The 114,417-nt window shown below is 66.9% G+C and carries 110 protein-coding genes, 1 other RNA gene and 1 pseudogene (2 of these 112 running past the window's edge); 41 read left to right on the forward strand and 71 right to left on the reverse strand.

Going from position 1 to position 114,417, the window contains the following annotated elements; all coding sequences use genetic code 11:
* A protein-coding gene (locus LGY53_RS00835) for a TetR/AcrR family transcriptional regulator (RefSeq protein ID WP_225724705.1) crosses the window boundary here: on the reverse strand, positions 1-393 show its 5' portion. It extends 174 nt beyond the left edge of the window; 393 of the gene's 567 nt are visible here — the first part of the coding sequence; it begins with the start codon at positions 391-393; its stop codon lies off the left edge, out of view.
* Between the two features lie 90 nt (positions 394-483).
* On the opposite strand from LGY53_RS00835, the gene LGY53_RS00840 reads away from it, so the two are divergent.
* Together LGY53_RS00840 and LGY53_RS00845 are read left to right on the forward strand one after the other, a co-directional pair.
* Positions 484-951 (forward strand): DUF4383 domain-containing protein, encoded by a 468-nt coding sequence (locus tag LGY53_RS00840; RefSeq protein ID WP_225724706.1) that lies wholly within the window; start codon positions 484-486, stop codon positions 949-951.
* 134 nt (positions 952-1,085) lie between these two features.
* On the forward strand, positions 1,086-2,147 hold the full coding sequence (locus tag LGY53_RS00845; protein ID WP_225724707.1) for a lipase family protein: 1,062 nt from the start codon (positions 1,086-1,088) through the stop codon (positions 2,145-2,147).
* Here LGY53_RS00845 and LGY53_RS00850 read toward each other — a convergent pair.
* Positions 2,144-4,369 (reverse strand): hypothetical protein, encoded by a 2,226-nt coding sequence (locus LGY53_RS00850; protein WP_225724708.1) that lies wholly within the window; start codon positions 4,367-4,369, stop codon positions 2,144-2,146. The two genes, LGY53_RS00845 and LGY53_RS00850, sit on opposite strands and share 4 nt — an antisense overlap.
* A 107-nt stretch (positions 4,370-4,476) precedes the next feature.
* Here LGY53_RS00850 and LGY53_RS00855 point away from each other — a divergent pair, with 107 nt between their 5' ends.
* Positions 4,477-5,085: a TetR/AcrR family transcriptional regulator gene (locus LGY53_RS00855; RefSeq protein WP_225724709.1), complete on the forward strand. Its 609-nt coding sequence runs from the start codon at positions 4,477-4,479 to the stop codon at positions 5,083-5,085.
* 58 nt (positions 5,086-5,143) lie between these two features.
* Positions 5,144-5,983: an SDR family NAD(P)-dependent oxidoreductase gene (locus LGY53_RS00860; protein ID WP_225724710.1), complete on the forward strand. Its 840-nt coding sequence runs from the start codon at positions 5,144-5,146 to the stop codon at positions 5,981-5,983.
* 110 nt (positions 5,984-6,093) lie between these two features.
* Here LGY53_RS00860 and LGY53_RS00865 read toward each other — a convergent pair whose 3' ends face one another.
* The 6 genes from LGY53_RS00865 to LGY53_RS00890 all read right to left on the reverse strand — a co-directional run bounded on the left by LGY53_RS00865 (position 6,094) and on the right by LGY53_RS00890 (position 9,505).
* Positions 6,094-6,669 (reverse strand): hypothetical protein, encoded by a 576-nt coding sequence (locus tag LGY53_RS00865; protein ID WP_225724711.1) that lies wholly within the window; start codon positions 6,667-6,669, stop codon positions 6,094-6,096.
* Positions 6,666-7,175, reverse strand: coding sequence for a F0F1 ATP synthase subunit B (locus tag LGY53_RS00870; RefSeq protein WP_225724712.1), 510 nt, complete (start codon positions 7,173-7,175; stop codon positions 6,666-6,668). Before LGY53_RS00870 ends, LGY53_RS00865 begins: the two co-directional genes overlap by 4 nt.
* Before the next feature lie 7 nt (positions 7,176-7,182).
* Positions 7,183-7,440, reverse strand: coding sequence for a F0F1 ATP synthase subunit C (locus tag LGY53_RS00875; protein WP_225724713.1), 258 nt, complete (start codon positions 7,438-7,440; stop codon positions 7,183-7,185).
* A gap of 47 nt (positions 7,441-7,487) precedes the next feature.
* On the reverse strand, positions 7,488-8,162 hold the full coding sequence (gene atpB / locus LGY53_RS00880; RefSeq protein ID WP_255664420.1) for a F0F1 ATP synthase subunit A: 675 nt from the start codon (positions 8,160-8,162) through the stop codon (positions 7,488-7,490).
* 101 nt (positions 8,163-8,263) lie between these two features.
* Positions 8,264-8,644 (reverse strand): hypothetical protein, encoded by a 381-nt coding sequence (locus LGY53_RS00885; RefSeq protein WP_167477287.1) that lies wholly within the window; start codon positions 8,642-8,644, stop codon positions 8,264-8,266.
* A gap of 360 nt (positions 8,645-9,004) precedes the next feature.
* On the reverse strand, positions 9,005-9,505 hold the full coding sequence (locus tag LGY53_RS00890; protein ID WP_225724715.1) for a L,D-transpeptidase: 501 nt from the start codon (positions 9,503-9,505) through the stop codon (positions 9,005-9,007).
* Between the two features lie 288 nt (positions 9,506-9,793).
* Here LGY53_RS00890 and LGY53_RS00895 point away from each other — a divergent pair, with 288 nt between their 5' ends.
* Positions 9,794-10,147, forward strand: a complete 354-nt coding sequence (locus LGY53_RS00895) for a hypothetical protein (RefSeq protein WP_225724716.1) — start codon at positions 9,794-9,796, stop codon at positions 10,145-10,147.
* Here the strand turns inward: LGY53_RS00895 and LGY53_RS00900 are convergent.
* The 5 genes from LGY53_RS00900 to LGY53_RS00920 all read right to left on the reverse strand — a co-directional run bounded on the left by LGY53_RS00900 (position 10,144) and on the right by LGY53_RS00920 (position 16,354).
* Positions 10,144-11,406, reverse strand: coding sequence for an ABC transporter permease (locus LGY53_RS00900; RefSeq protein WP_225724717.1), 1,263 nt, complete (start codon positions 11,404-11,406; stop codon positions 10,144-10,146). The genes LGY53_RS00895 and LGY53_RS00900 overlap by 4 nt on opposite strands.
* A complete protein-coding gene (locus LGY53_RS00905; protein WP_225724718.1) occupies positions 11,407-12,582 on the reverse strand; it encodes an ABC transporter permease in 1,176 nt (391 codons plus the stop codon).
* Entirely contained in the window at positions 12,579-14,081 is a 1,503-nt protein-coding gene (locus LGY53_RS00910) for an ABC transporter ATP-binding protein (protein ID WP_305082723.1), read from the reverse strand. The genes LGY53_RS00905 and LGY53_RS00910 overlap by 4 nt, the downstream gene beginning before the upstream one ends.
* A gap of 21 nt (positions 14,082-14,102) precedes the next feature.
* Positions 14,103-15,188, reverse strand: coding sequence for a BMP family protein (locus tag LGY53_RS00915; RefSeq protein WP_225724720.1), 1,086 nt, complete (start codon positions 15,186-15,188; stop codon positions 14,103-14,105).
* Between the two features lie 119 nt (positions 15,189-15,307).
* Positions 15,308-16,354 (reverse strand): amidohydrolase family protein, encoded by a 1,047-nt coding sequence (locus LGY53_RS00920; RefSeq protein ID WP_225724721.1) that lies wholly within the window; start codon positions 16,352-16,354, stop codon positions 15,308-15,310.
* A 115-nt stretch (positions 16,355-16,469) separates the two neighbouring features.
* On the opposite strand from LGY53_RS00920, the gene LGY53_RS00925 reads away from it, so the two are divergent.
* From LGY53_RS00925 to LGY53_RS00950, 6 genes are all read left to right on the forward strand, one after another.
* A complete protein-coding gene (locus LGY53_RS00925; protein ID WP_225724722.1) occupies positions 16,470-18,098 on the forward strand; it encodes a metallophosphoesterase family protein in 1,629 nt (542 codons plus the stop codon).
* A 97-nt stretch (positions 18,099-18,195) separates the two neighbouring features.
* On the forward strand, positions 18,196-20,280 hold the full coding sequence (locus tag LGY53_RS00930) for a serine/threonine-protein kinase (RefSeq protein WP_225724723.1): 2,085 nt from the start codon (positions 18,196-18,198) through the stop codon (positions 20,278-20,280).
* 114 nt (positions 20,281-20,394) lie between these two features.
* A complete protein-coding gene (locus tag LGY53_RS00935; protein ID WP_225724724.1) occupies positions 20,395-20,982 on the forward strand; it encodes a PadR family transcriptional regulator in 588 nt (195 codons plus the stop codon).
* Entirely contained in the window at positions 20,964-22,604 is a 1,641-nt protein-coding gene (locus LGY53_RS00940) for an MFS transporter (protein ID WP_225724725.1), read from the forward strand. The genes LGY53_RS00935 and LGY53_RS00940 overlap by 19 nt, the downstream gene beginning before the upstream one ends.
* Positions 22,605-23,046: 442 nt before the next feature.
* The gene (locus LGY53_RS00945; protein WP_225724726.1) at positions 23,047-24,000 is read left to right on the forward strand and encodes a DNA polymerase domain-containing protein; all 954 of its coding nucleotides are present in this window, start codon (positions 23,047-23,049) and stop codon (positions 23,998-24,000) included.
* A 299-nt stretch (positions 24,001-24,299) separates the two neighbouring features.
* Positions 24,300-25,829 carry a hypothetical protein gene (locus LGY53_RS00950; RefSeq protein ID WP_225724727.1) on the forward strand — a complete coding sequence of 510 codons (1,530 nt, stop codon included), beginning with the start codon at positions 24,300-24,302 and terminating at the stop codon, positions 25,827-25,829.
* 52 nt (positions 25,830-25,881) lie between these two features.
* Here LGY53_RS00950 and LGY53_RS00955 read toward each other — a convergent pair whose 3' ends face one another.
* The 5 genes from LGY53_RS00955 to LGY53_RS00975 all read right to left on the reverse strand — a co-directional run bounded on the left by LGY53_RS00955 (position 25,882) and on the right by LGY53_RS00975 (position 31,680).
* Complete coding sequence (locus LGY53_RS00955) at positions 25,882-26,058, reverse strand: hypothetical protein (protein ID WP_225724728.1); 177 nt, start codon at positions 26,056-26,058, stop codon at positions 25,882-25,884.
* Positions 26,059-26,158: 100 nt separating this feature from the next.
* Positions 26,159-26,320 carry a hypothetical protein gene (locus tag LGY53_RS00960; protein ID WP_225724729.1) on the reverse strand — a complete coding sequence of 54 codons (162 nt, stop codon included), beginning with the start codon at positions 26,318-26,320 and terminating at the stop codon, positions 26,159-26,161.
* A gap of 6 nt (positions 26,321-26,326) precedes the next feature.
* Positions 26,327-28,087, reverse strand: coding sequence for a S9 family peptidase (locus LGY53_RS00965; protein WP_225724730.1), 1,761 nt, complete (start codon positions 28,085-28,087; stop codon positions 26,327-26,329).
* Complete coding sequence (gene lanL / locus LGY53_RS00970; RefSeq protein ID WP_225724731.1) at positions 28,087-30,756, reverse strand: class IV lanthionine synthetase LanL; 2,670 nt, start codon at positions 30,754-30,756, stop codon at positions 28,087-28,089. The genes LGY53_RS00965 and lanL overlap by 1 nt, the downstream gene beginning before the upstream one ends.
* Before the next feature lie 114 nt (positions 30,757-30,870).
* Entirely contained in the window at positions 30,871-31,680 is an 810-nt protein-coding gene (locus tag LGY53_RS00975) for an SAM-dependent methyltransferase (protein ID WP_225724732.1), read from the reverse strand.
* A gap of 66 nt (positions 31,681-31,746) precedes the next feature.
* On the opposite strand from LGY53_RS00975, the gene LGY53_RS00980 reads away from it, so the two are divergent.
* Entirely contained in the window at positions 31,747-32,928 is a 1,182-nt protein-coding gene (locus tag LGY53_RS00980; protein WP_225724733.1) for a cytochrome P450, read from the forward strand.
* A gap of 180 nt (positions 32,929-33,108) precedes the next feature.
* Entirely contained in the window at positions 33,109-33,726 is a 618-nt protein-coding gene (locus LGY53_RS00985; protein WP_225724734.1) for a hypothetical protein, read from the forward strand.
* Between the two features lie 43 nt (positions 33,727-33,769).
* Here LGY53_RS00985 and murQ read toward each other — a convergent pair whose 3' ends face one another.
* From murQ to LGY53_RS01025, 9 genes are all read right to left on the reverse strand, one after another.
* Positions 33,770-34,675 (reverse strand): N-acetylmuramic acid 6-phosphate etherase, encoded by a 906-nt coding sequence (gene murQ / locus LGY53_RS00990; protein WP_225724735.1) that lies wholly within the window; start codon positions 34,673-34,675, stop codon positions 33,770-33,772.
* Positions 34,676-34,681: 6 nt separating this feature from the next.
* On the reverse strand, positions 34,682-35,560 hold the full coding sequence (locus tag LGY53_RS00995) for a MurR/RpiR family transcriptional regulator (protein ID WP_225724736.1): 879 nt from the start codon (positions 35,558-35,560) through the stop codon (positions 34,682-34,684).
* A gap of 2 nt (positions 35,561-35,562) precedes the next feature.
* Positions 35,563-36,723 (reverse strand): anhydro-N-acetylmuramic acid kinase, encoded by a 1,161-nt coding sequence (locus LGY53_RS01000; protein WP_225724737.1) that lies wholly within the window; start codon positions 36,721-36,723, stop codon positions 35,563-35,565.
* Positions 36,723-38,249, reverse strand: a complete 1,527-nt coding sequence (locus LGY53_RS01005) for a sodium:solute symporter (protein ID WP_225724738.1) — start codon at positions 38,247-38,249, stop codon at positions 36,723-36,725. The genes LGY53_RS01000 and LGY53_RS01005 overlap by 1 nt, the downstream gene beginning before the upstream one ends.
* Before the next feature lie 106 nt (positions 38,250-38,355).
* Positions 38,356-39,294 carry an N-acetylglucosamine kinase gene (locus LGY53_RS01010; protein ID WP_225724739.1) on the reverse strand — a complete coding sequence of 313 codons (939 nt, stop codon included), beginning with the start codon at positions 39,292-39,294 and terminating at the stop codon, positions 38,356-38,358.
* A gap of 240 nt (positions 39,295-39,534) precedes the next feature.
* The gene (locus LGY53_RS01015) at positions 39,535-40,869 is read right to left on the reverse strand and encodes an MFS transporter (protein ID WP_225724740.1); all 1,335 of its coding nucleotides are present in this window, start codon (positions 40,867-40,869) and stop codon (positions 39,535-39,537) included.
* The gene (pgm, locus tag LGY53_RS01020; RefSeq protein ID WP_225724741.1) at positions 40,856-42,502 is read right to left on the reverse strand and encodes a phosphoglucomutase (alpha-D-glucose-1,6-bisphosphate-dependent); all 1,647 of its coding nucleotides are present in this window, start codon (positions 42,500-42,502) and stop codon (positions 40,856-40,858) included. Before pgm ends, LGY53_RS01015 begins: the two co-directional genes overlap by 14 nt.
* 47 nt (positions 42,503-42,549) lie before the next feature.
* Complete coding sequence (locus LGY53_RS43385) at positions 42,550-42,684, reverse strand: hypothetical protein (protein WP_255664421.1); 135 nt, start codon at positions 42,682-42,684, stop codon at positions 42,550-42,552.
* Positions 42,681-43,028: a DUF190 domain-containing protein gene (locus tag LGY53_RS01025; protein ID WP_225724742.1), complete on the reverse strand. Its 348-nt coding sequence runs from the start codon at positions 43,026-43,028 to the stop codon at positions 42,681-42,683. The genes LGY53_RS43385 and LGY53_RS01025 overlap by 4 nt, the downstream gene beginning before the upstream one ends.
* A 328-nt stretch (positions 43,029-43,356) precedes the next feature.
* Here LGY53_RS01025 and LGY53_RS01030 point away from each other — a divergent pair, with 328 nt between their 5' ends.
* Positions 43,357-44,601, forward strand: a complete 1,245-nt coding sequence (locus LGY53_RS01030) for a lipase family protein (RefSeq protein WP_225724743.1) — start codon at positions 43,357-43,359, stop codon at positions 44,599-44,601.
* Positions 44,602-44,681: 80 nt separating this feature from the next.
* Here LGY53_RS01030 and LGY53_RS01035 read toward each other — a convergent pair whose 3' ends face one another.
* Positions 44,682-46,181, reverse strand: coding sequence for an MFS transporter (locus LGY53_RS01035; RefSeq protein ID WP_225724744.1), 1,500 nt, complete (start codon positions 46,179-46,181; stop codon positions 44,682-44,684).
* Positions 46,182-46,301: 120 nt separating this feature from the next.
* On the opposite strand from LGY53_RS01035, the gene LGY53_RS01040 reads away from it, so the two are divergent.
* Together LGY53_RS01040 and LGY53_RS01045 are read left to right on the forward strand one after the other, a co-directional pair.
* Complete coding sequence (locus tag LGY53_RS01040) at positions 46,302-46,979, forward strand: TetR/AcrR family transcriptional regulator (RefSeq protein ID WP_225724745.1); 678 nt, start codon at positions 46,302-46,304, stop codon at positions 46,977-46,979.
* Positions 46,980-47,060: 81 nt separating this feature from the next.
* Positions 47,061-48,356 (forward strand): D-arabinono-1,4-lactone oxidase, encoded by a 1,296-nt coding sequence (locus LGY53_RS01045; RefSeq protein WP_225724746.1) that lies wholly within the window; start codon positions 47,061-47,063, stop codon positions 48,354-48,356.
* A 10-nt stretch (positions 48,357-48,366) separates the two neighbouring features.
* Here LGY53_RS01045 and LGY53_RS01050 read toward each other — a convergent pair whose 3' ends face one another.
* The gene (locus LGY53_RS01050) at positions 48,367-49,113 is read right to left on the reverse strand and encodes a Sir2 family NAD-dependent protein deacetylase (protein ID WP_225724747.1); all 747 of its coding nucleotides are present in this window, start codon (positions 49,111-49,113) and stop codon (positions 48,367-48,369) included.
* A 257-nt stretch (positions 49,114-49,370) separates the two neighbouring features.
* Between LGY53_RS01050 and LGY53_RS01055 the strand changes: the two genes are divergently transcribed.
* Both LGY53_RS01055 and LGY53_RS01060 read left to right on the forward strand, forming a co-directional pair.
* Positions 49,371-49,784: an arsenate reductase ArsC gene (locus tag LGY53_RS01055; protein ID WP_225724748.1), complete on the forward strand. Its 414-nt coding sequence runs from the start codon at positions 49,371-49,373 to the stop codon at positions 49,782-49,784.
* 58 nt (positions 49,785-49,842) lie between these two features.
* On the forward strand, positions 49,843-50,238 hold the full coding sequence (locus tag LGY53_RS01060; RefSeq protein WP_225724749.1) for a VOC family protein: 396 nt from the start codon (positions 49,843-49,845) through the stop codon (positions 50,236-50,238).
* Between the two features lie 28 nt (positions 50,239-50,266).
* Here the strand turns inward: LGY53_RS01060 and LGY53_RS01065 are convergent, their stop codons facing one another.
* Both LGY53_RS01065 and LGY53_RS01070 read right to left on the reverse strand, forming a co-directional pair.
* Positions 50,267-50,974 (reverse strand): helix-turn-helix transcriptional regulator, encoded by a 708-nt coding sequence (locus LGY53_RS01065; RefSeq protein ID WP_225724750.1) that lies wholly within the window; start codon positions 50,972-50,974, stop codon positions 50,267-50,269.
* Positions 50,975-51,064: 90 nt separating this feature from the next.
* Positions 51,065-51,766, reverse strand: a complete 702-nt coding sequence (locus tag LGY53_RS01070) for a TetR family transcriptional regulator (RefSeq protein WP_225724751.1) — start codon at positions 51,764-51,766, stop codon at positions 51,065-51,067.
* 84 nt (positions 51,767-51,850) lie between these two features.
* Between LGY53_RS01070 and LGY53_RS01075 the strand changes: the two genes are divergently transcribed.
* Positions 51,851-53,017 carry an FAD-dependent monooxygenase gene (locus LGY53_RS01075; protein ID WP_225724752.1) on the forward strand — a complete coding sequence of 389 codons (1,167 nt, stop codon included), beginning with the start codon at positions 51,851-51,853 and terminating at the stop codon, positions 53,015-53,017.
* Between the two features lie 40 nt (positions 53,018-53,057).
* Complete coding sequence (locus LGY53_RS01080) at positions 53,058-53,654, forward strand: dihydrofolate reductase family protein (protein WP_225724753.1); 597 nt, start codon at positions 53,058-53,060, stop codon at positions 53,652-53,654.
* 9 nt (positions 53,655-53,663) lie between these two features.
* On the opposite strand, the gene LGY53_RS01085 is transcribed toward LGY53_RS01080, so the two are convergent.
* Positions 53,664-54,140 carry a hypothetical protein gene (locus LGY53_RS01085; RefSeq protein ID WP_225724754.1) on the reverse strand — a complete coding sequence of 159 codons (477 nt, stop codon included), beginning with the start codon at positions 54,138-54,140 and terminating at the stop codon, positions 53,664-53,666.
* A 297-nt stretch (positions 54,141-54,437) separates the two neighbouring features.
* On the opposite strand from LGY53_RS01085, the gene LGY53_RS01090 reads away from it, so the two are divergent.
* On the forward strand, positions 54,438-54,980 hold the full coding sequence (locus tag LGY53_RS01090) for a thioredoxin family protein (RefSeq protein WP_225724755.1): 543 nt from the start codon (positions 54,438-54,440) through the stop codon (positions 54,978-54,980).
* On the opposite strand, the gene LGY53_RS01095 is transcribed toward LGY53_RS01090, so the two are convergent.
* Positions 54,967-58,059: a tetratricopeptide repeat protein gene (locus LGY53_RS01095; RefSeq protein ID WP_225724756.1), complete on the reverse strand. Its 3,093-nt coding sequence runs from the start codon at positions 58,057-58,059 to the stop codon at positions 54,967-54,969. The two genes, LGY53_RS01090 and LGY53_RS01095, sit on opposite strands and share 14 nt — an antisense overlap.
* Positions 58,060-58,117: 58 nt before the next feature.
* Here LGY53_RS01095 and LGY53_RS01100 point away from each other — a divergent pair, with 58 nt between their 5' ends.
* The gene (locus tag LGY53_RS01100; RefSeq protein ID WP_225724757.1) at positions 58,118-59,029 is read left to right on the forward strand and encodes a hypothetical protein; all 912 of its coding nucleotides are present in this window, start codon (positions 58,118-58,120) and stop codon (positions 59,027-59,029) included.
* Between the two features lie 5 nt (positions 59,030-59,034).
* Here the strand turns inward: LGY53_RS01100 and LGY53_RS01105 are convergent, their stop codons facing one another.
* Positions 59,035-60,192 carry an MFS transporter gene (locus LGY53_RS01105; RefSeq protein ID WP_225724758.1) on the reverse strand — a complete coding sequence of 386 codons (1,158 nt, stop codon included), beginning with the start codon at positions 60,190-60,192 and terminating at the stop codon, positions 59,035-59,037.
* A 79-nt stretch (positions 60,193-60,271) separates the two neighbouring features.
* Between LGY53_RS01105 and LGY53_RS01110 the strand changes: the two genes are divergently transcribed.
* Complete coding sequence (locus LGY53_RS01110; protein WP_167477328.1) at positions 60,272-60,706, forward strand: MarR family winged helix-turn-helix transcriptional regulator; 435 nt, start codon at positions 60,272-60,274, stop codon at positions 60,704-60,706.
* Positions 60,707-60,739: 33 nt separating this feature from the next.
* Here the strand turns inward: LGY53_RS01110 and LGY53_RS01115 are convergent, their stop codons facing one another.
* The 6 genes from LGY53_RS01115 to LGY53_RS01140 all read right to left on the reverse strand — a co-directional run bounded on the left by LGY53_RS01115 (position 60,740) and on the right by LGY53_RS01140 (position 64,148).
* The gene (locus LGY53_RS01115) at positions 60,740-61,345 is read right to left on the reverse strand and encodes a dihydrofolate reductase family protein (RefSeq protein WP_225724759.1); all 606 of its coding nucleotides are present in this window, start codon (positions 61,343-61,345) and stop codon (positions 60,740-60,742) included.
* A gap of 97 nt (positions 61,346-61,442) precedes the next feature.
* Positions 61,443-62,165 carry a class I SAM-dependent methyltransferase gene (locus LGY53_RS01120; protein WP_225724760.1) on the reverse strand — a complete coding sequence of 241 codons (723 nt, stop codon included), beginning with the start codon at positions 62,163-62,165 and terminating at the stop codon, positions 61,443-61,445.
* A 112-nt stretch (positions 62,166-62,277) separates the two neighbouring features.
* Positions 62,278-62,859, reverse strand: a complete 582-nt coding sequence (locus LGY53_RS01125; RefSeq protein WP_225724761.1) for a DUF4232 domain-containing protein — start codon at positions 62,857-62,859, stop codon at positions 62,278-62,280.
* Positions 62,860-62,957: 98 nt separating this feature from the next.
* Positions 62,958-63,440, reverse strand: a complete 483-nt coding sequence (locus LGY53_RS01130) for a GNAT family N-acetyltransferase (protein ID WP_225724762.1) — start codon at positions 63,438-63,440, stop codon at positions 62,958-62,960.
* A gap of 67 nt (positions 63,441-63,507) precedes the next feature.
* Positions 63,508-63,711 carry a DUF2997 domain-containing protein gene (locus tag LGY53_RS01135; RefSeq protein ID WP_225724763.1) on the reverse strand — a complete coding sequence of 68 codons (204 nt, stop codon included), beginning with the start codon at positions 63,709-63,711 and terminating at the stop codon, positions 63,508-63,510.
* Entirely contained in the window at positions 63,708-64,148 is a 441-nt protein-coding gene (locus tag LGY53_RS01140) for a hypothetical protein (RefSeq protein ID WP_167477332.1), read from the reverse strand. The genes LGY53_RS01135 and LGY53_RS01140 overlap by 4 nt, the downstream gene beginning before the upstream one ends.
* A 399-nt stretch (positions 64,149-64,547) precedes the next feature.
* Between LGY53_RS01140 and LGY53_RS01145 the strand changes: the two genes are divergently transcribed.
* Positions 64,548-65,489 carry a hypothetical protein gene (locus LGY53_RS01145; RefSeq protein WP_225724764.1) on the forward strand — a complete coding sequence of 314 codons (942 nt, stop codon included), beginning with the start codon at positions 64,548-64,550 and terminating at the stop codon, positions 65,487-65,489.
* A gap of 79 nt (positions 65,490-65,568) precedes the next feature.
* Here LGY53_RS01145 and LGY53_RS01150 read toward each other — a convergent pair whose 3' ends face one another.
* Together LGY53_RS01150 and LGY53_RS01155 are read right to left on the reverse strand one after the other, a co-directional pair.
* Positions 65,569-67,176, reverse strand: coding sequence for an MDR family MFS transporter (locus LGY53_RS01150; protein WP_167477333.1), 1,608 nt, complete (start codon positions 67,174-67,176; stop codon positions 65,569-65,571).
* Positions 67,173-67,802 (reverse strand): TetR/AcrR family transcriptional regulator, encoded by a 630-nt coding sequence (locus LGY53_RS01155; protein ID WP_225724765.1) that lies wholly within the window; start codon positions 67,800-67,802, stop codon positions 67,173-67,175. The genes LGY53_RS01150 and LGY53_RS01155 overlap by 4 nt, the downstream gene beginning before the upstream one ends.
* 164 nt (positions 67,803-67,966) lie before the next feature.
* On the opposite strand from LGY53_RS01155, the gene LGY53_RS01160 reads away from it, so the two are divergent.
* From LGY53_RS01160 to LGY53_RS01170, 3 genes are read left to right on the forward strand one after another with little or no spacing between them, the layout of a single operon-like run.
* Positions 67,967-69,265 carry a sugar ABC transporter substrate-binding protein gene (locus tag LGY53_RS01160; RefSeq protein ID WP_225724766.1) on the forward strand — a complete coding sequence of 433 codons (1,299 nt, stop codon included), beginning with the start codon at positions 67,967-67,969 and terminating at the stop codon, positions 69,263-69,265.
* The gene (locus LGY53_RS01165; RefSeq protein WP_225724767.1) at positions 69,262-70,155 is read left to right on the forward strand and encodes a carbohydrate ABC transporter permease; all 894 of its coding nucleotides are present in this window, start codon (positions 69,262-69,264) and stop codon (positions 70,153-70,155) included. Before LGY53_RS01160 ends, LGY53_RS01165 begins: the two co-directional genes overlap by 4 nt.
* Positions 70,155-71,003 carry a carbohydrate ABC transporter permease gene (locus LGY53_RS01170; protein WP_374111107.1) on the forward strand — a complete coding sequence of 283 codons (849 nt, stop codon included), beginning with the start codon at positions 70,155-70,157 and terminating at the stop codon, positions 71,001-71,003. Before LGY53_RS01165 ends, LGY53_RS01170 begins: the two co-directional genes overlap by 1 nt.
* 6 nt (positions 71,004-71,009) lie before the next feature.
* Here LGY53_RS01170 and LGY53_RS01175 read toward each other — a convergent pair whose 3' ends face one another.
* Positions 71,010-71,411, reverse strand: a complete 402-nt coding sequence (locus tag LGY53_RS01175; protein ID WP_225724769.1) for a helix-turn-helix domain-containing protein — start codon at positions 71,409-71,411, stop codon at positions 71,010-71,012.
* Positions 71,412-71,484: 73 nt separating this feature from the next.
* Here LGY53_RS01175 and LGY53_RS01180 point away from each other — a divergent pair, with 73 nt between their 5' ends.
* Positions 71,485-72,312: an SDR family NAD(P)-dependent oxidoreductase gene (locus tag LGY53_RS01180; protein WP_225724770.1), complete on the forward strand. Its 828-nt coding sequence runs from the start codon at positions 71,485-71,487 to the stop codon at positions 72,310-72,312.
* Between the two features lie 60 nt (positions 72,313-72,372).
* Here the strand turns inward: LGY53_RS01180 and LGY53_RS01185 are convergent, their stop codons facing one another.
* On the reverse strand, positions 72,373-73,836 hold the full coding sequence (locus LGY53_RS01185) for an MFS transporter (protein WP_308102776.1): 1,464 nt from the start codon (positions 73,834-73,836) through the stop codon (positions 72,373-72,375).
* A gap of 23 nt (positions 73,837-73,859) precedes the next feature.
* On the opposite strand from LGY53_RS01185, the gene LGY53_RS01190 reads away from it, so the two are divergent.
* Complete coding sequence (locus LGY53_RS01190) at positions 73,860-74,621, forward strand: TetR/AcrR family transcriptional regulator C-terminal domain-containing protein (protein ID WP_225724772.1); 762 nt, start codon at positions 73,860-73,862, stop codon at positions 74,619-74,621.
* Here LGY53_RS01190 and LGY53_RS01195 read toward each other — a convergent pair.
* Positions 74,577-75,926, reverse strand: coding sequence for an MFS transporter (locus LGY53_RS01195; protein ID WP_225724773.1), 1,350 nt, complete (start codon positions 75,924-75,926; stop codon positions 74,577-74,579). The genes LGY53_RS01190 and LGY53_RS01195 overlap by 45 nt on opposite strands.
* 103 nt (positions 75,927-76,029) lie before the next feature.
* Between LGY53_RS01195 and LGY53_RS01200 the strand changes: the two genes are divergently transcribed.
* From LGY53_RS01200 to LGY53_RS01210, 3 genes are all read left to right on the forward strand, one after another.
* Positions 76,030-76,887, forward strand: a complete 858-nt coding sequence (locus LGY53_RS01200) for a helix-turn-helix transcriptional regulator (RefSeq protein WP_225724774.1) — start codon at positions 76,030-76,032, stop codon at positions 76,885-76,887.
* A 67-nt stretch (positions 76,888-76,954) separates the two neighbouring features.
* Positions 76,955-78,196, forward strand: a complete 1,242-nt coding sequence (locus LGY53_RS01205) for an acyl-CoA dehydrogenase family protein (RefSeq protein WP_225724775.1) — start codon at positions 76,955-76,957, stop codon at positions 78,194-78,196.
* The gene (locus tag LGY53_RS01210; protein ID WP_225724776.1) at positions 78,196-79,218 is read left to right on the forward strand and encodes a phosphotransferase family protein; all 1,023 of its coding nucleotides are present in this window, start codon (positions 78,196-78,198) and stop codon (positions 79,216-79,218) included. Before LGY53_RS01205 ends, LGY53_RS01210 begins: the two co-directional genes overlap by 1 nt.
* A 14-nt stretch (positions 79,219-79,232) precedes the next feature.
* Here LGY53_RS01210 and LGY53_RS01215 read toward each other — a convergent pair whose 3' ends face one another.
* Together LGY53_RS01215 and LGY53_RS01220 are read right to left on the reverse strand one after the other, a co-directional pair.
* Positions 79,233-81,044 carry a sugar-binding protein gene (locus LGY53_RS01215; protein ID WP_225724777.1) on the reverse strand — a complete coding sequence of 604 codons (1,812 nt, stop codon included), beginning with the start codon at positions 81,042-81,044 and terminating at the stop codon, positions 79,233-79,235.
* Between the two features lie 50 nt (positions 81,045-81,094).
* A complete protein-coding gene (locus tag LGY53_RS01220) occupies positions 81,095-81,697 on the reverse strand; it encodes a cupin domain-containing protein (RefSeq protein ID WP_225724778.1) in 603 nt (200 codons plus the stop codon).
* A gap of 360 nt (positions 81,698-82,057) precedes the next feature.
* Between LGY53_RS01220 and LGY53_RS01225 the strand changes: the two genes are divergently transcribed.
* Complete coding sequence (locus LGY53_RS01225; protein WP_225725647.1) at positions 82,058-83,326, forward strand: MFS transporter; 1,269 nt, start codon at positions 82,058-82,060, stop codon at positions 83,324-83,326.
* Here the strand turns inward: LGY53_RS01225 and LGY53_RS01230 are convergent.
* Together LGY53_RS01230 and LGY53_RS01235 are read right to left on the reverse strand one after the other, a co-directional pair.
* On the reverse strand, positions 83,323-84,288 hold the full coding sequence (locus LGY53_RS01230) for a hypothetical protein (RefSeq protein ID WP_225724779.1): 966 nt from the start codon (positions 84,286-84,288) through the stop codon (positions 83,323-83,325). The genes LGY53_RS01225 and LGY53_RS01230 overlap by 4 nt on opposite strands.
* An 87-nt stretch (positions 84,289-84,375) precedes the next feature.
* Entirely contained in the window at positions 84,376-86,208 is a 1,833-nt protein-coding gene (locus LGY53_RS01235; protein ID WP_225724780.1) for a Xaa-Pro dipeptidyl-peptidase, read from the reverse strand.
* A 428-nt stretch (positions 86,209-86,636) separates the two neighbouring features.
* Between LGY53_RS01235 and LGY53_RS01240 the strand changes: the two genes are divergently transcribed.
* Positions 86,637-87,605, forward strand: coding sequence for a phosphatidylserine/phosphatidylglycerophosphate/cardiolipin synthase family protein (locus LGY53_RS01240; protein WP_225724781.1), 969 nt, complete (start codon positions 86,637-86,639; stop codon positions 87,603-87,605).
* A 20-nt stretch (positions 87,606-87,625) separates the two neighbouring features.
* On the opposite strand, the pseudogene LGY53_RS01245 reads toward LGY53_RS01240, so the two are convergent.
* From LGY53_RS01245 to smpB, 9 genes and pseudogenes are all read right to left on the reverse strand, one after another.
* A pseudogene (locus LGY53_RS01245) lies at positions 87,626-88,261 on the reverse strand (class I SAM-dependent methyltransferase); the annotation flags it as partial.
* Positions 88,262-88,360: 99 nt separating this feature from the next.
* Positions 88,361-88,852 carry an NUDIX hydrolase gene (locus tag LGY53_RS01250; protein ID WP_225724782.1) on the reverse strand — a complete coding sequence of 164 codons (492 nt, stop codon included), beginning with the start codon at positions 88,850-88,852 and terminating at the stop codon, positions 88,361-88,363.
* Between the two features lie 11 nt (positions 88,853-88,863).
* On the reverse strand, positions 88,864-89,439 hold the full coding sequence (locus LGY53_RS01255; protein ID WP_225724783.1) for a murein hydrolase activator EnvC: 576 nt from the start codon (positions 89,437-89,439) through the stop codon (positions 88,864-88,866).
* Positions 89,440-89,719: 280 nt separating this feature from the next.
* A complete protein-coding gene (locus LGY53_RS01260) occupies positions 89,720-90,766 on the reverse strand; it encodes an aldo/keto reductase (protein ID WP_225724784.1) in 1,047 nt (348 codons plus the stop codon).
* Complete coding sequence (locus LGY53_RS01265; RefSeq protein WP_225724785.1) at positions 90,763-91,554, reverse strand: MFS transporter; 792 nt, start codon at positions 91,552-91,554, stop codon at positions 90,763-90,765. The genes LGY53_RS01260 and LGY53_RS01265 overlap by 4 nt, the downstream gene beginning before the upstream one ends.
* 38 nt (positions 91,555-91,592) lie before the next feature.
* Positions 91,593-92,201, reverse strand: a complete 609-nt coding sequence (locus LGY53_RS01270) for an MFS transporter (protein WP_225724786.1) — start codon at positions 92,199-92,201, stop codon at positions 91,593-91,595.
* Positions 92,202-92,315: 114 nt separating this feature from the next.
* Positions 92,316-92,714, reverse strand: coding sequence for a hypothetical protein (locus LGY53_RS01275; protein ID WP_225724787.1), 399 nt, complete (start codon positions 92,712-92,714; stop codon positions 92,316-92,318).
* Positions 92,715-93,176: 462 nt separating this feature from the next.
* Positions 93,177-93,545, reverse strand: a transfer-messenger RNA (tmRNA) gene (ssrA, locus tag LGY53_RS01280).
* A 124-nt stretch (positions 93,546-93,669) separates the two neighbouring features.
* Positions 93,670-94,143: an SsrA-binding protein SmpB gene (gene smpB / locus LGY53_RS01285; RefSeq protein WP_167477358.1), complete on the reverse strand. Its 474-nt coding sequence runs from the start codon at positions 94,141-94,143 to the stop codon at positions 93,670-93,672.
* A 582-nt stretch (positions 94,144-94,725) separates the two neighbouring features.
* On the opposite strand from smpB, the gene LGY53_RS43390 reads away from it, so the two are divergent.
* Positions 94,726-94,854, forward strand: a complete 129-nt coding sequence (locus tag LGY53_RS43390) for a hypothetical protein (RefSeq protein ID WP_255664423.1) — start codon at positions 94,726-94,728, stop codon at positions 94,852-94,854.
* Positions 94,855-94,870: 16 nt separating this feature from the next.
* Here the strand turns inward: LGY53_RS43390 and LGY53_RS01290 are convergent, their stop codons facing one another.
* The 8 genes from LGY53_RS01290 to LGY53_RS01325 all read right to left on the reverse strand — a co-directional run bounded on the left by LGY53_RS01290 (position 94,871) and on the right by LGY53_RS01325 (position 103,232).
* Positions 94,871-95,128 carry a hypothetical protein gene (locus LGY53_RS01290; RefSeq protein WP_225724788.1) on the reverse strand — a complete coding sequence of 86 codons (258 nt, stop codon included), beginning with the start codon at positions 95,126-95,128 and terminating at the stop codon, positions 94,871-94,873.
* A 67-nt stretch (positions 95,129-95,195) separates the two neighbouring features.
* Entirely contained in the window at positions 95,196-96,275 is a 1,080-nt protein-coding gene (locus tag LGY53_RS01295; RefSeq protein WP_225724789.1) for a metallophosphoesterase, read from the reverse strand.
* Positions 96,276-96,302: 27 nt separating this feature from the next.
* The gene (gene phoA, locus LGY53_RS01300; protein ID WP_225724790.1) at positions 96,303-97,781 is read right to left on the reverse strand and encodes an alkaline phosphatase; all 1,479 of its coding nucleotides are present in this window, start codon (positions 97,779-97,781) and stop codon (positions 96,303-96,305) included.
* 109 nt (positions 97,782-97,890) lie between these two features.
* Positions 97,891-99,753 (reverse strand): DNA helicase RecQ, encoded by a 1,863-nt coding sequence (gene recQ / locus LGY53_RS01305; protein WP_225724791.1) that lies wholly within the window; start codon positions 99,751-99,753, stop codon positions 97,891-97,893.
* 114 nt (positions 99,754-99,867) lie between these two features.
* On the reverse strand, positions 99,868-100,770 hold the full coding sequence (gene ftsX, locus LGY53_RS01310; protein ID WP_225724792.1) for a permease-like cell division protein FtsX: 903 nt from the start codon (positions 100,768-100,770) through the stop codon (positions 99,868-99,870).
* On the reverse strand, positions 100,770-101,459 hold the full coding sequence (gene ftsE, locus LGY53_RS01315; RefSeq protein WP_167477365.1) for a cell division ATP-binding protein FtsE: 690 nt from the start codon (positions 101,457-101,459) through the stop codon (positions 100,770-100,772). The genes ftsX and ftsE overlap by 1 nt, the downstream gene beginning before the upstream one ends.
* Positions 101,460-101,678: 219 nt before the next feature.
* Positions 101,679-102,530, reverse strand: coding sequence for a mechanosensitive ion channel family protein (locus LGY53_RS01320; RefSeq protein ID WP_225724793.1), 852 nt, complete (start codon positions 102,528-102,530; stop codon positions 101,679-101,681).
* Positions 102,531-102,635: 105 nt separating this feature from the next.
* The gene (locus LGY53_RS01325) at positions 102,636-103,232 is read right to left on the reverse strand and encodes a TetR/AcrR family transcriptional regulator (protein ID WP_225724794.1); all 597 of its coding nucleotides are present in this window, start codon (positions 103,230-103,232) and stop codon (positions 102,636-102,638) included.
* A gap of 110 nt (positions 103,233-103,342) precedes the next feature.
* On the opposite strand from LGY53_RS01325, the gene LGY53_RS01330 reads away from it, so the two are divergent.
* Entirely contained in the window at positions 103,343-104,536 is a 1,194-nt protein-coding gene (locus tag LGY53_RS01330; protein WP_225724795.1) for a S9 family peptidase, read from the forward strand.
* Between the two features lie 35 nt (positions 104,537-104,571).
* On the opposite strand, the gene prfB is transcribed toward LGY53_RS01330, so the two are convergent.
* Together prfB and LGY53_RS01340 are read right to left on the reverse strand one after the other, a co-directional pair.
* Positions 104,572-105,690, reverse strand: a complete 1,119-nt coding sequence (prfB, locus tag LGY53_RS01335; RefSeq protein ID WP_225724796.1) for a peptide chain release factor 2 — start codon at positions 105,688-105,690, stop codon at positions 104,572-104,574.
* Positions 105,691-105,704: 14 nt separating this feature from the next.
* Entirely contained in the window at positions 105,705-106,583 is an 879-nt protein-coding gene (locus tag LGY53_RS01340; RefSeq protein ID WP_225724797.1) for a helix-turn-helix domain-containing protein, read from the reverse strand.
* 141 nt (positions 106,584-106,724) lie between these two features.
* Between LGY53_RS01340 and LGY53_RS01345 the strand changes: the two genes are divergently transcribed.
* The 3 genes from LGY53_RS01345 to hisN all read left to right on the forward strand — a co-directional run bounded on the left by LGY53_RS01345 (position 106,725) and on the right by hisN (position 108,792).
* The gene (locus tag LGY53_RS01345; protein WP_225724798.1) at positions 106,725-107,315 is read left to right on the forward strand and encodes an NADPH-dependent FMN reductase; all 591 of its coding nucleotides are present in this window, start codon (positions 106,725-106,727) and stop codon (positions 107,313-107,315) included.
* A gap of 45 nt (positions 107,316-107,360) precedes the next feature.
* Positions 107,361-107,762: a VOC family protein gene (locus LGY53_RS01350; RefSeq protein ID WP_225724799.1), complete on the forward strand. Its 402-nt coding sequence runs from the start codon at positions 107,361-107,363 to the stop codon at positions 107,760-107,762.
* Positions 107,763-108,009: 247 nt separating this feature from the next.
* Positions 108,010-108,792: a histidinol-phosphatase gene (gene hisN, locus LGY53_RS01355; protein ID WP_374111108.1), complete on the forward strand. Its 783-nt coding sequence runs from the start codon at positions 108,010-108,012 to the stop codon at positions 108,790-108,792.
* Here hisN and LGY53_RS01360 read toward each other — a convergent pair.
* The 3 genes from LGY53_RS01360 to LGY53_RS01370 all read right to left on the reverse strand — a co-directional run bounded on the left by LGY53_RS01360 (position 108,789) and on the right by LGY53_RS01370 (position 111,862).
* Positions 108,789-109,301, reverse strand: coding sequence for a GNAT family N-acetyltransferase (locus LGY53_RS01360; RefSeq protein WP_225724801.1), 513 nt, complete (start codon positions 109,299-109,301; stop codon positions 108,789-108,791). The two genes, hisN and LGY53_RS01360, sit on opposite strands and share 4 nt — an antisense overlap.
* 75 nt (positions 109,302-109,376) lie before the next feature.
* Positions 109,377-110,339, reverse strand: a complete 963-nt coding sequence (locus LGY53_RS01365) for an SMP-30/gluconolactonase/LRE family protein (protein WP_225724802.1) — start codon at positions 110,337-110,339, stop codon at positions 109,377-109,379.
* A gap of 41 nt (positions 110,340-110,380) precedes the next feature.
* The gene (locus LGY53_RS01370; RefSeq protein ID WP_225724803.1) at positions 110,381-111,862 is read right to left on the reverse strand and encodes a glycosyltransferase family 39 protein; all 1,482 of its coding nucleotides are present in this window, start codon (positions 111,860-111,862) and stop codon (positions 110,381-110,383) included.
* An 80-nt stretch (positions 111,863-111,942) separates the two neighbouring features.
* On the opposite strand from LGY53_RS01370, the gene LGY53_RS01375 reads away from it, so the two are divergent.
* Together LGY53_RS01375 and LGY53_RS01380 are read left to right on the forward strand one after the other, a co-directional pair.
* Positions 111,943-113,337 carry an acyl-CoA dehydrogenase family protein gene (locus LGY53_RS01375; RefSeq protein WP_374111109.1) on the forward strand — a complete coding sequence of 465 codons (1,395 nt, stop codon included), beginning with the start codon at positions 111,943-111,945 and terminating at the stop codon, positions 113,335-113,337.
* A gap of 33 nt (positions 113,338-113,370) precedes the next feature.
* Positions 113,371-114,417: the 5' portion of an acyl-CoA dehydrogenase family protein gene (locus LGY53_RS01380; protein ID WP_167477376.1), read on the forward strand. 177 nt of this gene lie beyond the right edge of the window; only the first 1,047 of its 1,224 coding nucleotides appear in the window; its start codon is at positions 113,371-113,373; the stop codon falls past the right edge of the window.

Here is a 114,417-nt window from a genome sequence, read left to right on the forward strand (position 1 = left end):
CGAACCCTGCCAGCGCCGGAAGATCATGCGCGCCGCGTCGAGCAGCGCCGCGTCATCGGGCCCCGCGCCGAGCGCGACGGCCGCGACCGGGCAGCCGGGCGGCTGCCCGCCACCGGTCATCGTCATCTTCGCCCCGGCGAAAATCGCGTGCATGGCCGAGACCGGATCCTGATTCGCGCACACCGCCGCGATGACCGGGCCGACGATGCCATCGATCAACGCGAGCACCTCCTCGGCGAGTTCGGATTTGCCGCCGGGGAAATGGTGGTAGATCACCCCGCGGTGGACGCCCGCCTGGTTTGCGACCTCGCGGATGCCGGTCCCGGCATAGCCCTGTCCGCGAAACAGCAGTAGCGCCTGTTGAATCATCCGGCTCCGCGTATCCCGCGCCACCGCACCCTCCCTTGACTAAGCCACTCGACTTAGAACATACTCCAGGGATCCTAAGTCGATCGACTTAGCCGGAACAGGAGTTCGACGACGATGTACGAAACCTTCCGCACCGCCGTCCTGCGCTACGTCACCGCGATCCTCGACACGCCGGGACAACTGCTCGCCTTCCTGATGGGCGCCTGGTTCACCACCAACGGCGTCATCGCATACGGCATCTACCCGGATATGGCCTTCGGCGGCGATATGCATTCGTGCACCATCCAATTCCTCGGCTTCATCCCCGTCACCGTCAACGGCTGGCACGCCCTGTTCCACCTGATCACCGGCCTCGCCGGACTGGCGGCGGCGCCGCGAGCGCGCACCGCGCTCGGCTACACGTGGCTGTGCGGGCCGTTCTATCTGCTCGTCGCGATCCTCGGGCTCATCGGCGGGGACCATGTGCTGCACCTGATGGCCGTCGACACCTTCGGCAACTGGGTGCACGCCGTCGAAGGCACCATCCTGCTCGCGATCGGCGCCGTCATCGCATTCGAAACGCGTCAACGCGCGGTGGCCTGATGACGGGTCGTTGAACATTACGAACAGTCGAGCCCACGGGGCGCGAGTCGCGAGTACGGTTGTGCGCCATGTCTGGTTTGCGAGCCTCGGTGACAAAGGTCTCGTTAGGCCTTTGTGCCGCACTCATTCTCGCGATGCCATCGGCGGCGGCGCAGGCGCCGGATGCCGGACGCTTCGACGGCATCGGCATCATCGATCCGGCGTTCTCCTTCGCGAAGGCCGGGCTTTCGCTCCAAATCACTTATACGACAACCGATCAGCACGGCGCGTCGGCGCCGGCGTCGGGTGCGCTGTACGTACCGCAGGGCCTGCCGCCGCAGGGCGGATGGCCACTGATGGTGTGGGCGCACGGCACCATCGGAATCGGTGACGGCTGCGCACCGTCGCGGCACCCGCAGCTGGAACGGTACAACAACTATTTCAACACCATCCTGGATAGCGGGTACGCGGTGCTCGCGCCCGATTACCAAGGCCTCGGCACCGGCGGGAATTTCAGTTACTACAACGCCGCCGTCGAGGGCGATTCGATCCTGGATATGGTGGCCGCGGTGCGCACGTTGCCGATTCCGTTGTCGCACAAGTGGGTTCTGGTCGGCCAATCCGAGGGTGCGCATGCCGCGATGAGCGCCACGGGTCGCTACCGCGGCGACGGACCCGCGGCCGGTTTGAGCGGTGTATCCGTCACCGGTCTGCGCACCAATCCCGCCAAGAGCCTGCCGGAGATGTTCCGGCATGGTTCGACCGGCGCGGTCAACCAGGTCGGATACGCCGGTTACTACCTGGCCTCACTGCAGGAACTGCATCCGGACCGCGTCGCGCCCTACCTATCCGATTTCGGCAGAGATTACGTGGAAAAGGCCGCCACCGAATGTCTTTCGGATCTGGTGGCCCGCGCCGGAGGCCGCCGGCCCGAGGCACTGGTCATCGACCCGAGCAGGCCGACGCCGACCTTCGCCGACGATCTGCGCGAGCTCACCCGGTACCGCGACGACAATCTCCCGGTCGACGTGCAGATCGGTTACGGCACCGCCGATATCGATGTCCCACCGGCCGACACTCCCGGCTACGGAAAGGATCTGCAGGAGCGCAACCCCGGCGTCCGGGTGACAGTCAACCGGTACGAGGGCAAGGACCACCGCGAGGCGTTCGTGGCCTCACTGCCGGATACGTTGGCGTTCTTGCGATCTCATCTCTAGCCAGCGCGAGCGGTGTCGTCGTTCTCGACGGTTTCGGTTGACGCGGTGACCGATCCGGACGTATCGATCTGTACCCGGCGGTACCGGTCGGCGGTCGTCGCGACGATGGTGGCCACCGTCTTCCGGCCGCTCGGCAGCACCCGCACGGTGATCCGGCCCGCGCTCATCGCATCCAATTCCGTTACGGCCGTTGCGGTTACCACCTCACGGACATCTTCGGGCGCGGGTTCGAGACCGCCGTCGTCGAGCACGGTCACATCGACGCCGCGGCGGCGGGCCCCGCGCGCGGCCGCGACGAATTCAGGGGAGCCGAGCGCCGGTGCGCGCAGCCGGTCGCGCAGCTGTGCCTCCAGCAGCAGACATTCGCCGACATCGCTGCGGGACAGCGGTTTACCGGCGGCGATCAGCTCGAGCACCGGCCGTGCCGTGCGATCGAAATAGGCGAGCTGGCGGTCGCGTTCCCGGCTCTGCGCCGCGGCCCTGGCCTCCGCGCCCGCATGCTGTGCCACCACCGCGCGAGCGGCATGGAACGAGCGCAGCGTCGGGCGCAGCGCGGCCGCGAACACCGCGACGGCGAGCACCGTCGCCGCGGGCACCCCCAATCCGGCGAACACGCCGCCGACACCGCCGCCCGCCCACAGCAGGACGACCGACATCCCGGCAAGGGCGAGCGCGGCGGGACAGATCCGCCCCCGGATCGCGAGCACGGCGAGCACGGACGAGGTGGCGACCGCGATCCACAGCACCTGGAATTGCGGTGTCGGGCCGTGATAGCCGAGCACGATCACCGCGGCGCCGACCGGGCCGACCACGACGACGAACCACGTCACGGGCCAGAGCAGCGGATCCTGCCGGGGCAGCAGCGCCGCGACGCCGGCGAGCGCGGCCAGACCGAAGGCGATCAGCGCATTGGGCGCGGGCAGGCCGAAATCGAGCCCACCGAGCATCCAGAACACGACGGACGCCTCCAGAAGGAGCAGTCCGGCCGCACCCGACCGGCCGTGCGCGGTGATCAGCGTCGGCACCGCGGGCTCGATCGGGTCGGCCCTGGTCCAGCGCAGGGTCACCGTCGTACCCTCACCGGGCGCCGAGCGAATCACCGCGTCACCGCCGCGCACCCGGCGCATCCGGCCGAAGATGCTGTGCCGCACGCCGAGTCGGTCCGCCGCGACCCGCGCGACCTCGAATCCCGCTCCGTCATCGGTGAATTGGGCCATCACGCCGTTTCCGTCGAAGACCACCTCGACCCGGCGCGTCACCGGACGTCCGCCGAATCCGGCGTGCCGCGCGCTGTTTCGCGCCGCCTCGCCGAGCGCCGCGGCCAGCGCGGTCACCGCCTCGCGCGGGACGCCCGCCGCGGCGCGGTCGACCCTGGTGCGGAAGTCGACGGCGCAGTCGGCCTCCGCGACGGCATCGCGCAGCAGCGCGACGACCTCGTCCGCCGTCACCGGCTCGTCGCCCGTTCTGCCGCCGCCGCTTTCGTCGAGGCGGTGCAGCGTTCGCTCGGCCGCGCGGGACAGTACGGCGGTATCGGGCACTCTGGCCGTCTCCCGCAGCGTGGCCAGCACATTGTCATGAATCAATCCGGCGAATCTGGCGCGTTCCCGCTCGGTGGCCTCGGTGCTCGCGGCCACCGCGGCCTGCCGCACCGCGACCGCCGTCGCCGCGTCCAGCCGGATTGCCGTGACGAGCACCCGCGCCGCGATCCAGGCGAAGAAGCCCTCCATCGATACGGTGCGCAGCAGATCCTCCGCGACGCTGTGCACCCCGGGTCCGCCGGCGACGTACAGGTCGGCGGCGACCGTAACCACCCCGGCGAGTACGAGATTGACGGGCCAGGCCCGCGGCCACACCAGCACACCCCCCACCGCGGGGATGCCGACGAGCGGAACCAGCCAGCTGCCGTCGGGTGCTAGGCCACCGTATTCGCAGGCCAGCGGCAGGGTGGCCGCGGCCGCCAGATAGGCCAGTACCTGCATGCACGCGGCCATTCGGATCATCCGCGCACCGTGGAATGCCGACACCACCAGCACGGTGCCGGTGAACAGCAGTATGGATACCGCGAACGGTGTCCACCACCGACTCACCAACTCGGTCTGCCGCACGACCTGCGACAGTTCCGCCATCATCCAGAGCACGCCACTGACGCCGACCGCGACCGCGATCGACCGCCGAGCCCGGTTTTCCGCAAGCACGATATCCGCCCCCCGGATCCGCTCCACAACCATGGCTTACCAGCCGCCACCTACCCGTGCACAGTTCTTATCGCGATCGGCTAACAGCTTGATACTTATTGCCTAAATTTACCTAATCAAGTAACTTCTTACTCATGCAGGTAAAGGGTGGACGCCGGTCGCCGACCGCCGAGGAACGCCGCAGGCAGATCGTCGCGGCCGCGATGGAGGTGCTGGCCGAATCCGGCTACGCGCAGACCTCGTTCGCGCGGATCGCCGAGCGGGCGGGCATCAGCAGCACTCGACTGATCTCGTACCACTTCGCCGGTAAAGAAGAGTTGCTGCGAGCCATCGCCGAACAGGCGAAGGAGGCCGCGGTGGCATTCATTTCGCCGCCCATCGAGGCGGCGCCCGGACCGAGGGCCATGCTCGCCGCCTACATCACCGCGAATTTGGAATTCTGCCGTGAGCGCCCGGTCGCGCTGCGGGCATTGATCGAAATCGCCACCAATGCCAAGGCAGCCTTCGGTGAGCCGTACCTGCCGAACGAGCCGCAGGAAACGCTGGAGGCCTTGGAATCCGGATTCCTGGACGGTCAGACCGTCGGCGAATTCCGCGAATTCGACCCACACGTGATGGCGACCGCAGTGCGTGCCGCCATCGACACCGTCGCGCTGCGCTATGCCGCCGACCCGACGCTGGACCTGGACCACTTCGCGGCGCAACTGGTTTCACTGTTCGACCGCGCCGTCGCTGCCGAATGATTCACGGCCGGAACGTATTTCGCCGTGAGACGACCTCGATGAGAAAGGTAAGGATGAGATGAAACTGGAAGCCGGACAGGTGGCCGTCATCACCGGTGCCGCCAACGGAATCGGGCAGGCGCTCGCGGGCGCACTGCACGCCCGTGGTCTGCGGGTGGTGCTCGCGGATATCGAGGAGGACTCGGTACGCCGGGCGGCCGCCGAACTCGGTGGCGAAACCCTCGCCGTGCCAACGGATGTCGCCGATCCGGCGCAGGTCCAACGGCTGGCCGAGGCCACCGTCGAGCGGTTCGGCCGGGTCGACCTGGTGGCCAACAACGCGGGTGTCGGGGCGGGCGGGGCGATGTGGTCGATCGAACCCGAAGACTGGCAGCGGGTTTGGTCGGTCAACGTCGGCGGCGTCGTCAACGGCATTCGCGCCTTCGTCCCGCATCTGATCGCGTCGGGGCACGGTCACGTCGTCAATACCGCATCGATCGCGGGCGTCAGCTTCGGCGCGTTCAACGCGCCGTACACCGCGAGCAAGCATGCGGTGATCTCGCTGTCGGAATCGCTGCGCGGCGAATTGGACATCCTGGCACCGGAAATCGGCGTCACCGTGATGTGCCCCGGCCCGGTCGACACCCGGATGTTGCGCGGCGTCACCGATGGCGCCTCCGCCGAGGCCAGGACGGAGTGGCTGGCCTCGTTCACCCCCGAACAGTGGGAACGGTTCGCACCGCGGATGGAGATCATCAAGCGGATGCAGGAGGAAATGATGCCCGCCGCCGAGGCGGCCGAGATCATCATCCGGGCCGTCGAGACGAACCGGCTCTACGTCACCACCCACCCGCACTATGCCGAGGCGGCCAAGAGTCGTGCCGAACTCGTCGTCGCGGGTCTGGCCGAGGCCGATTGAGCGGTATCCCAACGGTTTTCGGTGTCGATCAATTCCTCGATAACTGAATGCGAATATGCCGGATGCCACTGTGGCACCGGCATATTCGGCTCTATCGAATCGGAATTACCTCAGTTCCACTGCGATTGGGTTCGCCGACGCACCATCGACGGTGTGTTCGCGACGGTTTCCAGATCTTCCAGGAACCGTTCGATGCTGTCGGCGCGCACCTGCGGTGAGCCGGCCTGGTTGCGCACCTTCTCCTCGGTTCGCGCCAGCACGGTGGCGGTCAGATCGGCCTGCAGATCGCGAATTACCTGCTTGCGGAACAGCACGATCTGATCGCGGCCCTGCCTGCGTACCCGGGCGACCTCGGCGGTGGCGGCCTCGCGCATCTGCGCGACGATCCGCACCGCGTCGTCCTGTGCGTCCTTGCGCATCCGCTCGAGTTCGCGCTGCGCCTCGGCCATCGCGTTGTCGTACGCCTTCTTGGCCTCGGCCAGGCGGGACGCCGCCAACTCGCTCTCCTCGAGCTGCTTGGCGATGACCTGCTGCTTCTGCTCCATCATCGGCCTGCCCCACTTGCGGAAGAGCCACACGAGGAAGGACACGATGACGCCGAAGGCGAACAACTGGCTGATGAACACCGGCCAGTCGAAGGTGATGTGGTACACGCCTTCGGCGAGCACACCGTGGATTGGGCTCATGACGACGACCGTCCCGTCTGGTGACCTGGACTTGTTCCAGCACGCCGATCATCGGCGCCGACGATCCGATCCGCGATGGTCTGCGCGATCGGGTTCACTGTCTCGCGCAGTTCCGCCGCGATTTGGTCCGCCTCCGCGCGCAGTTTCGCGATGGCCTCCGCGACGATCTCGTCGGATTGCGCCTGCGCGTCGGCACGCAATTCGTCGATAATGGCCTGTCCCTCGGCCCGCGCCTTGTTGCGGATGGCGGCCGCCTCGGTCCGCGCCTGCTCCAGCCCACTTTGATAACGCTCGGTGGCCTCCGCGAACAGGCGCCGCGCTTCTTTGTTCTCCTTCGCCGTCTCGGCCACCCGGTTGTCGCGTTCCGCCAGTACCTTCCGGACCGGCGGAACGACGAAGAACCAGATGATGCCGAGCACGATCAGAAAGATCAACAACTCGGCGAAGAAGGTGCCGTTGGGGATGAGAAAGTTCCCCTGAGCCTCCACATCTGTTCTCGCCGACATGATCGCGCTACTTACCGGGAGTAGCGAATACGAAGAGCGCCATGAACGCTAGATTGATGAAGTAGGCGGCCTCGACCAGACCGACGGTCAGGAAGAAGATGCCGCGCAGTCGACCCTCGGCCTCCGGCTGCCTGGTGACGCCGTTGATAAGCGCGGAGCCCGCTAGACCGTCGCCGATACCCGCGCCGATCGCACCGCCCGCCATGATGATGCCGCCGCCGATGAGAGCGCCCTGGACGATGCTCGCGGTTGTTGGGTCTGCCATTTTTCACTTCCTTTGTTATCGAATAGTGCACTGCTCGGCGGAACCGATCAGTGGTGTTCATCTTCCAGCGACATCGACTGGCTGAAGTAGAGGACGGTCAGCAGCGCGAAAATAAATGCCTGGATCAATCCGACGAATAGATCGAATACTTTCCAGAGCGCATTCGGACCCCAGCTTATCCAGAAGGGGAACAATGCGATCACGGAAACCATCACACCGCCGGCGAACATATTTCCGAAAAGCCGCAGCGAAAGCGAGACCGGTTTGGCCAGCTCCTCGATGACGTTGATGAACACCATCGGTCCCCAACCTGTGTGGCCCTTCAGCAACAGCTTGAAGTGCTGCAGCGGGCCGCGCCGGTATATACCCGCGGCATGATAGGAGAGGAATACGAAGAGCGCGAGCACATAGACGAAATTGACATCCGCCGCGGGTGGCGCAAACAATTCACCCTTTCCGTACTGCACCGGCAATACCGACAGCCAGTTGGACAGCAGGATGAAGGTGAACAGCGTGACCGCCAACGGCAGTGCGAACGGCGCGACTTTCATACCAATCGCACTCTCGACCTGATTGCGCATGCCGGTCGTCACGGACTCGAAGAACAGCTGCACGCCGTTCGGCACTCCGGAGGTCAGCTTGATCCGGAGGATAAAGGCCAGTACCAGCACGATCACCGCGGCGATCGTGGTGGAGATGAGCGTGTCCACATTGAAGTCCATGCCCAGGAAATGACCGACGGCATGTTCGCCGACCTTGATCTTCGGTTCGGTATCGGCGCCCTCGGCGAGCGGTAGCCCGGTTATCGAAACAGCGGAGATGATCATGACGCCTGGCGCAGCCCTTTCAATTCGGGAACCACGGTGTTGAGTACCAGAATTACTTGGAACAGGGCGATACCGAAGAAGATGCCGACACCGTTCGGCCGCGCCAGGAATGCCACCGCAATCGCGACCACCGTGATACCGAGCAGCCGCACCGCGGACGACCTGAGCAGGCGCAACTTCTTCGGGGTATCCGAATCGGCAATTCGCGCTACCGCCCGCAGTGTCAGCTGAGCATTCAGCCAGCCCACCGCCAGTCCGCCACTGATGAATATGCCGAGCAATAGTCGATCGAGCGATCCGGCCGCCATCAATACGAGGATGCCGAGAACGGTCGCGATGATGGCCGCTCGGCGCACCTGGATCTTATTGACATCCATTACGACACCGCCCTCAGCCGTTCGCCCCACCTCTTAGTGGGGTCGTGATTGATCCATAGCATACACATCCGAACGTCCTTGTGTAGCAACGTTTTTAATCTTCCTTGACTTGATCTTGAAACGCGTTCTAGCGACTATTCGGCAATCTCGGGAATGGGAGTGTGATTGCGCTCACAACAAATTTTTCGACCAAAACATCATCATCAGTACACGAGTTTGACCGAGCTATACTTTTTGTCTGATTTGCCGGTTTTACCATCCACATCGCCGCTACATCACCGCGAACCCACCCCAGGCACACGGAAGGCCAGGTCCGACGAAATCCGGACCTGGCCTTCGGTGCGGGGTGCGCTCAGCGCATCACGGGACGAGCTCGAACTGATCCCCTGGCGAGACGTAGTCGTACAACGCCCGCGCCCCGTCTGGGGTCATCCGGATGCAGCCGTGCGACTTCTCCTGGATCGGGCCGATATGCGTCGCGATATCGCCGTTGAAGAACACCGCATAGCGCATCTCGGCGTTATGCATTGTGCTCCAGTGGTATTCCTTCTTGAATGCGGCGTGGAAGACGCCGGGCGGCGTCTCGTAGCCCGGCCGCCCGTGCGAGATAGGGGTCGGACCGTAGACCACCTTGCCGTTGTCCATCAACCATGCCTCGTTGCTGGACAGCCGCATACAGACGCGCGCCGCATTCGAGCACGGCGCTGTCGGCGGGACGACGGGCCCGACGCCCGGAATATCCGGACCCCCTGGCCACAGCGGCGCGGCCTGCGCGGACGCCGCCACGAGCACCCCGGCCGACGCGACACCGACGAGAACCGCACATCGGGCCGACCAGCTCAGTAAACGGTTGTTGCTCATCGAGATTCGAACCTCTCTACCCTTGCCCGCCACCCTGTCGTGTCGCCTGCCAGGGTGATGGGACCACCTTGTTGGAACAAGAACGTTGTCGAAACAAGAACGCGGGACCCACCTGGAGGTGTTGAAGATCATTCTGTCCTGCCCGCGGCCTCCAGACCTGCATTCCAGCGGTATCAGGGGTTGGTGAGTTGCCCGAATCTGAGAGCACTCACATAAGCGGCACAGGCTGCGGCCAGGTTTCCTCGGCAACCTGGTCGAGTAAGCCGACCGCGGATAGTGAGGTGCGCGATGGTGGAGTTCGAGGTGACCGGGACGACGGTGACGGTACATGTGCAGGGCACACACCGGCTGCTCGCGCTACGCGACCACCTGAGCTTCGAGCTGTCGCACATCACCGCGATCGCCGCGGCCGAGGTGGATCTGCGGCCGCCGTGGGTGCGCACCCCCGGCACCTTCTTTCCCGGGGTGATCGCGGCAGGCACCTTCCGCGGAAAGGGTCGCAAGGAGTTCTGGGACACCCATTTCGACGGACGGGGCGTCCGGATCGAACTCGCCGGAACGGATTTCACCAGGTTGGTGGTGGATGTCGCGGACCGGGACGCCGTGCTGCGGCAGCTGAGTATCGCGGCCGCAGCGGCTTAAGGAATATAGGGCTCGCCGTCGGCCTTCGGCGGCCGGACCTGCCCGACCGCGCCCGCGACGGCGATCACCGTCAGCAGATACGGCGTCAGCTGCAGCACCTCGGTCGGGATCGGCGTCGCCAACACCTGCAGCTGACCCTGCAGCGCCTTGGTGAATCCGAAGAACAGCGCGGCACAGGTGGCTCCGAGCGGGTGCCAGCGTCCCATGATGACCGCGGCCAGCGCGATGAAACCGTTGCCCGCGGTCATCTCCTTGGAGAAACCGCCCGTCGAACCGATGGTGAAATAGGCGCCGCCGAGTCCGGCGACCGCGCCCGCCACCAGCACCGCCTGGTAGCGGACCCGCAGCACATTGATGCCGACGGTGGCCGCGGCGCGCGGATGCTCACCCACCGCGCGCACCCGCAGACCCCAGCGGGTGCGGTAGAGCACCAGCGCGATGAGCACGACCCCGACCACCATCGCGTAAACCAGTGCGGTCTGGGTGAATACCGTCGGGCCGAGCACCGGGATGGCGGACAGTCCTGGAATCGCGATCGGCTGCATGGTGCCCGGACTGTTGAATCGCGCCGAACCGTCCCGCAGCCCGGTGAGCTGATCGAACAGGAACCCGGTGACCCCGGTCGCGAACACCACGAGCACCACGCCGAGCACGATCTGATTCACCAGGTAGCGAATGGAGAACACGGCGAGCAGCCAGGCCATGAAGACGCCCGCCACCAGCGCGGCAACCACCCCGACCAGGAAGCTGCCGCTCACCGACGCGACCATCGCCGCCGCGCAGGCGCCCGCGAGCAGCTGACCCTCGATGGCGATATTGATGACGCCCGCCCGTTCGCACAGCACGCCGGCGAGCGCGCCGAGTATGAGCGGTGTCGACAGGGCCAGCGTGCCCTGGATCTGATTGGTGAGCGGAAAGAGTTTGCCCGAGGCCGCCCAGCAGATGAAGGCGATCACGAACGCGATGCCGAATACCGCGAACAGCACGGCCGCCCGGCGCCCGGACAACCCGCGCCACAGTTGGGCGACGGCGATCGCGAGCGCGACCACCGATAACACCAGTGCCGTCGGCTTCGCCGCGACGTGCAGATCACCCGGACCGCTGCCGTCCGGCGCGGAGAGCCGGAACGCGACGCTGCCCGATTTCGTATAGAGGGCCAGCACGACCGCGGTGATCGCGAGGATCAGCAACAGCACACCCAACCGCAGCCGCCGCTGCCGGTGCGCGGGCGATTCCAGTGCCGCCGTTCGGGTTTCCATTCAGTTCCACCCCTTCGCCAGCACGGCCTCCGCGCGCTCTGCCCGAATCCGGAAGACCGCGCGCACCAGCGCCGGTGCGGCGACCAGCAGCACGATGACGGCCTGCAATACGGTGACCAGCGTGAGCGGAATGCCCGTCGCCGCCTGCATTTCGTGACCGCCCGCGTTGAGTGCGCCGAAAAGCAATGCGGCACAGACGGTTCCGACCGGGCTGCCGCGGCCGAGCAGCGCGACGGTAATGCCGTCGAAGCCGAAGGTTCCGGCGATGCCGTTGGTGAGCGGCAGGTCGGTGCCGAGCACCTGCTGGGTGCCCGCGAGTCCGGCGAGTCCGCCCGCGAGCACCATGGCCAGTACGTACGCCGTGCCGACCCGCATGCCCGCGGTGCGCGCCGCCTCGTGGTTCGCGCCGACCGCGCGCAGCCGGAAGCCGAGGGTGGTGCGGGCGAGCAGCCACCAGACCAGCGCCGCCGCCAGCAGCGCGACCGCCAGGCCGAGATGCAGCCGGGTATCGCCGAATCGGGGCAGCTGCGCATTCGCGTCGACCACCGGGCTGATCGGTTCACGGCGGCCTGGTCGCTGCAGCGGCGAGGTGGTCAGCAGCCAGGTGAGCGCGTACAGCGCGACGTAATTGCCCATGATGGTGCTGATCACCTCGTGGGCGCCGGTGCGCGCCTTCAAGATTCCCGCGAGCCCACCCCACAGCGCGCCAGCCGCGACCCCGGCGGCCAGCGCGACCACCACGTGCAGCACCGGCGGCAGATGCCAGGCGAAGCCGACCCAGCCCGCGGCCAGCGCGCCCGCGATGAGCTGGCCCTGTGCGCCGATATTGAACAGTCCGGTGCGGAAGGCCAGCGTCACCGAGAGTCCGGTGCAGATCAACGGCGTTGCGGCGACCAAGGTTTCGGCGATCTGATGGGTGCCGCCGAAGGCGCCGGTGAACAGCGCCCGATAGGCGCCGGAGACCGCGGACGCGGCCGCCGAGACGGTATCCGCCGGCCGCGCGAAGAAGTATCCGGCGGCCGAGGTCACGGCGGAATCGCTGACGATGATCAGCACCGCGCCCACCAGCAGCGCGAGCAGTACGGCCAGCGCGCTCAGTGCCAAGTCCCGCAAGCTGTTCCGGCCGAACGACCGGAGTTCCGGCTGGGGTTCGGCTGTTTCGCTACGGCTGTTCATCGGCCACCACCGTCGGTCGCGTCGGGAGCGCATCCGGCCATCATCAGCCCCAACCGATCTCGCGGCGTCTCCGGCCCGACGACACCGACGATCCGGCCGCCGAACATCACGATGATCCGGTCCGACAGCGCGTAGATCTCGTCGAGTTCGGATGACACGATGAGCACCGCGGTGCCCTGATCGCGTTCCCGGACAATGCGTTTGTGCACGAATTCGATCGATCCGACATCGAGCCCGCGGGTGGGCTGCCCGGCGATCAGCACCGCGAGTGGGCGCGAAAGTTCCCGCGCCAGCACGACTTTCTGCTGATTTCCGCCCGAGAGCGAGCTCACCGGCTCGGCCACCGATTGCGTGCGGATATCGAATTCCTCGACCCGGTGCGCCGCGTTGCGCCCCACCGCCGCCGGTGACAGCACGCCGTGCCTGGAGAACTCCGGCCGATCGATCAGGTCGAGCACCAGGTTCTCGGCCACGCTGAATGTGCCGATATACCCGTCGTACGAACGATCCTCCGGCACATAGCCGATGCCCGCGTCGAGGTGTTCGCGCGGCGAACGGCCGAGCAGTTCGGTGCCGCGCACCGTGATCGAACCGCGCACCGGGGGTTGCAGTCCGAGCAGCGCGTTGACCAGTTCCGACTGCCCGTTGCCGACAACCCCTGCGATACCGACGATTTCGCCGCCGTCGACGTGGAAGGACACATCGTCCACCACGGCCGTGCCCGCCGCGTCCACCACGGTGAGGCCGGTGACCTCCAGCGTGCGCCCGGTCGGCGCGGCGGGTGCCTTGGCGACCACGAGTTCGACGGCGCGCCCGACCATCAGCTCGGCGAGTTCGCTTTCCGGCGTGGTGGGTTCGACGGTGCCGACCACCGCGCCGCGGCGGATCACGGTGATCTTGTCGGCGATTCGGGTGACCTCCCTGAGCTTGTGCGTGATGAAGATGATCGAGGTGCCGCCGGCCGCGATACCCCGCAGCACCGTCATGAGCTCCTCGATCTCCTGCGGGGTGAGCACCGCCGTCGGCTCGTCGAGGATCAGCACCTCGACGTCGTTGGCCAACGCCTTCAGGATTTCGACCCGCTGTTGTTCGCCCACCGACAGATTCGCCACCAGCGCGTCCGGATCCACCGGCAGCCCGTAGCGCTGCGCGAGTTCCCGCACCCGGCGACGAGCCGCCGCCCGATCCAACAGGCCGAAACCCTTTGTCGGCTCGCGCCCCAGCATCAGGTTCTCGGCGACGGTGAACACCGGTACCAGCATGAAATGCTGATGCACCATGCCGATTCCGGCGGCGATAGCGTCGGCGGGCGAATGGCACCGCATCGGCTTTCCGTCGAGCAGTATTTCGCCCGCGTCCGGTTGCAGCAGCCCGTAGAGCATATTCATCAGCGTGCTCTTACCCGCGCCGTTTTCCCCGAGCAGACAGTGGATCTCGCCGGGCGCCACCGCCAGATCGATGTGATCGTTGGCCAGCAGCGCGCCGAATCGCTTTGTCAAACCGCGTAATTCGAGGCGCATCTACTTGGCCGCTGGTTGCGCCTTGGACGCGATGGTGACCTTACCCGACGCGATATCCGCTGCGAGCGCGGTGATTTCGCTCTTCAGATCGGCGGGGACGACCGAATCGAAATCGTGATACGGCGCCAGCCCGACCCCCTTGTTCGCCAACGTCCCGACGTAGGTGGTGGTGCTGAACTGTTTGTTGAACGCGTCGGTCACCGTCTTCTGCACCGCGAGGTCCATACTCTTCTGCACGCTGGACAGCAGCGAGGAGCAGTATTCCGCGGCGCTCACGCAGCCGTCGGTGTCCACCCAGATCGCGGTGACCTTGCCGCCGGAGGAGTGCGCCGCCTCCAGCGCGCCGAGCCCCGCCGGACCGGCCACCGGCAGGATGATGTCGGCGCCCTGGCTGATCAGATCGTTGGCCTTGGTCTTGCCGATGTTCTTGTCCTGGAAGTCATTGGTGATCACGCCCTGCTGGGTGGCCTCGTCCCAGCCGAGCAGCTGCACGTTCTTGCCCTTGTGCTGGTTGTAGTACTGGACGCCCTCGGCGAATCCGTCCATGAAGATGGCGACGGTGGGGATGTTGATGCCGCCGAAGGTGCCGACCTTACCGGATTTGGTCATACCCGCCGCGAGATAGCCCGCGAGGAAGGACGGTTGGGCGGAATTGAAGACCAGACCCTGCAGATTGGGTAGTGGCGGATTCTTGGCCGGATCGTAGGAGTAATCGACGATCGCGAATTTGGTGCCCGGATTCGCCTTGGCCGCCTCGTATGTCACATCGCCCTGTTTGAAGCCGATGGTCACCACGATGTCGCACTTCTGCCGGACCATCGTATTGATATTGGTCGGATAGTCGTTGTCCGACTTCGATTCCAGTTGCGCCTTCGAAATACCCAGCGCGGCAACGGCATCGGTGATGCCCTTGAACGAGGTCTGGTTGAACGACTTGTCGTCGAATCCGCCGGAGTCCGACACCATGCAGGCCTTGAAATTCTTCGCGGCCGTATCCGACTTTCCCTGCTCGGCCGGGGGGCTGCCGCATGCCGCGGCCAATGCGACCACGCAGGCAGCGGTCGGGATCAGCCGGGTTCTTCTCATACGTGCCTCCTGAAATGCGCTATACCGCAACATATCTCGTGAGCCGATGCAATGCGGTAATTGGAGGATCTTAGGCTGTCACGTCAACCGATGGGGCCGTTTTCGCGATCACCCGCGGCTCAGGCCGGTTCGTTCCGCAACCCGCCGCACCAGATGCCGACGAGCGAACGGGTGGCCGATATGTCGGCGGTCGGATCGCCATCGATGAGCACCAGATCGGCGCGCAGCCCCGGGGTCACCGCGCCGCGGTCGTCCAGACCGAAGTGGCGGGCGGGCAGTTCGGTCGCGGCGCGCAACGCCTCGACCGGCGTCAACCCCGCCCGCACCAGCAATTCCAGTTCGTAGTGCAGACTTTCACCGAACTTCGGGCTGAACCCCGGCCCCGCGTCGTTCGCGTCGGTGCCCGCCAGGATCGGCACACCGGCCTCGTGCAGGGCGGCGACATTCGCCAGGGCGGTGTCCAATGCGGCAGGACCGCCGAACGCGGCCCCGATCAACTCCATCATGGTCACGGTCGGCACGCAGATCGCGCCCTGCGCCGCCATCCGCGCGATCTCCGCCTCCGGCAACGGATCTGCGTACGGAATGTGCGTGATGATGTCCGCGCCGACATTCAACGCCATGATGTACGCGCCCACCGACGCCGCATGCGCGACCACCCGGAGCCCGCCCGCGTGCGCCGCCGCGACGATCGCCTTGGCGGTGGCCTCGTCGGGGCCGCCTTGGCCCGGCGCCTCCAGGATCAGCTTGAGATAATCGACGCGGTGCGAAATACGTTCCGCGACAAAGGATTCAGCCTCTCCACGCTCTCGGATGATGCCATCCGGGCCGAGGAAGTTCGCGTGCAAACCACCCGGACCGTACACCGGCATACCCGCCCCGCGGACCTGCGCGGTGTCCGGCGTGCGCCGCAACCGGTCGAGCAGCTCCGGCGAACCGCCCATGTCGAGCACCGTCGTCACGCCGAAAGAGGCGAAGACATCGAGGGTTTCGGTCCGGTCGAGATGTGCGTGGGCATCGATCAAGCCGGGCAGCAGCGCCGCACCGCCCGCGTCGATCGCATCCGCCCCGGATTCGGCGGCGATCACGGAGCCGTCGAACGTGACGGTCGTCGGCTCGGATAGTCGATGGCCGTCGAAGACGCGGACGTTGGTCAGCGTGGTCATGCTCACTCCAATTCGGACCTGATTAGTTACAGATGCATACGAAATACATGGTGACACGCGAATGGTTCACCTGGCATTCGCCAGGATGTGGACTCACCGGTGTATGTCAAGGGTCATGAGTGAGCACGAGGAGACCACCGGGGGCGAGACTACCGGGGCCACGGCGCCCCAGGGCGGGATCAGCAGGCGGTGGTTGTTCGGCGCGTCCGCGGGCGCCGCGGTCGCCGGACTCGCGGTCGGCGCGGGGGCGACGGCGGGGCTGCGGTCCGGCGGTAACGACGCGCCGCTGTGGCCGCGTTCGGCCGAACTGCTCGGCGCGCCCGACAAACTCGCCGCACCGCGGGTAGCCGGACTGCACCTGCAGTTCGGGGCCGACGCGGCCCGCGAAGTCGTCGTCTCGTGGCACACGAACGCGTCGGTGGCCAAACCGGTGGTCCGCTACGGCACCGCGACCGGCGGATTCGGCAATGTGGTCGACGCGCAGACCCGCACCTACCGTGATGCCAAGTCCAGCACCGAGATTCAAGTGCACCACGCGCGGATCACCGGACTCACGCCGGATACCGAGTACGTGTACGCGGCCGGGCACGACGGCGCGCCGCCGGAACTCGGCACCATCCGCACCGCGCCCGCGGGCCGGGCCGCCTTCCGCTTCACCAGCTTCGGCGATCAGGGCACGCCGACCGTCGGCAAACTCGACGGCGGCAAATATGTCAACGACAATCTCGGCTCACCGTTCGCCGGCGACGTCACCGCCGGAATCGAACGCGTCGCACCGCTTTTCAACCTCGTCAACGGCGACCTGTGCTACGCCAACCTCGCCACCGACCGGGTGCGCACCTGGGATGACTGGTGGGCCAACAACAGTCGCTCCGCACGCTACCGGCCGTGGATGCCCGCCCCGGGCAATCACGAAAACGAGCTCGGCAACGGCGATATCGGGTACGGGGCCTTCCAAACCTATTTCGCGGTACCGGATTCCGGCAGCGAACAACTGTCGAAGGGGCTGTGGTACGCGTTCACCGTCGGCGGTGTGCGGGTGATCGCGGTGGCCAACGACGACATCTGCTACCAGGACGCGGGCAACAGCTACGTCCGCGGCTACTCGGGCGGTGCCCAAAAGCGTTGGCTGGAAGCCGAATTGGCGAACGCTCGGGGCGACCGCGGCATCGACTGGATCGTGGTCTTCATGCATCAGACCGCGATCTCCTCGGCCGACAAGTTCAACGGCGCCGACCGCGCCATCCGCGAGGACTGGCTGCCGCTGTTCGACAAATACCAGGTGGATCTGGTGCTGTGCGGTCACGAACACCATTACGAGCGTTCGCATCCGGTGCGCGGCACGCTCGGCACCGAAACTCTCACCCCGAAGCCCGCCGACACCCGCACCGACGTCATCGACACCACGAAGGGCACCGTGCACCTGGTGATCGGGGGCGGCGGCACCTCGGCGCCGTCGAACCAACTGTTCTTCCCCGGCAACAAGTGCCGTGTCATCACCGCCGCCGGGCCGGTCGACCCGGCCACCGGCAAGAAGACCCCCGTATACGTGCTGGAGGACGCGCCGTGGTCGGCCTTCAAGGACGCCGAACACCCGTACGGCTTCTGCTCTTTCGACGTCGACCCCGGGCGGCCGGGCGGCCAGACCAAGATCACCGGCACCTATTACGCGCTCACCGGGCCGACCAGTGAGCTGAAGGTCGTCGACCAGTTCACGCTGACCCGACCGCGCTCGGATAGCTGAACGATCGCCCGCGCCCGCCGCCATTTCATGGCGAACGAACATAGGGCGCAATACAGTTGACGCCAGCGCACTCGTATCGGGGTCCACGGAGGACGGGATGACCGACCGGCACCCGCTGGCAGTCGGGTCACAGTTCGGACCTTATCGGCTGGATCGGCTGATCGGGCGCGGCGGTATGGGCGAGGTCTTCGAGGCGTACGACACCGTGAAGGATCGGACCGTCGCGCTCAAGGTGCTGCCCGACCGGCTGGCCGACGATCCGGTGTACCGGGAACGGTTCCGCCGCGAAGCACATGCCGCCGCCCGGTTGAGCGAGCCGCATGTCATCCCGATCCACGACTACGGCGAGATCGACGGACGCCTCTATCTGGATATGCGCCTGGTCGACGGCACCAGCCTGCGAACGCTGTTGCGGGAGGGGCCGCTGACGCCGACGCGGGCGGTGGCGCTGATCGCCCAGGTCGCCTCGGCGCTGGATGCCGCGCACGCCGACGGGCTGGTGCACCGCGATATCAAACCGGACAATATTCTCGTCACGCCGGAGGATTTCGCGTATCTCGCCGATTTCGGCATCGCGCATGCGACCGGCCGGACGGCGCTCACCAAGAGCGGTTCGGCGATCGGTTCCTACCACTACATGGCGCCGGAGCGGTTCGCACCCGGCGCGGTGACAGCCGCGGTGGATGTCTACGCGCTGGCCTGCGTGCTCTACGAATGTCTCACCGGGACAAAGGCTTATCCCGCCGAGAGCGAGGCGCAGCTGGTGCGGGCGCATATGTTCGACCCGGCGCCACGACCCAGTCACCTGCTCGCGACCGGGTCGCCGGATTTCGACGCCGTCATCACGCGCGGCCTGGCCAAGCTGCCTCGGCACCGCTACCGCACGGCGGGCGCGCTGGCCGCCGCCGCGCGGGCCGCGCTGGCCGAAACGAGCTCGGCACAAACGGAAGCCGAAGTGCCGGCTGATATTTCATCACACAGCGCGGAAACGGTGGAGTCCGATTCGGCCCCGGCGGAGTTCGGCGGGGCGCTGTTCGACGATCACCTGCTGGAACGACTGCTTGCCGCACATCCGAAGAACGAACCCTCCACTGGCGCAACGGATTCCGATCCCCCGGTCGGTCCGGCCGAATCCGGCGGACCACCAGGAACGCGGCTCGGTCTGCTCGCCCTGCTGGCCGCGCTGATCCTGGCCGTGGCAACCGATCTCGGTGTCTGGCTGGTCAACGACCGTCCTGTCACGGGCAGTGCCACGGCCGACGGTTCGGCACTGCGCGGCCCGGATATCGATCTGCTGCTCGCGATCGGCCCCATCGGTTACAAACGCACGAATTGCTCTCACATACCGCCGGATTCGGCGGCCACCTCGATCTTCCTCTGCGCGGCCAACCCCCGCGCCGGGATGCCGGAGGCCCAGTTCCGCCGTTTTCGCGGCCTCGATCAACTGCGGGCCTACTACCAGCAGTTCCGCGAACTCTTCCACACGACGAACTGCCCGGACGACCCGCCGGGACCGGACGGCCCGTCGATCGCCGACGGACAAACCGTTGGGCGCAAGGCCTGCTACGGAATTCGGACGAGCGACCCCGCGGCGCCGCGACCGGCGATGATCGTGACGAACGAATCCGCGCTCGCCGTCGCGGAATACCGCTGGGACGGTCCGGGCGGGCTGGTACACCGCGACTACATCGCCGCCAATAACGGATGGCAGTTCGTCCCGACCGACAATGTGCCGGATCCGGACCGGTTCAGCGCCGCCGATCACGCGCTGTTCGCCCGGCTGACACCGGATTTCACCGCGATGAACTGCCTGCACGCGGATCCGCCCGCAAACCTGGTGAACGCCTTGGTGGTCTGCGCGACCCCGGCCGATTTCCCGGATTCGAATTTCTACGGCTTCGCGGACCAGCGTTCGGCGAACCAGGTCTACCAGAACGATCGGACCAATTTCGGCGGACACACCTGCGCCGGGGCTGCGGACGACGGATGGCGCAGGGGCGCGGGCCACTTCTTCTGCTATCCGGACGACGATCCCCGGATCGGCGCCCGGACTTGCCTTTTCGCCTTCGATGACCGGCACCTGTTCGCCGCCAGGTTCTGTACGGCGCTGGCCAAGGATCCCGGGACCGCGCCGAAGACCGAAGCCGAGTTGTCCGGCTGGTTCCGGCAGCACTTCAGCTGATCCGTTCGCACACCTTCGGCGATTTCACATGCTCAGCGCTATAGCCCTATCGGGATAGTCTGTGTCAGACTAATCCGTGTTGTACTGATCTGACTCAAACTGATTGGAGCTGGAATGCAGAGCGTGAACTCGCTCGGGCTCGCGGTCCTACGACTGCTGTGCGAGCAGCCGCAACATCCATACGAAATGCGGCAGCGCATGGGGGATCACGGCATCGACGAGCTGATCAAGGTGACCCGCGGTGCGCTTTACCACACCTTCGACGTGCTGGCGAAGGCCGGATTGATCGAGCTGGTCGAGACGACCAGGGCGGGCAAGCGGCCGGAGCGCACCGTGTACGCGATCACCGACACCGGACGGGAAGTCGCGCAGGAACGGGTGCGGGAACTCCTGGCGAAGCCGTCCCCGGAATATCCGAGTTACGCCGTGGCCCTCGCCTTCATGTCGCTGCTGCCCAAGGAACACGCGCTGGGCAGGCTCGAGCTGCGCTGCGTGCTGTTGGAAGCCGAATTAGCTTCCTGCACAGTGGGTTACGAGGGACTGCTGAAACGCGGCCTGCCCGCCCTGAGCCTGGTCGAGTGGCGGCACAAGCAGGCGCACCTGCGCGCGGATCTGGAGCTCACCAATGCGCTGATCGACGAAATCCGCTCCGGCGCAATGGAATGGACGCTCCCGGAGAACGATTGGAAGTCGAACCGGTGAACAGATTGCGCGGCAACCCGTGGGCGGTGCTGATCACCCTGTGCCTCGGCTTCTTCATGACCCTGCTGGACACCACCGTCGTCGGCGTTGCGATGCCGAATATCATTGCCTCCCTTGGCCTCAGCTACAGCGAGGTGCTCTGGGTGAGCAATGCGTACGTGCTGGTGCTCGCGGTGCTGCTGATCACTGCGGGCCGCCTCGGCGACCTGCTCGGCAAACGCAATGTGTATCTGGCGGGCGTCGCGGTGTTCACGGTGGCATCGGTGTGCTGCGCGCTGTCGCAGAACGCGGGCGAGCTGATCGCCGCGCGCGCCGTGCAGGGTCTCGGTGCGGCACTGCTGATGCCGCAAACCATGTCGATCATCGTCGCGATCTTCCCGCCGGACCGGCGCGGCACCGCGCTCGGCGTATGGGGCGCGGTGGCCGGGGTGGCGACCGTCGCCGGGCCGCCGCTCGGCGGATTCCTGGTGAACGCGGCGGACTGGCGCTGGATCTTCACCATCAACGTGCCGCTCGGCTTGCTCGTTATCGCATTGGCCCCGTTGATAATTCCGGTGACCGCACGGCCGCCGCGGACCGGGCGCTTCGATGTGCGGGGCGCGGTGCTGATCACCGTCGCGCTCGCGCTGCTCGCCTTCGCGGTGCAGGAGGGACAGCGCTACCGCTGGGGCACGGTGTGGTCGTTCGTGAGCATTCCGCTATTGCTCGTGCTCGGGGTCGTGGTGTTCGCGGGCTTCGCGCTCAGTCAGTCGAGGCCGGGCGATCGCACGCCCATGGTGCCGATTCCCTTGCTGCGCAACCGAAATTTCGCGTTGATGAGTGTGTCGACGATCGGCCTTTCGATCGGGCTGATGAGTATGGCCATCGGCTTCCAGCTCTACGCGCAATCGGTGCTCGGTTACTCGGCGCTGGCCGCGGGAATGATCAGCGCACCGCTCTCGGTGGTCTCCGCGGTGGTCGGGCCGATCATGGGACGGTTGAGCGACCGGTTCAGCGGCCGCCGGATCGCCGCGGCCGGATTGGCCTTGTTCGCAGTGGGTTTGGTGATTTTCGCGCTCACATCGCGGGTGGACAGCAGTGTTTGGGCGCTGGTGCCCGGCCTGGTGGTGATGGGCGCGGGGCTCGGCTGCGTCTTCGCGCCGCTGGCAGCCGTTGCGATGCACGATGTTCCGCCGGTCATGGCGGGTGCGGCGGCCGGTGTCATGAACGCGACGCGTCAGCTCGGCTCGGTACTCGGTACCGCCGGATTCGGCGTGCTGCTCCAGTACGAGCTGACGAACAACCTTCTGGGAGTGCGGGAATCGACCGTTTCGACGCTGCCGCCCGAGGCGCGGGCGGATTTCGTCAACGGTATCCATGGCGCGGCCGCCAACGGAATCGATTATGCCGCGCTACAGTCGGGGACCGCGGTGCGCCTGCCACCCGATGCGACACCGGAACTGGCACAACAGATTTCGACAGCGGCACGGCAGGTGTTCGGCGATGGTTTCGTCAGCTCGATGCACACCGCGCTGTACCTGCCGATCGTCGCGCTGCTGGCCGCGGCTGGATGCGCGCTGCTCACCAGGGAGCGCACTCCGACGCCCAGCGAACCCGAGCGGGAGTCGGTGCGGACCGCATGATCAGGGGCGAACATCGGTGCCCGAACTCGGTCGAATTAGCTGTTGACCAGCCAACATGGCGACTTACCTGCTTGATGTCCCGGTCGGTTGATATCATGTTCGTGTCACGCAAGTGATGCCGAGGGTGGAGACCGCCCCGTCAAGACGGTCCCCACCGGTGGGTTTAGTTAGTCCGCACTCGGCGGACCACTACAGTGAGCGCCCCGGCGATCACGGCAGCGACTACCAAGATGATGCCGTAATCGACCGGGGCCTTGCTCTTCTTCCGGCGATGTTTCGCCATCCCCACCACCTCCTCTCCGGGCGCGGTGTCTGGACCAGAGTCCACCGCCCCGCGAGAGGAGGTAACGATCACATTACGACAGCCCACTGACCAGAATCGTTGGAATGAGCCGTTTCGATCATGGTTGACCCCCGACCAACCGCGGGGCATGGTGGGGCGATGAGTGGGAGCGAGGTCAGAGCCGGGGTCGAGCTGACGAATCTCGACAAGCCGCTGTTCGACGGGGCCGACGCGACCAAACGCGATCTGATCAATTACCTGGAGGCAGTGGGCGATCGGCTCGTGCGGCAGTTGCACGACCGGCCGCTGTCGGTGGTCCGCATCCGGCCGGGGCAGGAACCCTTCATGCAGAAGAACCTGCCCAAGTACACCCCCGATTGGGTCGAGCGGGTGACGGTGTGGGCCGAAACCTCGAAACGCGAAGTGTCATATGCTCTTTGCAATGACGTGCGCACCCTGCTCTGGTTCGGCAACCAGCGCGCCGTCGAATACCACCCGACGCTGCAGACCACGGATTCCGCTCTGGGACAGACACATCTGATCCTCGACCTGGATCCCGCACCGGGACAACCGTTTCGCCAAGCCGTGCTCGCCGCCGAGCTGGTGCGCGAGGCACTTCGGGCCGACGGACTGGCCGGCGGCGTGAAAACCAGTGGGGCCAAAGGGGTGCACATCTTCGTTCCGCTGCGGCCCGGTATCCCGCTCGACGATGTCGCGGCCGCGACCCGCGCCGTCGCGGCCCGCGCCGAACGCATCGATCCCGCGCTGGCCACCACCGCGTTCATCCGAGAAGACCGGGCCGGCAAGGTATTCCTGGATTCGACCCGGGCGTGGGGCGCCACCATCGTCGCCGCGTACAGCCCGCGGGTCCGGCCGGGCACGCCGGTCTCCTACCCCATCGGCTGGGCGGATCTCGGGAATATCCATCCGACCGAATTCACCATTCACTCGGCGCCGAGGGCGCTCGGCGAGCGCGATCCGTGGCAGGAACAGCTACCCGAACCGCAGGCGTTGCCGGAGGATCTCATCGCGGAGGGGCATACGATCCCGGTCGCCCGGGTGCAGGCCATGCACGAGGGCAAGCGACGCGCCCGGGCGCGCAAGACCACATAGCCGGTTTCGCCCAAATGAGCCAATCTGTACTATTTCCTACGATTTTCACCATTTGGCCCACGGTGCCAACCAGCGCGAAACGCCCGCTGTCACGGCCCCTTACCTGATCGCGGAAAGATGACCGAATGTCGCCGATGCGCCAGATAGCTACTGGTGTGTCGCGCGCGCCACGCCGCGATTTCGGGGGGTAACGGCAAATCGACAGTTTCGCTGACAACGCGCATCGACTATAAATCGCATGTGCCGTTCCCACGTGTGATCACTTGTCTGTCATCCGATCTCCCCCGCCGGGAGGCGATGTGACGATCGAGCACCCCCTCGAGGACGAGGTCACCCAGCTGGCGAAACGGGTCGAACGGGCCCGAGGACGTCTGGCCTACCAATTCGATCCCGCGCTGACCGAGGCGCTCTCCGAGGACGAGCTGCGCGCGGAACGCGAACTCGCCGAACGCATTCGCGATCAGGACCGCGACCAGCGCTGGAAACAGACGCAGGCCGCGGCGGCCGCAGCCGACCGGGCCAGGCACACCACGGAAGCGATCGAAAAGGCCGACATGCGTGACCTATTGATGGCTCGGAAGGCGATCGCCGCACAGCGGCGAGAATCGAGCCCGCATGCCAAACTCGCATCTCTGTATCGGCATCGCTCCTGGTCGCTACGCGCTTTGGCCGGTGTCGTCGCGGCGGGCATGCTGTGGTCGGCGGTCAACGTGCAGCACAACATCGCGCCGGGCGGCCCGAGCGATCCGCTCTACTGGTTCAGCTATCTGCTCGAGGCGATGATCAGCGTCTGCCTGATCATCATCATGATCGGCACCAACAAGGTGGCCGAGTGGGGGGTTCTGGACAGTCGCAGGCAGGTCGTCACGGCCGAGATCGCGCTGCTGGCACTCACTGTCACCCTCAATACCTACCCGTACATACGCAGCGGCGCCTGGTTCGACGCGGCGGTACACGCCGTCGCACCGGTCATGATCGGCGTCGCACTGCTCATCCACGACGCGGCGAGTTCGCGCTACGGGTTCGCCATCGCCAGGGCCACCGATCAGGTACGGGAACTGCCCGATCCGGCCGAACAGATCCGGCGCACACTACCCGCGGTGGCGTACCGGTTGAGCCGCCCGGCGCTCGCGGCGGCATCGGTGGCGGCCGAATCCGAACCCGATGCGCTCGAGGCCGCGACCGAGGACGACGCGGACGATGATGCGCCGCAGACCGTCGAAATCGAGTTGGAGGCCGTCGAGGCGGCGCTCGACGAGGAGCGGCCCGCCAAATCCAACGGACGCGCGCCCAAGGCGCCGATGGTGGCCGAGAAGAGCCTCCCCAAGGCCGTCGAGAAGCCCGCGTTGAACGGCAACGGCAAGAAGTCCGTCCCCGCGACGAACGGCAAGGCCAAGCCCGCGACGCCGAGTACCGCCACGCCGACAACTGCGGCACTGCTCGCCGAAACGCCGACAACTGCGGCGCTGCTCGCCGAAACGCCCACCACCGCCGCGCTGCTCGCCGAGCAGAACGGCAGCGGGAAGAACGGCACGGCGAGCACGATCGCCGGGAAGTCGACGCCGCGCGTCACCACCCCGCTCGAGCCGGAACCGCCCGCTCCGCCCGCCACAGTGAAGCGGCCCGCACTGGAGACCGAAACCCGCAGCGCGCCATCGACGGTGCGCAACGGCAAGGATTCCGTGCTGGATCCGGAGCCGGACCTTTCGGTCCGGCCGACCACCAACATCTACGACACGGGCCAGTTCCGCGTCGCCGACATCCTGGAGCAGGAACTTGCCGAACTCCAGGCCGAACGCCGCCGCGCCCGCGCGAACAAACAGCGGTAAACCCTTGTGCGCCCGTCCCGGTCGGCCGCGGTCCGGCCGGGACGGTCACCACTCAGCCGTTGGTGTGCAGCGTCGGCTGGGTGCAGCAGCAAGTGCCCTCATCCCAGGTGCAGTAGAACTCCGCGGCGCCCAGCATCGCGGCGCCCTCAGGGGCCGGGCTGGTCTCCGGAAGCCGCTGCAACAGCGCGATATCCACGCTGAGCCGCAAGTTCTCGAAGTCGAGACTCATCGATTTCACCTCCTTCCACCATGTGCGTCGACGACCCGATTTGCCGAGCCGTCCGTCCATGACGAATTCATCTGTGCCGGTGACTTATTCGCGATAAGCGTCAGCGGACGCAGCGGGTGCGATGAGTGGGGTTGTCCTCCTGGGTCACCGTGCCGTCGGTCGTGATCACCGGTGCGGCATCATTCGCCGGGCTGGACTCCGGAAGCCGCTGCAACAGCGCGACATCGAATGTCAGCTGTCCGCTCTTCGTTTCGGAATTCATGCGATTTCACCTCCCTCCAGCGAGAAATCCGGTCACCGCATCGGCGACGACGCCGTGCGGGTCGGTAGTGAGTTCATGTGTGCCGGTGGGTAATTCGAGATAGCGCACGGGTTTGCCGAGAGACCGCAGCCGGTCTGCCAGCAACCGGGACTGCCCGACCGGCACCATGGCGTCCCTGGCCCCGTGCGCGATGAACAGCTCCACATCGATCCGGTGACAGCGCGGCAGGACATCGGCCGGTGCCGCGCGGCCGTCCAATCGGTCGATCAGATCCCGAATACCCGGCGTCGCATCGTCATACAGCCTGCGCGCGGACAGAAACGGGGCGAGGACCGCGCAGCGGTCCCACAGCTCCGGCTCGTCGGCGACGGCCAGCAGCGCCAGGAACGCGCCGTAGCTCTCGCCGTACAGCCGCAGCCGCGGCAGCCCGAATATCGAACGTGCGGTGTGTAATTCGCGTGCGATATGCAGGATGTCGGCGAGATCCGGCCCGCCCCAAGCACCCTGGATGGCCCGGGTGTGGCGGTCACCGTAACCGGTGCTGCCACGCTGATTCGGTGCGACCACCACCAGGCCCGCCCCGGCGAGCCGGTGCAGCAGCGGGGTGTGCTGCAACCGCCACGCCGAGAGCGGCCCGCCGTGGACGGCCAGCACGATCCGCTCGGCGCGGCGCCAGTCCGCGGCGCCGTAGACGATCGCCTCGACGGGACCCGCCGGACCGGCGAAACTCTCCACCCGCACCGGACTATCGACGCCGGGCTCGGGTAACCGAAACTCCGGATCGTCCGGCCGGGCAACGGTGATGAGCCGGGCGGGTGCGTCCGGGGTGGACCACACCGTGGTGAGCGCGTCGTCGGTCCAGCGCACCGGGGGCAGCACACGGCCCGGCGGCACCGGCAGCTCGGTGACCGAATCGTCGTCGAGGCGATAGACCGACAGTGCGGATCGCACCCCGATCTGCCGTTCCAGCAACAGTTTCCGGCCGTCCGGCGCGACCGCCAGCGGGCGATAGGGCTCACCGCCCGGATTCAGCGCGGCCGGGAAGCGAAGTCCACCCCGGCCGACGACGGCCCAGCCGAGTTTGCGCGCCCCGGACGCGTCGGTGCCGAAAATCGCCAAACCCGTTGCGGGATCGGTGAGCAGCACGCCGTCGTGGCTGCGGTCGTGCACGTCGAGCAGCGTGGTCCACGATCCGTTCCGCAGATCAACGGCGAGTACTCTGGTCGGCCCGTTCGCCACCGCGCTCTGTTCCATGGCGAGCACCAGCCCCGAGGATTCCAGCGGCAGGCCGGTGGCCAGCACGCCCGGCACTCGGGCGAGCCGCTCGGTCAAACCCGGTGGAGTGAGCTCGATTCGCCGTATCTCGGTGTGCGCGCCGTCGGGAACCAGTGCGAGCCCGATCCGATCCAGGCGCGGTGCGCGAAAGATGCGCAGGCCGTCGGGAATCGAATCGGACAACCGGATGCGCGCGCCATCCGGTTCGTACAACCACAGCGCGGGATCGGCGGCGCGACTGTCGTAGACCAGGATTCGGCCGTCGTCCATGACGAGCAGCTGTGGATGATCCACCGCACCGAGCGCCGGGCCGGGCAGCCAATCCCGGCCCACCCGCCGCCAGGTCCGCAGGTGCAGACCCGGATCCCCATCTCCGGCAAGACAAGTCGCACGGGTCGCGGCGGGTGCGAGCCGGAATTCGAACCGCACCGGGGTACCTCGCCGCTCGACCGAGCCGGTCAGTCGACCGCGCCCGCCGTCCGGCGTGGACATCAGATGGCCTCGACCATCCACGGCCGCGCGCCGCCATGCCGGAGCCGATGCAGGAAGCCGACCCAACCTGCCACGCCCGCACCGTATTCCGCGCCGAACCCGAGCATGGTGTCATCGGTGGCGACCAGCCTGCCGTCGCGCATCGCGGCCCGCGCCGCGAGCGCGGTGGCCAAATCCTCGGCCCGGCCTCGGTTTTCCGCCGCACCCGCCGACGCCAGATCGAGCAGGAATTCCCCATTGCCCGCCAGACCGTGACACACCGATGGTCCGGCCAGCCAACGCCGATGCCACACCGCGACGGCCGCGCGTTCGGCCAGCGCGAGATAGTCGGAATCGCCACGCGCCCTGGCCAATCGGACGAGGAAGGTGCCGATGCCCGACCCGCCGCTGCACCAGAACTCGCGCAGGAAAACCGTATCCGCCGGACCGGACCGCCAGCGCACGCCCTGGTCGTCGGGCACCGCGACCGCGCTGAGCATGCGGCCGACCTCATCGGCCACCTCCACCCACTTCGGTTCGCGCAGCAGTTCGCCCGCCGCGAGCAGGAAGGCGCCGACTCCGGCCGCGCCGTGCGCGAATCCGTAATCGTTCACTCCGGCCAGCCGCGAGTCGAAGGAGGTCGGCACCGGCCACAGGATCATGCCGTCGGCCCGCTCGGCCCGCTCGGCCCGCGCCGCCAGCAGTTCGGCGGTTTCGTATGCGCGCCTGCGCATTCCGGTCTCGCCGCTGGCCCGCCACAGCCGCAGTGCGGCCAGCCCGGCGCCGGCCATGCCGTGCGTGATATCCGGATTCGGCCAGTCCACCGGCAGCTCGTCGAGCAGTTCGAGTGCACGCGCGGCCAGGCCGGGATCGTCGAGCAATCCCGCCGCCTCGTACAGCGCCCAGGCCGTGCCCGCGCGCCCGAAATACAATCCGGGCAACATCTTCCGGCCCGCCGCGCGGTCCTCGTCCAACCGCTCCCCCAGCCACTGCGCGCCGACGTCCACCGCATCGGCCAGTCGCTCGTCGCCGCGGTCTCTGGCCAGCGTCGTCAGCACCGCGAGCACACCGGCCGCACCGTGCTGCACGTTGCACGCGTCGCTGCGTTTACCGTACGGGGTTGCGGGCCAAAGCCTTTCCCGATCCTCCGGGGTCATCGTCGCGAGCAGATGCGCGATGCCGCCGTCCAGCAGCGCGGCGGTGTCGGGATCCGGCCGGACCTCGACCGAAAGCGCCGACACCGCGACGGGCACGCCGGATACCGCGTCGAGGAATCGGCGGGCCCGCGGCAGCGTCCACCGATCCGCCGGTTCGTCGGCGAGCAGTCCGCGCAGCAAAGGCCAAAGGCGGCAGACGTTTTCGCTGGTCTCCGCCATCGCGGCGAGCCAGTCCGCCAAGCGTGCCGCGGTGGCCCGCCCCGGCAGTTCGTCCGGCGCGAGCAGCGGATCGGTCCCGGTGGTGAGCAGGAACAGCAGTGCGCCGAGCGCGTAGCAGTCCGATGCGGCGTCGACGGTTTCGCCGCGCAGTTGTTCCGGTGCGCCGTAACCCGGTGTGCCGACCGCGATCGCGGCGACGCCGTCCGCGGCGGCGAACTCCAGGTCGATCAGCGTCAGCGAATCATCGTGGCGAACAAGCAGATTCGTCGGCGACAGATCGCGGATCACCAGACCGTGCCGATGCACCGTCTCGATCAACGTCACCAGCCGCCGCGCCGCGTCGATCAACCGCGGCCACGGCACACCGGGTTCGTCCCCGATGGCCTGTTCGGCACACCACGATCGAAGGGTCGGACCGTCCACCCGCTCCTGCACCAGGAACAGATCGCCGTCCTGCTCGAACAGCGCGACGCGACGCGGGGTGATGCCGGTGCGGCCGAGCCGGTCGAGCAGTTCGGCCTCGTTGCGCAGCGCGGCACACGCGTCCGCGTCACCGCCGACATGCGCCCTCGCCTGTTTGACGATCACCTGCTCCCCGGTGAATCGGTCCATCGCGTGGAAAACCCCGCCCTTGTTGGCGTGCCGCACCGCCTCCCGGACGACGAACCGATTGGCCAGCAATACGCCATCCGCCGCGGTATCCGACGAAACCTGTTCCGGGAAAGGCGATTCGGCCCATTGCGGCGGCTCGAACCAGGCATCGCGCCGATCCTCGACCAGTTCGCCGCCGGGCGCGACGATGACGTACCGGTATTCGCCGTCGTTGGTCAGCGTCTGCCGTCCGCGAAAGGCGCCGAAGCGGTAGTGCACCAGGCTGCCGGGCCGGTACGGACGGTCGGACAGTATCGATGGACCGGCCAAACCCGCTGTGGCCTCGTGTAATTCGCGAGCCAGACCGCGGAACCGGTCATCGTCGTCCGGGTAGACGGTGATGAATTTCCCTGCGCCGCCTCGGGTGTAGCGTCCGCCGGTCAGCTCGCGCACCCGCTCCGGCGTGCTGGCGAATTTGAACTGGCAGCCCGCCCGCAGCAGCACGTCCAGCGCCCGGTCGAGCACCTCGGTCGCCGAAGCCGGGGTGCACGACAGATGCAGTTTCCAACCCTGCTCGCGCTGCACATATCCCGGCGGCCGCAGCAGACACCAGATTTCGTCGACCCGAACGCTCCACCCCTCGAGCCAGGCCGCGGCCAGACGCTCGCGCGCCATCCGGACCAGCGGCGAGGCATCGGCCGTGCCCCGTGCACCTTCCCCCATCGCGATACCCCTCGAAACGGCCTGTGCAGGCGATGATTTGACGCTTTCGAGGATGTCGCGGCGCCAACGGCGCGGCTAGGTTCCGGTCCGCTCAGTAGACCGCGCGGAATGCCGTCACGGCTTGCGCCCCACCGCGCCCAGCATGGATACCGCCTCCGGACGCGGATGCGCGTGCCACTCCTCGGGCCGCCACGCCGTCACCGAGACGATGCCGGGCGGCACCAATTCGAAGCCGCGGAAGAACCGGCTGAATTCCGGCGTCGAACGCAACTGGAACGGCACGCCGCTGCGCGCGATTGCCGCGTCGTTCTCGGCCAGATCCTCAGCGGTGAGATAGTCGCTGGTCGCGTGGGTCATCGCCAGATAGCTACCGGACGGCAGCGCATCGCATAGCCTGCGCACCACCTCGTACGGCTCCTGATCGTCGGTGATGAAGTGCATGATGGCCACCAGCATCAGCGCGACCGGCTGGGTCAGGTCCAGGATTCGGGTGAGATCCGGATGACCGAGGATGTACTCCGGATCGCGGACATCGGCCTCGAGGTATGCGGTCGCGCCCTCGTTCGAGCTGTTCAGCAGGGCGCGGGCGTGCACCAGCACGATCGGGTCGTTGTCGACGTAGACGATGCGGGAGTCCGGCGCGACATCCTGTGCGATCTCGTGCACATTGCCCGCCGTCGGCAGTCCGGTGCCGATGTCCAAGAACTGCCGGATACCGGCCTCGGCCAGATAGGCCACCGCCCGCCGCAGGAATTTGCGATTCTCCAGCGCCGCGAAGCGAATCGTCGGAAACGCCTCGGCCACCACATCGGCGGATTCCCGGTCGGCGGCGAAATTGTCCTTGCCGCCGAGCCAGTAGTCATACCGGCGCGCCGGATGTGGCTTGCTGGTATCGAGCCGGTCCGCCGCCGAGTCCGGGTCCACTACGCCCTCGATTCGTTTGCATTAGTCTCATGATGTCGGCCGTGCGTTGCGATCAGGTAGCGAGCCATGATGGACCTCGAGTACAGCCCATACGATTTCGAAATCCAGGACGACCCGTATCCCTACTATGCCAGGCTGCGCGAGCGGGCCCCGGTGTTCCGCAACGAGGTGGACGACTTCTGGGCGCTGTCCCGCCATGCCGATGTCCTCGCGGCGATCCGGGATCACGACCGCTTCTCCAGCGCCAACGGCATGCGCATCGAGCCGGCGTTCTGGGGTCCGCAGGCCGGGCAGTTCTTCTCCTTCGTCGCGATGGACCCGCCGGAACACACTCGGATGCGCGGCCTGGTCGCCAAGGCGTTCACCCAGCGCCGGGTGCGGCAGTTGGAGCCGCGGCTGCGCGAGCTCGCCCGGAATCTGCTGCGGCCGCTGCTGGCCCGCGGCAGCTTCGATCTGATGACCGATTTCGCCGCCCACTTCCCGACCGAGGTGATCGCCGAACTGGTCGGCGTGCCCGTCGCCGATCGCGAAATGCTCAGCGAACTCGGCATGGAAATCATGTACTCCGACGAGGAGTCCACCGATCTGCGACCGGAGGCCGTGCAGGCGGTCGGCGCGCTGATCGCCTACTACACCGAGCTGACGATCGAACGCGGCCGCGACCGCCGCGACGACCTGCTGTCCGACCTGCTCGATGCCGCCGACGCGGACGACCGGCTCACCCCGGCGGAGATCGTCGGCGTATTGATCCTGTTGATCGGCGCAGGCATCGAAACCGTGATGCTGAACCTCGGCCAGGCCTGGCACGCCGCGTGGCGGCATCCGGACCAGCGGCGCCTGGCATTCGGCGGCCGGATCGCCGAATGGGTCGCCGAGACGCTGCGCTATGAACCCGCGGGGCAGACCATATTGCGCAGCACGACCGAACCGGTCGAACTGCACGGGGTGAAGATTCCGGCGGGTGCCCGGGTGGTGCTGCTCCTGGCGTCGGCCAACCGCGACCCGGCGGTGTTCCCGGATCCGGACGTCTTCGATTTGCACCGGGACACCTCCGCGTCGCTCGCCTTCGGCAGCGGCCGCCACCACTGCCTCGGCGCAAATCTGGGCCAGTTGGAGATGCGGATAGCGCTGGAGGAGATCGTCGCCGCGGTCGCCGACTACGACATCGATCCCGATGGCGCGCGGCGAATCCACTCCACCAACAACCGCGGTTTCGCGGCATTGCCCACCACGGTCGTCCCGCGCTGAGCGCCGGTCGACGGCGGATTCGGCGAATCCACAGCCGATTCGGCCGCCACGGCCGCCCGAATTGTGCAAACTTGTTATTTCACAACAGCATTGAGGGGCACCCACGGGGACGGTAAGGAGAGCCGATGGGGTGGGTAAGTACTTGGCCACCTGACGGACACCCGTAGAGGGGGTGTGGCGATGTCGTCGAACAGCCGCAGGCGCAGAGCAGCCGAACCGGTCTGGCCTGGGATGCTCCCGCCGCAACGCGCCGGACGGCGGCGGGCGGGGCACCGGCCGCTGCGGCGCGGGTTGCGGCGGATCTGGCTGGTGCTCGGGCTCGCGGTGGCCGGATCCGTCGCCGCGGTGACGGTGGTGCTGGTGTACACGGCGGCCGCCACCGGTCCGCGCCAATCGGCCGTCGTCGTCGATCCGGTACTCGGCGGCGGACCCGGCTGTGAACCCGTCCGCACCGAACAACTGGTGCGCGGCAACGGAATCGGTGGCACCGACTCCGGGCCGAACGTCATCCTCGCCTTCCAGCACGCCTACTACGTCGCCCGCTCCGGCACGGTCGCCAGGCAGGCGACCACACCGGACGCGGCGGTGTCGGCCGCGGATGTCATCGATACCGGAATCGCATCGATACCGGCGGACACCAAGCACTGCGTGCTGATCACCCCGATATCCGACGGCCGATTCGACGTGGTGGTCTCCGAGATCCGGCCCGACGCCACCGTGCACAGCTACCGCCAGTTCGTGACGGTGACGGCACGCAACGGCGCGGTGCTGATCGCGAAAATCGAACGACCGGCCTAGGTTTCACCCCAGCACAGCGAAAACCGAACGCCCCGAATGATTTTCAGGTCGGCTGCCGTACGGCAGCGCGAACGAACCCGTCCGCGTCGGCCAGCAGCTTGTGCGCCGCGGCCTGATCGACACCGGCCAGCTGCATGACGATGGCCGTCTTCGGATGCCCGTCGGCGGCCGTCAAAAGCGCTGCGGCGGTCGCGGAATCGACGCCGGTGGCCTCCGCGACGATGCGCCGGGCACGGTCCACCAGCTTGACGTTGGACGGGTTCACATCGACCATCAGGTTGCCGTACACCTTGCCGGACCGCACCATCGCCGCGGTCGAGAGCATATTGCACACCATTTTCTGCGCGGTGCCCGCCTTGAGCCGCGTCGAACCCGTCAAAACCTCTGGGCCGGTATCGATTTCGATACCGATATCGGCGTGGTCGGACAGTTCGGCATGGCGATTGCAGGAAACCGCAACGGTCGCAGCGCCGACCGAACGCGCATACCGCAAAGCGCCGATGGCATAAGGGGTTCGGCCGCTGGCGGCCAGCGCGACCACCACATCCGCCGCGGTGAGCGCCGGATTCAGCGCGGTGAGATCCCGCGCGGCCAGCGCCGGATCGTCCTCGACGCCCTCGACCGCCCGCGACAGCGCCACCATTCCGCCCGCGATCACCCCGACCACCTCGGCCGGATCGGTGCCGAACGTCGGCGGGCACTCCACCGCGTCCAGCACGCCGAGCCTGCCGCTGGTGCCCGCGCCGACATAGATCAGCCTGCCACCGCGACCGCGCGCCGCGACGATCGACTCGACCGCCCGCGCGATATCCGGAATAGCCTCGGCCACCGCGGCGGCCACCCCGGCGTCCTCGGCGTTCATGGCGCGCAACAGCTGTTCGACCGGCATCGAATCCAGCCCTGCCGTGCGCGGATTCACCGACTCGGTGGTTAGCTCACCGATCTCCATCGAGCCTCACTGCTCCTCCTGCGTTTCTCTACTCTTGCGCCGGTCGACCACCGCGTCATATGTACGGCGCAGTGCGACCGCCGCCGCCGGTGTGCGTTGCAGCACACCGACATACAGCGCGTCGACGACAAGCAACTGACTCATCCGGCTCGCCATGGCCGCCGAGCGGAATCCGTCCTCGCGCCCGGCGACCAGCAGCGTATGCGCCACCGTCCGGGCCAGCCGCGACTGCGCGCCGCCGGTCACCGCGACGGTGGTCGCGCCCGCCGCGGCCGCCCGCCGGGTGGCCTCGACGATCGCCTGGGTCTCCCCCGAATGCGAAAAGGCCACCAGCACATCGCCCTCGCGCAGCAGGCTGCCCTGCACCAGCGCGCCGTCCTCCGAGGTGCACACGTGGCACCACATGCCGATGCGGTTCAGCTTCTGGTCCATATCCACCGCGACCAGCCCGGATGCGCCGATCCCCACCAGCAGCACCCGCCGCGCCCGGACCAGCGCGTCGACGACGGCCTCCATCGTCGCCGGATCGGCCAGGTCGGCGGTGGCCAGCATGCCCTCGGTCTCGAAGGCGGTGAGCTTCTGCATCACCTTGCCCAGCGCGTCGTCGGCGACGATATCGGTGGCGAACACCGGGGTGCCCGCATCGACGCTCGCCGCGGCCGCCAGCGCCAGCCGCAGCTGCGGATAGCCCTCGTAGCCGAGCATTTTCGCCAGCCGCACCACCGCGGAGGTGCTGGCCTCGGCGCGTTCGGCGAGCTGGTTGACGGTCAGCTGCGCGGCGCCCGCCGGATCGTCGCGGATCACCCTGGCCACCCGCAGCGCGGTCGGCGTCAGGTTGGGCAGTGCCGCCAGCAGGCGGGTGCGGACATCATCTCCGTCGGCCATGGTCAGCCCACCACCGTCAGCTGCCGCGGCGCCACGGCCGGACGCGGTGGCAGGCCGAATCCGGCCGCTCCCGGGGTGAGCGATCCGAGCACCGACGCGTGCCGCGCACCGGTGCAGGCCGGGAGCACGCCGGGCAGACCGTGCGCGGTGAGGAAGCCGAGCACCGCGAAGGCCGCGGCCTCCTTGGCGGGCGACGGCAGGCCGAGATCGTCGGAGGTGCGCAGTTCGGCGGTGGCCAACTCGCCGCGCAGCATCCGCATGAGCACCGGATTTCTGGTCCCGCCGCCTGAGGCGATCACCTCGGTGGGCGAATAGGGTGCGAGCGAATCGGCAATTGTTCGAGCGGTCAAGGCGGTCACAGTGGCGACGATATCGTCGGCCGGTAACGCCGAGACCCGCAACACGCGCTCGAGGTAGGCACGGTTGAACAGCTCCTTGCCGGTGGTCTTGGGCGGCGGCGCGCCGAAATAGGGTTCGGCGAGCAGTGTCTTCAGCAGCGTTTCGTCCACCCGGCCGCGCCCAGCGCGCAGGCCGTCGCGGTCGAAATGCTCGGCGCCCGCGGTCGCGAGTTCCACCGCGGCATCGATGAGCGCGTTGCCCGGGCCGGTGTCGAATGCGACCGGCGGATCACCGAGCACCGTCACGTTGGCGATGCCGCCGATATTCAGCGCGGCCGCGCGGCCGGGCCGCCCGCGCAGCCACAGCACGTCGAACAGCCCGACCAGCGGTGCGCCCTGACCGCCCGCGGCGATATCGCGGGAGCGAAAATCGCCGACCACCGGCAGTCCGGTGCGTTCGGCGATCCAGGCGGGCTGGCCCAGCTGCAGGGTGCCCAGTACCGCACCGCCGTGCACCCAGTGGTAGACCGTCTGTCCGTGTGAGGCGACGAGATCGGCTGTGCCGTCGAAGAATTCGTGCACCGCCGCCTCGGCTGCGGCGGCGAAGGCCTGACCGATCCAGGTGTCGAGGCGGCAGACCGCAGCCATATTCAGTGCGGCGGGCGGCAGCGCGGCGATGAGTTCGGCGCGCACGCGCTCTGGGTACGGCAGGCTGAGCCCACCTACGATGCGAACCTGTAATTCGGTGTCCCGCAACGAGATATCCGCACCGACCGCATCGATCGCATCGTGCGAGGTCCCCGACATCAACCCGATCACCCGCACTAGACCACCGCCTCGACCGGTTCCGGCCGCGGCTGCGGCGCCGGGTGGAACATGCTCGTCGCACCGCCGACCACCAGGGTGACGAGCACGCCGATCGGCACCAACCACTGTGCGGCGATACCCTTTTGGACCACCTTGCCCGCGACGTCGACGTCCACCTTGATCACCCGGACCACGATCGTCATGACGATCACCGTCGCGACGAAGGCGACGATGGCGTCGAACTGGTTGGCGCGCTTGACGATTCGACCCAACAGGAAGGCGCCGAGCAGGGCGCCGTAGGTGTAGCCCGCGATCGTCAGCGCCGTCAGGTAGACATTGCCGGTGGTCGAGCTGAAGCCCATCGCGAACAGCGCCATCAGCACCGCCCACACCAGCGTCATCACCCGGGCCAGGCGCAGCATGGTCCGGTCGTCGAGCGTGCGCTGCGCGAAACTCCGGATGATGTCGGCCACCGTGGAATTCGCCATCGAGTTCAGCGCCGAGGACAGCGAACCCATTGCGGCGCCGAGGATTCCGGCCACCAGCAGGCCGGAGATCACCACCGGCAGGCCGTGCAGGATGAAGTTCGGGTACAGGCTGTCGGAGCTGCCGAGGCCGAGATCCTTGACCGACTTACCGCCGTTGTAGGACCACAACAGCGCGCCGACCAGCGAGAAGGCCGCGAACTGGATGGCGATGAAGATGCCTGAACCGATCATCGCCCGCTGGCTGTCGCGCAGCGATCGGGTGGCCAGAATGCGTTGCACGATCAGCTGATCCGAGCCGTGCGAGGCCATGGCGAAGATCGCGCCGCCGATGATGGCCGTCGGCATGGCGAAGGAACTGGTGAGCACGTGCGCCAGCCCGAAATCGGTGTCGAAGAGCCGGAATTTGCCGCCGTCCAACGCCTTCGACCAACCGGACGCGCCGACGTGACCGGTGAGCACGGCGATCGCGATGAGCGCGCCGACGAGGTAGAGGCCCATCTGCAGCGCGTCGGTCCAGATGACGGCCTTGATGCCGCCGAGATAGGTGTACACCACCGTCAGCAGGGTGAGCGCGACGATGATCACGTCGTAGCCGACGGTCAGCCCGAACTCGCTGAGCAGCAGTTTGATCGGGATGGCCGAGGCGAACAGCCGCACGCCCTCGGCAAGCAGGCGGGTGACGACAAAGGTCACCGATGCGACGCCCTGCAGATAGCGTCCGAAGCGCAACTCCAGATATTGGTAGGCGCTGACGAAGCCGCCGCGCTTGTACAGCGGGATCAGCACGATTGCCACGATGGTGCGGCCGATGATGTAGCCGAGCGCCAGCTCCACATTGCCGAAGGCCTGGTCGGTGTATGCGCCGCCGGGCACCGAGATGACCGTGAGCACGCTGGTCTCGGTCGCCACCACCGAGAAGCAGACGGTCCACCACGGCATCCGGCCCTCGCCGACGAAGTAGTCGCTGCTCGATTTCTGTTTACCGGACAGGCGCAGGCCGATCCACGCCACGGTCACCAGATAGACGACGATGACGGCTAGATTGAGTGCGTTCATCGCGACTCTCCCGGATGACTGGCGAACCTGGCGCAAGTAAGTGTCAATCGTCACAGATGGCCTGTCAACGATTGTCAGCCCTAATTCATAGGACTTGAATCCTATTTCATAGGGGTTGGGTATCGATGCGGGCGATCAGGGGTTCGAGCACGGTCGACCGATCGGCCGCCAGCAACGCCGCACCATCGATCGGGCCACCGGCCGGCACGCGGCGATCGACCGGGTAGGTGATCGCGGCATCCAGCGGGTCGAGCAATGGTCCACCCAGATTGACCAACCCGCCCGTTATCGCGAAGGGCACGGGGCTCGGCAAACCGGACCGCTCGATCGCCGCGCACACCGAGCGCCCCAGCGCCGCGCCCGCGGCCGACATGATCTCGGCGGCAACCTCGTCCGAGGCCGCGGCCCGCGCGACGACGGGGGCGAACCGTGCCGCCACCAGCGTCGGATTCTCTTGCTGCCCAAGAAATTTCGGCAACTCATCGGGCGCGATACCGTACAGCTCGGCAACCTCGGCCAGCAACACCGTCGCGGCGCCGCGCCCGTCGTGCGCGCGCAGCACCGCCCGCAAACCCTCCGCACCGATCCAGCCGCCGCTACCCACATCCCCCAGTAGCGGCCCCCAGCCGTCAACCCGGGTGAACCGCCCCATCTCGTCCACCGCGGTGGCCACCGTCCCCGTCCCCGCCGCGAGCACCACACCCGGCCCGCCGCCGAGCGCCCCTGCGTGCGCGGTCACCGCGTCCGAGGTCACCGCCACCCGGCCGACCTCCGGCAAACTCGCCAGCCCCTCCGCCAAGCGAACCGCCGCCTCCGGCGCGGCGACCGCACCCGCCGCGCCGACACACACCGCCAGCGGCAACTCCTGCGGCCCGATCCCGGCCAGCACCGCCCGAATCGCCTTCTCCGCCATAGCGACACCCCCGGCGCTCGCCAGCCCCGGCGTCCCCGCCACCTCGGCGAACCCCACCTGCACCCCGTCGACCCGCATCGACCCCCGACAACTCGTCTTCCCGAGATCCACTGCGAGCACGCGACCAGCCATTGAGCGATCCTTACATCCCCGCGCGACCGTCGCGCGGACAACCTGTAATCCGCAGGGCACGGTTTTCGGGCATGCGATAGCCGAACTGGAAAGCTGAATGTTTGCGCGAAACACTGCGGTATGGGTCAGGCAGGATAGTTGTTGTCTAACTCTGAGCGACAACGCCGGGTGTGAACCTGAATTGTCGCTCAGAGTTAGACAACAACTACTACCCGACCCCAGCTCCTGGCACTCTCGTGGTTACCTTTGTGCGCGTAGGTTATCGGTGCCCCGCTCCGCCGCATCTCGAGCGGATTCGTCCGCGGCCCGAACATCAACGGCCTCCGGAACGGCTTCCGCCGCATCTTGGACCCCCACCGGAATCGCGAGCGCGTCAGCGGGTTCCGCGGCGCTGCGCCACGACGGCTCCGGCACCAGCGCCCACACCAGCGCCGCGATGGCCAACAGCCCACCGGTGACCGCGAGTCCGAGTCCGTACGAAACCTGTTGCGCCAGTGCGCCTACCGCGATGGGGCCGAGGACGGTGCCCAGATCCATCGACATCTGGAATCCGGCGAGCACCGGGCCGCCGCGGCCGCGCGGACCGATGATGTCGGCGAGGGCGGCCTGCTGGGTGGGGGTGAACATGCCCGAGCCGATGCCCGCGACGAACGAGGTCGCCAGCAGCCAGGGCAGGTTCGGCGCGATGCCGAGTCCGGCGGTGCCGATCGCGCAGATGATCGAGCCGATCACCAGGAAAGGTTTGCGGCCGAAGCGATCCGAGAGCCGCCCCGCCGAAAACAGCACCGCGACATTGCCCGCCGCGAATACCGTCAGCGTGACGCCCGCCATGCCGGCGGACTGGTGCAGCACCTCGACGACGAGCAGCGGCACCAGCGCCATCCGAACACCGAAAACCGCTGCGCCGTTGGCGAAATTCGACAGCAGCACCGCGCGGTATTCCGGCAACGCCAACCCCTCGCGGAAGCTCATCATCCGCACCTCGCCGACCGGTTCGGGTGCCGCGAGCGTCGAATTACGCAGGCTCACATAGACAACCGCGGCCGCGATCAACAGCGCGACCGCGTAGATCACGAACGGCGCGCGCAGCCCGAGCCCGGCCAGCGCGCCGCCGACCAGCGGCCCGCTCACCGACCCGATCAGAAAACTCGACGACCACAGCCCGGACACCCGGCCCCGCTCCAGCGGCGGCGACAGCCGAATCACCAGTGCCAGCGAGGAAACCGTGAACATGGTGGACCCGATTCCGCCCGCGGATCGCAAAACCATGAGCTGCCAATAACTTTGGGCCAGCGCGCTGGCCCCGGTCGACACCGCGACGATCAACAGTCCGCCGAGATAGACCCACCGCTCGCCCAGCCGCTGCACCAGCCGCCCGCTCAACGGCGCGAACAGCAAACGCATCAGCGCGAACGCGGAGACGATCGCCGAGGCCGCGGCCACCCCGACGCCGAAGCTGCGCGCGTACTGCGGCAGCACCGGCGACACCAACCCGAAGCCGATGGCGACGATGAAGGCGGACCCGACCAACACCCAGATCTCGGCGGGCAGGGTCCGGGAGCTACTGCTGCGCACCGGTAAGCGCCTGCCCCACCATTTCCTCCGCGGCCGCCTGCACCTGGGCCAGGTGGTCGGCGCCGTGGAACGATTCCGCGTAGATCTTGTACTTGTCCTCGGTTCCGGACGGGCGCGCGGCGAACCACGCGTTCTCGGTGGTGACCTTCAGCCCGCCGAGCGGCGCGCCGTTACCGCGCGCCCGGGTGAATACGGCGGTGACGGGTTCCCCGGCGATCTCCTTCGTACCGATCATGTCCGGAGTCAACTTCGCGAGCAGCTCTTTCTGTTCCGCGCTGGCCGGCGCGTCGACGCGCGCGTACGCCGGGCTGCCGTATCGGCGCTCGAGTTCGACGTAGCGCGCCGACGGGCTCTGCCCGGTGACGGCCGCGATCTCGGCGGCCAGCAGCGCCAACAGGATTCCGTCCTTGTCGGTGGTCCAGACGGTGCCGTCCATCCGCAGGAACGATGCGCCCGCGCTCTCCTCACCGCCGAATGCCAAACTGCCGCTGAACAATCCGGGCACGAACCATTTGAAGCCCACCGGCACCTCGTGCACATCGCGGCCGAGCACGCCGACCACCCTGTCGATCATCGATGAGGTGACCACCGTCTTGCCGATCTTGGTCAGCGCATCCCAGCCCATCCGGTTCGCGACCAGGTATTCGATGGCGACGGCGAGGAAGTGGTTCGGGTTCATCAGCCCGCCGTCGGGCGTGACGATGCCGTGCCGGTCGGCGTCGGCGTCGTTACCGGTGGAGATGTCGTAGTCGTCCTTGATCGCCACCAGCGACGCCATGGCGTAGCGGGAGGACGGATCCATCCGGATCTTGCCGTCGCTGTCCAGCGTCATGAATCGCCATGTGGGGTCGACGAACGGGTTGACGACCTCGAGTTCCAGGTCGTAGCGCTGCCCGATCTCCTCCCAGTAGTCGACGCTGGCCCCGCCCATCGGATCCGCGCCGAGCCGGATGCCCGCGCCGCGAATCGCGTCCAGGTTCAACACATTCGGCAGGTCGGCGATGTAGTGGTCGAGGTAGTCGTAGCGCTGCACCTTGTGCGCCAGCGCATGCTGCAGCGTGGTGCGCTTCACCCCGTCGAGTCCGTTGCGCAGCAACTCGTTCGCGCGCGCGGCGATGACGTCGGTGGCGACGGTGTCGGCCGGGCCGCCGTGCGGCGGGTTGTATTTGAAGCCGCCGTCGCGCGGCGGATTGTGCGACGGGGTGACCACGATGCCGTCGGCCTGATGCCGCGTGCCGCCCCGATTGTGGCGCAGCACCGCATGACTCAGCGCGGGTGTCGGGGTGTAGCGGTCGCGCGCGTCGACGATCGCGGTGACGTCGTTGGCCGCGAGCACCTCGAGTGCGGTGGTCCACGCCGGTTCGGACAGTGCGTGCGTATCCCGCGCCAGATACACCGGGCCGTCGATGCCGCGGGTGGCGCGGTATTCGACGATCGCCTGGGTGATGGCCAGGATGTGCGCCTCGTTGAACGCGGTATCCAGGCTGGACCCGCGATGCCCCGAGGTGCCGAACGCCACCAGCTGCGCCGGATCCGCCGGATCCGGAATGCGGCTGTAGTAGGCCGTCACCAGCCCGGCGATATCCGCGAGGTCGGTGGGGCGCGCGGGACGCCCGGCTCGATCATGGGCCATGCTCGGGTCTCCCTTCCGTGTCGGCTGCGCCCGGCTCGTCATCAGGATCATGTCCACACCCATTCGGCGGCGTACACCGCGGTGCGGACGGAGTTGTTCGCACTCGCGCCCGGCAGCGCCGAACCGACAATGTTATCGGCGAACGTGCCGGGCGGCAGCAAAGATTCGAAACCCTCGCTCATCGCACCGTCCCGTGCCAGATCTCGACCGGGGACAGCGCGACGTTCACGGAGGTGAACAGCTCGGCGTTCTCTGCGACGAAGGCGCGTAGCCGCGGTGCCTCGTCCACGATGGTGACCACCGCGGGTAGATGGTCGGCCAGGTCGAGGATCCGGCTGGTGTGGATGCGCGAGGACGCGCCGTATCCCTCGATGCCGCGCCATACGCTGGCGCCGGCCAGCCCGGCGTCTCTGGCCCGCCGCACGATCTCGTGGTAGAGGGAGCCGTGTCGCCACTTGTCGTCTTCGTCCAGCAGTACGGTCAATCGAGCCGCCGACTGCCAGCCACCGACCGGTGTCTCGTTCATCGCCTGCCCCCTTCCGTCGTGCCGTCGTGTCCGCCGTGTCGTTCAGGTTCAGCTACCGCGCCATGCTGATTCCGCGCACCGCCCCCGAGGTGAGCCGACACCTTGCTCGCGGTGCCGTTCGGAAAAGTCTACGAACCCGTACGGCCGGATCCGGCACCGCCGGGACCGCAATGGTATCGGGACACCAATTGGTCTGTTCCGGGTGGGAGCGCGACAATTGATCACGAACAGCGTCGTTCGTTGACATGCCGACGGGTTCCACGTACGAATGCCCTGAAGGTTTTCCGCCGAAGTGCCATCAACCCCGACCCCTATTCCGGGAGTGACGATGGCGGCAGGACGAGCTCGACACCTCCTATACCGGGCTGCGCCACGCAGGCCCGGGCACAGGCATTTCCGCAAGCTGCTACTGGTGACGCTGGCCGCGACGGTCGCGGCGCTGGCATACGCGCCGCCCGCGTCGGCGACGCCGATCTACCCGATTCCGGACGCGGACGGCTTCTATTGGGCCCCACCGGATATCGGTAATTTCCAACCGGGCGATGTCATCCGCAGCAGGCCGATGCCGACCGGCGCCTACCCGGGAGCGACCGCCTGGCAACTGCTCTATCGCTCCACCAACTCCTATGACCAGCCCATCGCGGCCGTGACCACAGTCCTGATCCCCGCGGGTGGCGGGCTCAACCGGCCGCTGGTGTCGTATCAGCCGTTCGTCAACTCCCTCGGCATGCAGTGCGCCCCCTCGCACAGCCTGTTCAACGGCACCATGCAGGAGGGCCCGGCGCTGAACCTGCTGCTGGCCCGCGGCTGGGCCGTCGCCGTCCCCGACCACCTCGGGCCGACGAGCGCATACGGCGCGGCCCGGCTCGGCGGCCGCCTGACCCTGGACGGCATCCGAGCCGTAAAACGTTTCCCCCCAGCCGATCTCGCGGGTAGCCCGGTCGGCATGGCCGGATACTCCGGCGGCGGCATGGCCACCGGCTTCGCGGCGGCGCTCGCCCCCGAATACGCGCCGGAACTGCCGATCGTCGGTGTGGCACAGGGCGGTGTCCCGGTGAATATCGGCAAGCTCGCCCTCGATGTCGGGTTGCAGCCGAGCCCGCTGTTCGGCCTCGGATTCGCGGCCGCCATCGGCCTGGAGCGCGAATACCCGAACGAGCTGCCGATGGAACGCATACTGAAACCCGCGGGCTGGGCGCTGCGCGACCAGGTGGCGAACGCGTGCACCCAGGAGATCATCAACGCGGGCGCGAACAAGGGCTTCGCCGACGTCTTCTTCGGCCGGATGGAGGATGCCGATCCGACCACCATCCGCATCATCCACGAGAACAGCCTCGAGACCTTTCCCGGCGTGCCGCGCGCCCCGCTCTACGAGTGGCACGGCACCAACGATCAGGTCAACCCGTGGCTGGCCAGGGAGGTGATGGGCCGCTACTGCGCGGCGGGCACCCCGGTACTGCTGGACATGATTCCGGGCGCCGATCACGGCACCGCCATATTCGCCGGTGCGCCAAGGGCTTTCGGCTATCTCGCGGATCGGTTCGCCGGACTCCCCGCCCCGAGCAACTGCTGAAAGCACCGCGCCCGCGACACTCCGATGTGTCGCGGGCGCCGTCGCTATTCAGTTGAAAGATGTTGCGGCACAGGATCGATTCAGTGCGCGAGCACCGGTTCGCCCTCCGACGGCACCGGCACCGTATTGGGCATCAGCACCGCCATGATCACCGCGCCGGCCACGAAAATCCCGGTGGCCCACCAGAAGCTGGTGGTGTAGCTCTCGATCATCGACTGTGCGACGGTCAGCTTGTCCGGCACCTTCCCCGCCAGGTAGTCGCTCGCCGCCGAGGCCGCGATGGTGCTGAGCAGCGCGGTGCCGATCGAACCACCCACCTGCTGACTGGTGTTGATCGTCGCCGACGCGACACCGGCGTCCTCGTGGTGCACCCCGGCGGTCGCGCCCTGGAACGCGGTGGACATCGCGCCACCGAGACCGAGGCCGAGCAGGATCAGCGCGGGCAGGACGTGCGAGGCGTATCCGGTGGTCAGACCGATCCGGGTCAGCCAGGCCATACCCGCCGCCGCGACGAGGAATCCGACGCTGGTGACGATCTTCGGCCCGACCTTCGGCAGCAGCAGCGAGGGCACGGTGGTCGAGGAGGCGACCATCGCGGCGACCATCGGCAGGAAGGCGACGCCGGTCTTGATCGGCGAGTAACCCATGGTCAGCTGCATGTAGTAGGTGAGGAACAGGAAGATCGCGAACATTCCGATGCCCATGACGAAGACGGTCAGGAACGACGCGCCCCGGGTGCGGTCGAGCACGACGCGCAGCGGCAGCAGCGGATGCGCCACCCTGGCCTCGATCGCGACGAACACACCGAGCAGCACGACACCGCCGATCAGGAAGCCGAGCGTGCCCGCATCGGTCCAGCCGTGCGATTCGGCGCGGGAGAAGCCGTAGACGATGCCGAACAGCGCCGCGGTCACCACGACGGTGCCGGGGAGGTCGAGCTTCGGCCGATCGGTGGTCACATGCTTGGCCAGCAGCAGCACCGCGCCGACCAGCGCGACCGCCGCGAACGCCAGGTTGACGAACATCACCCAGCGCCAGTTGGCCCATTCGGTGAGCGCGCCGCCGAGCAGCAGGCCGATCGCGCCGCCCGCACCGGCGACCGCGCCGAAGATGCCGAATGCCTTGGCTCGCTCGGACGGTTCGGTGAAGGTGACCGTCAGCAGGGACAGCGCCGCGGGTGCGAGCAGTGCGCCGAAGACGCCCTGCGCGACGCGGGCCGCGACCAGCATGTCGAATCCGGTAGCCGCGCCGCCGACCGCGGAGGCGGCCGCGAATCCGATCAAACCGACGATGAACGTGGTGCGGCGGCCGAACAGGTCACTCAGGCGTCCGCCGAGCAGCAGCAGGCTGCCGAAGGCGAGCGCGTATCCGGTGACCACCCATTGCCGGTCGCCATCGCTGAACCCGAGATCCCGCTGCGCTGCGGGGAGTGCGATGTTCACGACGGTCGCGTCGAGCACGACCATGAGCTGGGCGACGCCGAGAACGGCGAGCACCCACCAGCGCATTGCGTGGGATCCGCGACGACCCGCCGCGGATTTCTCGGGGGCGGTTGCCCCACGGTCGATCGTGGTAGTCATATGTCCCCTTTGTCTCGAGTATTGATCCGGAGAAGCCATCTCCGCTTTCCCCGAATGAAAGCTATCACGATAACGGAGGATCCGCCTCCACTTAATCCCGATCGTTGCTAGCATGACGGTGTGAATCACGCCACGGCCGTATCTCCGCCCCGTCGCCTGCGCGCCGATGCCGCTCGCAACCAGCAGCGCATCATCGCCGCGGCGCGGCAACTGTTCGCCGATCACGGACTCGAGATCACCCTCGACGATGTGGCCGAGCGCGCCGGCGTCGGCGTCGGCACGGTGTACCGGCGCTTCGCGAACAAGAAGGAGCTCATCACCGAGGTCTTCGAGCAGAACCTGCTGGAGTTCGCCGACGCCGCCGATGTCGCGCGGCAGTATCCGGACCCGTGGCTCGGCATCGTCGAATTCTTCGAGTACGCGAGCAAACACCTTGCGAACAACCGCGGCTTCAGCGCGGTGATGCTGGAGCTCAAGGAGGATATGGACCGGTTTTCCGCGATTCTGGACGACCGGATCAAGCCGTCCATTCGCGGCCTGGTCGAGCGCGCCCAGGAGGCGGGTGTGCTCGCGCCCGGCGTCGACGCGTCGGATTTCTTCGCGCTGATCCACATGATCGACGGCATCGCCGAATTCGCCGCGCCCGCCAATACCGAGGTCTGGCGGCGGTATATGGCGATCGCGCTGAACGGCCTCCGGGCCGATTCGGTGCCGCGCAGGCCGCTGTCCGTGCCGCCGATGACGGAGGAGGAGATCGAGCACGCGAAGGCGGCCTCCTGCACCGGCCGTCGCCGGTGACCCGCCCGGCGAATATCGACATTTCATTTCATTTCGCGCATTGAGTAGCGGCGGTCACACCGCTGACCTACAGTTGGACACATGACCAACTCGTGGGTGAACTGGGCGGGCGATCAGCGCTGTGCCCCGGCGGCCATCGCGTCCCCGCGCAATACCGACGAGCTCGCCGAAATCATCGGCGCCGCCGCCACCCGCGGACAGACCGTCCGGGTGGCGGGTGCGGGCCACTCGTTCAGCGACACCGTCCTCACCGATGGCGTCCTGCTCGATCTCGGCAAACTGGATCGCATACTCGACATAGACCACGCCACGGGCCGGGTCAGGGTTCAGGCGGGCTGCACGCTCAACGCGGCGAGCAATGCGCTGCACTCGCACGGGCTCGCCTTCCCGAACCTCGGCGACATCGATGTGCAGACCATCGCGGGCGCCACCGCCACCGCAACCCACGGAACCGGCGCCACCCTGCAAAACCTTTCCGCCGCAATACATTCCATCGAGCTAATGCTCGCCGACGGCAGCCGGGTGGAGTTGAACGCCGAAACCGACCCCGACGGCTGGCGCGCGGCGCGGGTCAGCCTCGGCGCACTCGGCATCGTCACCGAGGTGACGCTGCAACTGGTGCCGTCCTTCGTTTTGGAGGGCGTCGAACGCCCCATGCCGGTCGATGAACTGCTCACCGAGCTGGACTCACATGTCGACGGCAACGAGCATTTCGAGTTCTACATGTTCGCGCACAGCCCGCTGGCGATGACCAAGCGCAACAACCGGGTCGCGCTGCCGGAGCAGCCGCGCGGCAAGGCGGTGGACTGGTTCGCCGACATCCTCATGTCCAACTACACCTTCGACGCGCTGTGCCGGCTCGGCCGTCGGGCCCCGCGCACCATCCCGTGGATCCACCGTGGCGCCGCGTACGCGGGCAGCTACCGCAGGCAGGTGGACCGCTCGTATCGAGTCTTCGCCTCCCCCAGGCTGATTCGGTTCACCGAGATGGAATACGCGATCCCCCGTTCGCATTCCGTTGAAGCCATCCGCGAAATCAAGGAACTGGCACGGAAATTCGATACGCCGATGCCCATCGAGGTGCGCTGGGTCGCACCCGACGACGCGTTCCTCTCCCCCGCGACCGGGCGGGAAACCTGCTATATCGCCGTGCACCAGTACCGCGGCATGGACTACGAACCGTATTTCCGTGCCTGCGAAGCGGTTTTCGACAAATACGACGGCCGCCCACACTGGGGTAAGCGGCACTTCCAGACCTGGGAGACGCTGCGCGATCGCTACCCGGACTGGGAGCGCTTCGCCGAGGCGCGGCGGCGATTCGACCCCAAGGGCCACTTCGCCAATGCCTACGTCGACCGGATGCTCGGCTCGGTCTGACGAGTTCGGTTCAGGCCGAAAGGATTTCCGACACCAGCCGCGGCACGGCGGTGCCGATCGGCTCACGGACCAGCTCGCTCGCGATACCGTCGTACGGCGTCGGTTCGGCGTTCACGATGATCAGATCCGCACCGGCGTCCACCGCGACCGCGCACATCGACGCGGCCGGCTCCACCTGCAGTGAACTGCCGATGGCCAGGAAGATTTCACAGGTCTGCGCGGCGAGGGCGGCCTTGGTGACGGTGTGCGCGTCCATCTGCTGGCCGAACATGATCGTCGCGGCCTTCAGTATTCCGCCGCATTCGGGACAGGGCGGATCCGGTTCCCCGTCCGCCACCCGGGCCAGCGCCGCCTCCATCGATGTCTGATAGTCGCAGCCGACGCAGACCACCTCGAACATATTGCCGTGTATCTCGATCACCCGCTCCGGCGTCGATCCGGCGCGCTGGTGCAGGCGGTCGATGTTCTGGGTGATGATGGTGACCGCGCGCCCGCCCCGCTCCAACTCCACCAGCGCTCGGTGCGCGGCGTTGGGCCTGGCCTGCCAGGCCGGATTGTCGCGGCGGGCCAGCCAGGAGCGGCGGCGCAGGTCCGGATCGGCGATGTAGTTGTCGTAGGTCGAAAGCAGTTCGGCGATCGGATCTTTCGTCCACACACCGCGCGGCCCACGGAAGTCGGGAATGCCGGAATCGGTGGAGATGCCCGCGCCGGTGAGGACTCCGATCCGGCCGGTGCGGCGGCGCCAGTCGGTGCTCATATCGATCAAGGTTAAGCGAATATCGGGCCCGCGCCCGAGTGGGCTCGGCCGGGCGGTGTCCGGGGCTGCGCGAGCGGTCAAGCGCCACAACGGCTTTCGAAAGTATCCGCAGGTCACCCGCGGCACCGTAACGCAGGCGCGATGGTGACGATGTGCACGTCGAGCCCATCCTTACGGTTCCGGTGTACGTATTCCCTTACGCTACGACAGCGTTTCGGCGGGAACCCGGGAACCGTCCATCCAGCGAAAGGCGATGCATGACCCACACACCGAGCGTGCTGTTCGTCTGCGTGCAGAACGCGGCGCGATCGCAGATGGCCGCCGGATTCCTGACCGCGCTGGCCGGCGATCGCATCGAAGTGCGTTCGGCGGGCAGCGAACCGGCGGCGGCCGTCGATCCGTCCGCGGTGGCCGCGATGGCCGAGCTCGGCATCGATATCTCCGCGCGGCGCCCGACTCCGTTGACGGACGAGGCGGTCGGTATTTCCGATGTGGTCGTCACCATGGGCTGCGGTGAGGCGTGTCCGTTCTTCCCCGGCATCAGCTACCGCAACTGGGACCTGCCCGATCCGGCCGGGCACGGCCTGGATGGCATCCGGCCGATCCGCGATCGCATCCGGATCCTGGTGGAGAACCTCATCGCGGAATTGGTGCCGGTGTCCAGGCATTGACCCGGGGGCGTCCGATTTCTTCAAGACCGCCCCGGCCCGAGCGCCATACGCTGCGGATATGACTCCACAACTCAGCTTCATCGGCATCGTCGTCAACGATATGACCGCCGCACTGGCGTTCTATCGCCGACTCGGACTGACCTTCCCCGCGGGCTCCGAAACCGAACCGCATGTGGAAGCCGAGTTGGGCGGCGGCCTGCGACTGTGCCTCGACACCGAGGACACCATCCGCTCGTTCTACCCCGAATGGCAGCCGCCCGCGTCGCCGGGCCGCATCGGGTTCGCCTTCCTGTGCGCGAGCCCGGCCGAGGTCGATCGCGTGTACGACGAGCTCACCGCCGCCGGGTATCACGGCCAATTGAAGCCGTGGGACGCGTTCTGGGGCCAGCGGTACGCGACGGTGCACGATCCGGATGGCAACAGCGTCGACCTGTGCGCGGCCCTCGATTCCTAGACCCCATCGAATCGCCACCTCGCGCCGGTCAGCGAGATAGCAACTCCCGCAACGGCATTCCGGTCAGTTCGCGCACGTCGCGGGACAGATGCGCCTGGTCGGCGAAGCCGGTGACGACAGCCGTCTCGGCCAGCGGCGCGCCGCCACGCGCCGCCCGCAGCGCCCGCTGTAGCCGCAGCACCCTGGCCAATGTTTTCGGCCCGTAGCCGAATGCGGCCAGCGAACGGCGGTGCAGCAGCCGAGGGCCGAGGCCGACCGCCTCGGCGGTGGCGGCGATCGTCCAGCCCGAGTCCAGCGCCGTCACGATGCGGCGCAGCCGGGGATCGGGCGGATCGACCGCGGCGGCCCTGGCCAGCGCGATGGATTCCAGCGCGGCGCCGCGATCGACGGCCGCGTCCACCTGCTCGGTGAGCCTGCGGGCCGTCGCGGTGGGCCACAGCTCGTCCAAATCGACGCGGCGGTCCCGCAATTCGTGCGCGGGCACGCCGAGCAGGCCGGGTGCGGTGCCCGGATAGAAGCGGATACCGGCCAGGCTCGTGCCGGGACGGATGGCCGGGTACTGGGCCGCGGTGTCCGGACCCGCGATGAACAAACGCCCGTTGGACCAGATGAGATCGATGCAGCCATCGGGCAGGACGGGATGCGACGCGTCGCACGCGGCGACGGTGCGGGTCCAGAGGACGGCACCGGCCATGCGCGACGGCCGTTCGCGATAGCCCGCCGTCTCGTCCGCCATACCTTCGACGCTATAAGCACCCACCGACAGCGGGTAGCCGGATTCTCGTCACATCGCGATATCTCAAAAATATCGTCTCAATAATCAGTTTTATTTGAGATATCGGTAGACCGTCGCCCGTGACACCCCGAGTTCCCGCGCGATCTCCGGAACACTCCGGCCCTCGTCGACGCTCATCCGCCGCGCCACCGCGACGAGTTCGGGGGTGAGCGCGGCGGGGCGGCCGCGCTGTCCCGAAACCCGCTGCGGTCCTTCGCCGTACAGGAGTTCGATACCGGCGAGGACCTCCGCGCGCAGCTCGTCGAGCGGCGCCTCCGCGTAGAGCACGACCGGATCGCCCAGGCTCGCGATGATCTGCGAGGCGCGCACCCGTTCCGCGAAGGTCGGATGCGGTCCGGCCGCCAGCTCGTTGGCCCGCACCATGGCCGTCCGCAATCGCTCGAAAATACTGCCGGGACCGGCCATCGCGAGATCACTGAGGCTCAGCCGCAGCAGATAGCGGTGGGCGAGGTAGACATCGAGCAGACCCTCGACCACCATCCGCCGCGCCACGGCGGGTTCGGCCCGCCCAGCGGTGGCGACGGTCCGCTCCATCGCGACGAGCAGTGGCTCGGCCAGCCCGGCAAGGATGTCGTACTTGCTCGGATAGTGGTACAGCACACCGGCTTTGGTGATGCCGAGCTGTTCGGCGATGGCGCGAACCGAGGTGCGGTGATAGCCGTGCGCGCCGAACAGATCGAGCGCGACCGCCAGGATGCGCTCGCGCATGCCCGCGTGATTCTCGTCGTCCACCTCCCGATCGTAGCCGTTGACTGACCGATGGTCAGCGTCATACCGTAATGACTGACCATCGGTCAGCCGATCCGGGAGCACAGCATGTCAAGCAACCGCAACGTCCTCATTTCCGGCGCCAGCATCGCCGGGCCCGCCCTCGCCTACTGGCTCAACCGCAACCGGTTCCGCACGACGATCGTCGAGCTCGCCCCCGCCGTGCGTCCGGGCGGCAACGGCGTCGACCTGCGCGGCGACGCCGTGCGCCTGGTCGCGCAGATGGGCATCCTGCCCGAGCTGCGCGAGCTCGCCACCGATATCCGGGCCCTCACCTTCGTCGACGAACGGGGCGCACCGGTGGCGACCATGCCCAACAGCACGTTCAACACCGCCGACGATATCGAGATCATGCGGGGTGATCTGGCCCGCAAACTATACGAAATCACCTCGGCCGAAACGGAATACCGCTTCGGCACGACCATCGAGGCGCTCACCCGGCGGCCGGACGGGGTGGCGGTCACCTTCGCGGGCGGCACCACCGAGATATTCGATCTGGTCATCGGCGCGGACGGATTGCATTCGCGGGTAAGGAATCTCGCGATCGTCCCCGAGGCGCGGGCGGTACACCATCTCGGCCTGTATTTCGCTACGGCGCAGGTGGATTCGTCCTTCGGTGCGCCGGGTACGGTGACGCTCTACAACATTCCCGGCAAGGTCGCCGGTGTCTATCGCTCGGCCGCACACGACATCGCGGGCGCCTTCTTCGGGTTCCGCGAGCCGCGCGTGCTCGAATTCGATCACCGCGACCGCGACGCGCAGAAGGCGTTGCTGCGCAAGTACTTCGACATTCCGGGTTGGCGGGTGCGCGAACTGCTCGCGCAAGCCACCGCCGACGAATCGTTCTATTTCGATGCGGCAGATCAGATCCGGATCCCGCACTGGTCCAGCGGGCGGGTGGCGCTCGTCGGCGACGCGGGCTACTGCGCGACCCTGCTGTCCGGCGCGGGCGCGTCGCTGGCGCTGACCGGTGCACACCTGCTCGCCACCGAACTCGCGGCGGCCGCGGGCGACCACCGCCGCGCCTTCGACCGCTACGAGGCCACCCTGCGTCCGACGGTCGCCAAACATCAGCGGACGACCAAGCTGAGCAGCGCCCTGCTGGTCCCGGCAGGTCCGTCGCAACTCTGGTTGCGCAACCGACTGGCCCGGATCTTGACCTTCGAGCCGGTGGCCGCCAAGGTGTTCCGGCAGCAGTTCGACCGCGCCGCGTAGGCGGCGATGAATTCGACTGAGCCGGACCGTCATAGCCGGTATGCGGATACGAGCGCGACTGTGCACCAGTGCCGACGGCTACATCACCACACCGAACGGTTGGCCACCCCAGGTGGTCGACCCCGCGTACGCCCCGGGCCGCAGCCACGGCGTCCCCGAATTCGTCGAATCATGTGAGGCCGCGCTGATGGGACGCACCACCTTCGAGCCGGCGCTCACCAACGACCGATGGCCGTGGCCGAACCTGGACGTATTCGTGCTCGCCTCGCATCGCCCGGCGGGCACGCCCGACCACGTCACGGTCGACGCCGATCCGGTGCGTCTGCTCGACCGTATCCGTGCCGCCAACCGCGGTCGCGATGTACACCTCATCGGCGGGCCGCGCACAATCGAGACCTATCGCGCCCTCGGCGCACTCGACACCATCGAACTGATCGTGCTGCCGTTCCTGCTGGGCGGCGGCATGCGGCTCACCGATGCGCTGGATCCCGACACCGGTCTCGAACTGCGCAGCACCCGCCCGCTGCCCGGCGATTCGGTCGAAATCGTCTACCGGGTGCGCAGCTCCGCCGATCGGGCCCACACCAGATCGGCGGGCTGGGCGCCCGCGTCGCAGCGGGGTGCGGAACCGCACTGAGCCGCCCGCTCAGTGCGGTAGCAAACCTCGGGGAATCACCCTGATATACGGATTCTGATTATCCGCCGGGATCTTCGAATTCGGATCCTTGCAACCCACCGTCAACTCGGCGTTGGGTGGCGCCGAAAACGTCCACAAGGTCATCCAATCGTGCCCGTTGATCTGCTGTGTCTTTTTCACGTCCGAGGAACGCAGATCCTCGTTGCGGCCCGCGCCGTCCAGCACCGAACAGCGCAGACCCGATGCCGCGGCGCCCCATGCGGCAGGCACCTTGATATCGAGAACCGCATCGGCGGGCACCACCACCGTCTTGGTTTCGCCGATCGGGATGCGCACCCCGCCACTCGGATCGTCGGTTTCGCTCGTCGACGCGGCGGACGATTCGTAATTACTCGACGCCGCGGTCGGCGAACTCGATTCCGTATTCGAGGATTTATCGTCCGCACAGCCGGTTACGGCAAGCGAGATCAGTGCCACAACCGTCATCCAGATCAGTTTCACGAAGTCCGCCTCTCGGCTCGGCGATCGAATGGAACAGAACAGGTGTCGCGGTGCCGCACAGTACCCCAGCCGGAAATTCGGCAATTAAGTGGCAAATAAACGGAATCCGGACATCCGGCGATCGGGCGCCGCCACGCCTCGGCAACCCGCGCTTGAACGCTCAACGTGACGGTGCCGCCAATTCCGGCGCAACATTCGAATTCGCCGCCGTGAATTCCCCGTCGCGCACACGGGACGGCGTTAGGCTTCGCACCGTCCCGTACCGGATGGAAGGCATCCGCCATGGCCCTCGAATCGCTGATGGTGCCGCTCGGCACCCCGCTGCCCGAATTCTCGCTGCCCGATCTCGATGGCGCGCTACACACCCGCGCCGATTACGCGGACGGGCCCGGACTGTTGGTCGCATTCGTCTGCAACCACTGCCCGTACGTAAAACATATCGAGGCGGCGTTCGGCGAACTGGCGGGTGCTATGGAGGCGATGCCGGTGGTGGCGATCTGCACCAACGACGCCGCCGCGTACCCCGACGACGCGCCGCTGCAGCTGCGCGATCAGGCGATCCGCGCCGGTTGGACCTTCCCCTATCTGATCGATGAGACCCAGGATGTCGGCCGCGCGTTCCATGCGGCGTGCACCCCCGATTTCTTCCTCTACGACTCAGGGCTCGAACTCGCCTACCGCGGCGCCTTCGACGAATCCACCCCGGGCAACGGCAAGCCGGTGACCGGTGACGATTTACGCGCGGCCGTCGAGGCGGTGCTGGCCGGTAAGCCGGTACCGGAACCGCATCGGCCCAGCATGGGCTGTTCGATCAAGTGGCGCTGAGCTTTTCGGTCCATTCGGCGACCTCCCGCGTCGCGGCGACGGTGACCGGATCCGCCGGACCGTAGGTGCGGTCCCAGATCTCGGGCAGCCGCGCGCCGACTTCCAGTGCGGCCGAATAGTTTCCATTCGCGGCATACAGGCGGGCGAGCGCCAGCTTCGTGGCGATCGTCGAGGGATGTTCGGTGCCGGAGACCTCATCGCGCACCGCGATCACCCGCCGGTACAACTCGATGGCCGAGGCGGCGTCACCGCAGGCCGCGGTCCACAGCGCCAGATTGTGCATGGCCCAGAGCGTGGTGTTGTGTGTCCGGCCGAGCCGGGTGCGGCACCGCGGCACCAGTCGCGTCATCATCCGCCGCGCACGGCGCGGATCGCCCGTTTCGCCGATCCAGCGGGCGTAGTGATCGCGGGCGTTCAGCACCTCGGGATGGCTGCGGCCGAATACTCGCTCCATCTCCGGTAATACGGCGGCGTAATGTTCGCGCGCACCGGCGCTGTCGCCGGTCTGACCGGTCCAGAAACCCAGACTCATTCGGGCGCGCAAGACCTCGCGAATGTCACCGGCCCGCTCCAGCCGCGGCAGCAGCTCGGTGAATATCGCGGCGGCGCGGGCGGGTTCGCTGGTTTGGCCGTACCAGTCGGCGAGTTGCGCCTGTGCGAGCAGTGTTTGCGGATGGTCGGGGCCGAGCGTTCGCGCACAGTAGTCGGCGAGGTCGGCACACATCTCGCGGGCGCGGTGCGGTTCACCCGCGTAGCCGGTCCACCGGGCCAGCCGGGAGCGGGCGGTGAGCACGGCGGAATGGTCTGGTGGCAGCGCGTTTTCGAAAACGGAGAGCCAGCTCTCCCATGCCACGCGATTGTCGACGGCGCGCCGTTGCGAATCGGCGGCATCCAGAAACGCTATGGCGCGCTGATGGTCCCCGCATTCGATGAGGTGACGCGGGCCCGAATGCTGTGCGTAATCGGCGAATTCGTCGTTCCACGGCCGAGGTTCGATGAAGTGGGCGACCTTCGGCCTGCGTCGCGCCGCACGATGCGAAGGGCTCGAGCGGAGCCGCGGCGGTCGCACGTACCCGTCTGCGGCAGGCACCATCTGGCTGACGCCCTCCTGCCCCACAGCGGCCGCAACGGCCGCATAGTCCCCGACGGGCGCTGGGCGCTCCAGAACCGCGGCGCCTGTGGGCACCCCAGCTCCAGCCATCGCGCGTCCGAGATCACCGCTCCGAAGTCCGCCACGGACATCGAGCGCATCGGACAACGCTCGTTGCGCCCGGAGTATCACGCCCGGTAGCAGCGCGGACACCACCCGCATCAGCGGCTCGGTGAACGCGTGATGGGCCAACCCAACCAACTCCCTGTCCTGCCCGGGATGTCCCCTCGCCACCAGAACACCGAGATCGACCACGACATCGCGCAAATGGGGTAGCGAGACCGATTGTCCGAGCCGGGCCAGCGCCGCATGGATCAATCGCAATGGAGCGGTCGGGCCGACCCCCACTGCCGCAAGCAATGCGGCCAACTCAACGATCACCCATGTCGGCCGATGTCGCGCAGCGGCCTCGAATCGACGCGCCACCAGTGAATCCAGGCCGTCGATCGCGAAATCGTGTCCATCCCAGTCGATTTCGGTGGCCAGCCGGGCTATCAGCCATCCGCCGCCCAACTCGTCGTGTAATCGGCCGAGCGCATGGGTAAGCTCCTCCGGCAGCGGAGCACCGGTGCGCACCAGGTCACGCAGGACCTCACGCACCGAGGGCGGGGCCAATCGAAACCACCTCGCGTGCAACAGATCCGGATGCTCGGCAATCTCGGTGCCGGAACGGACACCGACGATCACCCGCACCTGGCGTAACCGTTCGTCACCGGATAAGACGCCCACCGCTTCGATGACGCTGTTCCGGCACCCTTCGTCCGGTTGGTCGAGACCGTCGATCACCAGCCTGATCCGCCTGCCCGGCCGCTGTATTCGATGCAACGGCCGCACGATATCGGTCTCGAACGCGCTGTAGCGTTCCCGGTCGACCAGCTCGTCGAGCACCGCCTGCCGCGCGGCGCGAAACTCCGCGCCGAACCTGGTATCCAGCTGCTCCACCAGCTCGGCATGCATCGTCTCGACCGTGCTGGAAACATCGAGAAACACTGCGGCCGTAATGAATTCGGCATTCACCCCGCTCAGCTCGGCGACCAGCCCCGGCCGGATGAGCAGCGAGAGCAGCGTCGACTTGCCCGCACCCGCCGGGCCCGTCAGCACCTGTAGCCGAGCGCCGGATTCGACCAGATCCGCCAGCGTATCCCGCACGGTGTCGGTCAGCGATACGGTGCGCACCAGATGATCGACCAAACCCGCTGCGGGCCTTCCGGTTACCGCATCGCGGGACCTGGCCCGGTTGGGTACCAGCCAGAGCCCGAGGTCGCCGCGTGCCACCTGGGTCCCGTTGAACGACAGGTGCCTCGGCGTCTGCGAGCTGCAGGCCGCGTTCAGCTCCGGCGCCAGTTCGGCGCACAGCAGATTGGACCCGCTACCCGGCAACCCGGTTTCGAAGGTGCGCAGCATGGTTCGGGTGAAGCAGCCGTCATAGGCATCGCCCCGATCGGAGGCCGCCAGCAATTCCATTCGGCCCGAACCCTGTTCGAGCAGCGGCACCCATTTACGGCCGGCGTCCAGCACACCGGGGCCCGCCTCACACGCGTCTACGAGCACGATCAGTCCGTCCAACGAACCGGTGTTGGTCAGCTGCCTGGTGACCTCGTCCACCAGGTGCAGGCCGCTCTCGTAGTCGAGCGGAAGCTCGGAATCGTGTGCCAGCAGGAAGAAGTCGTCGCGTCCGGTGGTGAAGCCGTGTCCGATGAAGGCGATCAGCAGCGTCGCCGCGCACCGATCCGCTTGCTGGAAGGCGGCTTTGAGGCGGGTCTTCAATTCCGCGACCGTCGGGTCGAGCACCGGGCCGTCGCCGACCGGCCGCCAGCCGCCGAGCTCGATCAGCGCCCGCATCAGCGCTTCGGCCAGCTCGGCGGTGAAGCCCAGTCTGCCGAAATTCGCGCATTCCGATCCGATTACCAGCGCCAACCTGTCGGCCATGAGTGAAACTATCGGGGACGGTGGCGCGGGAGACAACCGTTTCGAGAAAGGTGGACCGGTGGCAACCATCGTGCTGGTGCACGGCATCGCCCAGGAGCAGGAATCCGCCGACACACTGGAGGGCAGGTGGTTGCCCGGGCTGGCTGGCGGGGTGCGCGCGCACGGCGCGCCCGAGCTGGCGGATCGGCTGTGGCGCAATAGATCTCCCGGCGATATCGAGGCGAGGATGGCCTTCTACGGCGATCGTTTCCTGGTGCGGGGCGCCCAGGGCGCCGGTATCGGCGACCTGGACGAGGAACAACTCGCGCTGATGGAACGGCTTGCCGAGCTCTGGTTGGCCAATGCCGCCGAGTACGCCGAGGACGCCCGCGATCGCGGCGCCGCGCGACGATATACCGCCCCGCCGCCAGCGAATGCGCAGGGTGCGGCGGCGCTATTGCGTCCAGCGCTCAACGGCCTGGTCCGGCTGCGCTGGTTCGCGCCGTTCGGCATCGGACTCGCGGAGAAATTCGTCTGGCGGGCGCTGTCCCAGGTGAGCCGCTATTTCACCGACGAATCTTTGCGCGCGCACGCCCAGGATCAGGTGCTCGCGCACATCGGTCCGGAAACCAGGCTGGTGATCGGCCACTCGCTCGGCTCGGTCGTGGCCTACGAGGCGCTGCACCGGACCGATCAGCGGGTCGCGTTCTTGACGCTCGGCTCACCACTCGGCCTGCGCACGGTCGTATACGACCGGCTGCGACCGCAGCCGCCATCGGTACCGAAATCCGTTGTCGGCTGGCACAATCTGGTCGATCGCGACGATCTGGTCGCCGCCCATCTCGATCTCGCGCCCTACTTCCCAGGTGCCGGAATCGCCCCTGTCACACCGGAATCCGTCGACAACGGCGCGAAACCACATGACTCCACCCACTATCTGACCAAGGCGGTCACCGGCGGCATCGTCGCGAGCGCGCTTCGCGAGGCATAGGCCGCTCACACCTCGGCCAACGAGCGCCGATCGGCACGCAGCATCCGCACCGCGACGAGCAGTCCGAGAACGGTAAATGCCGCTCCGACAAGATATATCGAGCGCAGTCCTGGACCGTCCTCGATCACGCGCCCGCCGAGCCAACCCGCGCAGGCCGCGGCCACCTGGTATCCGGACGCGTTCACCGCGACCGCGAGGGTCGGCGCCCGGCCCGCCGCGGCGACCACCCTGGTCTGCATGCCGGGGATGATCGCGAAGGCCAATGCGCCGAGTACGAAAACCAATGCCGCGGTGAGCCATTGGGTCGCATCGGCCACCCAGAGCAGGACGAGCACCGCGACCAGCGCGGCCAGCAGGCCGATCAGCGACGGTAGCAGCGCACGATCGGCCAACCGGCCGCCGAGCCGATTGCCGACCACCGCGCCCGCACCGTAAACCAGCAGCAGCACCGGCACAACGCCGGCGGCGAAGCCGCTCACCCCGGTGAGCAGCGGTGTGATGTAGGTAAAAACCATTGCGACACCGATATTCCCGGCCGCGCTGAGCGCGATCGCCCACAGCACGGCCCGATCGGTGAACACCCGCAGCTCACGCCAACCGGATTCGCCTGACTCCATTGGTAATTCGGGCATATACCGAAGCACGAACAGCAACGCCGCCGCGATGCACAGCGCCACCGCGACAAAGGTCGACCGCCACCCGAACGCGTGCCCGACGACCGTGCCCAGCGGGGTGCCGAGCACGATGCCGAGGTTCATGCCCATGGCCACCTGTGCGACGGACGACGCCTCCCGGCCGGGTTCGGCGGTCACCACCGCGGTGGCGACCGCGACCGCGAAGAAGGTCGCGATCACCAGTCCCGCGGCGAAGCGGCCGACCAGCAGCAGCGGATAGTTCGGGGCGACGGCCGAACCCAGATTCGCCAGCACCGCGAACAGCACCAGCCCGACCACCAAACGTTTCCGCGCCACCCGGGCGGTCAGCGGCGTGAGCACGGGCCCGCCGACGATCATGCCGATCGCGTACCCGCTCACCAGCCCGCCCGCCGTGCCGACCGGCACCGATAGTCCGCCGGCGACCTCGGGCAGGATCCCGGCTATCACGAATTCCCCGGTGGTGAGCCCGAATACCACCATCATCAGCGCGAGCAACGCAGGGCGCATCACATCTCCATGTAGTTCTAACTCAAATGATGTGAGTTAGAACTATCACAGTTCGAAGCATCCGGCTAGACTCGATCGCGTGACCAGGCAATCCGGACCCGCGGTGGACAGCGAACTCGACCGAGCCATCTGCAAACTGGCCCACCAGTTCACCCACAGCCTCGGCGGTCACGCCCGCCGCGTCGCCGACGAACTCGGCCTCACCGCCTCGCAAGTCATTGCCCTGCGCGAACTTTCGGAACCGATCACGGCCAGGGAACTGGCCGCGCGCATGTTCTGCGAACCATCGAATGCCACTTTCGTCCTGGACCGCCTCGAGCAGTTGGATCTCATCCGCCGCGAACCCCACCCCACCGACCGCCGCGCCAAACAGATCGTCCTCACCGAGGCGGGCCGGCAGCGCAGAACCGCGGCAGTGGAACTGCTCGGCAGCCACTCCCCCTTGGCCGCGCTCTCGCCACAGGATCAGAAAACCCTGCGCGACCTGCTCCGCGCGGCAACCGGCGAATCCTGAAACAGATTTCGCCGCAAGCGATTTCGCGCGGGGTCAGTCCTGCGGCAGATGCTCCCGCGCCGTCTCGTAGCCGCCCTCCCGGGTCTTGTCGTCCGGGCCGTAGACCAGGTGCACGACACCGGTTTCGAATGCGGTGGCCGAGATCAGGCGCAGCGGCACCGCCTCGCCGACGCCGAAGAGGCGCTCGCCCTCGTTCAGCGCGATGGGGTGCACCAGCAGGTGCAGTTCGTCGAGAAGTCCCGCGGCCAGCAGCTGCCGGACCACCGAAATCGAACCGCTCAACCCGATATCGCCGCCCGGCTCGTTCTTGAGCGCGGTCACCGCCTCGATCAGATCGCCCTTCAGCTGCTCGGAATTGCGCCAGCTGAATTGCAGGTCCTGACTGGAGGCGACGATCTTGCGGGCGTCGCCCAACTTCTTCGCCATACCCGCGTCGGCCTCGCCGGCCAGCTCACGCTCCGGCCACGCGGCCGCGAAGCCCTCGTAGGTCTTGCGTCCGAAAAGCACGGTGTCGGCGGCACCGAGCTGATCATTGACCGCCGCGCCCATCTCGTCGTTGAAGTAGGGGAAATGCCAGTTCTGTGGGTCCTGGATCACGCCGTCGAGCGAGATGAACAGGCCTGCGGTGATCTTGCGCATCGAGAACTCCTTCGTGGTCACGCATTGTGTCAGCTGTTCTGACGACGCGCGGCCGAAAAAGTCATCGACGAGCGGACCACCGCAGGCGAACGCTCGGCTAGACCCGTTTCGCGGACAGCACGAACACCGGCAGCACCATCATGCCGTCGGCGTCGAGTTCGACGTCGAGACGGCCATCCGGCGCCATGGCCGCCACGGCCTCGGGCGGCAGCGGCGTCGCGATCACCGCACCGGTCCGCAACTCCTCGATCGACCACTCCGGTGCCGCGAACGCCGCGCGCACCTCCTCCTCGGTGCTCGCAAACGGCGAGTACACCTCGCTGCCGGGCACCTTGGCGAAGGTGAACTGGATGAGCCGCCCGCCGGGCCGCAGCACCCGCGCCATCGCCGCGACGTACTTCGACTGCTGGTCCGGCGGCAGGCAGTGGTACAGCGAGCTGCTCACCACCGTGTCGAACCTGTTCTCGTAGCCGTCGAGCTCGGTGGCGTCGGCGACGCCGAACGATACCGTCACATTCTTCTCGGCCGCCCGCCTGCGGGCGGCCTCGATCGCGGTCGGCGCGATATCCAGCCCGGTCACCCGGTAGCCGAGGCCGGCCAGGTACACCGAGGAATCGCCTGGGCCGCAACCGATGTCGAGCACCTCACCGGAGATGCGGCCCTGTTTCTCGGCTTCGACCAGCTCCGGCTGAGGCCTGCCGATCTCCCACGGCATTCGCTCCAGCACGACGCCTTCGACGATTGAACTCCTCTGGTAAGCGGTCTCGAAATCGAGCTTTGTCGGATCGAACCGCTGTGACACTTCATCACTTCCGGTCATCAGAACCTCGCCTCTCGGGTCATGGATGGTTTAGCCCGGGCATGTCGACGTAGGGCAGCCTACTCCTTAACTGGAGTACTTTGCTCCGGTTCTGCGGTTTGACCGGAATCCGCTACGGACTGTCGTCGCCCACCACCGGATGGGCGGTCAGCTCGCAGGTGTCGATCCGCGCGGGAACCCGCACGCTGTCGGTCGTATTCGGCGGTGTCACAAGCAATTCCGTGTAGAACGGGCATTGGTTGCCCGCATCGTCGGTCGCCCGGCCCTCCACCACCGCGTGCGCGCCGTGCGCGGCGTCCAGCGTCACCGTGGCGATCTGGGCGCCCGGCGCCAAACCACCCAGGTAGCCGCGCTCGGTCCAGGTCGCGTGCAGCAGCGGCCCGCCGGCCCCGGAATCGACGCCGGGATATCCGCGCAATGTGCAGCGCTCGCCCGGGCGCACAACCGAAAACCCCAGTCGCACACCGCGATGCGTCGAACCGGGCGATATCTCCGTAGCGGCGACCGCGACCTGCCCCGAGACGCAAGGGCGCACCGCCGCATCGCCGCCCGGCACCGGCGTCGGGGGGACGACCGCCGTACTTCCCGGCACGGAGCTCACCACCGTGACCGGGCTGTCCCCGGAATCCGGCGCACACCCCGCGCCCCACACCACGGCACACAACGCAAGCGGCAGCAGATATTTCGCGCCCAACGATCCTCCCTGGTCGTTTCGAGCATCCGACTAAAGGATAGGAACCGCACCCCCGCGCCACTGCCTACCCTTGGGTCGGTTTCCGCCCACCCTGCGGACTACCCCACCGGCTTCACGTAGCGGTGCGTCGGCACGTCGACCGTATCGCCCCGGTCGGTCACCCGGTTCAGGTACGGACCGTCGTCGGTCCAACCGAATTTGGCGTAGAACCGCCGCGCCCGCGTATTCCCGGGCGATACCGCCAACCAGGCGACGGCGTGACCGTTGTCGCGCACCCGCTCCTCGGCGGCCGCGAGCAAGGCACCGGCCACCCCGCCGCCCCGGTACTGGGCCGCGACATAGACCTGCTCCACCTCGGCGCCGACCACCATCACGAATCCGCCCACCACACCGTCGATTTCGGCGACGATGGCGTCGCCGACCCGTTCCGGCGCACGCCGATAGAACGAATCGCGGTCCCGCAGCGTGACCAGTTCGTCCGGAACGTTCCCCAGATGCCCGTCCTGCCATCCGTCGAACCAGATATCCGCGATCGCCGGCGCGTCCGCACCCCGGGCCCGCCGCAACACCACATCACTCATGACCGCACTGTAGTGACCGGCTCCGACCCGACGCCCGGCCCGGATTATGGGGGCATCCCGGGCGCCGCTATTCGCGATTGTGTCGAATCCCGTCGGGCATCGGGAAATTCGGCCAATCGCCGGTCAAATCCAGCTCGGTATCGGTCGAGTCGAGCAGATCTTCCAGAATAGCCAGACAGTTCAGACATTTTTCGCCGACGATGTTGTGAGTTTCGGCGTGTACCCCACCATCCGGACCGACGACCACCGTAATACGTTCCGCATCATTCACTGTCGCACCTCCAGGATCATCGTCACCGAATCGTCGCTGTTCGTGGTTTCCGAAACCAGCGCCATCCCCGCCGCGGGGGCGCGATCGCGAAGTTTGCGCAGCACCTCCTGCTGCACACGATGACCGTACGCTCTGTCTATCGCCGAAACCGTCTCGGCACAGCGCCGTTCGTCCGTCGTGCCGGTGAAACGGGCGAGCCGGATCCCGTCCGCGCCGCGCTGCAGCCGGGCGGCGAGGTCCGGCCAGGTGGCATCTATCGCATCCGCCCCCACCACGACCTTCGCCGCCCCAGCATCTTCCAGTGCGAGCGCGAGCAACCGAGGGTCGCGCAGGCGCGTCGACACCGGGCACATCATCGACCCCTGCACGGCGACGGGCGCGGCGGCCTTCGCGGCCTCGGCAACGCCGGTCGGCACCAAGATGATGGAGATAGTCATACCTCCGAATTATTCCCTTACCGAAGCGAATTGGGTCGGGTCAATTTCCGGCGAATGCCGAACAGACCGGTCACCACAAATTGTTCGATTTGCACCCCTTCGAATCCAGCCGCCGTGCACGTATGGGCCTTGCCGCCACAGAAAGCCCTACCGCCGAATATCCGGACAGTGTGCTCGAATATCGCGCCCGCTCCCGATGAACGGTGCTGCCACAAGACGAAAATATCTGGGGCACAAGATGTTCGGATGATCGAGTGTTAGAGTCCTGGGTCGAGCGGCGCATACGCTCCCGCCCGCTCCGATCCACGAGAGGTAACCGTGTGCTGCGCTGAACCAATTCCGGACCCCTGGCATACCCGCGGGCAGCGGATCTCGTCGGCGGTACGGCTGGGCCTGGCGGTGACCGCAGGCCTCGTCGCCACCGGCATCGGGGTGAATTCCGCGGGCGCCGACCCGATTTCGGACGCGATCCCCACCGGGGCCGAGGCGGGCTTCGTGGTGTTCGACCGGACCGCGGGGCGGGCGACCGTCGAACTCGATTCGCACAAACAGTTCCGGTCGGCCTCGGTGGTGAAACTGCTCATCGCCATCGACTATCTGGAATCCCATGACGCACAACATCTTCCAGCGGCGGATGCGGAACGGCTACAGGCGATGCTGCGATCGAGCGACGACGATGTCGCCAGCTATCTGTGGATCCAGGACGGCTGGCAGACGATCATCGACCGGATGGTCGCCCGGATCGGGCTCACCGATACCGCACCGCCCGCCGCGCGCGGCATGTGGGGTTACACCGCGATCAGCGCGGCCGACGTGGTGCAGATCTACCGGTACATCCTCGAACGGGCCGATCCCGCGGTCCGCCGGTTCATCATGGACAATCTGCACGCCTCGACGAAGTGCGGCCAGGACGGTTTCGATCAGTCGTTCGGGATCGGCCGGGCGCTCGGTCGCCCGGCCGCCGTCAAACAGGGCTGGTCCGGATTCGGTGACGCACCCGACCCCGACAAGCTATGTACCCCCAGCAATCCCAAGCCACCGATACCCGCCGACGCACTGTCGGCCAGCGCCGCGAAGAATCTGACCTTCGGGCCGGACGGCATCCGCGAGATGTGGTCACCGACCCAGGGCACACCGCCCGAACCGCCCGCGATCAACCTCACCAAGCGAGCCATGCACACCACGGGCACCGCGGGCGTCGACGACGAGAAGATCATCGTGCTGCTCTCGCTCGAACCGACCGGCACCCCGTGGGATGTCTCCGCTCAGCGAATCACCGTGCTGACCAAGGCGATCGACCTGGCGAACTGGAGCGAGACGACCGGACTCGGCGCGCACTGACCGCGAATATCGCTGCGCCCCAGTATTACTCCTAGGCCGCGGCGCCGTTCGAGAACGATGCCGCGGCCCATCGGAAAGTTCAGCGCTCGCCGACCAATTCGGCGTCGGGATCGCGCTCCTCGTCCTCCCCCAACACCGCCTCACCGCGGGCGACCATCCCCGCCTCATCCGACAGCTTCAACTGCGGGATGAACAGTGCGAGCAGCAGTGCGACCGCCGCACCGGGGATCAGGTACCAGAAGCCCGGTACCAGCGCGTCGACATAGGCGCCGACGATGGCATCGTGCAACTGCGACGGCAGGTGTTTCACCACCGATGGCACCAAAGCGCCCGGCTGCAAACCGGACTGGGCCACCTGGTCCATATGCGCGCGGAACGCCTCCGTGAGATTGTCGGTCAACCGGTTGGTGAAGATCGAACCGAAGATGGCGATACCGATCGCGCCGCCCATTTCCCGGAAGTAGTTGTTGGCGCTGGTCGCGGTGCCGATCTGGTTGGGCGCCACCGCATTCTGCACGACGAGCACGATGATCTGCATGATCAGGCCGAGTCCGGCGCCCATCACGAACAGCTGCGCCGAGACCACCCACATCGGGGTATTCGCGTCGAGTTGGGTCATCCACACCATGCACAGCAGGATGATCAGCGCACCCAGCGGCGGATACGCCCGGTACTTACCGGATTTCGTCACCGCCGTCATCGACGTCATCAGCGTGCCCATCATGCCGACCATCATCGGAATCAGTAGCAGACCCGAGACGGAAGCCGAAGCGCCCGTTGCCATTTGCAGATAGGTCGGAATGAAGCCGAGCGCCGCGAACATCACCAGGCCGATCAGCAGACCGATGGTCGAGGTCAGGACGAAAGTCCGGTTGCGGAACAGCCACAGCGGCAGCATCGGCTCCTCGGCCCGCGCCTCCACCGCGATGAACACCCCGACCACCAGCACCAGCGCCGCGGCCATGCCGAGGATGGTCGCCGAACCCCAGGCATATCGCTTACCGCCCCAGTCGGTGATCAGGATCAGCAGGGTGGTCGCCGTCGACATCAGCAGCACGCCGAGGTAGTCGGGCCGAGTCTTGGGCCGGTGACTCGGAATCGTCAACTGCCGGAACGCGATAACCAAGGCGACGATGCCGACGGGCACGTTGATCCAGAAGCACCAGCGCCAGCTCAGATGATCGGCGAAGAAGCCGCCGAGCAGCGGTCCGGCGACGGATGTGACGCCGAAGATCGCACCCATCGGCGCCATGTACTTACCGCGATCCTTGGCGGGTACCACATCCGCGATGATGGCCTGGGCCAGGATCATCAGACCGCCGCCGCCGACACCCTGCAGGCCGCGGAAGGTGACGAATTCCCAGAATCCGGTGGACGCGGCCGCGCCGATCGACGCGACGGTGAAGATGCCGATGGCGAACAGGAATAGCCAGCGCCTGCCGAACAGGTCGCCGAACTTTCCGTAGATCGGCATGGTGATGGTGGTGGCGAGCAGGTAGGACGTCGCGGTCCATGCCATATTCGACACTCCGCCCAGCTCGCCGACGATGGTCGGCATCGCGGTGCCGACGATCATCTGATCGAGGCTGGCGAGGAACATCCCCGCGATGAGCGCGGAGAAGATGAGCCAAATCCGCTTCTGGGTCAGGACAATCGGTGGCGGCGGCGAATCTGCCGTCGTTGTCATCGGTTATCTCCTTGTGCTGGCGGCCGCTCGAAGAGGCGAGCGGCCATTCGGCAGTGCTCGTCCAGTCCTTGCGCAAGGGTCATGGACGTATCCCCGGCCAGCGACATCGCGGCTCGGGTGGTCAGTGTTGTCATCAATCCCGCTGTGAGCGAGATGAATTCGGGTGAGATCGCATCACCCAGCCGGGCGTGCAGCAGTTCGCCGAGCGCGACCTCGTGTTTCAGGCCCGCGGCGAAGAATCCGGCGAGCACCCGCGGTTCGGACTTGATGAGGTCGGCCACCAGTGAAACCGTTTCGCGCACTTCGGCTTCGGGTTCGTAAGTGGATGCGAAGAGCCGGGTGAGATCGTCGATCAGCACGCCCGTCGGCCCGCCTGCGATGAATTCCGCTCGGGCACTTGGTGTTCCGATTTCACCGACCGGACCGACCACCGCGTCGAGCTTGGTTTCGTAGTAGTTGAAGAACGTCCGCGGTGACACCCCGACGGCCTTGGCGATGTCATCGGTGGTGGTCGCGTCGAGTCCACGCTCCGCCGCGAGTCGCCGCGCGGCCTGACAGAGCGCGAACAGGGTCTGGCGCTTCTTCAGTTCGCGCAGACCCAGTTCGGGTGCGGTTTGCTCGGCCATAGCAAAAACTTAGCACAAACTGCAATTTTTCAGAAAGTGCAATTTTCGTCACATCGGACTCGGCATACCGAATGACGCGGGTTGGCCCAATCGGGCCCATCGATGCGGCATCCTGGATGCCTGTCCCCGTGCCAGTGCTGTCGCGCAACAGAACTCGGACCACCATGCCAATCGAACGACGGACATTCCTCCGCGGCGCGGGCGCCGCACTGCTCGCGCCCGCCCTCGCCGGATGCGGCGGCGATGACGACGCGCTGACCTTCTTCTTCCAGGCCAACCCGGAAGAGGCGGACGGCCGGATGCGGGTGATCGACGAATTCACCCGCAGGCATCCGGATATCAAGGTCAGGACCGTGCTGTCCGGCCCGGATCCGATGCAGCAGATGCTGACCTTCTGCGCCGGCGGCAAATGCCCCGATGTGCTGATGGCCTGGGAGCTCACCTACGCGGGCCTGGCCGACAACGGTGTGCTGCTCGACCTGAACACCATGCTCGCCAAGGATCCCGCCTTCGCGGCCGACCTGAAATCCCGCAGCGTTCCAGCGCTTTACGACACCTTCGCCTTCAAGGGCGGGCAGTACGCGCTGCCGGAACAGTGGGCGGGGAACTTCCTCTTCTACAACCGGCAGCTGTTCGACAAGGCGGGCGTGCAGCCGCCCCGCACCTGGTCCACCGCCTGGAGCTTCGACGAATTCCTGGATGTGGCAAAGGGTTTCACCAAGCGCGAACGATCGGGCAAGGTGACGCAGTGGGGTTTCGTCGACACCTGGGTGCCCTACTATTCCGCCGCGCTGTTCGGCATGAACAACGGCGCGCCGTGGGCGATCCCGCTCTCCAATCCGACCAGGGCCAATTTCGCCGACGACGCCTTCATCGACGGCGTGCAGTTCTACGCGGACCTCGCGAACAAATACCGGGTGGCGCCGACTCCGGCCGATCAACAGTCCATGTCGACCATGGACCTGTTCACCCAGGGCAAGGCCGCGCTCGCCATGGGCGGGCATTGGCGCTACCGCACCTTCTCCGATGCGGAGCAGCTCGATTTCGATCTCACCGCGCTGCCCGCCGGACCGAAGGCCCGTGGTGCGCAATCGGATATCGGCACCACCGGGTTGGCCATCGCGGCGGATAGCAGGCGCAAGGAACAGGCTTGGGAATTCGTCAAGTTCGCGACCGGCCCGGTCGGCCAGGCGGTGATCGCCGAAACCGGCCTGTTCGTACCGGTGCTGAATTCCGCGGTGAACTCCCCCGAATTCGCCGGCGCGCACAAACATGTGGCAAACCTCGCCATCCTCACCGAGGGTCCCGCGTACTCGGCCCGGTTGCCGGTCACCCCCGTCTGGGAACGCATCGATGCGCTGATGGACCGCAATTTCGGCCCGGTGCTGCGCGGGGCCGCGTCCGCGCATTCGTTCAAGAACGGCCTGTCCCACGACACCGACGAGGTGCTGCGCAACCAATGACCCGTTCCGATCTGGCCCGGCGCCGCGCCCGCGCGGGCCGTTTGTTCATCGCACCGAATCTGCTCGCCGTCGCGATCTTCCTGGTATTTCCGCTGGCGTTCTCGCTCTATCTGAGCTTCCAGCACTGGGATCTGTTCGGTCCGTCCCGATTCGCGGGGCTGGCGAATTTCCGCCGCCTGCTCACCGGCGATCCGCTGTTCGTCATCGCGGTGCGCAATTCGATCGTCTTCACCATCGGCACGCTGGTGCCCACCGTCGTCATCAGCCTCGCCGTCGCCGCGGCGCTGAACCGGAAGATCAAGGGAATAGGGATATTCCGGACCATCGCCTTCCTGCCGCTCGCGGTGTCCGGCGTGGTGATGGCGGTGGTGTGGCAGTACATCTTCGACACCAACTCCGGACTGTTCAACACCGTGCTCGGCTGGGTCGGCATCAATCCGGTCCCCTGGCTGGTCGACCCGAAATGGGCGATGGTCTCGCTCTGTCTGGTCAGCGTCTGGAAAAGTATCCCGTTCGCCACCGTCGTGCTGCTGGCCGCCATGCAGGGGGTGCCGGAAAACCTCTACGAGGCAGCGAAAATCGACGGGGCGAGCGGACTACAACGCTTTTTCTCGATAACCCTGCCGCTGATCCGCGGCGCGCTGTCGTTCGTCTTCGTCATATCGATCATCAACGCGGTCCAGGCGTTCGACCAGGTCTATGTGCTCACCGGCCGACACGGCGGGCCCGAGAGCGGAACATATGTGCTCGGCATCATGATCTTCCAGAACGCCTTCGCATTCGGCGATGTCAGCTATGCCTCGGCGATCGCCTGGTTGATATTCGTCGTGCTGCTCGTGCTGACCGCCGCACAGCTGTGGTTCACCAGGAAGGACACCGCGGAGCAATGATGTCGGCCAAGGTCAGGCGATTGAGTGGGCGCGGCTTCGCCCGTGCCGTCGCGCTATACGCCGCACTCACCGCGATCGCGTGGTGCGCACTGTTCCCGATCCTGTGGGCGCTGTCGGGTTCGCTGAAGAAGGAATCCGAAATCACCACGCCGACGCTGATCCCGCCGCATCCGCAATGGTCCAATTACGGCAGCGTTTTCCGGCTGATGCCGTTCGGCCGCATGTTCCTCAATACGATTCTGTACGCCGGATGCATCACGGTCGGCCAGGTGTTCTTCTGCTCGCTGGCCGGATACGCGTTCGCCAGGCTGCGTTTCGCGGGCCGCGAAGTGCTTTTCCTCGCTTATCTGGCCACCCTCATGGTGCCGCTGACTGTCACCGTCATCCCGCAGTTCATCCTCATGCGCGTATTCGGCTGGACCGATACGCCTTTGGCGCTCATCGTGCCGGGGCTGTTCGGCAGCGCCTTCGGCACCTACCTGATGCGCCAGTTCTTCCGCACGCTCCCAACGGAATTGGAGGAGGCCGCGATCCTGGACGGCTGCACGACGTGGCAGATCTACTGGCGGGTGCTGCTGCCGCACGTCCGGCCCGCCGCCATGGTGCTGGCGATCCTCACCTGGGTCAATGTGTGGAACGACTTCCTGTGGCCGCTGATCATGGTCCAGCGCAAGGACATCTCCACCGTCACCCTCGGCCTGGTATGGATGCAGGGACAATACATTTCGAAATGGCCGGTGCTGATGGCCGCACCGATGGTGATCCTGGTGCCGCTGCTCATCGTCTACGCCTTCGCGCAGAAATCCTTCATCCGCGGCATCGCCATGTCCGGGATCGGCGGACGGTGAACGATTTCACCTGGCCCGGGCACGCGCGGCGCGAATTTCGTCGCCGTGGGTGACCGCCCAATCGGCCAGCGCGGAAAGCGGAACCAGCAGCGACCGCCCGAGCGGCGTCATGCGGTATTCCACCGACGGCGGCACAGTCGGGAACACGGTGCGTTCTACCAGTCCCTGGTTTTCCAGCGACCGCAAGGTTCTGGTCAGCATTCGCTGACTGATGCCATCGATCGAGCGATGTAACTCGTTGAACCGGTAGGGCCGTCGTCCGAGCAGTGCGATGAGCAGCACCGTCCACTTGTCCCCGATCTGTCGCAGGGTATCGCTGACGGGGCAGGCGTCGTAGTCGACGACCGGAACGGGTACAGGTAAATCGACCTCGATCATCGAGGGCACACCCGTGTGCGTATCTGACATAAAAGTGCCTTCTTTCGCCGCCGCCGCGCATTGCAGATGATCGAGGTACATCAATCAGGCTAATGGAGAAGACATGACCAAAACCGTCGTCATCAGCGGCGCGACCGATGGTATGGGCCGTGCGATGGCCCTCGAACGGCTGACCCGCGGTGACACCGTGATCGCGATCGGCAGCAATCCAGCCAAGGGCGAAGCCCTCGCGGTTGCCGCTGGATCGGCGGTGGACCGGCTGCAGTTCCTGCGTGCCGACCTGAGCTCGATGGCCGAGGTCGAGCGGGTGATCGCCGAGATCAAGGCGACCCACCGCGCCGTCGACGCGCTACTGCTGTTCGCCAACCGGGTCAGTGCGCGCCGGATGGAGACCGCGGACGGCTACGAATACAGCTTCGCGCTCTACTACCTGAGCAGATATCTCCTGTCGCACAAGCTGACTCCGCTGCTCGAGCGGGCCGCGCGTCCGGTGATCGTGTGTGTCTCCGGTGTCGGCGTCACCAAGGGCGGAATCAATTGGAACGATCCGCAGTTGACCCATAAATACAGTGCCGTCCGCGCCCAGTTGCAGGCTGGCCGCGCCAATGACCTCTTGGGCGTCTACTACGCCGAAAAGTTCGGCGGTACAGTACGATTCGTGCACTATCATCCCGGCTTCACCCGCAGCGGCGATCTGTCCGCTGTGAATCCGGTGGTCCGGACCACGATTCGCACACTCGCCCGGTGCGCCGCGCGCCCCGTGGACGAATCGGTGCGGCCGATCAACGATTTCATCGATAATCCACCCGCTGCGCCGCTCACCGCGATCGATCGCGGGCGAATCCTGGACCTGTCCCTGCCCACTCTCGACCCCCGCAATGCCCGCCGTCTCGCCGGGCTCACCAAAGATCTACTGTCGACCCACAATTGAGGTCACCGGTCAGCACGGTTGACCGTCGGAGCACAGCCACGACGACGGCGGTGCCTGCGCTTACCGCACGGTGACCGGCTCCGGTTCCGCCGTGGGAGCAACCGCGTCGCGGCGCAACAGCACGACGCCGAGCAGCGCCGCGGCGACGCTGAATCCGGCGCTGATCCACGCACCGGTGGACATCGCGGTGGCGAAGGCCGCCTTCGCGGGTTCCGGGTAGCCGAGTTGGAATGCGGCACCGATGGATTCGCGCGCGGCGGCGGGCATATCGTCGGGCATGTGGTCGGTGAACACACCGGCCAGCACGCTGCCGAGGATCGCGATGCTGATCGCCATGCCGACCTGCTGGATGGTGTCGTTCAGCGCGGATCCCACGCCGGCGTGCTCCAGCGGGATCGCACTCATGATGGCCGCGTAGACGGCCGGCATGGCCAGACCTCCGCCCACACCCATCACCAGCATGCTCGTGAGCACGGTGCCATAACCGTTGCCGAGGGCAAGGATGGCGAACGCCGCACCCATGATCAACAGCCCGGTCGTGATCAGCACCTTATTGCTGATCTTCTTACCCAACGTCGCGCCGAGACCGTTGCAGACCGCGGCGGCCATCGCATAAGGCAGCAGCGCCAGACCCGCCTTCATCGGCTCGTACCCCAGCACGAATTGCAGGTATTGGGTGAGCATCAGCATGATCGCGCCCATCCCGAACACCATCATCAGCAGCGTGCAGCATGTGCCCGTGAAATCGCGGCTGCGGAACACCGCGAGTGGCAGCATCGGATGTTCGGACCGGCGCTCCCAGAACACGAACCCCGCCGCGGCGACCACCGCGAGCGCGATCATCCCGATATTCCACTCGCGCTCGATGATCACGTACACCGCCGCGGTGAGCGCGACGATCGACAGCAGTACGCCGACGGGATCGACCGGCCGCTGCCCGCCAACCGTCTCCGGCATCAGCGCCACCGCCGCGACGATCGCGATCACCGCGACCGGAATATTGAGCAGAAAGATCGAGCCCCACCAATAGTGTTGCAGCAGTGTGCCACCCAGCGTCGGCCCGAGGACGACGCCGATCATCGATACGACGGACCAACCGGCCATCGCGGTGCGCCGTTCGTCCTCGTCGAAGGTGGTCATCAGGATGGACAGGGTCGACGGCATCACCAGTGATCCGCCAACGCCCATGGCCGCGCGGGCCGCGACCAGTTGCCACGGTTCGGTGGCCAGCACCGCGACCAGCGAGGCGCCGCCGAATACCGCGAGGCCGATGATCAATATGCGCCGCCGCCCGAATCGGTCGGACAGGCTGCCCGAGGTGAGCAGCAGACCGGCGAACACAAGGACGTAGGCGTCGAGAATCCATTGGATATCGGACGGCGACGCGCCGAGTTCGCGGATGAGCGACGGTATGGCCAGATTGAGCACTGTTCCGTCGATCATCAGCACAAGCAGGGACAGACACAGGACCACCAGGACCCACCACCGACGCGGGTCTCGTACAGCGTTCGATTCCACTCGCACAGCGTACGATAAACTGGGCGACCGTGCGAGCAGATAAATCCGAGCGAAAACCGTTCACCTCCGTGTGGACTCGAGAACCGCGCCGCCCCAAGACATCCGGCCTGGACCGAGACCAGATCGTCCGGGCCGCAATCGAATTGCTCGATCACGACGGTCTGGAGGCGCTCAGCATGCGCAAACTCGGCGCGGCCCTCGGCGCGGGCGCGACCAGCCTCTACTGGTACGTCGCGAACAAGGACGAACTGCTGGAGCTCGCACTCGACGAATTCTGGGGCGGCATCGGCGTGCCCGATCCGGACGAGATGCACTGGCGCAACGTCGTCACCGCCTTCGCGTACAACATGCGGATCAGTTCGCTGGCCCATCCGTGGGGTCCTTCGCTCATCGGCATGCTACCGAGCGTCGGCCCCAACGCCTTTCGGCTCACCGATCGGCTCCGCCGGGCCTTCCTGCAAGCCGGGCTCACCGGAGTCGATCTCTACCTCGCCAACTCCACGGTGCTGAGTTTCGTACTCGGACAGGTCCTCCCGGAGATCACCTTCCGGAAGTCCTTGGGCGGCGGCGAATACGACCAGGCGTCCACCACCGAGGCGCTGACCCGGCTGGCCGCCGAATACCCGGACCTGCTCGACGCGCGGGCCGCGCTGGAGAAACTGGATCCGAACGCGGCCCGCGCCATGGCCTTCGACTTCGGGCTCACCGCCGTGCTCGACGGTATCGCCGCCAAACTTCCCCAGCGGTCAGCGCAACCGCAGCGAAGCCAGCGCGGTCGCCAGCAGCAGTAGCGCGCCGAGCAACAGGCTGGTGGTCATCCCACGCTGGAAATCGTGCGCGACGAGCGAGCCGAACAGCGCGACCGCCACCGCGCCGCCGATCTGGCGCACCGCGTTGAACACCCCGCTCGCCACCCCGGCCTGTTCGGCGGCGACGCGATCCAGCAGCACGCTGAGCAGCGTCGGAACGGCGAGCCCGCCACCGAATCCGATCGGAATGGCGAGCAGCGCCACCACCGGCACCGGCGTCGACGCGTCGACGAAAAGCAGCATCAGCAGCCCGAGCGCCACGCCGAACTGGCCGCCGACCACCGGCACCTTCGGCCCGAACCGCCGGGCCAACCACGGCGAGGCCGTATTCGCGAACCCGATCAGCACCATCATCGGCACGAAGGTGAGCCCGGCGGCCAGCGCCGAATAGCCGCGCGTCTGCTGCAGATACAGGCTCAGCAGGAACACGATCCCGTAGAAACCGGCGCTGAACGCGAAACCGGCCGCGAAGGTGATCGATACCGCGCGGGTGCGCAGCAGCCCGATGGGCACCATCGGTCGCGCGGCGCGGGATTCGGCCAGCCAGAAGCCGATTCCGGCCACCACCGCCACCGCGGCGGCCAACAGCACCGGCGTGCCGGTGTATCCGGCGTGACCGCCCTGGATCAGCGCGTAGGTCAGCGCGGCCAGCGCGACAACCGCCGTGACCTGCCCCGGAATATCCAGCGGTGTCCGGTGCCGCGGCGAATGCCGGACCCGCGTCAGCACCAGCAGCGCGGCGATGCCGACCGGCACATTGATCAGGAAAATCACCCGCCAGCTCCACACGGTGGTAAGCAGCCCACCGACCACCGGACCCGCCGCGACGGCCACCGAACCCGCGACGGCCCACATCGACAGCGCCCACGCCCGCCGCGCCGGATCCGGATAACCCTGCCGCACCAGCGCCAGCGACGACGGCAACACCAGGGCGGCGGCAATGCCCTGCAGGAACCGCGCCCCGATCAGCAACCCGAGGCCGGGAGCCAATCCGCACGCCACCGAGGCGACGGTGAAACCGCCGAGCCCGCAAGCGAAGGCGCGACCGGCACCGATCCGGTCGGCCAGCGCACCGGCCGAAAGCATGACCGACGCGAACATCAGCGTGTAGCCGTCGACCACCCACTGCAAACCCGACATGCCCGCGGCCAACTGCCCGCCCATTGTGGGCAATGCGACATTGACCGCCGAGGCGTCGAGGATGATCAGGAAACTGCCGAACAGTGCCGGTAGCAGCGCGAACCCGGAACTCACCTGTGCCGCAGCCGGTTTCAGTGTGGACACCATGCCCCGAGTTTCCCGCCGGAGCCGGTGTCGTGGCAGGGCGCCGGTATCCGGGGGTGTGCCACGGCCCCTTTCGTCGCCTCGAACGGCCCTAAACTCCGAATACATGACAGACCAGGGCGAATTGGGCAGATTCCTCCGGGCTCGGCGCGAGCGGGTCAAACCGGCCGAGGTCGGTCTGCCCACCGTCGGCGTGCGCCGCACGCCCGGCCTGCGCCGGGAGGAACTCGCGACGCTGGCCGGGATGAGCGTCGACTACTACGTCCGGCTAGAACGCGGCAAGGAGGTGCATCCGAGCCCCGCCGTGCTCGAAAGACTGGCCGCCGCACTGCTGTTGACCGAGGCCGAGACCGCGCACCTGAACGCGCTCGCGGCCGGCGCCGGCGGCGCCGCGAATCCCAGGCGACGCCCGGCGAGCCGAACCGTCCGCCCGACCGCGCGGCTGCTGCTGGAGGCCGTGCGACCGAACCCGGCCATCCTACTGAGCCGCACCAACGACCTGCTCGCCGCCAATCCGTCCGGCCTGGCGCTGTTTCCGGGTCTGGCCGATTGGCCTGCCAAGCGGCGCAACCTGATTCGCTACCTATTCCTGCATCCAGCCGCCCGCACCCTCTGGCCGGACTGGGAGACCATGGTGCCCCGCAGCGTCGGCAACCTCCGGGCCAGAGCGGGCACCGATCCGGACGATCCGGAATTGACCGCCCTGGTCGGCGAATTGATCGTCAAGAGCCCGGATTTCGCTCGATTGTGGCATCGCTATGACGTGCGCCCGCGCACGGTCGGCACCAAGGTCTACAACCATCCCACCGTCGGCCGGATGCATCTCGACTTCGAGAATATGGCCCTGCCCGATACCGACGGCCAATACCTCGTCATCTATCTGGCCGCGCCCGGCACCCCGGACCACGACGCCTTGACCCTGCTCGACCTCGCCGCGGATCCGGCCGTATCCGACAGCCGTTGAAGTAGATTCGCTGACACAGACTTCGAGATCCGGGCCGGTGCCCGCATCCCGCCGATTGGAGTACCCGATGGACCTGTTCACGGTGTCCGACCGCGCCAAGAAATACCGGGATGAGCTGCTCGCCTTCATGGACGAGCGGATCTACCCCGCCGAATCCGGCGATGCCGAGCAGATGCGCGCCGCGGGCGATCCGCACCACCACCCGCGGATTCTGGAGGAGCTCAAGGCCGATGCCCGCGACCGCGGACTATGGAATCTGTTCCACCCGCATCCCGAATGGGGTCCCGGACTCACCAACCTCGAGTACGCGCCACTGGCCGAGATCATGGGCCGCAGCCCGATGCTGGCTCCGGAGGCGTGCAACTGTTCGGCCCCCGACACCGGCAATATGGAGGTGCTGACCCTGTTCGGCACCGAGGAGCACCACCGACGCTGGCTGGAACCGTTGCTGGCGGGCACGATTCGCTCCGCCTTCGCGATGACCGAGCCCGCGGTGGCGAGTTCGGATGCGACCAATATCGAGATGCGGATGGAACGCGACGGTGACGGCTACCTGTTGAACGGGCGGAAATGGTTCGCCTCCAACGCATTACACAAGAACTGCCGGGTGCTCATCGTCATGGGGAAGACCGATCCGGACGCGCCGAAGCACCGGCAGCAGTCGATGATGGTCGTCCCGATCGACGCGCCGGGCGTGACCGTGGTCCGCAACCTTCCGGTGTTCGGCTACGCCGATCGGGAGGGTCACGCCGAGATCACCTTCGACAATGTGCGCGTGCCGGACGGCGACGTATTGGCCGGTCCGGGTGAGGGTTTCGCGATCAGCCAGGCGCGGCTGGGCCCCGGCCGCATCCACCACTGCATGCGCGCGATCGGCATGGCCGAGCGGGCACTCGAATTGATGTGCGCCAGAGCGGATTCCAGGACCACCTTCGGCGCCCCGCTGAGTGAGCGCGCCAATATCCAGGATTGGATCGCCGAGGCGCGCATCGAGATCGAGCAGACGCGACTGCTCACCATGAAAGCGGCCTGGCTCATGGACACCGTCGGCAACAAGGCGGCCAGGGTGGAGATCGCCGCGATCAAGGTCGCCGCGCCGAATATGGCGCTGAAGATCGTCGACCGCGCCATACAGGTGCACGGCGCCGCCGGTGTCACCGACGACTTCCCGCTGGCCAGCGCCTGGGCGCACCTGCGCACGCTGCGGCTGGCCGACGGACCCGACGAGGTGCACAAGCGCAGCATCGCCCATGCCGAACTCGGCAGGCACCGCAAGCGTGTCGCCGAACGGACGGGAAAAGAGCAGTGATGCACCAGGTCCCGGCATTCGATCTGGAAACGGCCGTGCCCGGCTGGTTGACGTCGCTCGGCCTGGAACACCGGCTTCCGTTGCGCGCCACCAGGGTCGGGCTCGGGCAGTCGAACCTCACCTTCGCGGTCACCGATGCCGAGGAGCGCCGCTGGATACTGCGCAGGCCGCCGCTCGGACAGCTGCTGGCCTCCGCGCACGACGTCGCCCGCGAGGCGCGCATACTCACCGCACTGGCCGACACCGATGTCCCGGTTCCGCGCGTACACGGCGTCGTCGCCGACGGCGAGGTGCCGGTGGTGGTCATGGAGTACGTCGACGGCCTGGTCGTCGACCGCATGGACATTGCCGAGGGATTGACGCCCGAACACCGCCGGGCGATCGGAATATCGTTGCCGCGCACCCTCGCCCGCATTCACGCCGTCGATCTCGACGCCACGGGGCTGACCGGTCTGGCCAGCCACAAGCCGTATGCCGAACGCCAACTCAAGCGCTGGACCGCGCAGTGGGAACATTCCAGAACCCGCGAGCTGCCGCAGCTGGACCGGCTCACCGAGCGGTTGCGCGCCGCCATCCCGCCGCAGCGCGAAATCGCGGTGGTGCACGGCGATTTCCACATCCGCAACGTCATCACCGACCCGGCCACCGGCGCGATTTCGGCCGTGCTCGACTGGGAGCTGTGCACGCTCGGCGATCCGCTCGCCGATCTCGGCAGCCTGCTGGCCTACTGGCCGGAACCGGGGGAACACAATATCGGCAACTTCGGCATGTGCACGCTGCCCGGCTTCCCGAACCGCGCCGAAATCGCCGCCGAATATCTCGCGGTGACCGGCAGAGATCCTGCAGCCCTTGCCTTTTGGCATGCATTGGGCCTGTGGAAGGTCGCGATTATCGCCGAGGGGATCCTGCGCCGCATCCTGGACGACCCACGCAACCGGGCCGCGTCGGGCGCCCCGACCCTCGAACGCATCGACGAGGCGGTCGCGGCCGCGGATAAGGTCGCGAGCGCCGCCGGGATCTGAAAGACGTTGGGTGGCTAGCCGATCGGATCACCCGCGATCGGGACCCCGATCCGTGCGGCCTGCGCGCGTGAGGCGGGTGAATCGGCGCTGCGTGCCGCCGTCCGCGGAATGCTCGGTGGCGCTGCGTCTTTCGGCGTATCGGGCGGCTGGTAGTCGACGAGTGTCGCCGTGCCCCACACGTACGGATCGGCCTGCGGGCTGCCGAACGGCGACCAGGCCAGCCGGGTCTGGCCGGTCTTGTCGGTGGTATCGGAGTTGTAGACCATGATGTTCATCGCGAACCGTGCCGGATCGACCGGGGCGGGCAGTGCGGCGAACGGAATCTTCACCTCCACCGTGTAGCCCGTGTACGGTTCGGTGACTTTGGCCGCCACCTGAATACCCGAATCACCAACCGGGCCTTGGTTGTTGTCGGCGTCGCGCTCGGCGGCCGGGCCACCGTCGGCGGTATAGGGCAGGATGCCGGTCTTCAGGGTGGTGGCGGTGTCGTCGGAATCGCCGCGGGGATCGATGGCGATCTCCACCGAATCGGTGCGCCAGTGCCGTTTGACGTCGTCACGCGCCAATGCCGCGCCCTTGGCCCGATCGCGCACGGTGACAAGCACATACAGATCGTCGGCATGCCTGGCCAACTTCGCGGTCGCGGTGCAGCGGTCGTCGCCCTGCCAAACGGCAAGCGGCAGTTCGGGTCCCGGATATTCGCCGGGATCGGGCACGCCGTTCAACACCGGAGCGGTCGCCACGGCGGGCACCGTGGTCGCCGGGCGCGGCGGATAATCCGGCTGCGCCCGATTCGCCAACCACGGCAAGCCGTTTCGTTCGGCCCAGTCCCGGAATTCGGCGTATAGGGGCTTCAGCCCGTCCTGCCGCCGCACCGGCGCCTCGATGAATCGGCCGTCCTCGGCCAGCACGGTGAACCAGTCGGAACCGAGCTGCCGAGGATCGGTCGGCACCTGGGCGGGCATCGCGGCGAAACCCTGTGTGCGGTAGAGCCGCGCCGCATCGCGCTGCACCTGCGCCCAGGTCGTGCCGTATTCGCGCGAACGAGCGCCGGACCACACCCCGAGCACCGGCAGCCCGCTGGCCGGATCGGTGCGCTGTCGCTCGGCCGCGTCCGGGCCGAGCAGTTCGCTGAATCCGTAGTTCTGGGCGAGCAACCGCCGCGGCCGCCACAGCGCCAGACCCTCCACGGTGAGCTGTTCCGGAAAAGCATGCGGATCACCGGCCAGCCGGAACGCCTCTATCCCGAGTCGAGCCGAAAATTGATGGCCGCCATGCTGATTGAACGGTCGCGGATCCATCACCACAATGGTGTGCGGTGTCGTCGCGCGCACCAGCCGCACCACCCTGGCCAGGGTGTCGGCGGCGCCCCAGATCCGCGCGGTCAGCGGTGCGGACAACGTGTACCAGAAGTCCGGTTTATCGAGGTAGAAGATGTTCTCGATGCCGGCGAGCGCGGTGGCCCTGCGCTCCTCGTCCTCCCGGATCAGACCCAGTTCGGGGCCCTCCGCCAGTCCGACGGCATTGCCGCCGCCCTCGCCCCGGGTGATGGTGAGCACGCCGGTGCGCAGCCCCAACTCCTCCCGCCACCGGCCGAACGTGCCGAGATTCGACGACTCGTCATCCGGGTGCGCACCGATGAACAGCACGTCGCAATGCGCTCGGCGCGGGTCGAGCGCGGCCCGGTCCAGGTCGCGGGCGGCGCTGTCGGCCGCTCCGCCGAGCAGCCAGGCGCCGGCCAGCGCGGATGCCGAGGCGAGGACGGTGCGCCTGGTCGGCCCGCGCCGTTTCGCCTCGACCACGCCGTACCTCCCGTCGCTCGCCACCACCCGTCCGTCGAATCACAGCACATCTGCGATACCGACGGGCCACTCGGTTATCGCCGCCGGGTGATCCCCACCGGCTTGATCTCGGTGGGCACCTGGGCGAACGCCTCCACCGGAACGCCGAACGAGGCGGCCAGCACCTCGCGCGGCAGCGCGTTCACCGTCGCGACGATACCGATGTCGTCACTGGGTTCCTTTGCGCTGGTATTGAATACGACCAGCACGTCCAACGGCGCATCGGCGCTCGCGTTCTCGAAGTAGTGCAGGAAACCCTGCGGCGCGAAGACGAGATCGCCCTGTTCGGCCTCGAAGACGTCGTTGCGATAGTCGCCGTCGGGATGCGTCCCGAGGATCGTCCACTTGGCCCGGCCCGAGATGACGTAGTTCAGCTCCCAGGCGGTCGGATGCCAGTGCGGCTCCCGGATGCCGCCCACTTCCAGACGGACGAAATACACCGATCCCTTCTGCCCCCGCAGCACCGGAAAATTCTCCTCGTTGGCGCCCTGCAGATACCCGCCGTCGAAGCTGTTCCGCTCCGACGCGGTGAGCTTGAACAGGTGCGCCGCCCTGTTCAAATTCGTGTCGATCGCGCCGTCCAACCCGATCGCGCTCTGAGCCCCGTTGCCCCGCTTGGCATTCGACTCCTCCACCATGCCGCTGTCCCTTCTGTGTGACGAAATCGCCTCTGACACTTCGGATTACTCAGCCAGCTGATACTCCGAGGGTAAGCGAGTGCCTCGCACAGGAACTCGGCCCCGAGCGGGCTGAGGACGGGCTCGGCCCGACAGCACCGCATTTGGACCGCCATTCACCGCCAAAACATGGGATGAATCACAGTAGGGGTTTATCGCGACACAAACCGGGGTAACGGTCTGTTTCGTGCGTAATGCTCGGCGCCGCGGCGCTGAGCGGAATCGAAAAACAGGTCCCTGCTGCGGGCTGGGAAGGACGAACACGTGACGGAACGGAGCGCGGGGGCTTTTCCGCTACGGCGATCGGTCGCGGCGGCCGCCATGGGAAACGCCACCGAATGGTTCGATTACGGGGTATACGCGGCGACCGCGGGCTACCTGACCGACGCCTTCTTCCCGGGGCACCTCGGCACCCTCGGCACGATGCTCGGCTTCGCGGTCTCGTTCGTGCTGCGGCCGCTCGGCGGAATGGTGTGGGGCCCGCTCGGCGACCGGCTCGGCCGCAAGGCCGTGCTCGCTACCACCATCCTGCTGATGGCCACCGCGACCGGCGCGATCGGCCTGCTGCCGACCCATTCGTCGGTCGGCGTGCTGGCGCCGATACTGCTCATCACGTTGCGAGTGGTGCAAGGATTTTCGACAGGAGGCGAATATGGCGGCGCCGCAACATATCTCGCCGAATGCGCAAACGACCGCAAGCGCGGCTTCATCGGCAGCTTCCTGGAATTCGGCACGCTCTCGGGTTTCGTCAGCGGCACGGCCATCGTGCTGATATGCCAACTCACGCTGGGTTCGGCGGGGATGCACGACGGCGGCTGGCGCATCCCGTTCCTGCTGGCGGTCCCGCTCGGACTCACCGGCTGGTATCTGCGGGCCCGGCTGGACGAATCGCCGGTATTCAGCGAGGTGGCCGAGCGCGACCACCCGCCCGGTGGTATCGGCGTCGTACTGACCACCTATCGCCGAGAATTCCTCACGCTCTCAGGGCTTGTCGTCGGGTTCAATGTCGTGAACTACATCCTGCTCAGCTACCAGCCGACCTATCTGCGGCACACCATCGGCATGGGTGAATCGGCGACCACCGCGATGATGCTGATCGGCCAGGTCGTCATGATGGTGACGCTGCCCTTCTTCGGCAGGCTGTCCGACCGGGTCGGCCGCCGTCCCATCTGGCTGTGCTCGCTCACCGGTCTGCTACTGCTCGCGGTGCCCATGTACTGGCTGATGGGTCGCGGAACACCTTGGGCGATAACCGGATTCGTCGTGTTGGGCCTGCTCTACGTGCCGCAGCTGGCCACCGTCAGCTCCACCTTCCCCGCCATCTTCCCCACCCATGTGCGCTATGCGGGCTTCGCCCTCGCCTACAACGTGTCCACCGCGCTGTTCGGCGGCACGGCGCCGCTGATCAACGAGGCGGTGATCGATGCCACCGGCTGGGCCCTGTTCCCCGCCTGGTACACGGTCGCCACCGTCGTGGTCAGCCTGATCGCCTGCCTGCACCTCCGCGAGACCGCGGGCACCTCGTTGCGCGGCACCGAAGTCCCTGCCGCAGAACATGAGTCGATTGCCGAACCGGCCGCGGCCGGCTAGTTGACCTTCGGTGCCGGAATACGCCAGAGCGCGGTGGGCGCCCTGTCCTTCGGGCCGGATTCGAAGGCGATCCAGGCGCCGTCCGGCGACCAGCTCGGCGCACCGTCGTAGCCGTCGAATGTGGTGACCCGCACCGGTTGTCCGGCGCCGTCGGACCGGGTCACGAAGATCTGCGCATTTGCCAGCCCACCGTGCTCGGATGAATACACAACCCAGTTGCCGTCCGGCCCGAAGCTCGGGTCGGTGTCCTCGCCGTCGCCGCCGGTGATCACCCTGCGGCCGCTGCCGTCGGGCGCGATCGTAATCAACCGCCAGGGACCGGAATTCCCTGTGCGCGACTGGAATACGATCATATCGCCGCGCGGCGACCAATTCGGTTGGCGGTTGTCGGTATTCGTGGCGGGCCCGTCGACCAGCTTGGTCGGATCGCTGCCATCGGTGCGCACCTTCCAGATGGTGCCCCGCGCGCCGGGTGTGTTCTGATCGACGTTCTCCTGGAAGACAATCCAGTCACCGCCCGGAGCGAAGCCGGGCTCGGTGTACTTGGTCGCTCCGCTGTGGTTCGTCACCTGTCGCGGCGCGTCGCCCGGCCGCAGCGTCCAGATCTCGTCCTGGTCGGTGACATCGAACGAGAAGGCGATCGATCCGGTCGGCCCGTTCCATGCCGACCCCGGCAGATTCACCGCGGCCTGATCTCCTTGCCGCACCAGCACCTGCGGCGCGCCCCCGGAGCTCGGCATCAGATTCAACCCCGCCCCGCCATGGTTGTAGCCGTCCTGAAAGATGGTGAACAGCAAGGTTTTTCCGTCCGGTGAGTACGCCGGATTCTGCGCGCTCGCCTTGTCCGACGGACTGTACAGCGCCTCGGCCCCATCCGGTCTCGACTGCGCGACCGCAGCGGGCGGGTACGAGCCGGTCGCGATGAGAACGACGAACAACAGGACGTGCACTCTTCGGAACACCCGATCAACCCTAGGCCGAATTCACTTGTCCAGGAAGCCGAAAGACCGGGCTCGCCGCAGACACGAGCCCGGTCTCCCGGTACTTTCTCAGGCCGGTGACGATCCGATCGCGGCGTCGAAGGCGGCCTGTCCGCCGACCACCGGGAAGGCGATCCGCGTCTCCCCGAGGTTCACCGCGAATCCGGGTCCGGGCTTGGGCAGCAAGGTGAACTCGTTATCGCTCGACAGCACGACGACGCCCAGTTGATGTCCACTCGCCAGCACGTAGTCGTGCGGTTCCATGGACAGCCCGACGCTGTACTCATCACCCGGCGTGATCGGGCTGGTTTCGCTGATCGAATCGCGGTTCTGCGGGTCGGTCCACCCCCTGGTGACGATCCGCGATGTGCCGTCCGGCGCCCGATCCACCAGCAGCGCGGTCACATTGGCCGCCGCCCGCTGGAACGACATCCGGAACGCGACGCAGACCGAGCCACTCACCCGCAGCGAGGTCGATAGGGGTTTGGTGAAGTAGGCCAACCGATTCGGCGAACTCGGCGCGGCGACGAGATCGGCGGCCAGTTTGGTCGCGTCGTCGTCGAGCGATTCGGTGACCGAGTTGTTCGCGCCGTCGGAGGTGGCCGAGACGAGGCCGCCGACTGCATTTCCGCCCGGCTGGAACACCGCTGCCGCATCGGAGGTGCCGGGAGCGGGCCAGTCCGCCTCGTCCACCCACGACTTGTCCTCACGCTGGATGGTGGCCTTCGGCTCTCGATCGATCCCGTTGTCCTCCCCCAGCAAATACTTGCTGAACCACCGGTTCACCGTGCGCAGCCATTCCTCCCTGCGCAGCCCGATCGGGTCGGTGTGGCCGGACTGATGCAGCCAGATCTTGTGCGGCACACCGGCATTCGCGAGCGCCGAGTACCACTGGGCCACATTCTTGGTCTTCACGTTGAAATCGTTGAGCCCGTGCGCGGACAGCACGGCGGCGTGGACATTACCCACCGCGTTCAGGTAATTGCGCTCGTCCCAGAATCCGTTGTAATCACCGGTGATTCGGTCCTGATCCTGTTCGAGCTGATCGATCACCGGTTTGCAGACATCCCGATCCGCCCTGGTGTAAACGTATTTCGCGAGCACATCGGTGTCCTCGCCCTGATAGGTGCCCGGCGCCACCACCGCGCCCGCCGCGCGGTAGTAGTCGTACCAGCTGCTGATCGCGCCGATCGGCACGATCGCCTCCAGGCCGGGCACGCCGGTGGTGGCCACCGCATTGGGCAGGGTGCCGTTGTAGGAGACGCCCATCATGCCGACCTTGCCGCTGGCCCAGTCGGCCGTCACCGGATTGCCCTGCTCGTCGTGCGCGTCGGCCCGGCCGTTGAGCCAATCGATCGGGGCGCGCGCGCCGATGGTCTCGTTGGTCCCGCCCGAGGTCGGGCAGCCCGTCGACTTACCGGTGCCGAGCGATTCGCCGTACATCACGGCGAAGCCGCGGGACAGGAAGTAATCCTCGTATTGCCAATGGATCTGGCCGTCGGAGAGGGTGATCCCGTTGGCCCGCAGCTCCTCCGGTACCAGGTTCCGTAGCGGGCCGGGCGGCTGGGCCCGCCGCGCCTCGGCGCCGTCCGGCGGCACATAGAGTTCGACATTGACGTTGTGGTTGGTGACATCGTTGCCGCCCGAGAAATACGGGCTCGCTTGATACACCACCGGAAGCTTGCCGGTGGCTCCGGCCGGGCGCACGAGCTGGACGTGCACCTCGTCGTCCTTGCCGTCGCCATCGCTGTCCACCGGCGCACGCACCCACAGATCCTGCCGGACCGTCGCACCGGGATCGAACACCGGCTGCGCCTCCCCACCGGAGACGACCGGACCCACCGCCGGCGCCGCCGCCATCGCGGGAGCGCCGTACAGCAGCAGCACGGAAGCCGCCCCCATCAAGGCAATTCGCGGCAATCGACGCAGAATGCGGCTATCGAGTCTGCCGGAGCACCACCGGCTTTGCTGAATTCCCATGGAACACAATCCCTTTTGAGAATGGACAAGGTGATGCGGCACGCGGCGGCCGGTAATCGGCTGCGCGACAGGCAAACTCCGCAACGTCAGACTGCCGATTTGCCCGGTTCGCTGTCCAGGGCGGCACTGGGGATCGAAATTGGGGATCGAAATCGGGGATCCCCATTTCGATTCCCCACTGGACAGCCCGTCCGGTCGGCGGGCAATCTGACCGGTACCGACAAGTCGACGAGTCTTCATGCGCCGCAGTTGATTACGGCGCTCAACAGCCGCGATCGAAGGAGTTGTGCCCGATGAGAATCCGCCGCTCGGCGTGCGGCGCGGTATCGAGATCGCGACAGCCAATCCTTTTGCCCGCGTTCGCGGTTGCCCTCAGCCTGATATCCGTCGACCCAGGCATATTCTCCGCACCGGCGAACGCGGCGACGGACTTCTCGGCCATCGTATTTCCCGATCAAAGCCATTCCGCCGTATACGATTTCATCGATTCGGCGGCCGGCTCGATCGATATCACCATGTACGAGCTTCGCGACGACACTGCGGTCGGCGATCTGGTGCGCAAACAGCAGGCCGGAATCGCGGTTCGCGTGATCCTGGACGGCGCCCACCAATCCGTGAACAACTCCGCCTACACGACGCTGGCGAACGCCGGGGTCGCCGTCACCTGGTCCACATCGGCCTTCGTCTACACCCACCAGAAGACGATCACCGTCGACCACGGCCGGTCGCTGATCATGTCGGGCAACCTCGACTCGACCTATTACGCCGACGATCGCGACTACGGCGTCTTCGACGCCGACCGGGCCGATGTCGACGCCATCGAGCAGGTTTTCGACGCCGATTTCGCGCAGAATCCGACCACGCCCGCCGACGGCGACAACCTGGTCTGGTCGCCGACCGATTCGGAATCGCGGCTACTCGGCCTGATCAACGGCGCACAGCACAGCCTGGATGTGGAGGAGCTCGAATTCGGTGACAGCACACTGGTGAACGCCATCACCGACGCCGCCCGACGCGGCGTCGCCGTCCGGGTCGTCGGTATGAATCCGGACAGCTACCGGGACCAGTTCGATCAGGTGCAGGCCGCGGGCGGACAGATCGTCACCTACTCCGCCAGCGGCGGCACCTACATCCACGCCAAGGCGATCGTCGCCGACTACGGCGCCGCGACCGCGAAAGTCTTTGTCGGATCGGAGAATTTCTCCGACAACTCACTGAACCACAATCGCGAACTCGGCCTCATCGTCGGCGACTCCGGTGTGCTGACCACGGTCGAGAACACCTTCGCCACCGACTTCGCCAACGGGACGCCGTACTGAAATCCATTGCGGTACTGCCATATTCGCTTAATCGTCGCGAGCCAAGCAGGCAGGCCGTCGACGCTGAACGTCGCCCGGATCCGGTCCGGTTCGACGGCGGCGACCTTCCACCCGTCGGCGAGGCCGAATGCGGCGCTCAACTCCTCGCGGGCGACCGGATGCGGGCCGAGCTCGGGACCGATATCGCTGAAGCACAACACATAAAGGGTGCCACCGCACTCGAGCACCGAGCCCAAACTCGCCACGTACTTCCGCCGCTCATCGCGGTCGAACGTGTGGAAAAGCCCGCAATCCAGCACCGTATCGAACCTGCGCGCCAACCGGTCCAGCCGAAACGCGTCGGCCACCGCGAACTCGGCCTCGATCCCCCGTTCCACCGCCTTCTTCCTGGCGATGTCCAGCGCCGTCTCGGCCACATCGACACCCAGCACCGGCAATCCCAACGCGGCAACGCACAGCGCGTTCTCCCCCGTCCCGCACCCGGCATCCAACACCGCCCCCGCAAACCCGCCCTCAGCCGCCAGCCGCGCTATCGCAGGCTGCGGTTCGCCGATATCCCACGGCGCACCCCCATCCCGATACGACTCATCCCACGGCCGCCCCGCCGCCCGCTCATGGCTCGTAAGCGACCGCCCACCGGCGGCATCCCCAGTCAATTCGGCCACCACCCCAGCTTGGCACGTCGACCGACCTCCACATCGCGAAACCCTCTGGATAACACCGACGCAGCATGATGCAACTCGGCGATGCCTCGCTTATGGAGATAGCCCTTCGTCAATTGCCGCGAGGGCGATGATCCTTCGTGCCACCGGTGTCAGATCCTGTGTTGGCAGCGGTGGAGGGATGTACCGGGCACCGGCTACGTCATCGTCGTTGCCGTCCGGCTCGAGTGTTCCGGTGGCTGCGGCGCGGAAGTAGTGCCGGGTGGATTCCCAGCCGGTGCCGGACGCGACGTCGAAGAAGTACTCGATGAAGTGACACAGTTCGATGGGTCGCCCGGTGATGTGGAGGCCGGTCTCTTCCCGGACTTCGCGGGTAAGCGCGTCGATCAGGTCTTCTCCTGGTTCGACACCACCGCCGGGAAGGTCCCACTGTTCCTCGATTCGTGCGCTATCACGAACCAGCAGAACACCTTTGGCGTCATACAGCAGCGCGTACACCGAGGTCCGTCGCGCGATGTCGGAGCGACGGACGATATGAACCTCGCCGTTGATATCCCGACAGAGGTAGTGAACGGAGTCCGCCATAGGCGCTCGGGCTACCGGAAGTAGGGCATGGGGTCTCTGGGCTCACCATCCACGCGAACTTCGAAATGCAACTTCGTCCCTGCCGTGAACCCGGTGTGCCCGACATAGGCGACGAGTTGCCCCGCACGCACCGTCTCGCCTTGCCGGACGACGATGCCGGAGGCGTGGGCGTAAAGGGTGGAGAGTGCGCCGTCGGCCGACGCTCCGTGCCCGATGATCAAGTAGTTCCCGTAGCCGTTGCCAACAGCCTCTGCATGGACTTCCTCCACTTTTCCGTCACCGGCGGCATACACGGGGGCACCCTCCTGAGCGGCAAAGTCCACCCCGGAATGGATTACCGGCGAGGGCGTGCCGAGGTCGCGTTTCCCGAACTGCGACACCACTTCTCCGTCCACTGGACGAATCAACGAGCCGGATTGCGCATCAATCGGTTCAGCCACCGGAGGCGCCGGTTCACTGAGATGGGTGTCGCTCTCGAACGCGCCGGGCACGGCCCCCGCGTTGGCGGGTATGCAGATGGTCAGGGCGAGGACCGCACCAGCGGTAACCACCGCGCGGCCAACACCTTTGATCGTGGTGCCTTTCATCGGACCTACTCGCATATTCGTGGGGCCGGGCCGCCGAACGCGTCGTCGAAGCGGCTGGGGAACGTCGTGGTGCAGGGTCACTCCACGTCAACGCGGCCGATCCTATCAACCAGTCAGATGCCTGTCTCCGCAACAGATTTGGACGCATTACCCACCCGCCGGGCGGGGTGAAGAAATCCGGCCCCACAATACGACGGTGATCGAACACCGCGAAGCGCGCCCGCCGAGCAGGGTTTTCGGCGATCACGTGCAGGGCGTCGTTTCTCCTGGGGTCGGGTGGTCAGCGCCCGATCGGGCCCTCACCCGCGCCGGTCGTACGCAGCGCGGCGGCGATGGCGTCCCGGTCGGCTGGGGTCAATTCCAGTGCGGCGGCGTCGATCCAGCCGTCGACCTGCTCGGGTGAGCGGGCGCCGACGATCGCGCCGGTGACGCCGGGCCAGTTCAACGTCCAGGCGATGGCGACCGCGCCGACCGTGGTGTGGTGGGCGGCGGCGATCGGGCGCAGCGCCTCCACCAACGCCAGGTTGCGGTCGAGTTCGGTGGTGAACTCCGGGAAGCTCTTACGCCAGTCGTCCGCGGGCAGATTCGCGACGCGCTCGGCCGAGAACGCGCCGGTGAGCAGGCCGGAATGCTGCGGCTGGTAGATGATGCCGCCGGTGTGATGGGCGGCGGCCCAAGCCAATTCGTCGGCCGACTGCCGTTTGATCAGCGAGAACTGCGGCTGGATGGCGTCGACGTGGGCAATGGATTCGGCGATCTCGAGTTGCGGCACATCGTGATTGGACAAGCCGATCGCGCGGACCTTGCCCGCGGTGACCAGGTCGGCCATGGTCTGCCAGTACTCCTCGAGCGGGGTTGCCGCGGCCGGATCCACCCCGTCGGGATCGGAGAAGTCCAGGGAGGCACCGGTATCGGGCCAATGCACCTGGTACAGGTCGATGCGTTCGACGTTCAACCGGCGCAGCGAGTCTTCGACCTCGCGGCGGACGCTGTCGGCGGCCATGATGCGCTTGGGCGCGGCGGCGCGATCGTTGTCGTCCCAGACCAGGCCGACCTTGGTGAACACATACGGCCGGTCGGCGTCGGACAGACCGCTGATCGCCTTGCCGACCACCTCCTCGGAGTGCCCGAGCCCGTAGACGGCGGCGGTATCGATCCAGTTCACCCCGGACTCGACGGCGTGGCGGATGGTCGCGATGGAATCGGCGTCGTCCTGGGCGCCCCAGGTGTAGCGCCAGCCCGCGCCACCGACCGCCCAGGCGCCGAATCCGACTCGGCTGATGTGCATATCGGTGGTGCCCAGCTGACGGGTGGGAAGGGAAGTCATCGTCTGCTCCTGGTGAGTCTGTGCCGCCGGTTGCGGCGCTGACCACTACGTTCGTCGATGGCAAGCGGTGTATACAGTGCGGTGTTTGCCTGGGCGCCGGATGACCAGGCTGAGGAACCCGGCTCTCCCGGAACCGGTCGCATGACCTTGGACCGCCGCGCCGAACTCGACCTCCGCTGAGCCGGCCCGCCGAGTCGAATATGGCGCCGTCCGGCTCCCGACGCCACGGCTGGTCGGCGCGGTCGCCGTATCGGATGCAGCGCGATCGCGACGGCGATGACGGTTGCGACGAGTTCGATCAGCGTCCCGGTCCAGGCCACGCCTGCCGGGCCGATGCGATTGAGGGCGAAGGAACCCGCGAGGCTGCCGAGGCTGATGCCGAGATAGACGGCACTTGCGTTGAGCGACAGCACTATTCCGGTCGCCGAGGGAGCCAGATCGATGAGACGGTGCTGTTGGATGGGAGCGAACGACCAGCCGAAAATTCCCCACCCGGCCATGGCGGCGACCGCGGCCCCCACCTCGAAGCCGGACCCGCCGCCGGTACCGCACACTATCGCGAGCACGGCCAGCGCGACCGCGAGACCGGCGGTGCTGACCGGAAGCAGACGCGCGGCCGGGTACCGGTCGGCGGCGCGACCACCGAGCGTGTTGCCGACGACCGCGGCGACGCCGAAGATCAGCAGCCACCCGCTCAGCGCCGTTTCGTGCACTCCGGCCGCGGAGCCGAGTACCGGGCCGATGAAGGTCAGCACGGTGAATGCCCCCGCGATCCAGGTAACCGCCAAAAGTAGTGCCGCCCATACCCGTACGTGTGCGACCGCATTCAGACGTGCGGTGGCCCGTTCGGCCCGGCCGGTAGCGGCGGGAGCAGAACGGCCAGTCCGATGGCCGTGACGGTCGCGAGCGCCGCCACGGCGGTCAGCGTCGTCCGCCACCCCAGCCACCCGCCGATCAGGGTGCCGAGCGGGACCCCGACCGCCGTGGCGGCGCTCATCCCGGCGCCGACTGTGGCCAGTGCCCGTCCCCTGCGCTCGGGCATCACCAGCGCGGTGGCCGCCGCCGCGGCGGCCGGTGTGAAGACCGATGCCGTCAGCGCCGCCGCCACCCGGGCCGCGAGCATCGCCGCATAGTCACCGGCGATCGAGGTGGCAAGGTTCGCCGCGGCGAATCCGGCCAGGGCGGTGAGCAGTACCGCGCGGCGCGACGTTCGCACGGTCAACCTGCCCGCTACCGGCGCGCCCACCGCGTAGGCCAGCGCGAAGACGGTGACCAGCCGCCCGACGGCAGCGGTGCCGACACCGAGATCGGCGCTGATGGACGGCAACAGGCCGGCGATGACATAGCCGTCGGTGCCGATGGCGAACAGCCCCGCGGCCAGCAACAGCAGCACCGGCAGGTGCGAATCGGACTTCGGCACAGCATTTCTCGACATGCCCCGCAATCTAGGGAGTCATCACTGACATCTGGTGTCAGTGAATTCGCCTGTCTCTCGCACTACTCGGCGTCATCGGCCGCACCATCCCGGCGGCCTTGCAGCATCGCATGATCACCGAAGCCGATGCGGCGATAACCGCGCAGCGGCCTGCCGATCACGGCCCAGCGTGGTTTCGGTGCACAGGCGGGTGAGCTTATCCGGGTTGCGGACGTAATAGAGCCCGGTGACCAGGCCGTTATCGATCCGCACCGCCACAACACCGTCGTCGAGGGCCACGCCGACGGCAGGTTCACCGCCCGGGCGGACCTTGCCGCGAGCCTGCTCGCGATGCTCGACGACAACCGATACCTGCACGTCACGGTAAGCGTCATCATCACCACCACCGACAACCCCACCCTGCCGCAGTGGATTCGCCACGAAGCCCTGGCAAAACACTGAACCACCCGCAACGAACGGACCCCCCCCACCAACACCGCCGCCGATCACCAGCAGCTGGGTCGCCGAAATCACCGATACGACATACCTTTCCGCCTGCCCCGATGAAATGCAGCTGGAACAACGGCACCACCGCCGCGCCCACCGCAAAGCCCGCATCCGCGCGCCCAAGGACACCGAGCTACGCAACCTACCCTTCCGCAGCCTCGACGCCAACCCGTCCGGGACGGAACGACCTTGGGAAAGACGACCCCGGTCGGGGCAAGGGGCGAAGCGGCGTCGGGGAGGCGAGCCGGCCGGCGCAAAGGGACGGGAGCGACCTTGCGGAAAGGCGACCCGACCCAGGGAAGAGCGAAGCCCAAGGGGGCCTGGGGCGAAGCGGCCTTGGGGAAGGCGACCCCGGTCGGGGCAAGGGGCGAAGCCCCAGCGGGGGTCCGGGGGGCGAAGCCCCGCCGGGTGGGGTGTGGGGGCTTCGCCCCCACAAAACACCGCGAAACGAGAAACGGCCCATGCTCTCCATGAGCATGAGCCGCCATCGAGTGGAGCTGCCGGGAATCGAACCCGGGTCCTCCGCCGCGTCTTCAGGGCTTCTCCGTGTGCAGTTCGCTGTGTCTCTGCTCGGATCTCCGGGTCACGCGAACGAGCTCGGATGACGATCCCAGTCGCTGTTTGTTGTCCCGTACCACTCCGCGACCGAGTGGGACAGTGAGCCCTCTAGCTGATGCCGGCACCGGGACCGAGGGCATATCCCGGGCCGACAGAGACGCTGTCGCTTAGGCAGCGAGAGCGTACTCGCGCTGATGAGAATCGGCGCTTAATTGGTTGCAACGACGCTTACGGTGGTCTCTTGCCTGCACCGACACGCTTCCCCTGAATCAACGTACGCAGTCGAAACCGTTCAGCCCCGTACGTCCCGGCACCTTGCCGGGCTAGTCATGTTAACACCGTGCGAACGCCAGATCATCCCGATATCCCGGTGCCGCCGTTTCCGCGGCGGCGGGGCGGCGGTTCGGTTCTGTCGCACCGGAACTCAGCGCATACCTTTGATCCGGCGGCCGATTTCGCGGGTGACCTCGCGTTCGGCGGTGCGCCGGGCCAGGTCTTGCCGCTTGTCGTAGTCCTGTTTACCTCTGGCCAACGCGAGTTCGACCTTGACCTTGCCGTCGGAGAAGTACATCGACAGCGGGACCAGCGTGTTGTTGCCTTCTTTGGCCTTGCCGGTGAGTTTGTCGATCTCGCGGCGGTGCAGTAGTAGTTTGCGGGTGCGCCGCGGGGCGTGGTTGGTCCAGGTGCCGTGGCTGAATTCGGGAATGTGCAGCCCGCGCAGCCACACCTCGCCGTCGTCGACCGTCGCGAAGGCGTCGACCAGCGAGGCCTTGCCCTCGCGCAGGCTTTTGACCTCGGTACCGACCAGCGCGATCCCGGCCTCGTAGGTGTCCAGGATCGTGTAGTTGTGCCGCGCCCGGCGGTTGGTCGCGATGACCTTGCGCCCCTTCTCCTTCATAACGGTCAACTTTAAGTGACGCGGCAATGGATTTATTCCGAGGCCGGACCTGCGGTGGGCGCGGATCCGCGGCAACCTCCCATCGGCGTGTCACCTCGTCGACACGCCGATGATTTTCCAACTCCGCGTGCTTCCAGCAAATCAATCAACGTGATTGACGCACCCGCTCAAATGACACGGTGAAGCACATCAATCCGCTGATCACCATGGCAATCAACTGCGATCCGAACCATCGGATACCAGGAGTGAACCGCCTCGGTACCCGCATCATCGACGATAACCATCGCATAGCTGCCAGCGGTAACCCCTCGGCCGAACCCACCGTCCTTGCGCAGCAACCGAATTCACCCATCCGGTCATGTTGACCAACCCGGCGACCGCTTCAACGATTGATCCCGTGAGCGGCTCACGAACCGGATGGGCCGCTCAGCCCGAAAGGAAAGTCCATGAAGCGTCTCGCCGCACTCGTCCTGCTCCCGCTCGCCGCCGTCAGCGCGCTGGTGGTACTCGGCCCAACGACCGCGGGCACCGCATCGGCCTCCCCCGATCGGGTCCATTTCTGAGTTCCTGAAAGGAATCGACATGTCGCGCACGAAACGTCTCGTCGCCCTCGTACTGTTGCCGCTGTCCGCGGTTGCCGCGCTGGCGGTGGTCGGCCCGACGACGGCGGGCACGGCCGCCGCCGATCCCGGTCGTGTGCACTGCTGCTGACCGGGTGACATTGTGGTCAGCCCCCGGGCTGCACAATGAAATAGATCACCAGGACCGCGATAAACGCGGCCACTAGCAGCACGGTCGACAGGCGTGGCCAACCCGGATGCCGGGCCGGGCTGCGCCTGCCGAGCCAAACCGAATCGACCGTCGGATCGACCGTCGGATACCGCGAGCCTTTCGCCTGCGGCTCGGGTAGGTCGGGACCGTCGGCGGACGACGAGTTGTCGCCGCTCAGGTCGGCCCCGCTATCCCTGGGGCCCTCGTGGTGCATGTCGCAACGGTAGTGCGGTGAATGCCCGCAGCGGCGGAATTATGCGGCACCGCAACGGTATCGGAACTCAGGCGAGACGCCGCGTGAACGCCTCCGTCGCCGCGCCGGACGCCAGGTCCACCGTGTGCACCGCCAGGTCGACGCGGTCCGGTGCGAGGTCCAGCACCATGAACCCGAGCTGGTGGTAGTTCTCGAACAGCGCTGGGTTCGTCCCGTTGGCATTCAATTTCGGTTCGGCCGCAACGGTTTTGGCCGCCGCACCGGAGACGATCTGCCGCGTCCCCCGGCAGGCCGGTGTCGGTTCGAGCACCTGCAGCGAGTGATCGTGACCGGACAGCAGCAGATTGACCCGGCCGAGCACATGCTCCTCGAAGAAGCGCTGCGCGTGCACGCCGTTGATCGGCGCGATATCGAGACCCTCGTAATGTCCGGCGTTGCCGTGCGGCCCATTGTTGAGATACGGCTGATGCGTGCAGGCGATCTTCCAGGTGGCGGGCGATTCGGCCAGCGCCCGGTCGAGCCAGGCGCGCTGTTCGTTCATGAACTGCCCGTCGGGCGCCCAATAGTCCGAAAGTACCTGCGGTACATAGGCGGCGAGCGGATTCACGTCCAGCACGAAGAATTCGACGACCGGCTGACGCTGCGGGATCCGCACCGAGTAGTACCGGCTCGGCATCCACCAGCGCGGCGAGCGCGCGTGATAGGCCACCTCGTCGTTGCCGCGCTGCAGCCAGCCGCCGTCACCGGGCAGGATCGAACTGTTGTCGTGGTTGCCGAGCACCATCAGCCACGGGAAATCCAGTCCGGCATTGGGGTTTTCGAATTTTTCGGCGAACTGGGGGTCGTCCGGGCCGTTGGGCCCGCTCTCGTAGATATTGTCCCCGAGCCCGAGCGCCAGCGAAAACGGCTGCCGCGCATGGTGTTCCCGCATGGCGTTGGCGACCGCCCACTGATTGCGGTTGCCGGTGCCCGCATCGCCGGTCACCAGCACGCGCAGGGTGCGCTCGGCGGGGAAGGCGAATTTGGTGACGTCCGCCGCGACCGGGACCGCATGGGCGGGCGTCAACCCGACCAGCGATGTCCCGGCCGCGGCGGCGGCCGCACCCGCCAGAAAGCCGCGGCGGCCGAATCCGTTGTCAGCGTTCATGATCAGTGAGGTTACCGACCGGTCGCATCACTTGCCCGGCGCGGCCTTCTTGCTCCGGTCCAAGCCGAGCGCGTCGGTGATGGTGAAGAACATATCGGTCTGGTCGGTCAGGCCGACGACGTTCGCGGCGCGCGGACCGTAGGCGGCGACCCGCAGCTGGGTTCCGGTGTGCTCCTGCGAACCGCCCTCCTCGGCATTGCCGTAGGAGATGGCGATCTCGGCGCCGTCCTTGGTGACGACCTTGCTGGTGAGCGCGGGCGACTTGGTGTCGAGCGGCACGATCTGGCTGCTGTGCGCGTGGTCGGCGGTCACCACGACCAGCGTATTGCCGTCCTGCTTGGCGAATTCCAGCGCGGCCTGCACGGCGGCGTCGAGGTCGACGGTTTCACCGACCTGACCGCACGGGTTGGCATTGTGGTCCTCCTTGTCGATGGAGGCGCCCTCCACCTGGAGGAAGAAGCCGTCCTTGCGATCCTTCAGCAGGTCGATCGCCTTGCGGGTCATGGCCGCGAGCTCGGGCTGGGTGTCCTTGCGCTCCGGGTTCGCCTTACAGGTTTGCGCCGGATTGTTGATGCCGTTGTGCACGGCCTTCTCACCGGTCAGGCGAACCGGCATATTGCCCGGCGCGAACAGCCCGAGCAGCGGCTTGTCCTGGTCGGCCTTGGTGATCCCGTCGAGTCCCGTCTTGTCCGAGACGATTTGGTAGCCGCGCGCGGTGGCCTGCTCCTTCAGCGTCTTGTCCTTGTACTGGCCCGCGGTCGCCTTCTGGTCGAAGGATTTCGCGCCGCCGCCGAGGGTGATATCGGCGCGGGTGTCGAGCAGCTGCTCGGAGATGGAGCCGAGGCCGCCCTGCTCCTTGGCGTTGGTCGGGCATTTGGCGGCGGTTTCCTCCGGCCCGTAGCACTTGCGGTCGGTGACGTGCGCGGCGAGTACGGCCGGGGTGGCGTCCTGGATTTCCGCGGTGGTCACATTGCCGGTGGCCTTGCCGTTGGCCTTGGCGATCTCGATCAGGTTGGACTGCGGCTTACCTGCGATATCGACGCCGATGGCGCCGTTGTAGGTCTTGGTGCCGGTGGCCCATGCGGTGCCGCTGGCCGCGGAGTCGGTGACGTAATTGGGTTTGCCGGTCGCCTTGTCCAGCGCGTAGTGGGTGTACGAGCCGGTGAGCGGCAGCGCGTCGATGCCCTTGAAGAATCCGCCCGCACCCTCGGCGACATTGCGGGCCACGGTGATCTCGGAATCGCCCATACCATCGCCGATCAGCAGGATGACGTTCTTGGCCTGCGACGAATTGATGGCGGCGCGCAGCGCCTCGCTGCGGTCGCCGGTGAGCCTGCGGGCGCCGCCGGTCTCGCTGGCCTTGCCCGGGGCGGCCTGGCCGAACAGCTCGCCGGTGGCCTGTTTGGCGGTATCGGAGCCGCAGGCCGCGAGCACGCCGACCAGCAGCGCGGCGGCACCGGTCATGGCGCAGACCCTGGCGAGCCGGGGCCGGGAAAGTACGGACATCTCTATAACCTCATCTGTTCCGGATAGAAGTATCGATGACAGAGCGTGCCCGGAATGTCTGAATTGATAGCAACCGGTTGGTTACCGACGGATGAAGTGACTGGCCAGACTATTCGGCGGCCAGTACCTCCAGCACTCCTTCGCCGTATTTGGCGAGTTTGTTCTCGCCGACGCCGCTGATCGTGCCGAGTTCGGCGCGGTCGGCGGGTTTTCGGGCGGCGATCTCCCGGAGCGTGGCGTCGTGGAAGACGACGTAGGCGGGTACGCCCTGTTCCTTGGCCGTGGCCGCGCGCCACTGCCGCAGCCGCTCGAACAGACCGACATCCGCGGGCGCGAGATCAGCCGCGGCCTTCGGCGCCTTGGCCGTGCGGGCCGGTTTGGTGACGCGTTCCGGCTCGCGGCGCAGCGGCACCTGTCTGCCGTCGAAGAGCACCTCGTTACTGGCCTCGGTTAGGGTGAGCACCCCGTAGTCGCCGTGCACCGCGAGCAGTCCGGCGGCGAGCAGCTGCCGGACGACGCCGCGCCATTCGGTATCGCGCAGATCGGTGCCGATGCCGAACACCTTCAGCTCGTGATGGTCGTACTGCAGCACCTTCGGATTCTGTTTGCCGAGCAGGATGTCGATGACGTGACCCGCGCCGAAGCTCTGCCCCCGCTCACGCTTGAGCCGCAGCACGGTGGACATCAGCTTCTGCGCCGCGACGGTGCCGTCCCACGACTCAGGCGGATTCAGGCAGGTGTCGCAGTTGCCGCAGGGCTGTCCCGACTGGCCGAAGTAGGCGAGCAGCTGGGTGCGGCGGCAGCTGACGGTCTCGCACAGCGCGAGCATCGCGTCCAGGTGCAGCTGCAGTTGACGGCGGTGCGCCGCATCGCCCTCGGAGTTGTCGATCAGCTTTCGTTGCTGGACAACATCATTGAGCCCGTACACCATCCACGCCGTCGACGGCAGGCCGTCGCGGCCCGCGCGACCGGTCTCCTGGTAGTAGCCCTCAACGGATTTCGGCAGATCGAGGTGGGCGACGAAGCGCACGTCCGGCTTGTCGATACCCATGCCGAAGGCGATGGTGGCGACCACGACCAGCCCGTCCTCACGCAGGAAACGCGCCTGATTGGTGGCGCGGGTGCGATTGTCCAGGCCCGCGTGGTAGGGCACCGCGCTGACGCCGTTCTCGTTGAGGAAGGCCGCGGTCTTCTCCACCGAATTGCGCGACAGGCAGTAGACGATGCCCGCATCGCCGGCGTGCTCGGTGCGGATGAACTCCAGCAGCTGCCGGTCCGGCTTGTTCTTCGGTTCGATCCGGTACTGGATATTCGGCCGGTCGAAGCTGGCGACGAACTGGCGGGCATCGCCGAGATCGAGCCGGTGCACGATCTCGTCCCGGGTGCGCTCGGTCGCGGTGGCGGTGAGCGCGATCCGGGGCACCTGCGGCCAACGCTGGTGCAGCATCGACAGTTCCAGATAATCCGGCCGGAAATCGTGGCCCCACTGCGAAACACAGTGCGCCTCATCGATCGCGAACAGCGCGACCTTGCCCCGGTCCAGCAGCTGGGCCGTCGACTCCAGCCGCAGCCGCTCCGGCGCGAGATAGAGCAGATCCAGCTCCCCCGCCAGGAACTGCTGCTCGACCGTGCGCCGCTCGTCCGGGAACTGGGTGGAGTTGAGGAATCCGGCGCGCACGCCGAGCGCGCTGAGCGCGTCCACCTGATCCTGCATCAGCGCGATCAGCGGCGACACCACGACGCCGACGCCGGAACGCACCAGCGCGGGCACCTGGTAGCACAGCGACTTGCCGCCGCCGGTGGGCATCAGCACCAGCGCATCACCACCCGCGACAACGTGCTCGACGATCTCGGCCTGATCGCCGCGGAAGCTGTCGTAGCCGAAGACCCGCCGCAAAACCTCTTGTGCCGCACCGGATTCGGTGCGCGCATCGAGTTCTGCGGCGGCCGCGAACGTTTCGGGTGGAGTCACGCGGCCCATCCTACGAGCGCGCGCCGACTCCCGGGCCGGTACCGTGCGCCGAATCCCGGGTGATACGGCAAGTTCTCCACAGGTGGATAACCCGACCCAGCCTGCGCAACAAGGTCATTCACGCACGTAGTAGCGCAGGGTGGCATACGCCGTCAGCGCCGCGAAGACGATTCCGATCGGCGCGATGGTCAACGCGACATTGGCGATATCCGGCCCGGTGATCCGCGGGAAGACGTTCTCGTCGAACAGCTGCCCGAGCACCCGGTCGATCACCATCGGACGCGCGAGCAGCAGCGCGCCCACCGCGAGGATCGATCCGAGCACCGCGGACACCACCGCCTCCAACAGGAACGGCAGCTGGGTGTACCAGCGCGTCGCGCCGACCAGCCGCATGATCCCGACCTCGGTGCGCCGGGTGAACGCGGCGATCTGCACCATATTCGCGATCAACAGCAGCGCCGCGATCGCCATCACGATCGCCAGACCGAATGCGGCATTGCGCAATCCGTCGAATACGCTGATCATCCGGTCGACGATCTCCTTGTCGTTGGTGCCGAACTTGATGCCCTTGCGCTTGCCGAACTCGTCGAGCACCTTCGGGTAGTCCCTGGCGTCGGTCATCTTCACCCGCAGCGATGCGGGCAGCGGCGTCTGCTGGATGTACTCCACCATCGACGGCTGACCCTTGAACAGGTCCTGGGCCTCCTTCAAAGCCGCTGCGCGATTGAGGAATTGGACGCTCACCACGCCGTCGTGCTTCTTCAGATCGGCCATCAGCGACCGGCACGGTTCCTGCGAACAGTCCTGGTCGCTGTCGGAGACCTGATCGTCGAGGTAGAACCGCAGCTCGATGCGGCTGGCGAAGAATTCACCGGTTTTGTCGGCCATCCGCACCGAGAGCAGCCCGCCGCCGAGCATGGTCAGCGAGACCGCGGTGGTCAAGATCATCGCGATGGTGATGGTGACGTTGCGGCGCAGACCGCGCAGGACCTCGCTGAAGAGGAAGTTCAGTCGCATTACCGGTCCACCCCGTACACGCCGGTCGACTCGTCACGCATCAGCTTGCCGCGATCGAGCTCGACCACCCGCCTGCGCATGGCGTCCACGATATGGCTGTCGTGGGTGGCCATCAGCACCGTGGTGCCGGTGCGGTTGATCCGCTCGAGCAGCATCATGATGTCCCCGCTGGTGTCCGGATCCAGGTTGCCGGTCGGCTCGTCGGCCAGCAGCACCAGCGGCCGGTTGACGAACGCGCGGGCGATCGCCACCCGCTGCTGTTCACCACCGGACAGCTCGCTCGGTAGTCGGTCGGCTTTGCCGCCGAGCCCGACCATGTCGAGCACCTCGGGCACCGTGCGCTCGATGAACTGGCGCCGCTTGCCGATCACCTCCAGCGCGAACGCCACATTCTGCTGCACCGTCTTCTGCTGCAGCAGCCGGAAGTCCTGGAACACCACGCCCATGCGCTGACGCAGCTTCGGCACCTTGCGGCCGGGCAGCCGGTCGACCCGGAAGTCGGCGACTTGGATCTCGCCGGCCGTCGGGGCCTCCTCGCGCAGCAGCAGGCGCATGAACGTCGACTTGCCCGAACCGGACGGTCCGATGATGAAGACGAATTCGCCCTTGTCCACCTCGACCGAGACATTGTCCAGCGCGGGCCGCGTCGACGTCTTGTAGGACTTGGTGACGTTCCGCATGGTTATCACGGGGAGCCAGTGTAGCCAGGGACCTCGGGACGGCCGCGTTGCGAATACCGCCGGGCGCGGCTGTCACAGCACACTCACAGCGACTATGGGCTCGAATTCTCAACCGCCGGTTTGGTATTCACCACCAACTCGGGTCCGGAAAAGACCGCGTGATCCGGCTTGACGATCAAATACAGCACGAACGTGGCGATCCAGGTTGCCAACAGGATCGCCGTCGACTTACGAGTTCTCACTTATTCCCTCCCGGCGCAATGCTGCGGCCACCCGCACCCGCAGTTCGCGACCGACATCGAATTGTTTGCCTGGCAACGTGCGGGCAACCATTCGGATATTCATCGTGTCCACCGTCAGATCCTCGACGCCCATCACACTGGGCTTGTCGAGCAGCAACGGTTGTAGTCCAGGGTCGCTGTACGCCTCTGTACCGACCTCGTCCAGGATCTCGTTGATCCGTTTGATGTCGGCGCTCGCCGGAACCGGCACATCCACCGCGGCGCGCGCCCAATCCTTCGACAGATTCGTGACTTTCACGATCTGGCCGTTGGGGACGGTGATCACCTCACCGTTCGAATTGCGGACCGTGGTGATCCGCAAGGTCACGTCCTCGACCGTACCTTCCGCGGGCTCCGGTTGTCCGGTCACGGCGATGCGAACCACATCACCGAATCCGTACTGCCGCTCCGTGATCAGGAAGAAGCCCGCCAGAATGTCCTGGACGATGCGCTGTGCGCCGAAACCGAGCGCGGCGCCGAGCACCGCCGCGGGCGCGACAAGGCCACTGACCTGAAAACCCAAGCGCTCCAACACCGCCATGCCGACGAGCACGTAGACGATGACCAATACCACCCAGGTGATCACCTGGGCGAGCGCGTGCCGATGTTTGGCCGCCTCGGATCGAACCAGCGCATCGCTGCTGCGGAACTGGGTGTCGATCTTGCGGGTCAGCCGGTCGCGCAGGAAGGTCGCGAATCGGCTGAAGAGCATCGCGCCCAGGACGTAGAGCACGATCTCCAGGCCGTCGGATCGCAGCCAGTTCAGCGTGCCCGAGGGGGAGGCGAGCAAGACGGTCATCGCGCCGACCTTCGGACCTGCCGAAAATCGGCGTTCCCGCGCAACGCCCCCACATCTGGAACACACACGTCGAACAGGTTACAACGCGATCACGGCACAGGTGGATCAGCCGTGGAAGGCGGCGATCAGCATGTCGACCAGTCTGTCGAGGTAGTCGGGCGCTTCGAGGTCGCCGCCGTTGATCGAACGCCAGAACATCGGCGCCACAAGGAAATCCAGCGCCAGCTCGATATCGAGCCCGGCGGGCAGCTCGCCGCGCGCGATGGCTCGGCGCAGCATTTCGGCCACCTTCGCGCGCCGGGACTGGCCGATGCCGATCTGCAGCGCCTCGCGCAACGCCGGGTTGCGGATCGATTCGGCAAGTAGATCCGGCATGATCCGCGCCGCCAACGGGTGGGACACACCGCGCAGGGTGATCTCCAGGAACGCCAGCAGGTCACCGCGCAGTGTCCCGGTGTCGGGCGTATCGGCCGCAGCCACCGCGACCTGGGTGATCAGCGCGATGACCAGCTGTTCCTTGGTCGGCCAGCGCCGGTACAGCGTCGGTTTGCTCACCCCGGCCCGGCGCGCCACCGCCTCCATGGACAGCCTCCCGTAACCGACCTCGGCGAGTTCGGCGAAGGCGGCCTCGGTGATCGCCGCGGTGACCTGCGGCTGCATGACGGCGGCACCGGCGGGGACGCGTTTGCGGGTCTCTGACATGCACCGAAGCATAGCAACGACGAAACGCTTGCGTTTACACGCAAGCTGATCTACCGTTTCCAACGCACGACGAAACGCTTCCGTATCGACGCAACATTCGAGGTAGACCCATGAAATTCCTGTTCGATGACGAATCCTTCTCGTTCGAGACGCTGCGTGCCGCCGGGTTCGCCTGCTACGGCGGCGCGGAACTCGGCGAGGTGCTGGTCACCGCCGCACACATCCCGAACGGCGACGAAGACGCCTGGCTGCGTGAATGGAAGGCAACCGCCGCCAGAGTGCACGCCATCGGCGATGACAGCCTGGCCAAGGGCCACCGAGTCAGCGCCCGCGAGGCCCTGCTGCGCGCCTCGAACTACTACCGCACCGCCGAGTTCTACCGGCGCGACAACCCGGCCACCGATCCGGAGGCCAGGGAACTGTCCCGCCTGTCCCGCGAAACCTTCGCCACCGCAGCCGAATTGATGGATACCCCGGTCCGCGCGGTATCGATTCCCTACGGCGACACCACACTTCCGGGATACCTTTTCCTGGTTGACGATTCGGGCACGCCGCGACCCACCGTGATTTTCAACAGCGGTTTCGACTCGACCTTGGAAGAGGCCTACTTCGTCATCGCCGCAGGCGCTTTGGCCCGCGGCTACCAGGTACTCGCCTTCGACGGTCCAGGGCAGGGCGCGGTCATCCGGGAACAGGGCCTGCCGTTCCGGCACGACTGGGAAGCCGTCGTCAGCCCCGTCGTCGACTACGCGCTGACGCTGCCGGAAATCGATCCCGCGCGAATCGCGTTGTACGGCTACAGCCTCGGCGGTTATCTGGTCGCCCGCGCAGCCGCCTTCGAACCTCGCATCGCCGCGCTGATCCTCAACGACGGACTGTTCAATTTCCACGCGATCACCAGCATGATGCCCGAATTCCTGGTGGAGTGGGTGAAGTCGGGCCGTGACACGGAGGCGGACGCCGTCCTGCGGTTGATCATGACCGCCAGTACCACCCTGCGTTGGGCGGTACGCAACGGCATCTGGACCTTCGGCGCCACGGGCGGTGCCGACTTCCTCCGCAGGACCGAGCCGTTCACCATGGCCGGAATCAGCGACCGGATCGCCTGCCCCACACTGGTTTTGGACGCGGAGGAAGATATGTTCTTCACGGGTGAGGCGGTGCGCATGTACGAGGCGCTCACCTGCCCGAAGGAGCTGATCGTCGGCACCGCCGCCGAAGGCGCGGGCGCGCACTGCCACATGGGTGCGATGCTGCGTACCAACCAGCGCGTCTTCGACTGGCTGGCAACCGTTTTCGCCTAGGAAGCGGAGCGGTTCCGGTACTTACCGGAACCGCTTCAGCTGGCGGCCTTTTCGCGCATACGCCAGCGGATACCGGATTCGATGAACCCGTCCAGATCGCCGTTCAGCACCGCGTCCGGGTTGTTCACCTCGTAGTTGGTGCGCAGATCCTTGACCATCTGGTAGGGGTGCAGCACGTACGAGCGCATCTGATTGCCCCAGGAGGCGCCCTCGTTGGTCTTCAGCGCGTCCATCTCGGCGCGCTCCTCCTGGCGCTTGCGCTCCAACAGCTTGGCCTGCAGCACGCGCATCGCCGAAATCTTGTTCTGCAGCTGCGATTTCTCGTTCTGGCAGGTGACGACGATGCCGGTGGGCAGGTGGGTGATGCGGACCGCGGAGTCGGTGGTGTTGACGCTCTGCCCGCCGGGACCCGACGACCGGTACACATCCACCCGGATCTCGGTCTCCGGCACCTCGATGTGGTCGGTGGTCTCCACCACCGGCAGCACCTCGACCTCGGCGAAGGAGGTCTGGCGGCGGCCCTGGTTGTCGAACGGGCTGATCCGCACCAGGCGGTGGGTGCCCATCTCGACCGATAGCGTGCCGTAGGCGTATGGCGCCTTCACCGCGAAGGTCGCGCTCTTGATGCCCGCCTCCTCGGCGTAGGAGGTGTCGTACACCTCCACCGCGTACTTGTGCCGCTCGGCCCAGCGGATGTACATGCGCATCAGCATCTCCGCCCAGTCGGCGGCATCGACGCCGCCGGCGCCGGAGCGGATGTTGACCAGCGCCTCCCGCTTGTCGTACTCACCCGACAGCAGGGTGCGAACCTCCATCGCCTCCACATCGCCGTGCAGCGCGGCCCGCTCGGCATCGGCCTCGGCCAGCGCGGCCGTCCGGGACTCGCCCTCCTCCGCCTCGGCCAATTCGTACAGCACCGGCAGATCGTCGAGGCGCTCCCGCAACTTCTCCACCCGGCTCAGCTCGCCCTGCGCGTGCGACAGCTCGCTGGTCACCCGCTGCGCGTGGTCCTGGTCGTTCCACAGTTCGGGATCGGCGGCCTGATGCTCGAGCTCATCGATGCGACGGCGCAGCTCGTCGATATCGAGCACCGACTCGATCGTCTTCATGGTGGCGTCGAGTTCGGCGAGATCGGCGGAAACGTCAGGATGCACAATCTTCAAGGCTACTAGCCGACGCCGCGGTCGACGAAACCCGATACCGCCCGCAGCGCGCCGGGCCTGCGGCCGGCCAGCAGGTCGAGCGCACGGGCGGCCGCGGGATCGGCGGGCAGGCGGACCACGATCCGCTGATCGTCGTCGGCGGACAGCTCCAGGGTTTCGAAGGCCAGGCGCAGCTCGCCGACCTCCGGGTGGGTCATCCGCTCGATACCGTTGGCGGCGGCCAGGCCCGGAATGTTGCGCATGCGATCGGCGAACTCCGCGCCGACGGTGACCGTCAGCTCCTCCACCAGCGCCGAGATCAGCGAATCCCCTTGTACCGGACCCTGTTTCAGCGTCGCCACGGTCTTGTCCGCGACGTGTCCCCAATCCGGGTACGCGGCCTTCGCCCGCTCGTCGGTGAAGATATAGCGAACGACATTCGCGGGCAGGCCGCCATCGAGCAGACCGATCGGACCCATCAGCGCGCGGTAGCCGTCGGTGCAGGCCAGCACCTCGCAGAGCCGGTTGACGACGGCGGCGGGCGCGGGCTCCAGCTGATCCAGCAGGCTCATGACGAACGGGCGCACCACCCGATTCGGCTGCGCGCCGCCCAGACAATGGAAAGCCGAACTCGGGATCTTCGTCATGCGATACAGGTGCACCCGCTCGCTCGGCGACATGTGCAGCGCGTCGGCGAGCGCGGTCAGCACCTCGGCGGACGGATGCCGGTCCCGGCCCTGCTCCAACCGGATGATGTATTCGACGCTGACATCCGCGAGCATCGCGACCTCGGAGCGGCGCAGCCCGGATGTGCGCCTGCGCGGCCCGGCGGGCAGTCCGACCTCCGCGGGTGTGACCGACTCGCGCTTCATGCGCAGGAACAGCCCCAACTCGTTATCGCTCACCTATCGAACGTAACAGCGATGCGGCGGCCGATGGTGGCCCTCCCACTACCACTCTCCGCGTGGCCTCCCTACCGGCCTTGCCCGGCGGCAAATTTGGGTTCCGGCGGCCGGTGCGGTCGCCGGAAACCGAAGGAGAACACCATGTCCCGCTTGAAGCTCGCGGTGATCATCGGCAGCGTTCGCGAGGGCCGGTTCGGCCCGGTGGTCGCCCGCTGGTTCGCCGAACAGGCCGAAGCGCACGGCGCCTTCGATATCGACGTGATCGATCTCGCCGAAATGACGCTGCCGCTGGAACTTCCGGCCATCTCGCCGATGCTCGACCCGAATCCGCCTCGACCGGAAGGGATGCGCGAGCTGACCCGGCGGCTCGATGCGGCCGACGCCATGGTGATCGTCACGCCGGATATCAACCGCAGCTACCCGGCCTCGATCAAAACCGCCATCGACTGGCACTTCAAGCAGTGGCAGCACAAGACGATCGGATTCGTCGGCTACAGCGGCAACAGCGGTGGCCTGCTCGCCATCGAACACCTGCGCCAGGTGTTCAACGAGCTCAATGCCCATACGGTGCGCGATTACGTCTCGTTCCCGCGCTACTACCTGCTCTTCGACGAGGCGGGCCGACTGCGCCAACCCGACGAGCCCGCCGCGGCGGCGCAGCGCATGCTCGATCAATTGCATTGGTGGGCAAGCGCATTGGCCGCGGCCCGGGCGGTCCCGGCCGGCGTGTGAGGTGCCGCCGTCGAATTCGCCGGACGCGTCTGGTCTCATCGATGCGTGCGGATTCTCGGCGTCGACAATGTGCTGGCCCCGGTGGGCGATCTCGCGGCGGCCATCGAGTTCTACCGCGGCAAACTGGGTTTGACCATGAAATTCGAGCTGCCCGCGCACGGCATCGCGCTATTCGCCATCGCCGACGAGGCACCCGGGATCATGGTCCGGACCGATCCCGCTGCGGGCAGCGGGACGACCCCGGCCATGCGACTCTGGCTGGAGGTGCCAGATGCCAGGATCGCGGCCGCCGAACTCGTCCGGCGCGGCATCCCGCCGCTGGCCGAGCCGTTCGAGGTCGGCACCGGCTGGGTCGTCGAAGTCGCCGACCCGTGGGGCAATGTCATCGGTTTGACCGACTACACCAAGCGACCGGAGCTCGCCCGCGGCACCGCGGCCGACGAATAGCGGGGACGCGTCGTGGCGGATAACGATTACGACTCGCCCGGCGAAACCTCGCATGTAATACGGCACACAGCGGCTACTCCAGTCGGCCGAGGACGCCCGCGCGGGCCGGACCGAAGCGCACACGTCGGGACTGATCGGGTCCAGCGCACCGGGCGGCCAGCCACCGAGCGAGCTGTGCGCAAATACGGTACCTGTGTTGGTCTAGACCGGTCGACGTGAGACAGCCGACGCTCGATAGGGTATGCGCGTGGCACACACCTCCGATCTCGAACTTGCCCTGCGGCTGGCCGATGCGGCCGATGCGATCACCCGGGCGCGTTTCGGCGCGCTCGATCTGCGGGTGGACGCCAAGCCGGACCTGACCCCGGTGTCCGATGCCGATCTCGCGGTGGAGAAGTCGCTGCGCGAGCTGCTCGAACAGCAGCGGCCGGGCGATGCGGTGCTCGGCGAGGAGTTCGGCGGGAGTGCCGAATTCAGCGGCAGGCAGTGGGTAATCGACCCGATCGACGGCACCAAGAATTTCGTGCGCGGGGTGCCGATCTGGTCGACTTTGATCGCACTGCTCGAGGACGGCGTCCCCGTGGTCGGCGTTGTCAGCGCGCCCGCAATGGCGCGCCGCTGGTGGGCCGCCACCGGGTCGGGCGCCTGGGCGAGCTTCGAAGGTCAAGCGGCGAAACCGATTTCGGTATCCGCGGTGGGTGAGCTCGGCTCGGCCAGCCTGGCCTTCTCCAGCCTCTCCGGCTGGCGCGACCGCGGCCTGCGCGACCGGTTCATCGCGCTCACCGACGAGGTGTGGCGGGTCCGCGGCTACGGCGATTTCCTCAGCTACTGCCTGCTGGCGGAGGGCGCCGTCGATATCGCCACCGAACCCGAGGTGTCGCTGTGGGATCTGGCGGCGCTCGACATCCTGGTCCGCGAGGCGGGCGGCCGGTTCACCGCGCTCGACGGCACGGCCGGTCCGCACGGCGGTGACGCCGTCGCCACCAACGGCCTGCTGCACGACGAGGTGCTTACCCGGCTGCGGGTTTAGTCCAGCAGCTTCTCCATCAGCACGACTCGACGGTCACCGGTGAACTGCGGGGGCAGCGGCGCCTCCCTGACCTCGATGAATCCCTGTGTGTCATAGAACTTTCTGAGCACCGGATTGGTCGACACCACATCGAGGCGCTGCACCGAGATGCCGCGGGCGATGGTGCGGTCGGCGCAGAAGCGGATGATCCGGGAGCCGAGGTCGTTACCGCGGAACTCCGGGGCGACCATGAGCCCGTGGATGTATCCGGCCTCGGCGTCGTCCACACCCCAGAAATCGGGATCGCGCCAGATCAGCCGGACCGTCGCGACCAGTTCGCCCTGCGCGCCGCGCCAGACGAACCATTCGCCGCGCTCGGCCTCCAGCGCCATCCGCTCGGCCGGGTATTCGCCCGGAAACCATTGGCGGATACCGCGTTCCACCATCCAGCCGGCCAGCCGATCGCGCAGGCGGGCGATATCCGCGGCGTCCTCGGCGGTCGCGGCGATCATGGGCGCGGGTTCCGGCATGGGTGCTCCTCCTCGGTCGGCGATGCCGCGGACTCTACCGGCCGACCCGGACACACTGCGCCGCACTGTTTTCCGTCAGCGGTGCGTCGGATCGGCCGGGGTGAGGTCGATTCCGGCGGGCGGGCGCAGCTTGCGCAGCGCGCCGTCCATGCTGGTGACGTAAAGCGCCCATGAGTCACCGTCTTTCGCGATACGCACCGAGGTCGCGCCGTCCGGCGGATTCCGGAACGGTCCCGGCTTGATCAGGCCGGTGACGATCGAACAGGCCGCACCGGTGGCCGGATCGATCTGGTAGACGGCGCCCTGCAGATGTTCGGCGAGGAAGAGTTTGCCGTCGCGGGTGGCTTCCATATCGTCGGGCAGCGCGAGCAATTGCGGCGGGCCCGCGACCACCGTCGCGTCATTCGGCGCGTCGAGGGGCACCCGGAACACCTGAAGCATGAGACTGTCAATGTAGATGGACTTTCCGTCCGACGCCAGCGCGATTCCGTTGGTCCACGGCACATTCGACCAGGTCTTGGTGTACTCACCGGTGGCGGGCCGGTAGCGGCCGATTCCGGTGGGCGCGCCGTTGATACCGATTGTGGTGAACAGCAGGTCGCCGTCGGGCAAAAGCAGTAATCCGTTGGGGCCGTTGAGATCGGTGAGCAATACCTCGACCTCGCCGGTGTCGCGGTTGTACCGGCGCAGGGTTCCCGGCGCCTCCGTGACGCCGTCACCGGTCAGGAAGTAGACGTAGCGGCCTGCCACTCGGACGCCCGCCGGATGATCGAGGCCCGTAACGAGCTTTTCGAATGTCCCGGCCGCGTCGACGTGTCCGAGATAGCCGTCGATGATCCCGGTGAGGTAGAAACCCCCGTCGCCATCGGCGTCGAGATTCTCCAGATTCCCGATACCGCTCACGACCGTGCTGACATCCCAGCCCTGCGCACAGGATTGCGCCGCCGCCGAGCCGGGAACCGCGGCTACCACGCCGATCGCCAGCCCGGCCGTAACCAAGGCGGCGCGAATCCGTCTACTCCCCAGCCCTTCGATCATGCCGGTCAACATAACAGCGGTATCTCGAAGCCGCCGACCGGCTATCCCAAATGCTTTGCCTTCGGCCATATTTCGGACCAGGACGCGTTGAGTCCGCGGCACACGTAGATCGGCTTATCGCGCTCGTTGTTCTTGATGCCCTCGGCATTGTCGATGGTTCCCGCGAGCTCGATATCGTTGCAGTACCGCGCCATTCCCTCACGCGGCAGCCCGACGGTGATGATCTCGCGCGCCGAATCGCTCGGCGGACCCCACCACCAGTAGGCATTGTGACCGGAGTGCGGCGTCGGCAGATGGTATTGCGCGCCGAACCGCTCGATCGCACCGGCCTCACCGTAGTTCCCGGTGACGATCGCGACATCCGGACCGAGCCCGGCCCGCACGTCGCCGATCCGGCGCACGAATTCCGGCCAGCCCACCGTCTCGCCGACGTCATGGTTGATCGCGAGCACCGGCGAATCACGAAGTGCGGTAAGCGGAAGCACCGGCAGGAACAGGATCGCACCGAAGACGGCGCTCACCGCGGCCACCGAACCGACCGCCGCCCACCGGATTCGGCGCGTGCCGAGCCAGCGCGCCAGCGGAACCGACGCGGCCGCAAGCAGAATCGGATACATCCCGCCCAGGTAGTACGCCTTGCCCCCGGTTCCCAGATACAGCAGGAACATCAGCACATAGGTCGCGGCGAAGGCTCGGTAGCTCCGGTTGCGCCACAACCACCACAGCCCGTACGCCCACATCGGCACCAGCAACGGTCCCATCAAACCGAATTGCAGCAGCACGTATTCGATCGGCGTATTCGATGTGCTCGACGATCCGCCCGCGATGGCCCGGCCCATCTCCAGCTGTGGCCATCCGTTGCGCGCCTGCCAGATCAGCCAGGGCAGCCACAGCAGCACCGCGATACCGACCGCGACCGGAAAATACTTGGTCGCGAAGATTTTTCGCGGCCCGAACAGTACAAGCGCGAGCATCAGCAGCACGACGGAGAAGCCGAGCAGCAGTTTGTTCTCCAGACCGATGCCGACCGCTATCCCGATCCCGGGCCACCAGCGCGCGGCGGCACCATCCGCCATCAGACGCAGCACCAGCACACCCACCACGGACCACGCCGCCAGATCGAACACCTCGGTATTGAGCATGTGCCCGGCCCCCATCAGCAGCGGGCTGCACGCCACCGCCCCGGCCGCCAGCGCCTGCGCCCCTCGACCGCCCCCGAATTCGCGCGCCATCAACCCGGCGCAGATCACCACGACGGTCGCGGCCAGGATCGCGGGGGCCCGCAGCAGCAATAACGAATCGGGATCGATTGCCGACATCGCCCGTGCCAGCAAGGGCGTCAGGACCGGCTGATCGGGGTACGCCCAATCAAGGTGCCTCCCCGCCGCAAGAAAGTACATTTCGTCACGGTGATACCCGTACCGGGTGGCAAGTGAGGTGAGCAGCATGGCGAATAGTGCCGCGACGTAGAACACACCGACAGCGTCCCATGGCTCGGCGGCGTACGCTGGCCCTCGACGCACTTCTTACTCCAGAGTAAGATAGTCTTACTCAGGAGTAAGATAGCGGGGACACAGACCTCACCCACCCATCGAGAAAACAGGTGATGATGAGCACTCGAGACAGCGCAACGAAGCGACGTCCAGACACGTCCGCGGTCGGCCTCAACCAACCCAAGCGGGATTGGATGGGTGCGGCGATGCGGGTGATGACGACCATTACCGGGTCGGAGCTCGCCGAGAAGTACAACCTGCGCAAGCCGATCGAGCGAGTCACCTACGAGGGCACCAAGACCGGCTTCCGCACCCTCGGCGCGGCCACCCGCGTCTTCAGCAAGGTCGCGGGCGGCGGAGCGCCGAAACGCTTGGCCCCCAACGAGTCCAAGAAGAAGGACTTCTTCGACCTCACCCCGACCGACGAACAGCAGATGATCGTCGAGACGGTGCGGGAATTCGCCGCCGAGATCCTGCGGCCCGCCGCATACGACGCCGACGCCACCGCCAAGGCGCCGCGCGACCTGCTCGAGCGCGCCGCCGAACTCGGCATCACCCTGATCAATGTGCCGGAGGAGTTGGAGGGCGCGGCCTCTGAGCGCGGTGCGGTCACCAATTCCCTTGTCGCGGAGGCGCTCGCGCACGGTGACATGGGCCTTGCGCTGCCGATCCTCGCGCCGAGCGGTGTCGCGGTCGCGCTGTCCCAGTGGGGCACCGACGCACAGCAGCAGACCTACCTGCCCGCCTTCACCGGCGAGAACGTGCCGCAGGCCGCCGTGGTGATCGCCGAACCGCGCGCGCTGTTCGACCCGTTCGCGTTGCAGACCAAGGCCGTTCGCTCGCCGAGCGGCTACCGGCTCAACGGCGTGAAGAGCCTGGTGCCCGCGGCCGCGGATGCCGAGCTATTCCTCATCGCCGCCGAACTCGACGGGCGGCCAACGTTTTTCATCGTGGAATCGGATGCGCCGGGTCTGGTGGTCGAGGCCGATCCCGGAATGGGCCTGCGCGCGGCCGGAATCGGCAGGCTGGTGCTGAACAACGTCGCGGTCGGCACCGATGCGATCCTCGGCGACGGCGATGCCAAGCAGCGCGCCGAGGAATACGCCGACGCGGTGCGGCTGGCCCGGCTGGGCTGGGCCTCGCTCGCCGTCGGCACCGGACAGGCCGTACTCGACTACGTGATCCCTTACGTCAACGAGCGCGAGGCATTCGGCGAGCCGATCTCGCACCGGCAGGCGGTCGCCTTCATGGTCGCCAATATCGCCATCGAACTCGACGGCCTGCGGCTGGTGACCCTGCGGGGTGCGTCACGAGCGGAGCAGGGCTTGTCCTTCGGCCGCGAGGCGGCACTGGCCCGAAAGTTGGCCACCGACAAGGGAATGCAGATCGGTCTGGACGGCGTGCAACTGCTCGGCGGCCACGGCTTCACCAAGGAACACCCGGTCGAGCGCTGGTACCGCGATCTGCGGGCCATCGGCGTCGCCGAAGGTGTCGTGCTCATCTAACCGGCCCGTTCCTTACCTTGTAGGAGACATTCCATGATCAACCTCGAACTCCCCAAGAAGCTGCGGGCCAGCGCGAACCAGGCCCACCAGGTCGCCAGCCAGATCTTCCGCCCGATCTCGCGCAAATACGATCTCGCCGAACACGAATACCCGGTCGAGCTGGACACCATGGCCGCCATGGTCGAGGGCCTGGCCGACTCCGGCACCCAGAAGATCGGCGGCGCGGCGGGCGGCCGCTCGGACGAACCCGACCCGCACGCCACCGAACTGCTCGGAAACACCAACGGCGGCAATATGTCCGCGCTGCTGAACGCCCTGGAGACCTCCTGGGGCGACGTCGGCCTGATGCTGTCCATCCCGTATCAGGGACTCGGCAACGCGGCCATCGCGGCCGTCGCCACCGACGAACAGCTGGAGCGGTTCGGCAAGGTGTGGGCCGCGATGGCGATCACCGAGCCCTCCTTCGGATCCGACTCGGCCGCGGTCAGCGCCACCGCGGTGCTCGACGGCGACGAATGGGTGCTCAACGGCACCAAGATCTTCGTCACCGCCGGCTCGCGCGCTACCCACATCGTGGTGTGGGCCACCGTGGACAAGAGCCTGGGGCGGGCGGCGATCAAATCGTTCGTCGTGCCGCGAGATGCGCCGGGGCTCACCGTATCCCGGCTCGAGCACAAGCTCGGCATCAAGGCCTCCGACACCGCGGAACTGCGGCTGGAGGACTGCCGGATCCCGAAGGACAACATCCTCGGCAGCCCGGAAGTGAACGTGGAGAAGGGTTTTGCCGGGGTCATGCAGACCTTCGACAACACCCGGCCGCTGGTCGCCGCGATGGCGGTCGGCGTCGCACGGGCCGCGCTGGAGGAACTGCGCACCATCCTCACCGAGGCCGGTGTGGAGATCTCCTATGACACGCCGCCGAACAACCAGCACGCCGCCGCGGCCGAATTCCTGCGTATGGAAGCGGATTACGAGGCGGCCTATCTGCTCTCGCTGCGTGCCGCCTGGATGGCCGACAACAAGAAGCCCAATTCGCTGGAGGCCTCGATGTCCAAGGCCAAGGCGGGGCGCACCGGCACC

Source organism: Nocardia sp. JCM 34519.1 (assembly GCF_020361265.1).
In the GTDB taxonomy this organism is placed as follows: Bacteria; Actinomycetota; Actinomycetes; order Mycobacteriales; family Mycobacteriaceae; genus Nocardia; species Nocardia arthritidis_A.

Coding starts and splice junctions, on each gene's coding strand:
- LGY53_RS00840 (WP_225724706.1), top strand. CDS start 484: ATGTACGAAACCTTCCGCACCGCCGTCCTGCGCTACGTCACCGCGATC.
- LGY53_RS00845 (WP_225724707.1), top strand. CDS start 1,086: ATGCCATCGGCGGCGGCGCAGGCGCCGGATGCCGGACGCTTCGACGGC.
- LGY53_RS00855 (WP_225724709.1), top strand. CDS start 4,477: ATGCAGGTAAAGGGTGGACGCCGGTCGCCGACCGCCGAGGAACGCCGC.
- LGY53_RS00860 (WP_225724710.1), top strand. CDS start 5,144: ATGAAACTGGAAGCCGGACAGGTGGCCGTCATCACCGGTGCCGCCAAC.
- LGY53_RS00865 (WP_225724711.1), bottom strand. CDS start 6,669: ATGAGCCCAATCCACGGTGTGCTCGCCGAAGGCGTGTACCACATCACC.
- LGY53_RS00870 (WP_225724712.1), bottom strand. CDS start 7,175: ATGTCGGCGAGAACAGATGTGGAGGCTCAGGGGAACTTTCTCATCCCC.
- LGY53_RS00875 (WP_225724713.1), bottom strand. CDS start 7,440: ATGGCAGACCCAACAACCGCGAGCATCGTCCAGGGCGCTCTCATCGGC.
- atpB (WP_255664420.1), bottom strand. CDS start 8,162: ATGGACTTCAATGTGGACACGCTCATCTCCACCACGATCGCCGCGGTG.
- LGY53_RS00885 (WP_167477287.1), bottom strand. CDS start 8,644: ATGGATGTCAATAAGATCCAGGTGCGCCGAGCGGCCATCATCGCGACC.
- LGY53_RS00890 (WP_225724715.1), bottom strand. CDS start 9,505: ATGAGCAACAACCGTTTACTGAGCTGGTCGGCCCGATGTGCGGTTCTC.
- LGY53_RS00895 (WP_225724716.1), top strand. CDS start 9,794: ATGGTGGAGTTCGAGGTGACCGGGACGACGGTGACGGTACATGTGCAG.
- LGY53_RS00900 (WP_225724717.1), bottom strand. CDS start 11,406: ATGGAAACCCGAACGGCGGCACTGGAATCGCCCGCGCACCGGCAGCGG.
- LGY53_RS00905 (WP_225724718.1), bottom strand. CDS start 12,582: ATGAACAGCCGTAGCGAAACAGCCGAACCCCAGCCGGAACTCCGGTCG.
- LGY53_RS00915 (WP_225724720.1), bottom strand. CDS start 15,188: ATGAGAAGAACCCGGCTGATCCCGACCGCTGCCTGCGTGGTCGCATTG.
- LGY53_RS00920 (WP_225724721.1), bottom strand. CDS start 16,354: ATGACCACGCTGACCAACGTCCGCGTCTTCGACGGCCATCGACTATCC.
- LGY53_RS00925 (WP_225724722.1), top strand. CDS start 16,470: ATGAGTGAGCACGAGGAGACCACCGGGGGCGAGACTACCGGGGCCACG.
- LGY53_RS00930 (WP_225724723.1), top strand. CDS start 18,196: ATGACCGACCGGCACCCGCTGGCAGTCGGGTCACAGTTCGGACCTTAT.
- LGY53_RS00935 (WP_225724724.1), top strand. CDS start 20,395: ATGCAGAGCGTGAACTCGCTCGGGCTCGCGGTCCTACGACTGCTGTGC.
- LGY53_RS00945 (WP_225724726.1), top strand. CDS start 23,047: ATGAGTGGGAGCGAGGTCAGAGCCGGGGTCGAGCTGACGAATCTCGAC.
- LGY53_RS00955 (WP_225724728.1), bottom strand. CDS start 26,058: ATGAGTCTCGACTTCGAGAACTTGCGGCTCAGCGTGGATATCGCGCTG.
- LGY53_RS00960 (WP_225724729.1), bottom strand. CDS start 26,320: ATGAATTCCGAAACGAAGAGCGGACAGCTGACATTCGATGTCGCGCTG.
- LGY53_RS00965 (WP_225724730.1), bottom strand. CDS start 28,087: ATGTCCACGCCGGACGGCGGGCGCGGTCGACTGACCGGCTCGGTCGAG.
- lanL (WP_225724731.1), bottom strand. CDS start 30,756: ATGGGGGAAGGTGCACGGGGCACGGCCGATGCCTCGCCGCTGGTCCGG.
- LGY53_RS00980 (WP_225724733.1), top strand. CDS start 31,747: ATGATGGACCTCGAGTACAGCCCATACGATTTCGAAATCCAGGACGAC.
- LGY53_RS00985 (WP_225724734.1), top strand. CDS start 33,109: ATGTCGTCGAACAGCCGCAGGCGCAGAGCAGCCGAACCGGTCTGGCCT.
- murQ (WP_225724735.1), bottom strand. CDS start 34,675: ATGGAGATCGGTGAGCTAACCACCGAGTCGGTGAATCCGCGCACGGCA.
- LGY53_RS00995 (WP_225724736.1), bottom strand. CDS start 35,560: ATGGCCGACGGAGATGATGTCCGCACCCGCCTGCTGGCGGCACTGCCC.
- LGY53_RS01005 (WP_225724738.1), bottom strand. CDS start 38,249: ATGAACGCACTCAATCTAGCCGTCATCGTCGTCTATCTGGTGACCGTG.
- LGY53_RS01010 (WP_225724739.1), bottom strand. CDS start 39,294: ATGGCTGGTCGCGTGCTCGCAGTGGATCTCGGGAAGACGAGTTGTCGG.
- pgm (WP_225724741.1), bottom strand. CDS start 42,502: ATGGCCCATGATCGAGCCGGGCGTCCCGCGCGCCCCACCGACCTCGCG.
- LGY53_RS43385 (WP_255664421.1), bottom strand. CDS start 42,684: ATGAGCGAGGGTTTCGAATCTTTGCTGCCGCCCGGCACGTTCGCCGAT.
- LGY53_RS01025 (WP_225724742.1), bottom strand. CDS start 43,028: ATGAACGAGACACCGGTCGGTGGCTGGCAGTCGGCGGCTCGATTGACC.
- LGY53_RS01030 (WP_225724743.1), top strand. CDS start 43,357: ATGGCGGCAGGACGAGCTCGACACCTCCTATACCGGGCTGCGCCACGC.
- LGY53_RS01035 (WP_225724744.1), bottom strand. CDS start 46,181: ATGACTACCACGATCGACCGTGGGGCAACCGCCCCCGAGAAATCCGCG.
- LGY53_RS01045 (WP_225724746.1), top strand. CDS start 47,061: ATGACCAACTCGTGGGTGAACTGGGCGGGCGATCAGCGCTGTGCCCCG.
- LGY53_RS01050 (WP_225724747.1), bottom strand. CDS start 49,113: ATGAGCACCGACTGGCGCCGCCGCACCGGCCGGATCGGAGTCCTCACC.
- LGY53_RS01055 (WP_225724748.1), top strand. CDS start 49,371: ATGACCCACACACCGAGCGTGCTGTTCGTCTGCGTGCAGAACGCGGCG.
- LGY53_RS01060 (WP_225724749.1), top strand. CDS start 49,843: ATGACTCCACAACTCAGCTTCATCGGCATCGTCGTCAACGATATGACC.
- LGY53_RS01065 (WP_225724750.1), bottom strand. CDS start 50,974: ATGGCGGACGAGACGGCGGGCTATCGCGAACGGCCGTCGCGCATGGCC.
- LGY53_RS01075 (WP_225724752.1), top strand. CDS start 51,851: ATGTCAAGCAACCGCAACGTCCTCATTTCCGGCGCCAGCATCGCCGGG.
- LGY53_RS01080 (WP_225724753.1), top strand. CDS start 53,058: ATGCGGATACGAGCGCGACTGTGCACCAGTGCCGACGGCTACATCACC.
- LGY53_RS01085 (WP_225724754.1), bottom strand. CDS start 54,140: ATGACGGTTGTGGCACTGATCTCGCTTGCCGTAACCGGCTGTGCGGAC.
- LGY53_RS01090 (WP_225724755.1), top strand. CDS start 54,438: ATGGCCCTCGAATCGCTGATGGTGCCGCTCGGCACCCCGCTGCCCGAA.
- LGY53_RS01095 (WP_225724756.1), bottom strand. CDS start 58,059: ATGGCCGACAGGTTGGCGCTGGTAATCGGATCGGAATGCGCGAATTTC.
- LGY53_RS01105 (WP_225724758.1), bottom strand. CDS start 60,192: ATGCGCCCTGCGTTGCTCGCGCTGATGATGGTGGTATTCGGGCTCACC.
- LGY53_RS01115 (WP_225724759.1), bottom strand. CDS start 61,345: ATGCGCAAGATCACCGCAGGCCTGTTCATCTCGCTCGACGGCGTGATC.
- LGY53_RS01120 (WP_225724760.1), bottom strand. CDS start 62,165: ATGACCGGAAGTGATGAAGTGTCACAGCGGTTCGATCCGACAAAGCTC.
- LGY53_RS01130 (WP_225724762.1), bottom strand. CDS start 63,440: ATGAGTGATGTGGTGTTGCGGCGGGCCCGGGGTGCGGACGCGCCGGCG.
- LGY53_RS01140 (WP_167477332.1), bottom strand. CDS start 64,148: ATGACTATCTCCATCATCTTGGTGCCGACCGGCGTTGCCGAGGCCGCG.
- LGY53_RS01150 (WP_167477333.1), bottom strand. CDS start 67,176: ATGACAACGACGGCAGATTCGCCGCCGCCACCGATTGTCCTGACCCAG.
- LGY53_RS01155 (WP_225724765.1), bottom strand. CDS start 67,802: ATGGCCGAGCAAACCGCACCCGAACTGGGTCTGCGCGAACTGAAGAAG.
- LGY53_RS01160 (WP_225724766.1), top strand. CDS start 67,967: ATGCCAATCGAACGACGGACATTCCTCCGCGGCGCGGGCGCCGCACTG.
- LGY53_RS01165 (WP_225724767.1), top strand. CDS start 69,262: ATGACCCGTTCCGATCTGGCCCGGCGCCGCGCCCGCGCGGGCCGTTTG.
- LGY53_RS01170 (WP_374111107.1), top strand. CDS start 70,155: ATGTCGGCCAAGGTCAGGCGATTGAGTGGGCGCGGCTTCGCCCGTGCC.
- LGY53_RS01175 (WP_225724769.1), bottom strand. CDS start 71,411: ATGTCAGATACGCACACGGGTGTGCCCTCGATGATCGAGGTCGATTTA.
- LGY53_RS01180 (WP_225724770.1), top strand. CDS start 71,485: ATGACCAAAACCGTCGTCATCAGCGGCGCGACCGATGGTATGGGCCGT.
- LGY53_RS01195 (WP_225724773.1), bottom strand. CDS start 75,926: ATGGTGTCCACACTGAAACCGGCTGCGGCACAGGTGAGTTCCGGGTTC.
- LGY53_RS01200 (WP_225724774.1), top strand. CDS start 76,030: ATGACAGACCAGGGCGAATTGGGCAGATTCCTCCGGGCTCGGCGCGAG.
- LGY53_RS01205 (WP_225724775.1), top strand. CDS start 76,955: ATGGACCTGTTCACGGTGTCCGACCGCGCCAAGAAATACCGGGATGAG.
- LGY53_RS01210 (WP_225724776.1), top strand. CDS start 78,196: ATGCACCAGGTCCCGGCATTCGATCTGGAAACGGCCGTGCCCGGCTGG.
- LGY53_RS01220 (WP_225724778.1), bottom strand. CDS start 81,697: ATGGTGGAGGAGTCGAATGCCAAGCGGGGCAACGGGGCTCAGAGCGCG.
- LGY53_RS01225 (WP_225725647.1), top strand. CDS start 82,058: ATGGGAAACGCCACCGAATGGTTCGATTACGGGGTATACGCGGCGACC.
- LGY53_RS01235 (WP_225724780.1), bottom strand. CDS start 86,208: ATGGGGGCGGCTTCCGTGCTGCTGCTGTACGGCGCTCCCGCGATGGCG.
- LGY53_RS01250 (WP_225724782.1), bottom strand. CDS start 88,852: ATGGCGGACTCCGTTCACTACCTCTGTCGGGATATCAACGGCGAGGTT.
- LGY53_RS01255 (WP_225724783.1), bottom strand. CDS start 89,439: ATGAAAGGCACCACGATCAAAGGTGTTGGCCGCGCGGTGGTTACCGCT.
- LGY53_RS01260 (WP_225724784.1), bottom strand. CDS start 90,766: ATGACTTCCCTTCCCACCCGTCAGCTGGGCACCACCGATATGCACATC.
- LGY53_RS01270 (WP_225724786.1), bottom strand. CDS start 92,201: ATGTCGAGAAATGCTGTGCCGAAGTCCGATTCGCACCTGCCGGTGCTG.
- smpB (WP_167477358.1), bottom strand. CDS start 94,143: ATGAAGGAGAAGGGGCGCAAGGTCATCGCGACCAACCGCCGGGCGCGG.
- LGY53_RS43390 (WP_255664423.1), top strand. CDS start 94,726: ATGTCGCGCACGAAACGTCTCGTCGCCCTCGTACTGTTGCCGCTGTCC.
- LGY53_RS01290 (WP_225724788.1), bottom strand. CDS start 95,128: ATGCACCACGAGGGCCCCAGGGATAGCGGGGCCGACCTGAGCGGCGAC.
- LGY53_RS01295 (WP_225724789.1), bottom strand. CDS start 96,275: ATGAACGCTGACAACGGATTCGGCCGCCGCGGCTTTCTGGCGGGTGCG.
- phoA (WP_225724790.1), bottom strand. CDS start 97,781: ATGTCCGTACTTTCCCGGCCCCGGCTCGCCAGGGTCTGCGCCATGACC.
- ftsX (WP_225724792.1), bottom strand. CDS start 100,770: ATGCGACTGAACTTCCTCTTCAGCGAGGTCCTGCGCGGTCTGCGCCGC.
- LGY53_RS01320 (WP_225724793.1), bottom strand. CDS start 102,530: ATGACCGTCTTGCTCGCCTCCCCCTCGGGCACGCTGAACTGGCTGCGA.
- LGY53_RS01325 (WP_225724794.1), bottom strand. CDS start 103,232: ATGTCAGAGACCCGCAAACGCGTCCCCGCCGGTGCCGCCGTCATGCAG.
- LGY53_RS01330 (WP_225724795.1), top strand. CDS start 103,343: ATGAAATTCCTGTTCGATGACGAATCCTTCTCGTTCGAGACGCTGCGT.
- LGY53_RS01345 (WP_225724798.1), top strand. CDS start 106,725: ATGTCCCGCTTGAAGCTCGCGGTGATCATCGGCAGCGTTCGCGAGGGC.
- LGY53_RS01360 (WP_225724801.1), bottom strand. CDS start 109,301: ATGCCGGAACCCGCGCCCATGATCGCCGCGACCGCCGAGGACGCCGCG.
- LGY53_RS01365 (WP_225724802.1), bottom strand. CDS start 110,339: ATGATCGAAGGGCTGGGGAGTAGACGGATTCGCGCCGCCTTGGTTACG.